Genomic DNA, 94,507 nt, shown 5'->3' with positions numbered 1-94,507 from the left:
GGAACTGGAAAGTCCCGCAATAAACCCGATCCAGATGCCTGAAGCGCCCAACCCGGCATGGAAGGCCAGCCAATAACCAGCCGGAATACCCACTACCCAATAGGCAATGCCAATGAGCAGCGTAGGCACTTTTACATCTTTAATACCACGGAGCAAACCTGCGGCAATGGCCTGCGTGGCATCCGAAATCTGGAACACCGCTGCATAAATCAGCAACAATGCAGCCATCCGGATCACATCGGTATTTTTATTAAAGGCTACCGGCAGTATATTTCTAAGCAAGATGAAGATAAGCGCACAGAGTATACCATAAAGCAGGGCGGTGATAAGCGTACTTTTTCCGATAGTGGTTATTTTTAAGCCGTTCCTGCTACCATAGGCATTACTCACCCTTATAGAACTTCCCTGTGCCAGGCCCATAGAAACCATAAAGGTAAAGGAGGCGCAGCTCAGGGCAATCTGGTGGGCGGCCTGTTCTGTAGCGCCAATTGTTCCAATAATAATACCCGAAATGGCGAAGGCGCCACCTTCCATCCCTACCTGCAAGCTGCTGGGTACGCCAATATGCAGCAACTCCCTTATTGTTTTTAGCCGAAGCTTCCACTGGTTCTTTCTTACTATAATATAACGGCGAAACAGGGGGTGCCATAAAATAACGGCGCCAAGCGTAAGGAACATCAATGAACGGGTGATAAGCGTACCCCAGCCGGCGCCGGGTAATTCAAGCCGGGGAAGTCCCCAGTTGCCAAAGATCAGCAGCCAGTTGATGAATATATTAAAGGGAAGCGCCACCAGTGAAATAATCATTGCGGTTCGGGTGCGCTCCAAACCATCGGTAAACTGCTTGAGCGACATAAAAAGCAGCATAGGAATTACGCTCCACCCCATCAGTTCTAAAAAAGGAACCGCCAGAGCGGCTACTTCAGGGTCCTGCTTTAAATGAAAGAGCACATTTTTACCCAGCACAAGTGCTAAGGAAATAATAACAGCGGTTGCGGCGCATAACCAGAAGCCGTTGTAAAAGTAATGCGACACTTTTTGACTGTCTTTACGGCCATGCGACATAGATACTAATTGCGATACGGAAATGGTCATGCCAATGCCTATTACAAAAGGAATATTCAGAACAGCCAACACCAGCGCGCCAGCCGCTAATTGTTTATAACCCAGCGCGCCAACCATGGCGGTATCAATAATATGCAGTGCCATCTGGGCCAATTCACCCAGTATAATGGGAAACGATAAACGCAGGGTGCTTTTTGCTTCACCCCATAAGGATAAGTGCATACGGGAGTTAATGGCAGCAAAGATGAATAATTTTAAATAAAACGGTCTGCTTTTTCATTTCAAAACCGTATGGCTAAGCGTCAGGCATTGAAAAGAAATGTTTCAAATGCCCGGATTTTATTATTTTACAGCATGTACAAATCATCCTTTTTACTTTTGCTTGCCGCCTGCGCTATGCAGTGCAGTTCTTCCAAAAAAGGAAGTCGCAGCTCAACAGCATTCCCCGAAGAAATTGTTCATTTTGTTCCCTACGGGCATAATCCTGTTTTTGCAGGCACTGGTGCCAACACATGGGATGACCGGATTCGCGAACGGGGCTATATTCTCCGGGAAGACAGTACCTATTATCTTTGGTATACCGGTTACAAAAAAGGAGAAGATAATGCAAAGTACTTAGGATATGCAACATCGCCGGATGGTTATACCTGGACAAGGTATAAAGACAATCCTGTTTATTCGGCAGGCTGGGTGGAAGACATGTCGGTTATTCATGTGGACAGCACTTATTATATGTTTGCCGAGGGTAGAGATGATATTGCGCACCTGCTTACATCTACCGACAGAATTCATTGGACAGAACAGGGCCCGCTGGATATTCGTATGGTTAACGGCGTGCCCATTTCAAAGGGAGCGTACGGAACACCAACGGTGTGGAAAGAAAACGGTACCTGGTATTTGTTTTATGAGCGTGGCGACCTGGGCGTTTGGCTTGCTGTTTCCAAAAACCTGAAGCAGTGGACCAATGTGCAGGATGGCCCCGTGTTAAAGATGGGCCCGGAACCGTATGACCGGTATGCCGTTGCCATGAACCAGGTAATAAAACACAAAGGAAGATACTATGGATATTACCATGCTTCCGCTTATGCAAACTGGCGGGAGTGGTCAACCTGCGTGGCAGTGTCGGATGATTTGATACACTGGAAAAAATATAAAAAGAACCCCATTATAGGTAACAATACTTCAAGTGGAATTATAGTAAATGATGGTAAACGGTTCAGAATGTATACGATGCATCCTGATATGAGGGTGTTTTTACAGGCTAATGACAGCTTGCCTTAATGGCAGGCAGGTAAATAGTTACATAAAATTAAAGCCGGCAACCCAATACAAACAAAATGGTTACCGGCTTTAAAATTGGAGAATAATAATTAAATGGTGATAATGCTGTTGGTACCACCATAGATATTCAGCTTTTGCCCATCGGCTTCAGATTCGTTTACCCACTCTGTTTCATTTATCCTGTATTTGAACTCGTGTTTTGAATCTTTGGGAAGATTAACCTCCGCGCTGAAAGTTCCATCCTTTTTTTTACTCATAATAATAGCGTTCTCCCAGTCGCTGTTTAATCCTAATATTTCTACTGTTTCGGCGTTTTCAGGTTTAAAAGCGAATTTTACTTTGCAATAATCTTTGGTCTTAAAATAGGTTTTCTGTACCATGTTTTTTCTTTTAAATGTTGGTTTATAAATACAATCAATGGCTGCAAAGCAATGCGGCAAAGGTAAACACCTTTAGCTGCCTTTAATACAATGAAATGTAAAAAGTAACCTCATAACGCGTAATGGTTTATCCACATATATGTGTATAACCACTTTTCCAGAAGCTATAATGAGTTAAATTATATACTATTTTATTAAAAATAACTATTATAAGCATTTTATAATCAATTATTTATTATACTTTCTCTTACCTGTTCATATTATTAACTTAATAACTGTATGCTGCTTGTAACAATAGAAGCCTTATCCGTTTTTACACTACAAGTAAATGAATGATTAATTGGACTTCCGGTAAAACGATACAGATTAGCCAACTAAAAAAAGGCTTATTGGGGTATTGGGGGCCTACTTTGCGCTGTACAACAAACTGTTCACAGAATAGTCATCCCGCTTGCAGGCCGCCGGAATTAATGGCTTATAAATTAGTTAGCATTAACTCAATTCAGCCCGAAATAAAACTGCTCTTTTTACGTTAAACAAGGATTGCCGGTTGGGATGAAATGACTTTTATAATCCTTCAGCCGGCTTCCCTTCATTGTAAATATTATGTGTATGAAGCAGAACATGCATTTCCTCCAATTGTTTTCAGTTGCTTTATTGCTCAGCTTTACGGCTTGTAAAAAAGATAATCACTCCGGTACGGAAAAAGATGACGCTGAGATTTCGGTTCATGCAGATGATGAAGCTTTTTTTACTGCAGAGACCAATGCAGTTTTTAACGATGCTAATCTTGTGCTGGATGATGGATATTCCAGTCCCCGTAACCAGGACAATATTATTTGCGATGCTGCTATAGCGGTTGACCTGTTGAGCAACCCACAAACCATTACTATTTCCTTTAATGGCGGAGCATGTTTGGGAAGCCGTACCCGGGAAGGCGTTATCGTATTATCAGCGCCTACGGGCACACAATGGAAAAATGCAGGAGCGTCATTTAAAATCCAGTATAAAGATTTTAAGATTACGCGTAAGACAGATAAAAAAAGCATAACCATTAATGGTGAGCAGGCATTTACCAATGTGAGCGGAGGATTATTACTTGAACTGTCCTCGCTGGCATCCATTATACATACGGTTTCCAGCAGCGGCCTGAGTGTTACATTTAATAATGGTGCAAAGCGTAGCTGGCAAATAGCGCAGCAACGGGTATTTACTTACGATAAGGGTATCGTTCTTTCTGTTACAGGCACCCATACCGAAGGCGAAGACAATCATGTTGCTATTTGGGGATTTAACCGCTTCGGCACTGCATTTACCAGTTCCATCACCGATCCTTTAGTGATTCGGCAGGATTGTAATTTTCGTTTAACCGGAGGTGCCATTAAACATACGGTTGGCCCAGCTACCGCTACCGCCACATTCGGACTGGATGCAGGCGGAAACCCCGTTTCATGTCCTTCCGGAAATTATTATTACAAATTAGTATGGACCGGCCCCAATGGAAATAGCTTTACCGCGATGGTGGCGTATTAGCAGTTAGTAATCAGCCGTTGGCTATCAGGTGGTAACTACTAACGATAGGATGAATACTTGAATGGTGAGTACAGTGTTGCAGGTTACAGGGCAGGTTTCGGCGTGCATAGTTGTTCTAACTTCCAGTATTTGTTTACGCCTCGCAAAGGCGGTACGTTTATAAACGTCATTGGCGGTAGGGCGCAGGTTACAAGCTGCAGGTTGCAGGGTAGCTATTAACGATAGTGTGAATATTCCTCTTCTGCAGAATCTGACTGCTGACAGCCTTCCCCGGATTTCGGGCTTCGGATTTAATATTTGTCATTTGCATTTTACCTGGTTCTTGTGATTGGGTCTTTGTTATTTATTTTTGTCCTTTCCACATTACCTTCGCTGCAAATAACATCCGGGGCTTATGTTACACGCTTCCTTGCTTGAGCATTTACAACAGCGGTTCACCGATTTCTTTTCTTCTTCCACATTCATACACCAATATAAAGTTGTACATGGCGGAGATACCAACAGGTGCTTTATGCTTGAAACTAATAAAGGCAGTTTCTTTATTAAGGTAAATGCTGCTTTGTTTGGACTGGATATGTTTGAAAAAGAAGCAAGAGGGTTAATACAGCTTGCAGATACCGGCGCCATAAAAGTACCGCGGCCGCTCTTTGATGGAAAGTTTAACCAGCAAATATTCCTGGTAATAGAATATATAGAGCCTGGACAGCCCGCTCCCGGCTTTTGGGAAGACTTTGGCAGAAGCCTGTCGCAGCTCCATTACAACAGTACGGAACAGTTTGGGCTAAGCAGCAATAATTACATCGGCAAGCTGGCGCAGTCTAACACGCAGCACAGCTTGTGGACGAACTTTTATGCTGAAGAAAGAATACTTCCCTTAGTGCGCAAAGCAAATGAAAAAGGCATGCTTGAGCCGGAGCATGTGGCGGCTGCAGAACAAATTTGCAGCAAGCTGCCTGCTATTTTCATGGAAGAACAGCCTTCATTGTTACACGGCGATTTGTGGAATGGTAATTTTATTGCCGGTGCTAACGGGCAGGCCGCAATATTTGATCCTGCCATATATTTCGGGCACCGGGAGATGGACATTGCCATGACCCTGCTTTTTGGAGGATTTGATGGAATATTTTACGAGGCGTATGCACATCATTTTCCGTTGCAGCCCGGCTGGCAGCAACGTGTGGCGCTATGCCAGTTGTATCCGCTCCTGGTGCATTTATTATTGTTTGGCGGAAACTACAGGGAAAAGGTAGTTGAAACGCTCAGGCAATATAAGTACAATTAAAAACAAAATTTGGTTACTGTAAATATCAAATCCAAAATCTGAAGATGAAACCAGGTGTTCGGCGAGAGGTAAAAGGAGAAAAGAGTATTCTCATCCTTAGTAGTTACCCACCTGATAGCTGATTGCTACAAATAAGCATTTAATTTTTTACATCAAACCACACTTTTTTAGTATTGTTCCAGGCGCCATTATAATTAATAGTCAGTTCCTCTCCCGGGCGAACAGCGCTTACTGTTTTGATATACATGGTACCCTCATCATAATCCATGAAATATTCGCAGTTGGCCCGGTAGGAGTGATTGTATACCGCGATATAGCCGAGCGCCATACAGCATTGATCCTTGTTTTTTCCCCATACAAAAATATAATCATGTAAAAGGGTTTGATCCAGGAGTTTTCTTTCATCGCCGTTCATTACAATTACAGGGGATATTTCAACAATCGTTCCCGCTGTGATTTTTTTGCGGGTAAAAACGCCCCGTCCTTTATCTTTGATGTTATCTATGTACAGGTACTCAGAAAGCATATTGTGCAAAGAAATAGGTGAGTTTAATATGGAATAGGATGATGGTCAAAGCTATTTCTAATTTTGCAACATCAAAATAAAAATTATGGCCTTTGAACAGGAAGCGGTTTCATTGCAGGATCAGTTTAACGAAGCGATTGCTTCCAATGATAAATTAATTATACAGGATTTCCTGAATAACCAGAACATCAGCGATGTGGCCCAACTGATCAGTGATAATGAAGCATATGAAACCCAGATCATATCCATTCTTTCGCCGCACAGAGCCGTAAGCACTTTTAAAATATTAGACGTACCCGAACAAAAAAGAATCATCAAATCCCTGCCCCCGCTCAAAACCGCCGAATTGCTCAATGAACTGCCTGCGGATGACCGTACCGCCTTCCTTGAAGAATTATCTACCGGCGCGGTAAGGGAATTAATTAAACTGCTCGATCCGGAAGAAAGAAAAATAACGCTCTCCCTCCTGGGTTATCCCGAAGGATCTGTTGGACGCCTGATGATACCGGATTATATAGCCGTACATGAAGACTGGACGGTGGAAGAGGTATTGCATGAAATCAGAACAGAAGGAAAACACATTGAAACGATTGATGTAGTTTATATTATAAATGAAAAGGGGGCGTTTGTAGATGATATCCGGATAAGGGAAATTATACTGGCCAGTCCGGACACTATCCTTGCCGACATTATTGACCGCCGGTTCATTGCACTGAACGTGCACGACAACCAGGAAGAAGCCAATAATATATTTAAAATGAACAACAGGGTAGCCCTTCCCGTTGTAGACGATAATAATATACTGCTCGGCATTGTAACTATTGACGATGTGCTTTGGGTTGCCAACGAAGGATTTACGGAAAACATACAAAGAATAGGAGGTACCGAGGCATTGGACGAGCCCTATCTTGAAATGCCTTTGTTTAAACTTTTTCGTAAAAGGGCAGGATGGCTGGTTGTTCTTTTCCTGGGGGAAATGTTAACGGCCACTGCCATGAGCTATTTTGAAGATGAGATTACCAAAGCTATTGTGTTGGCACTCTTTGTGCCGCTTATCATTTCAAGCGGGGGTAACAGCGGGTCACAGGCTTCTACTTTAATTATACAGGCCATGGCCATGGGCGAAGTATATATTTCCGACTGGCTGCGGGTGTTAAAAAGAGAGATATTATCCGGACTGATGCTGGGTACAGTATTAGGGGCCATCGGTTTTTTACGCATAGAGCTGTGGTCGCATATTTTTCCGGAGGTATATGGAGTACATTCTTTTTTTATAGCGCTAACAGTAGGTTTTTCTTTAATTGGCGTAGTACTGTGGGGAACGATCAGCGGTTCCATGCTGCCGCTTTTTCTTAAAAAACTGGGCGCCGATCCTGCCGCATCATCTGCTCCTTTTGTGGCTACATTGGTAGATGTTACAGGATTAGTGATTTACTTTTCTGTAGCGTATATTTTCCTGCAGGGTATTTTACTCTGATATAAAATCAGCGTCATGAAAAAAAACGGTCTTGTTGTTCTCATCGTATTTACCGGCTCCTTTGTGTTTGCTCAGTCGCTGGCGCCACTAACTGTTGAAAAAATTATGCGAGATCCCAAATGGATAGGAACTTCTCCGTCAAATCCATTGTGGAGCGCTGATGGAAAAACACTCTATTTTAACTGGAACCCGGATAAGGCTCCGGCTGATTCATTGTATTATATAACCGGTAGCAACATAACACCGCAAAAAGTACCGGCATTTCAAAAAGAAGACATCGTATACGCCCGTGATATTACATTTAATGCCGCAAAAACCGCGTACGTATATGCCAAAGAAGGCGATATATTTATAGTTGATAATAGATCCGGCAAAATAAAACGCATTACACAAACAGCAGAACCGGAATCGGCGCCCGGTTTCTCATTTAACGATACCAAAATAATATACCAGCTGAATCATAATTTATACGCCTGGGATATTGCCAACGGGGAAACGATACAGCTTACCCGGTTTCAAAAAGGCGATGATCCAGCGGCAAACGAAAAAAATAAAAAGCTAAACAGCCAGGAAGAGTGGCTGAAAAAAGATCAGTTGAACCAGATAGCAGTACTGAAGGAGAGAAAGGAGAAAAAAGATATATCGGATGCTTATGCCAAAAGCCTGTCCAAAACAAAAAAGCCGCGAACCATTTATACCGGCGGCAGAAATGTACATAATCTTCAGATAAGCTCCAACGGCCGCTTTGTAAGTTATATTCTGTTTAAGGAGGCGTCCGGCGCAAGACATACCATCGTTCCCAATTATGTTACAGAGAGCGGTTTTACGGAAGCTATTAATGGCCGAACCAAGGTAGGCGCTCCTTCGGGATTATCTGAATTGTTTGTATTTGACAGGGAAAAAGATACCGCGATTGCAGTTACAACGGAAGGTATACCCGGTATACGCGATTTGCCCGATTATGTAAAAGATTATCCTGAATTATTAAAGATAAAAAAACAGGAAAACGCGGTCAGGGAGGTTAGCATAGCCAGGGTTACCTGGTCGCCCAAAGGCAATTATGCCGTGGTTGACATGAATGCGCGGGATAACAAAGACAGGTGGCTGATGCAATTAGACGCAGTTACCGGGAAGCTATCGGTATTAGACCGGCAACGTGATGAAGCCTGGGTGGGAGGACCCGGTATAAACAGCGACAATACAGGATGGATCAATGAAAACCTGTTTTGGTTTCAGTCGGAAGCCACCGGGTATTCGCATATTTACACTGCAGATGTTGTTAGTGGAAAAAAAACGGCGCTTACTGCCGGCCAATATGAAGTGCAGCAGTGCCGGCTATCCGGCAACAGCAAATATTTTTATATTACCACTAATGAAGCGCATTCCGGCGAACAGCAATTGTATCGTTTACCCGTAACCGGTGGTAAAGCGGCGCGGATCACCACCATGACAGGCGCTAACCGGGCAACAATTTCCCCCGGCGAAAAACAGGCGGCAATACTGTATTCTTATTCCAATAAACCATGGGAATTGTATTTGCAGGATAACAAGCCTGGCGGAAAAGCAGCACAGCTCACCTTTAATGCACAAAGCGATGCTTTTAAATCCTATAGCTGGCGCGACCCGGAACTTGTATACATTACCGCAAACGATGGTAAGCAGGTACCGGCACGCTTATACCGTCCGGCTAACCCGCATCCGTTCAAACCAGCGGTAATATTCGTACACGGGGCAGGCTACCTGCAAAACGCGCATAAATGGTGGAGCAGTTATTTCCGCGAATACATGTTTCATAACCTGCTTGCCGATAATGGCTATTACGTGCTGGATATGGATTATCGGGCCAGCGCCGGTTATGGCCGTAACTGGCGTACCGGCATATACCGCCATATGGGTGGCAAAGACCTGGCTGATAATATTGACGGTGCAAAATATCTTACGGAAAAATGCGGCGTTAATCCGGAGCGCATAGGCATATACGGTGGTTCCTATGGCGGTTTTATTACACTCATGGCATTGTTTACCGCTCCCGGCACGTTTGCTGCCGGTGCGGCGTTACGGCCCGTAACCGACTGGGCGCATTACAATCAGGGCTACACTTCCAATATTTTAAATACACCTGCACAAGACAGCATCGCTTACCGAAAAAGCTCACCCATTTATTTTGCGGAAGGACTGCAGGATCATTTGCTTATTTGTCATGGCGTGGTAGATGTGAATGTTCATTTCCAGGATGTGATGCGGCTTAATCAGCGCCTGGTAGAGCTGGAAAAAAACAACTGGCAGGTAGCGTTATACCCGGTAGAAGATCACGGCTTTGCGGAACCCTCAAGCTGGACGGATGAATATAAGCGCATATATAAATTGTTTGAAGATGTATTAAAACAATAGCGGTGATTTTTTTGTGTGAAACAAATGCGGCAGTTTGAAATGCCCCAATTCATAAGCGCCCGCTCAAGCTCAGTAATTCTGGTTACCTTCGGTTGCAGGGAATATAATAAACATCCTTCTATACTTCCTGGTTAGGGATAAATTAAATGGATATGCCGGACAAAGAAAAACAGGTGGAAACGTTTCTTATAAAAACAGGTTTATTTGACAGCGTGTTCCTCGAAGAATTTTTAGCAGAGAGGAGATCAGTGGATATTAAAAAAGGTGAATTTCTTGTTGAAGAAGGCCAGCTTTGCCGTTCTGTTTACTTTTTACATTCAGGCATCATTACTTTATTTTTAAACAAAGATGGTGAAGAACATGTAAAGGATTTTTTGATGGGCGGGAAGTTTATCACCGCTTACACCAGCTTAATAACAGGCAAACCTTCCCGGATTTATTTAAGGGCTGAACAGGATATTGAACTGTCGGCCTGGGATGGTGCCTACTTTAAAAGACTTATTGCTCATCATCATACATGGACTGCATTTGCCAGGGCAATGGCTGAACAGCTTTTTTTCAGGAAAGAGCAGAGAGAGATCAGTTTGCTTCATGATACCGAAGAAGAAAGATATGTGCAACTGCTTGAAGAATTTTCCGGCCTTTCACAACAGGTTCCGCAATATCTTATTGCCAGTTACCTGGGTATTAAGCCACAGTTTTTGAGCAGGATCCGAAAAACAATGCCCCAAAGTTTGCGCGGCTGAACTTCCGGAAAAGAATTACCCCTGCTATTGCTTACCCTAATACCCTTGTTTCAGTACAGAAAAGAACCATAGCATAACTATTGCTGCCTTTTTTTATATAATATTGCGCAATCGTTTGCGTTCAATAGTATACTTATCAGTAAGGTAAAACATATAAAATATTTACAATGTGTGGAATTGTTGCTTACATCGGACATCGCCAGGCCTATCCCGTTATTATTAAAGGATTAAAAAGGTTAGAATACCGGGGCTACGACAGCGCGGGAGTGGCGCTTTTAAATCATGGTGTTAAATTGTATAAAAAGAAAGGGAAAGTAGCCAATCTTGAAGAGTCAACTTTAGGACGGGACCTGGAAGCACATATAGGAATTGGCCATACCCGCTGGGCCACGCATGGTGAACCCAGTGACAGAAACGCTCACCCGCATCGTTCTGCCAATGGTAAATTGGCTATGATCCATAATGGTATTATTGAAAACTATGCTTCGCTTAAGCAGGAGCTCATTAAAAAAGGATACCAGTTTCTCAGCGATACAGACACCGAAGTGCTGCTTTATTTTATTGAAGACATTCAGAAGAATAACAGCAGCACCCTGGAAGAAGCACTGCGCATTGCTTTGAAACGGGTGGTAGGCGCTTATGTAATTGTACTGATTGACCAGGACAACCCGGATACGCTCATTGCCGCAAGAAAAGGCAGTCCGCTGGTAATAGGTATTGGTAAAGGCGAACATTTTTTAGCCAGTGACGCATCACCCATTATTGAATACACCAAGGAAGTGGTATATGTTAATGATTACGAAATTGCCATTATTAAACCGGACGAACTGATCTTAAAGAACCTGGGCAACGAAAGGCAAACGCCTTTCATTCAAAAATTAGACCTGGAACTGGCGGCTATAGAAAAAGGTGGCTATGATCATTTTATGCTCAAGGAAATTTTTGAACAGCCTCATACCATTTACGACTGTTTAAGAGGCAGGCTTGATGTGGCGCAGGGAACCATCACCATGTCGGGCATCCGGAACAATATGGAACAAATTAAAAACGCCAACCGCATACTGATCATCGCCTGCGGTACGTCCTGGCATGCCGGCTTAGTGGCGGAATATGTGATAGAAGAACTATGCCGCATTCCGGTTGAAGTAGAATATGCTTCCGAGTTCAGGTACAGGAACCCCATTATTCATAAGGGAGATATGATCATAGCCATTTCGCAAAGCGGCGAAACCGCGGATACGCTGGTAGCTATAGAAAGAGCAAAAGAACAGGGCGCTGTTATTCTGGGCATCGTAAACGTAGTGGGTTCATCCATCTCCCGTATATCGCACGCCGGCGCCTACACCCATGCGGGTCCGGAAATTGGCGTGGCCAGTACAAAAGCATTTACGGCGCAGCTCACTGTGCTAACAATGGTGGCACTTATGATCGCTAAAGAAAGGGCAACCATTAGCCATGACCGTTATATACATCTCCTCAACGAATTAAATGAGGTACCCGAAAAAGTAAAACATGCTTTGGAAAACGCCGAACATATAAAAGCGGTAGCCTTAAAATACAAAGATGTGTCGGACGCCCTGTTCCTGGGCCGCGGCTATAATTTTCCGATAGCGCTGGAAGGCGCGTTAAAGCTCAAGGAAATATCATATATACATGCCGAAGGATACCCGGCAGCGGAAATGAAACATGGTCCCATAGCGCTGGTAGATGAATCATTACCCGTTGTGTTTGTAGCTACAAAAGATACCTGTCACGAAAAGATCATCAGCAATATACAGGAAATAAAAGCCCGTAAAGGAAAGGTAATTGCCGTAATTACCGAAGGTGATGAAATCATTACAGGCATGGCCGATGATGTATTGCCCGTACCTGAAGCGGATGAACTGATAGCGCCCATCATCAGTACTATTCCTTTACAACTGTTTTCCTATTATATAGGAGTAGCGAAAGGCTATGATGTAGACAAGCCGCGGAATCTGGCCAAGAGCGTTACGGTGGAATAAGTAGTGAGTAACTGGCTGATACCTGACACCAGCAACCAATCTCAAATATTAAATCTCAGATTTCAAATTTCCTCATGAACCAGATCAACAAAAAAGCTATTAATTCGTTAGGCTATAATTTTATTGCTCCTGAATACCTGCCGGAAGGAAAGGATGAATATCACCTGCGTAATATTCAAAACAGGAACGGCATTCAATACCGCGGGTTAACAGCATGGGAAATTGAAGTGCTGGTACGTAACCGCAATACTTCCGATGACTGGAATAAGCTGCTGGTGTCTGACGCTTTTAACCCGGAACTGGTAAAGAATTGTAAGTTTTTCGGATTGGTGCGCATTGGTAAATTAGAAGCTTATTACTTAGAATACCATAACCTGCGAATGCCCGTTGGTTTATACAACAGCACCATCATCAGTTGCGATTTTGGCGACAATGTGGTAGTAGACAATGTAAATTATCTTTCTCATTATATTATTGGCAGCGAAGTGATACTGGTAAATATTCACGAGTTGGCTACCACCAGCACGGCTAAATTTGGTAATGGCATTATTAAGAAAGGGGAGAGTGAAAATATCCGCATCTGGCTGGAAATATGTAATGAAAACGGGGGAAGGAAAGTAATTCCGTTTACCCGCATGCTGCCCGGCGATGCCTGGTTATGGTCTAAATACCGGGATGATGAAGTGCTGCTTGAAAAATTTAAATGGTTCACGCAAAAAGAATATGATGTTCAACGGGGATACTATGGTAAAATAGGCGACCGTACCATTATCAAAAATACGAGCATCATTAAGGATGTGTGGATTGGCTCGGACGCTTATATTAAAGGCGCCAACAAACTAAAAAATCTTACTGTTAATTCATCTCCTGAAGCGCCCTCACAAATAGGAGAGGGCTGTGAAATGGTAAATGGAATTATAGGGCTGGGTTGTAAAGCCTTTTACGGGGTTAAAGCCATTCGTTTCATTATGGCATCTCACTCCCAGTTAAAATACGGTGCACGGCTGCTCAATTCTTATCTCGGTAACAATTCTACCATTTCCTGCTGCGAAGTGCTCAACTCACTGATCTTTCCATCGCATGAGCAACACCATAACAATTCTTTTTTATGTGCAGCCACCGTAATGGGACAAAGCAATATGGCAGCGGGGGCTACTATAGGCTCTAATCACAATTCACGCAGCCCCGATGGCGAGCTTATTGCCGGCCGTGGTTTTTGGCCCGGCCTCTGCGTAAGCCTCAAACACAATTCCAAATTCGCCTCTTTTAATATTCTTGCCAAAGGCGATTACCCGTATGAATTGAATATTCCTTTTCCCTTTGCGCTGATCAGCAATGACCTCGCAAAAGACCAACTGGTTGTAATGCCTGCTTACTGGTTCATGTATAATTTATATGCCATTGCGCGCAATGAATGGAAATACAATGACCGGGATGCCCGTATAGAAAAAGATCAGCGTATTGAGTTTGACGCGCTGGCGCCGGATACCATTAATGAATTATTAATCGCGCTGCAATTGCTGGCGTTGTATACGGGAAAATCTTTTTCGGAAAGAAAAGACCCCGGAAAAAAATTTTCTGATAAAGCATATATTAAAACCGGCAAAAAACTTTTAGAAACAAAAGATAAGGTCATTGATGAACTGGAAATTGTGGCCGAAGGATTGGAGAACAGTGACCGCAAAACCATTATTATTAAGGTACAGCAGGCATATACTATATTCAGGCAACTGGTAATATACTATGGAGCGGTACAATGTATTGCACAATTTTTGGAAAACGATCTTAAAAGTTTTGCTGCGCTGAGTAAACAACTGCCATCCGTTCCCAAACGAAATCAATGGATCAATGTTGGGGGGCAGCTCATAGCTGAAGAAGAAGTAGAGAAATTCAGGAAGCACGTTCGGGCCGGCAAAATAAAAAGCTGGGACGATGTGCATGCATTTTATACCATGCAGGGGCAGGCATATGACGCTGATAAATTTGAGCACGCGTTCGCGGCGTTATTAGAAGTGCTTGGTATTTCCGTTGCAGCATTTACCCCGGAAATTTTTAAGCAAATATTACTTCAGTCTGTACAAACCAAAGCATGGTTAACAGATGGCATTTACGAATCCAGGGCGAAAGATTATACCAATCCTTTCCGTACCATGATTTTCGGCAACAAAGAAGAGATGGATAATGTGTGGGGAAAATTGGAAGATAATAGTTTTATTGCCCTGCAGCAGGCAGCATTAAACGGTTTTAAGAAAAAGGTGAACGCGCTTATTAAAGACCTGAAATTGTAAGCAGACGCGATTGTATGCCGGGCATTCTGTACAACAAAAGCCTGCATGGTTCTGATACGCCACTAATATACCAATGAATGTTTGCAGGCTTTTTTAAATAAAATACATATTGGAACACCCGGTGCCTGCGGTGTCCTTGTTGAAAAGATTCACCATTTTACTCTTCTAAATTAAAATACCTCAGCGTTTCATAGTAGTCTGAAAAAATGGATGTTTCATCATTGTTCTTTTTTCTTCCCGAGGTATGAATAGAGGATGCCGGGGCTATAATAATCCTTGTTTTCCTGAAACCAATAGAATTTGCATACGGAGCAGTGACCGCCGGGTTCATTAAAAATAGCCTGAGCGTATACGTACTGGGAGATGTTTGGGTTTGAAAGATTACAAAACGGGTATGGTAAGCCGCTGTTGACCCTAATCCCGGGGCAGCATACCATGCTGTAGCAGATTCAAGGCTCGGGTTGTAATATACCAGGATCAGGCTTGAGTCAATTTTCGCCTGAGAAATATTTTCCAGAACAAAATCCGTATTGCCCGAAAAGGTTCTTTCTCCGAAAGTATACATTGAAATATTGGCATTTCCGTCTTTACCGTCTTTGCCATCTGTTCCAGGTGTTCCCGCAAGACCTGTATCCCCCTTTTTACATGAGCTGGCACTGATAAACAATACCATTCCGATAAATATTACCCGTGCTAATTCCTTTTTCATAAAACAGAAATATAAGATTATTGATACATACTGTGAATAATATGGATTGCAGTAACGGGTACATCCCTTAAATATTGTGGATATTTATTTAATTCTTTTCTGCATTACATAGTCATGCATAAAATAACCATTTCCTATAGCTATATTTTCTTCCCGGGCCACGCTGAAGCCCTGGCGGGTATAAAAATCTTTTGCTTTGTTGTGCCGGTTCACATTTAATTCCAGTATAGCGGCGCCTGCCGGCCGGATTGCGGCAATAATATGATCAATAAATTTTTTACCTGTGCCCTTGCCCTGCCGGTTTTGAAGCACATAAATTTTATGCAGCCTGCATACTTTTTTATCGGATGTGGATGACCAGGAAGCGAAGGCAACCGGCTGATCATCATCATACCCAATAATAAACCGGTGCTGTTGTATATTGATCTGGTGTTGCAGGGAAGACGCACTGTACATCATGTTCAGCATATAGGCTGTTTGCTCCGGCGCTAAAATATCCGCGTACGTTTGCGGCCAAACGGCGTATGCAAGCTTCCTGATCAGTGGTATATCTTTTATCCCTGCTTCTCTGAAATGAATCATAGTTGTAAAGTTAAAAAATAGAATGGGTTCATTACATATGCGCCACAACGCTTGTTAATGACAGATAAAATTAAACCTGTCTGCCTTTAGGATTCAAAATTCAACATGAAATCTTTAGTTCCGCAATAAATGGAGTAAAGTTGCGTTAACTACAATTCTTTAATACAAAGTAGTTTATTTTTTTAAATATCTCAATATTATCATCAACTCAAAAAGGAAGTGTATGAAGCAGTTTTTTATGTATGGCAGTTTTCTCTTTTTATTTTCAACATTGGTATTTTCTGCCAAAGCCCAGGATGGCGGCGATTATAAAAGGGGTATTGGGCTTCGGGCAGGTGGCGGATACTATGATGTTATTGCCGCTTCATTTAAAACTTTTATTACCACGCCAGGTGCTATCGAATTAAACCTGGGATTCCGGCCTAATACATATTACAGCTCAGTAAATCAGTTCCACCTTTCTTTCTCCGCAGCTTACCAGCACCATTTCCCCATAGGGGCTGTGGAAGGACTGAAATGGTTTGTGGGTGGCGGTTTAACCGCTTATAATACTTTTTCAAGTAATAAAGACTACTCCGGATTTGGATTAGGTTTATTTCCCACTGGCGGCGTGGATTATAAATTTGGTAATATCCCTTTAAATGTGAGTGCTGATTTTCGTCCTACAATAGCTATTGTAAGACCAGATTATTACGGATCGGGTTTCTACAATTATTCCCGTTTTTATGCGGGTAATGTGGGCGCTTCCGTGCGTTATACATTTTAAAGCGATAGTTTAAATGAATAACAAATAACCGTGGGTTTGAAATAATTTCAAACCCACGGTTATTTTTATTATTGAAACACCACCCCGGCACAATGTAATGCTACTCACCACTCACTACTCACGGCTCATATGCCGACACCTGCCACTGGCAGAAAAAATTAAACCTGTCACCTATCATAATTTCCGCTATTTTTTTCATAAGAATTAACATTGCCCATTTTTTAAAATAGGGATAAAATTGAACTTTGAAAAAAGGCATTTTTTTAAGGTGTACCGGAATGGTATAGTTATTTTTTTGACTGCTTATTTTATCACTTATGTCTGAATGTAATTACCAGAATGATGCTGCCTGCTGGCGACAGTTGAAGGAAGGGAATGCGGAAGCCCTGGGATACCTGTACGATACTTATATTGACAGGTTATTTCATGCGGCTTTAAAAATGACAGATAACAGGGAGTTAGCCAAAGACGCGTTACAGGAAATATTCATTGAAATATGGCATTACAGGGTAAGTATCGGGGATGTGCATCATTCTTACAGTTATCTTGTAAAAGTGCTGAAAAGCATTATTCTTAAAAAAATTAAGCGTAAAGTCATTATTAATGAGTTACATGATAATGAAAATGGCCTGGCGGAAACCCATAATATTGAGGAAATGATCATATTATCAGAAAGGGTTACAGAACAAAAAAGCCGCTTAAATATCGCGCTGGCCCGGCTTACATCAAGGCAAAAGCAGGTGGTTCGCCTTCGTTTTTTTGAAGGGCTCACCTACGAACAAATTGCGGTGAAGCTGAGTATGAATTACCAGTCGGTGAATAATCTCGCCTTTCGGGCAATGATCAACCTCCGGAAGCAAATGTGCTGAAATCTTTTTTACCGGCATTGGGTATCGCTTCATTCCCCTGATCTCTTATCCCGTATTTCCCGGAAGTATGCCTGTATCACCCGTTTTAAAACCGTTGGCCAGGCAAAGGTTCCTACAGTAATTTAAGCTATTTTTTTTGTGATAATTAACATTTGTTAGTTTGTGGAATTTAAATAAAATTGAACTTTATTTCAACTACGGAATGCATGCCCGGTAAATAAAAAAAAGCATGTTTTTTAACGTACATTATGTTTTCATGAATTGTATAAAATACACATCTCCTTATATATTAAATACGCAATTTCGCAGGCCAAAACAATCAACACTATTTATCACATCAACCATCTGCTCATGAAAAGGAATTTAAAATTAATTACTTTATTACTGCTTATCGCCCCGGCATTACTAATTAGTTCCTGTAAAAAGGATGAAGCCCCCCAAAAAACGCTTGCTGATGCCAAAAAGGAATGGGTAACAGGTACATGGAAACAAAAAGATATTACATTAGGCGTTACTACATCGGTAAAAGTTGGTGGTAATAAAATTAAGCTTGAGTCTGGCTGGAGTATGCTGGATCACCCAACCCTTAACTATTTGTTGACGCAGGGAGGCCAGAGCCCTAATCCGTTTGCATTTACCCGGAACAATGTATATGCTTTCAATAGTGATGGTACTTATAAAGTGGACGGTGATAATGATTACTCCATATTGTTTTCTCTCCCGGAAGCAGGTAAATCGGGGGCCTGGGATACAGAAGTGTACAGCTCTGTGCTGGCGTTATTTCCCGCTAAGGATAAAAGAGTTCCTTACTGGATCAATACTATTACTGCTTCAACACTGAACCTTGCAATTACTGTTAATATTCCGGGGTTAGGTGATGTTCCCATGAACCTCCTGCTTGAAAAACAATAGCCGGAAAATTCCTTAATATGAAAACAAAATTCTTTCTACTAAACCAATCAATTGTTATGAGGACTTATTGTTTTGCCACCAGGCTATTTTTCATCTTTAGCCTGGTGTTATTTTTGCATTCGGCGGCTGTTGCTGCCGACTTTCCGGTGCGTGGGTCGGTGACGGATGAAAACGGGCCTGTTGCCGGGGTAACGGTTATGGAAAAGGGCACAGCAAATGCCACTACAACCGATAATAGCGGTAATTATGCGCTTACGGTTAAAAACACGAATAGTGTGCTGGTGTTTACTTACGTGGGATATAAAACGGTAGAAATAGCCGTATCGGGACGGCAGGTAGTGAATGCCACTATAGAAAGCTCCGCTACGGAACTTACAGGAGTAGTGGTAACTGCTCTTGGCATTACCCGTGAAAAAAAATCACTGGGCTATTCCGTTGAAGAAGTAGCCGGTAAAGAAATGAACCGGGTAGCACAGGAAAACGTGCTGAATGCCATGTCGGGCAAGGTAGCCGGTGTGACTATTAATCAAACCGGGGCAGCGGGATCATCCGTAAGTATGGTTATCCGTGGCGCCGCCTCGCTGAGCAGCGATAACCAGCCGTTGTTTGTAATAGATGGCGTACCCATTGCCAATACACTCAATAATGTAAGCCAGGTGGGTAATGATAACCGGGTAGATTATGGAAATGCCATCGGGGGAATTAATCCTGATGATATTGAAAGCGTATCTGTTCTTAAAGGACCAAGCGCTGCGGCATTGTACGGTTCCCGTGCCGGTAACGGCGTGGTACTTATCACAACAAAAACCGGGAAAGGGATGAAGAAAACTACCGTGAATTTTGTGTCCAGCACTGTTTTCGAAAAACCTTATAAATTTTTAGAATGGCAATCCCGTTTTGCAAGCGGTATTTATCCGGCCATTCCGGTTGGTATCTCAGGTAACATATTTACGGATCCTTTGGGAGCACAGGATCCCCGTTTCAATCCCAATTATGTTATTATTGACGAGTCGGGTGGTGCAGGCGGCCCTGAGTTGGATAAAGGATATAATGCTTTACAATGGAACAGCCCATTAGATGAAAATGGTAAACCAATTGCTATTCCCCTGGTATCTCATCCCAATAATGTGAAGAATTTTGTGCAAACCGGAGTCACTTCTACCAATGGGGTGTCTGTTGCCAACAATACTGAAAACATGAACTATCGCGTTTCCTTGTCCGATATGAGAAATCGTGGTATTGTTCCTAATTCAGACCTTTTTAGAAACACAATAAACTTCAATTCATCCTTAAAGGTGACCAAAAATTTCAGGCTGAGTACTAATATGGACTTCAGCAGAAACAGATCTAATAACCGTCCGGCGGGTGAGCGGGGAGCCAATCCAATGCAATGGGCTTATGCCGTATCTGCAAACACCGATATCAGGGATTTGAAAGATTATTGGGTTCCGGGGCAGGAAGGTCTGGCGGTTCGCTCAACGCATCCATCAGCAAACAATCCTTATTTTTTAGCCAATGAGGTGAATAATTCTTTTGTTAGAGACAGGGTTTATGGAAACCTTCGTGCCGACTGGCAAATTACCCAGGATTTTAGCCTGATGCTGCGTTATGGATTGGATAATATTAATGAAAAAAGACAAACTACAATATCCAATGGTTACACCAGCGAACCACGTGGGGCTTACGGAATTTCACATATCTCGAATTTTGAGGGCAATGCGGATTTCCTGGCAAACTATAAAAAAGAATTGGGAGATTTCAACATTTCCGTTTCTGCAGGGGGTAATACCCGCTATCAGACAGGAAGTTCTGAAAGAACGGCTACGAAAGGCGGAGCTGGTCTTATTGTTCCCGGAGTTTTTACCGTTCAGAATATCCTGCCTGCTAACCTCGATTTTAACAGCTATACCTCCAAAAAGCAGGTTAACAGCATTTATGAAATGGCAACCATCGGATTCAAGGACATGGTTTATATAGATGTTTCCGGTCGTACAGACTGGTCGAGTACCCTGCCTGGTGCAAAAGCCTATTTTTATCCCTCGGCTTCCATGAGCATACTGCTAAACGAAATCATGGGTATTAGTTCTTCTAAAATAAATCTGATTAAACTCAGGGGTGGGTATGCTGAGGCAGGTAATGATACCGATCCTTACAAACTGGTTTCGGTTCTGGGCAATGCAGGTACCTGGGGGAATATTCCACGTCTTGGCACTTCGTCAACACTGCTTAATGCAAACCTTCTGCCCGAACAGGCAACATCGTATGAGGCCGGGATTGACGTGAATTTATATCAGAATCGTTTGCGCTTTGCCGGTACCTACTACCGGGTAGATAATCAAAATCAGATCTTCAGTACTGATTTAGCGCCATCAGGTGGAAGTCGTTACAAAAACATAAATGCCGGACTGCTGCGTAGTGCAGGCTGGGAGTTTACCCTGGGTGGCACTCCGCTTTTAACAAAGAACTGGCGATGGGATATAAGCGCCAATCTGACGCGTAACCGTGTAAAAATAATGGAGCTTGCCAGCGAAATGCCTTATTTCACTTACTGGGCAGATGCTAAAGGCGGTGCGTACACATTTTTGGGCGAAGAGGTAGGCGATATTTATGGACCTAAAATGCGGGTGGTGGAAGACAAATCATCTCCATATTATGGTTACCCGCTTTTGGATGGCGGCAATGAAGATGGGGCAAAATGGATAGCAGAGGACGCGCTTGCTACTAAAAATAAAATTGGAAATTTCAATCCCCGGTTTATATTAGGCGCGCAAACTTCAGTTTCCTGGAAAAACTGGACGCTCAGCGCTACGTTGGACTGGAGAAATGGCGGGCAGTTCGTTTCTCAAACCTACCGTTATGGTATTGAAGATGGCAGAGCTTCTCTGCAGTTTGATAATTTCTTTGATCCGGGTACTATGAGTGGTAAAGAGTTGCGGGATTACTTAGTTGCGCATGAAGATGAACTGATCAAACCGCATGGTGGCAAATTTATAAGGGTAGGATGGCCAACTCCGGAACGGGCGAGCTATCCGGTAATCATTTCAGGATTTAATCTTCCTTACGGCGGATTATTTGCACCGGGTGTATATGAAAACAGGGATATTGATGGCAACCTGATAGGTTATATAGAAAATCTTGGAGAAAATATCCTTGAAAAGGATGCTGATGGTAAATACATAGGAACCGTTCCTATGCTATATGCAGTAAGTAATCCATGGGATTTTACCGAGCCCACTTTGTTCTCCGCTTCCTATATTAAATTAAGAGAACTGTCGTTAACGTATGCATTACCCAAGTCCTTATTAAGTTCTTTAAGAATGCAGGACATCAGTTTTTCTGTTTACAGCAGGAATATCATGTTGTGGACGCAGGCAAAAATTGGTATTGACCCCGAAAATGCCTACCAGCCTACAACGGGTACTCAGGGCGGTATACAGTTTAAACAGGGCATCGAAAGATATAATGTAACCCCATGGTCAATTCCTGTAGGTATTAAATTAAATATAACATTCTAGAAGAATAATAAATTTTTCACGATATGAAAAAGATTTATATAATATTATTAGGCTTTGTTTCAATCATTTCGGGAATTTCGTGTCAGAAACACCTGATTGAACTGAATGAAAATCCTAATGGCGCTGATCCGGCTTCCGCTAATCCTAACCTGGTGCTTTCTACGGTATTAACAGAATCGGCCAAAACATTTGTCAATCTCGGCTACCTCGATATTGCCGGGGTAATGCAGCATACCCAAAAAGACGGTTGGGCTGGCGGTCATAATAACTACGAATGGGGCAATAGCAACGATTGGACAGGTTATTATGATATTTTAAGAAATAACAATTTTGTTTACAGCAAGGCTATAGCACTAAACTATCCTTTGCACGAGGGCATTGCGCTGGTAATGAAAAGCCTGATGTTTGGATTAATTACTGATTTATATGGCGATGCTCCCTACACAGATGCTTTAAAGGCAGATCAGGGTGGAGATCAATATACTTTTCCAAAATTCGATAGCCAGCAAAGTATTTATGACAGCATTTTAGCGAATCTTGAAAAGGCAAATGCATTACTGTCTGAAACTTCTTTTAACAGTTCCACCGGTCCTGCTGATGTTTTTTATGGGGGAGATGCCGGAAAGTGGAGAAAGTTCGCCAATTCCCTGGCATTGCGCTATTATATGCGTTTGTCGGAAAAACTACCGGACCTTTCGAAACAGGGCATTGAAAAGATTACAGGTGATCCGGCAAAATATCCGGTTATCACTTCTGTTGCGGATGAACCGGCAATGGGTTTTCCCGGTAATAGTGATATGGATTCCTGGCCTGCTTATGCCATTCCACAGTCAGACAGCAGCAATTACATAAGGATCAAAATGTGCAACACCCTTGTAAAAGCCTTATTGGAAAGGAATGATCCGAGAATTACCGCATGGGCCGAGCCTGTAACGGAATCAATATATGTTGATCCCGATCTTTCCGGAAATATAAGTAAAGTGGTGTACGATACCACAATCAATGGTGTACACAGACCAAGAGTAATGATCATAACTAATGAATACCTGTCTGCAAAACAGCTTCCTATCAATGATATCAATCAGGATCCTTATTATGTAGGATTGCCTGTGGCACTTAATGCGCCACAAACATACAATCTAAGTCCTGATGTACAGCAGGCATCTCATAACACGCATGTGTCGTGGGTTAATAAAAATTTTGCTAAGGGCAATGCAGGTGGAACTAAAGTAAGACTAATAACTGCTGCTGAAGTACATTTTATTCTGGCAGAAGCTGCCGCAAAAGGATGGAGCGCGGGAGATGCAGAAGATCACTATAATATGGGGATTGCGGCTTCTTTATCGGTATGGGGATTTGGTGCTCAGGCAGCAGCTTATATTGCACAACCTGAAGTAGCATACAATGGAACCATTGAACAGATTATTACCCAAAAGTGGATAGCGAGCTGGAGTATGGCGGCCGAAGCATGGTTTGACTGGCGCAGAACGGGTTATCCCGAACTGCATGGTGTAGCGAACAGAACAGTAGCGCCGGAACTGCCTTTGCGGTTTTATTATCCCATTGAAGAAAGAAACCTGAATGGAACCAATGTGGAAGCAGCTAATCAAAATTTAAAGACAACAAATTATTCAAATTTGGGCGGTAATGGTGCCCAAAATAGTCCGTGGTCACGCCCATGGATAACTCAGGAAACCGGTAAGCCCTGGTAGGAATAGGGTGTAAAGTTTGATTTATAGGGTATAGGGCAAAAAATGTTCTACCCTACACCTTCTTTCCTCACAAAAGGACTAAATATTGTTGTGGAGATTTTTTGAGAGATAATTTTTTAGAAGATGTATATAAGAATATTTATTTTTTTTCTGTGTATAATTGGTTTTATCCCTGGTTCCTATTCCCAAACATTCAAAGCCGGCGCCGCAGTAAGGGTCATTACACCCGATCCTTTACTGCCGGTGTCTGGTGGTATTGGCACACCTAAGCCGGCAACCCTTAAGCAGGGCGATTTATATGCCCGCGCCTTAGTGCTGGAAAAAGGCAACACCAGGATCGCCATCGTTAATATTGATAACTTAGGGTGGCCGTCAGTGTTAGGAAACAGGTCGAGGGCACTGATCAAAGGTATCGCGCCCGAAAACATTCTTATAGGTGTTACACATACCCACAGCGCTCCTGACGCTTATGGATTCCCGGATGAAAAAGGACAATCGCATGCCGACCTGAAATATTTAGACTGGTGTGTGCAGCAAATTGCCGATGCGGTGAATGAAGCGGTAAAAAAATTAGAACCCGCGTCATTAAAAATCGCCGTAGATGAAGCCAAAGGAAAGATCGCTTACAATTATTACGCTCCTCAGTTGTATGATCCCCGTTGCGGCATTATACAGGCTATAGCAACTGCCGGTAAAAACAAAAACAAGCCCATTGCCACATTGGTTAATTACGCGGTACACCCCGAAGTTATCGGTTCATCGCAGGGTATTTTAAGTCCCGACCTGTGCGGGCCATTATACAGTCGCATTGAATCAAAAGCGGGTGGCGTTGCGCTTTTCATGAATGGCGCCCAGGGCGGAATGGTAACGGCAGATACCCGGCTCGAAAAAGGGGGAGAAGCCAACGATTGGGAAGAATGTATACGCATTGGCGAATTGCTGGCCGATGAAGCCTTACGCATTGTTGCCGGCGCTCCTGTGCAAACCAATCCTGAACTGTACTGCGCGGCAAAAACAATCCGTTTTCCCATTGATTCAGAGATCATGAAATATATTCTCAGCCGGTCTCCGCTGAAGCTGGCAGGTGAAAACACGGATACGGATTTCGCTTCCGCACAAATCAATCTCCTTAACATTGGTACCGCACAGGTGCTTACTATACCAGGGGAAGCCCTGCCTAATATTGGCTATTATGTAAAACGCCATATGCCCACCAGGCATCCTTTCCTGTTTGGCTTAACGAATGACGCCTTTGGCTATATCCTTACTAAAGAAGACTTCAGCAGCTTTAAGCGATACGATTATGTGAGCAGAACCAGTTTGGGCGAAATGACGGGAGAAATATATATGAATGAAGTGCTAAAGTGGGTAAAAGAAAACCCGGCACCTGCAAAATAAAACATACATACATCATGAAAAACCTGCCTCCGGTTTCAGGCAGCCACAATCAGAAATAGTAAATATCAACCACCACAATCCGGTAATAATTATGAAGAAGGTAATTGTAAGCGCGTTAGCATTGTTCATCCTGTTCCTTTCTTTTGTTCAGGCCCAGGTTACCCCATCAACGGCTTTGCAAAGCTATTTGCACAATGACGATAAAACATTTAAATGGGAGGTAAAAGACACTTATGATATTGGAGATGTAAAAGCCTATGCTTTGTTGCTTACTTCACAGCAGTGGCGAGAGCACGTATGGACGCACCAGTTAACCGTGCTGGTTCCAAAAGAAAATAAATATGATGGCGCCTTGTTATTTATTACAGGTGGTTCTGTAAAAAATGGTATGCCTAACTGGAACGGACGGAATGATGAATTTAACATTAATATGGCCGGGATGGCATCAGCAAACCATGCCATCGTTGCGGTGTTAAGACAAACGCCTAATCAGCCGCTTTATAATGATCTTACCGAAGATGAACTCATATCCTTTACCCTGCATAATTTCAAAAAAGACGGCGATTATACCTGGCCGTTATTGTTCCCCATGGTAAAAGGTGCGGTAAAAGCGATGGATGCCGTACAGGAATTTTCGAAACAACAGTTGAATCATCCCGTTAACCGGTTTGTAATTTCCGGCGCGTCCAAACGCGGGTGGACAACCTGGCTTACCGGCGCTAATGATAGCCGCGCCCGGGCTATAGCGCCAATGGTAATTGATGTTTTAAATATGCCGGTTAGCTTAGACTACCAGATTAAGGCGCTGGGTGACTACAGTGTGCAAATTGAAGATTATGTAAAACTCGGTATTCCCCAGGGCGCCAAAACAGAAAGCGGCATGGCCGTTACTACCATGGTGGATCCCTATTCGTACCGCAAAACACTCACCATGCCTAAGTTGATTTTCATGGGTACGAACGATGAATATTGGGTGGTGGATAATATTAAAAATTATCTGGACAGCATACCCGGCAAAAATTTACTTCACTATGTACCCAACGCGGGGCATGACCTGGGCGGAGGCAAGCAGGCTTTTGAAGCATTAAGTTCTTTTTTTGGCACTACTTTAACCAATGCCGGGTATCCGGATTGTTCCTGGACAACATCGGTAAGTAAAAAAGGAGTACAGGTTAATATCAAAGCTACCAAAGATGCACTTACAGATGTGATTGTATGGCATGCCGATTCACCCGATATGGATTTCCGCAATGATAAATGGACCAGTGCCAATCTTAATATTTCCCAAAAGAAAAAAATTAAGGTTACGGAAGCATTACCGGCATCGGGTTACCGTGCCTTTTATGTAGACCTGAAATATAAAGATGTAAATGGCGGAACGTATACGGTAAGCACAAGGGTATTTATGACAGATAGGAAAACGATCTTGTAAATTAGTCCGGAAGTTTGTTGTTTTTAGTTTTTGGTTTTGAGTTTAACGTTGTATTCCTAATATTCCATATCTTGAAATAACAAAACATCCTGCATGTTGTTACCTGTTGGAGATGATAACTCGGACCGCACCGTTACACCTTATATCAACTATCTGCTGATAGCCGTTAATGTGCTGGTATTTATTTTCTTACAGGGTGCGGGTAATGATCCTGTATTCACTTACGCTTATTCTACTGTTCCCGCGGAAATTATTACAGGAAAGGATTTCATAACCGCATCGCAGATAATCATTGATCAGCATACGGGGCAGCAATTTGAGTTGCCGGGTTTACAACCTACGCCTGTCCCGGTTTATTTTACATTACTTACCGCTATGTTTATGCATGGCGGCTGGGCGCACTTAGGTGGTAACATGCTATACCTGTGGATATTTGGCGATAATATTGAAAACAGGCTTGGTCATGGGCGCTACCTGTTATTTTATTTAATTTGTGGTATCCTTGCTTCCCTGAGCCATGTTTTTTCAACCCTGATGCTTAGCCAAAGTTCCTTAGTGCCCGGCTTAGGCGCTTCGGGTGCTATTTCCGGGGTTCTGGGCGGTTATCTTTTATTATATCCTACCCGGAAGGTACATGTAATTTTGTTATGGTATATGGTATCTGTTCCTGCCTTACTTGCATTGGGATTATGGATTACATTCCAGGTAATCAGCGGATTAGGTATTTTGGGAGGAGAGGAGAGCGGGGGCGTTGCTTATGCGGCGCATATTGGTGGATTTATTGCCGGGTTTTTACTGATCAAATTTTTTGATCCTGCAAAAAGAGTAGTAGCAAAAGAGCCGTTTATAAGAAGGGTAAGATGATTTGAAATTTGAGATTTAAGATTTGATATTAGATCCCGCTTCGGATTTTGAATTTGAAATTTATTTGCTTCTTGTTATTTGGTTCTTGGTGCTTTTACATCAAGTTTCCCGCTTTATTCCCGAACTTGTCGGAAAATTGATTCGTGAAAAAAATACTTACTGTTTTTCTCCTCGCCTTTTCTTCTTTTGTTACAGCTTATTCCCAGGCAGATTCATCCCATTTGCGGATTACGCTGCTTACCTGCAGCCCGGGTGAGGAATTATATTCCACTTTCGGGCACAGCGCTTTGCGGGTTATTGATAGCGTTACATTTACAGATAAGGTATACAATTACGGTACTTTTGATTTCAATCCCGATTTTTATCCAAAATTTATAAGAGGGAAATTACTGTATTATCTTTCTGTTGAAACGTATCCTGATTTTATCTATGGCTATCAGCAGGAACAACGAAGCATAGTGGAGCAGGTGCTGAACCTGGGCGGGGAAGAAAAAATAAGGCTGAACGCTGCATTGCAGCTTAATGCATCAGGCAGCAACAAGTTTTATAAATATGATTTTCTTTTTGACAATTGTGCTACCCGTATCCGCGACATAGTGGGCAGCAACACGGCGGAAGCATTAACTATTAAAAATATTTTACCCTACCCGGGTGTTTCGTTTCGCGAACTTATCCATAATAGCCTCAACAGGAGCGGAATGTACTGGAGTAAACTGGGAATAGATATTTTGCTGGGCAGCGGGCTCGACAAGTCAGCCGGCAATGAGCAAACGATGTTTTTGCCGCATTATCTTTTTAAAGGCTTCGACAGTGCCGCTGTTGGTAATAAACCTTTGGTGGGGGAAAGGCTTCCTGTTTACACCGCCCCATCTGCAACAACATCGCCAAAATCCTTTTTTACTCCTTTTATTGCCTTTGCGGCAGTATTGCTGGTGTTTATAGCGCTCACTTTAATACGCCGGCAGTGGAGCAAAAAAGTATTGGGTTTTCTTGATTTTTTACTTTTTTTCTCCGCAGGATTATTAGGTATATTACTTGTGTTCATGTGGCTGGGTACCGACCATGCATTATGCCGCAATAACTATAACCTGTTATGGGCCTTACCATTTCATGCCGTTGCAGCGTTTTTCCTGAACAGCAAAAGAAAAATCATACACCAATACTGGGGCCTCTCTGTTTTAGTGTATGCTTTACTGTTAGCCTTCTGGGTGCTGTTGCCCCAGGAACTGAATAAGGATTTGGCTCCCTTACTTATTTTATTAGGCTGGCGTAGCTGGAAGCAGTTTAAACAATCAGAAAATGCACGAAAAGTGGCTCACATATAATGACAGTCGCATTTATTATGAAACGGAAGGCAAAGGATCGCCGGTAATGCTTATACATGGATTCGGGGAAGATGGCAGGGTATGGCATTATCAGCGCGCCTTTTTAAAAGATCATTTTCACCTCATCGTTCCCGATCTTCCCGGAAGCGGCAAATCGGATATACTTTCCATTCCCGCTGATCAGACTACTTCGGTAATTGAGAGGTATGCGGACGGTATAAAACAAATACTTGACAGGGAAAATATTGAGCAATGCGTTATTGCCGGCCATAGTATGGGCGGATATGTAGCCCTGGCCTTTGCACAACATAACCCCGAACGTTTAAACGGGCTGGGGCTCGTTCATTCAACCGCTTTTGCCGATAATGAAGAGAAGAAAGCAGCCCGGCGAAAAGGAATAGCCTTTATACAACGATATGGATCTCAGGAATTTTTGAAACAATCTATTCCTAATTTGTTTGGCGCCGCTTTTACCCGGCGGCATCCGCAACAAATTGAAGCGCTTATACACGGTGCAGGCAACTTTACCGCAGCCGCCCTCGTACAGTATTATGAGGCAATGATAGAAAGGCCTGACAGAACGGAAACGCTAAAAAGCCTTACAATTCCGGTTTTATTTATCATAGGAGAGGAGGATAAAAGTGTATCTTTACAAGATAGCCTTAAACAGTGCTATCTTCCTGCTACATCGCTCATTCATATCCTCCCCGATACAGCTCACATGGGAATGTGGGAACAGAAAGACCAGGCCAACAACACCGTTATAAAGTTTCTTAATTACGTATGTGATGCCTGAGGTAATGAAATATTTTTTTGCAACGATTATTTGTCTGGGTTTTTGTTCCGCACTGAAGGCCAGGCATATTACAGGGGGTGAACTCTCCTATACATATACAGGTTCATCGGGCGGCAATTTTTCTTACCAGGTTACCCTTAAATTATACCGCGATTGCTTTTCTACCGGCGCGCAGTTAGACCCTGTTGTGCCCATTACCGTTTATAAAAAAAGCATATCGGGCACAGCATTGCTTGAGAATTATAACATCAGTATGACACGTAAAGAAGTACTCCGGTTGGGCAGCCCTGGTGAATGTATTGATAATCCGCCTGCAGTATGTTATGAAGTGGGTATTTATATTTTTACAGTTGTATTACCCGCGTCAGATTACGGTTATACTGTTTCTTTTCAACGATGCTGCCGTATCGAAAGCATGTCAAATGTGGCTGTATCCGGACAGATCGGCGCAACGTATACAGCCGATATACCGGGTACGCTTGTGCTGCAGGACGCGCCACGAAACAGCAGCCCTGTTTTTACCACAAAAGATACGGTTATCGTTTGCGAGGATAATTTCTTTACCTACGATTTCGGAGCAATGGATGCCGAAAAAGATTCTTTGTCGTACAGTTTTTGTTCTGCCTACGCGGGAGGTGGCCCGGGTAATCCCCAGCCCAACCCGGCACTGGCTCCGCCCTATGCCACTGTTCCGTATGCTTTTGGGTTTGGCGCTTCTTCACCTATGGGACCCAACGTAACCTTAAATACCCGAACAGGGCTTGTGTCGGGTGTAGCACCGGCATCTGGAATATATGTGGTTACCGTTTGCGTAAGCGAATACAGGGAAGGCATATTATTTAATGTACACCGGAAAGACATCCAGATTAAAGTGGCTTCCTGTTCTATGGCAGCCGCATCCCTTGAACCCGAATATATAAGCTGTGATGGTTTTACCGTTGACTTCCGGAACAGGAGTACCAGCTCTTTAATTAAAACGTATTACTGGGATTTTGGCGTGCAGGGGAGAACAGATGATACGTCAACGCTTGCACGCCCGTCCTTTACTTTTCCGGATACAGGCATCTACAGGATCGTGCTCGTTACCAACAGGAATGATAATTGTTCTGATACCGCGTTTAGTACAGTTAAAGTATATCCGGGCTTCTTTCCGGGATTTACGTTCACCGAAGGTTGTAAAGATGTGCCTATCCGGTTCAGCGATACTACGAAAGCGAAATACGGATTGGTAAACGCCTGGCAATGGGATTTTGGCGTGTCATCCTCTTCAACCGATACCTCCCGCAGCAAACAACCGCCTTTTACTTTTACGGAGTCGGGTACTTACACGGTAGCCCTTACCGTTAGTAGCAGTAAGGGGTGCATGAGTACAGTGCGAACGGATGTAGTGGTAAGAGACAGACCACTTTTAAGCGTACCACATGATACCTTAATGTGCAATATTGATACCATTGCCATTGCCGCCACCGGTCCGCCCGGAACCTACACCTGGTCGCCGGCTTATAATATGCAGGCTACCGGTGCAACCGCTATTGTGAGTCCGGATGTTACCACAACTTATACGGTTAGTTTAACTACCGTTCCGGGCTGCACCTCCACAGATACGGTTCGGGTAAAAGTGGTGAATTTTGTTACGCTCAACGCGGGTACTGATACTACTATATGTTTAACCGATGGCGTACAATTCAATCCTTTCAGCGATGGATTAACCTACGCATGGACGCCTGCCGAAACGCTTGATGACCCCACCATAAAACAACCGGTAGCAACACCCGTTGATGAAACTGCCGTTTACAACGTTACCGCGCATATTGGTAAATGTTCCGCTACAGATAATATCAGGGTCCGCACGGTGCCTTATCCGCAGGTTCGCGTAATCAATGACTCTTCTGTCTGCTATGGAGAGCGGATTCAATTGTTTGCGGAAGGAGGAGCCTTCTACCGCTGGTCTCCTGCGCTGTTGGTAAGTAATTTTAATGTGCCTGATCCTTTTATTTCGCCACCCGTAACCACAACCTATACCGTAAGCGTAACCGATACCTTAGGCTGTCCCAAACCCACATTAAAGGACGTAATAATAACCGTTATACCGCCTGTTCCGGCATTTGCCGGAAACGACACGGTTGTTGTGCTGGGTCAGCCTCTGCAACTGCAGGCCACAGGCGCCGAAATATACAAATGGTCTCCTCCCAGCTATTTGAATAATACTGATATTCCTGATCCGGTGGCCAACTTTATTTCCGAAGTAAATGACAAGATCACGTATTCGGTAAAAGTAAGTACTGTTGAAGGTTGTTTTGCTTACGACACGATGAATGTACGGGTATTCAGAACAGCTCCGGATATATTTGTAGCCGATGCTTTTACACCTAATAACGATGGGCTGAACGATGTTTTCAGGGCTATGCCGGTAGGCATAAAACAGTTTGATTATATTAAAATATTTAATCGCTGGGGCCAGCTTATGTTTTCCTCCAGTACTTCGGAAACAGGGTGGGATGGCACTTTTAAAGGAAAGGAACAGGCCAGTGATACCTTTGTGTGGATGGCACGCGGAACAGATTATTTGGGAAGGGTAATTGAAAAGAAAGGCACTTTGCTTCTTATCAGGTAAATAAAAGCGCGAAGCCGGAAAGCTGAAATACGAAGCGAAATACAACTACAAACCATGAAGGGTAAACTACAAACTAAATCACCCGAACCGTAAGGCAATCTCAAATTTTAAATCCTCCCTGCCATCGCCCCTTCCTCAGGTATCCTTTTGTATAAACGCGTCAAAACTATTTATCCCTATCATTTTTTCGGTAATAAACCCTTCGGCATAAGGCGTTCCGATCATTTTACCAAACATGGCATGCCTTCCTATAATGGAGTTTAAAAAACCGGGAGTAGAGATATAGGTTTGGGGTTCCTCATTGGCGTATTCTTCGGAATGAAATTGCGATGAATATGCTTTTACAGCCTCCAGCTTTTTTTCAAATACAGAACTGATATCATATACGAAGTCGGGTTCATAATACCTGTCCTGTATATAATGAAAAATGTATTTAGGCCGCCAGTGCGCCTGCAGTTTATCGTTATCATCAAGCGTTTCAATCTTTCGCAAACCGCTTAAAAAACAGGCATCTTTAATGAGATGTCCCGCCCTTCCATGATCGGGGTGCCGGTCATCTAATGCGTTAGCCAAAACAATTTCGGGCTGGTATTTGCGGATGGCTTTGATCAGCAGGCGCTGGTGGTCTTCGTCATTCTTAAAAAAACCATCGGCCATGCCTAAGTTTTCACGTACATCCAATTGCATGATGATGGCGGCGGCGGCAGATTCCTTTGCACGTAACGCTGCGCTGCCCCTTGTACCCAGTTCGCCACGGGTAAGATCAATTACGCCTGTTTTTTTGTTTTGCAGCTTTTCCATCAGTAAAGTGCCTGCACAGCCGAGTTCCGCGTCATCGGGATGTACGGCAATAGCGAGTATATCTAATTTCATAGGTTGCAAAAATAATGTAAAGAAGAATGTCCGTTCATATTTTCATGTTTTCCGGCTGTATACTAAAGACCAAACACATAGACACGATAGAAACATAGGAACACAATAGAAAAGGAATACCTATGTGGCGTCTATGTGCCTATGATTCTATGTATTTAAAAAAAAGCAAACTGAAGAACGATATATTTTCGGGAAACTGTTTTCCGGCTGTATACTAAAGACCAAACACATAGACACGATAGAAACATAGGAACACAATAAAAACGAATACCTATGTGGCGTCTATGTGCCTTTGATTCTATGTGTTTAAAAAAACAAACTGAAGAACGATATATTTTCGGGAAACGCGATACTCCATTTGGAATAAACCCTGCAGAAGTAAAATGCAAATTTTCATGTAGGTTTGCAGTGGCAGGTTTTCTGTGTTTTAGCAGTATAAGCTTTTGCACCGGAAACAGACAGCAGTATGGTATTGCGCCGCTTTTAAAGATCAGTAATTATGATAACATCCCGTTCAGCATCGCCGGGAACGCTTTTCCGGCAGGCAATGGCCGAAGAAAATCCTTTACAGATAGTTGGAGCCATTAACGCCAACCATGCTTTACTGGCCGCACAGGAAGGATTTAAAGCCATCTACTTATCGGGTGGGGGAGTAGCTGCAGGTTCCTTAGGCATACCGGATCTGGGCATTACCACCCTCGATGATGTACTTACCGATATTTACCGTATTACCAATGTTACCGCCACGCCTTTATTAGTGGACGTGGATACGGGTTTTGGCCCCTCGGCTTTTAATATAGCACGTACCGTAAAATCACTGATCAAAGCAGGCGCCGGGGCATTGCATATAGAAGACCAGGTAGGTGCAAAACGCTGTGGTCACCGGCCCGGTAAGGAAGTCGTAAGCCGGGAAGAAATGGCAGACAGGATTAAAGCGGCAGCCGATGCCCGTACCGATGACCAGTTTGTTATAGGGGCCAGAACAGATGCATTAGCCAGCGAAGGATTGGATAAAGCATTAGAAAGGGCTGTGGCTTATAAAGAAGCCGGAGCCGATTTTATTTTTGCAGAAGCGGTGAATGAACTGGCGCAGTATAAACAATTTGCGGATGCCACCGGCATACCCGTATTGGCCAACATTACCGAATTTGGAATGACACCTTTGTGGACCGTTGAAGAATTAAAAAGCGCGGGTGTGCGTATGATCCTGTATCCCCTCAGTGCATTCCGGGCCGCCAATAAAGCGGCGCAGCAGGTCTTTCACAGTATCCGCACCGAAGGCACTCAAAAAAACATGATTGACAGGATGCAAACCCGCACCGAACTCTATGAAAGCATTGGCTATTTCGGCTATGAACAAAAATTAGACGCCCTTTTTTTAAAGAATAAATAGGAGCTATGGCAGACAGTACAATACCTGGTTTTAAACCAAAGAAAAGTGTAGCGCTTTCGGGCGTAACGGCAGGCAACACTGCCTTATGCACCGTTGGGAAAAGCGGCAACGATCTGCATTACCGGGGTTATGATATCCTTGATCTGGCAGAAGGTGCGGAATTTGAGGAAGTGGCCTACTTATTAATTCATGAGCAATTACCCAATGCGGCTCAACTGGCTGCCTATAAAAGAAAATTAATCAGCTTGCGCGGTCTCCCTTCTGTTGTAAAAAATATATTAGAGCAGGTACCCGCTGCGGCACATCCCATGGATGTGTTGCGCACCTATACTTCTGCGTTAGGCACTGTTAGCCCTGAAAAAGATGATCACAATATTAACGGGGCAAGAGATATTGCTGATAAGTTACTGGCTTCCTTCAGCTCTGCTTTGTTATACTGGTATCATTTCTCACACAACGGCCGCCGTATTGAGGTAGAAACAGATAATGAAACTGTAGGTGCGCATTTCCTGCACCTGCTGCATGGAAAAAAAGCAGGAGACTCGTGGCAGAAAGCAATGCAGGTATCACTGAATTTATATGCAGAGCACGAATTTAATGCCTCTACTTTTGCCGGCAGGGTAATTGCAGGAACAGGTGCTGATATATATGCTGCGATTACCGGTGCGATAGGCGCATTACGCGGTCCCAAGCACGGCGGCGCTAATGAAGTGGCCTTTGATATTCAAAGCAGGTACGCGTTGCCGGAAGAAGCGGCAGCGGATATTAAATCAAGACTGGAAAAAAAAGAGGTGATCATTGGGTTCGGTCACCCGGTATATACGGTATCTGACCCCAGGAACCAGGTGATCAAAAAAGTTGCCCGGCAGCTGGCAGAAGAAGCAGGAGATATGCAGTTATTCAATATTGCGGAAAGATTAGAAACGCTGATGTGGAATGAAAAGAAAATGTTTCCCAATCTCGACTGGTTCTCGGCCGTGTCCTATCATTTAATGGGTATACCTACTTTGTTCTTTACACCCCTGTTTGTTATATCAAGGGTTACGGGATGGAGTGCGCATGTTATAGAACAACGACAGGATGGAAAGATCATACGTCCCAGTGCTAACTATACCGGCCCGGAGAACAGAGCGTTTATACCGATAGGAAAAAGATAAGTAATTAGTAAGCATTTTTAACGCGACAGATATTACAGCAAAAAAGAACAAAAATAAATAATCATTTGGTTTTCTGATATGCCCCTGTTGCTTTAAAAGCAGGTCTTAGAAAATCAGAAATCAACAAACCAGAAATCATAAATTTATTATGTCTTATGTTTCCAACGAACGTCCGCCGGTTGATAAAGTAATTACAGGCATCGTCAACTATGTGCTGGACTATGAAATAAAAAATGAGCTGGCGTGGGAAACCGCGCACTACTGTTTACTGGATACATTAGGCTGCGGGCTGGAAGCGTTAACCTATCCCGCATGTACAAAATTATTGGGTCCCATTGTGCCGGGAACCATTGTGCCTAATGGCGCCAAAGTACCCGGAACTTCCTTTCAGTTAGACCCTGTGCAGGCGGCATTCAACATTGGCACCATCATAAGGTGGCTCGATTTTAATGATACCTGGCTGGCGGCGGAATGGGGTCATCCTTCCGATAACCTGGGTGGCATACTGGCTACGGCCGACTGGCTTTCACGAACAGCCATCGCTAACGGAAAACCGCCATTAACCATGAAGGCAGTATTAGATGCCATGATCCGAGCACATGAAATACAGGGCGTAATGGCGCTCGAAAATTCGTTCAACAGGGTAGGACTGGATCATGTGCTGCTGGTAAAATTAGCTTCTACCGCAGTGGTGGGCAAACTCATCGGCTTAACACGTGATGAACTGATCAATGCCATTTCCCTTGCTTTTGTAGACGGGCATTCCCTGCGCACCTATCGCCATTCACCCAACACCGGCAGCCGCAAATCATGGGCTGCAGGCGATGCTACTTCCCGTGCGGTACGCCTGGCCCTGATCGCCCAAACCGGAGAAATGGGTTATCCTTCCGTACTCACTGCTACAACCTGGGGGTTCTATGACGTGCTGTTTAAAGGCAAGGCATTTACCTTTCAGCGCGATTACGGCTCTTATGTAATGGAAAATGTACTGTTTAAAATATCCTTCCCCGCAGAATTTCATTCTCAAACAGGCGTAGAAGCGGCAATGACCCTGCATAAACAATTGAAGGCGCTTGGCAAAACTGCAAATGATATTAAAAAAATAAGTATCCGCACCCATGAAGCGGCCATACGTATTATTGATAAAAAAGGACCCTTACATAACCCTGCCGACCGCGATCATTGTATTCAGTATATGATTGCCGTTCCCCTGATTTTTGGCCGGTTAACCGCCGCGGATTATGAAGATCATATCGCCGCCGATCCCCGCATTGATATATTGCGCGATAAAATGGTTCTCCATGAAGATATTCAGTTTAGCAAAGACTATCACGATCCTGAAAAGCGATCTATTGCCAATGCTTTAACGCTGGAACTGGCCGATGGAACGGTTTTGCCTGAAGTGATTGTTGAATACCCCATAGGACACAGGCGCCGGCGTGAAGAAGGAATACCGGTACTGGTAGAGAAATACAAAACCAACCTGGCAAGAAAATTTTCCGTTAAGCAGCAGCAAACGGTTTTACACGCATCGTTAGATTATAAAAGGCTAACAGCTTTGCCGGTAAATGAGTTTGTGGATATGATGGTATAAAAGATTTAAATCCGAAGACGTGGTCGGTACCCGATGTAAGGAGGGTCAGACCGCACATTCGATCCGTATGGGTCTCACCTTTTTACATAGTGCCATCCAGTGAAGACCATACTTGAAATTAAAACCAAACATTTATTATTCGACCCTTTCAGGGTCGTCATACTTTTTATGGGGTACTGTATAAACGTTTAGACCCCTTCAGGGTCAATACAGGTTCTGTGCGTAAGGCGACCAGCGTCCTGGATATAAGGGTCATACCATTGCAGGGATGGTTTTTTATCCTTATCCCAAAGGAATACCAGGTTTATAATAAGAAAAAAAGGATTTGAGCAACTCCAAAAGAGTTGAAGTTCCAAAAACAAAACAGGTTGACGGGGAGAAAATCCGGATTCGTCCCGATCAAAACAAATGCTTCGTACGAGCCCTGCAAAATACCGAAGAAGCGGTCGGCACCCCACACAAGGAGGGTCAGACCGCACCTGAATACCAAAGACTGAAACCCGTAAATTTTCATTGCGTACTTTGCTCTTTTGCACACGTTTTGCGTGAAATCATCTAAAGCCGAAAACCTTGTACGGCCCCTGCAACTTGTACCCTGAAACTTGCATGTAACAAACCATAAACTCTAAACTCCCAAACTCCTCACTAATACAACCCATACATCCGCCTTACCTCCATTACAATATCTTCAATTTGAGCGTCATCGGTAAGGGGGTGGTAGGTTTGCTTCAGGCTGCTGCCGAAAATCCAGGCTACACTCTGCCAGAAACCCGCAGAAAAGCTCCCTTTATAATCATGGATGATCTCGTAGCAGGTATTGCCCGTTTCCCTGGCAATTAACTTCATCAATATTCTGCCCTGGTAAACAGACAGATCCGTGAGCGGTTTGGTAAATTCATTACGGAGATCCTTTTCACGGCTTTTTACATAGGCCTTTCTTTTTTCCTTATCGGGCATATTTACTAAGTGCGCTTGAATATCATTGAATACCGCCCCCGCTTTTTTGGCATAAGGATAGGTAACATATACCGCGTTGCGGAGTCTTGTCCATTCCCGCAATGCTCTTTTTTGCGCGGCGGTTAATTTAATATAAATATATACCTCAGAAAGCTCTTTGTAAGAAAGGGTATCGCCATTGTAAATAATGGCAGGTACCGTAATGGTATCATTAATACTATATGAGGTTTGAGACCGTGCTGCCGGATGAAGTACAATGCAGCAAAATACGGAAAGGATGAATATATAATATGGCTTCATGTGCCTGCCCATGAGGTACAAATTACTATATTAACGGGTTTTACATCACATTTAATACATCATAGACAGAAAACCCAATCCAACCGCTGCCGCAGCGTACATAAAAATGAGTGAGATTAAATGCTCTTTTTAAACCGGTGCCACATACTGATGAAAAAGCCTGCCGACATAATAAGAATGCCTAACCAGAGGATATTGATAAACGGGAACTGGAACGCCTTTAAGGTAATGTATTTCATTATGGCATTGGATTCCTTTACACCCAACGCAAGCGCATTCCCTGTTTTATTTACCTCCAGTACAAGGCTTTGCGACATCACCGTATCTCTTTTCGCAATAGGCGTGTTATCTTTTGAGAACAAAGCGGGCTGAGCCTTGTACGTCATACCGGCATTGCTATGCACCGTTACATCCGCCAGCCAGGCGCTGTCTACTAAGGGAAGGTCTTTATTGGTACTCTTATTGGCTTCAATTAACTGGTCTACAATAATATATCCATTTGAATAAAATACCGTATCGCCCTGCTGTACCGGGTAACTCCTGAAGGTGGCCGTGTCTTTTATACTTTCCGGATCAGGCATGGAAGTAATAAAAGTAAACACATCTTTGTGCCAGTAGTGCCTCGAATCCGGATTGGCTGATAAGGCGGTTTTCCCCTCTTCCGCTTTCATTAAAAAAGCATTAGGATATAAATTAAAGGTTTCCAGCATTTTCCCGGAGACTTCATCTTTGCGCTCATAATTAACCTTAAAATACATTTTTTCATCTGCCGGGTGAGAAGAATCGCCTACATAAGTTACCGTGTATTTACCCATAGGAGTAGGTACACCCATAATAAGCGTAACATTCTCCAACCCACTGTCATCGCGGCCTTTGGGATCTTTTAATCCCGGTATCATAATGCCCGTGCGGTTAATGGAAATCACTTCTTTTTTGGAAGAAGTAAACAGAATGCCTACCAGCATCATCCCAAATCCCAAATGCGTAATAGAACCTCCCGCCAGGCTTAACTTGCCTTTTGCCCCCGTCCATATATACATGGCATTGGCAATAACAGCGTAAGTAGCTGCAAAAATGGCCAAATGAATAGCACCCAGATAGCCGATTCCGTATTTGTTATAATCAATATTTCCCAGCACGCTGATCAGAACGGAAATGATAAGCGCAACAACGGTGGGAGCAATGATCTTTTTTATCCAGAAGGAGCGGGCTGTTTTTTTATATTTCAGGTACTGCGTAATAGCAGTGAGCAATCCTATTACAATTGCAATTAAGATCATTACCCGGTTGTACACATATTCAGGGTCTTCACCAATGGCTTTATGCGTACCAAAAATTTTATTAATAACCGGCAGGGAGGTAAAGAAAGAGATATACACTGCCGAAATTAATAACACCAATGCACCAACGAACATCCAGAATTCCCGGGAGGAAATATCTTCTTCTTTATGAATTACGGGTATCTGTTTTTTGTTCCTGAAATAAGCGGTTAAAAACATCGCTGAAAATGTGGCCATCATTATAATAAGATGCCAGAACAGGGAATTGCCTTCTCCGGTAAACGAGTGTACGGAAGTATCGCCCAGAACGCCGGTACGGGTTAAAAAAGTTGAATACATCAGTAACAAAAAGGCCAGGAACAAAAACCAGTAGGTTGATTTGGATGAATAGCCTGTAGATTTGTTAATGAGCATGGTATGCAATCCGGCTACCATTAGCAGCCAGGGTACCAGCGAAGCGTTCTCAACAGGATCCCATGCCCAGTAGCCTCCAAAAGTGAGCGATTCGTAAGCCCAGGCGGCGCCCATCATAATGCCAATGGCTAACATGGCACAACTGAATAAGGTCCATGGCAGCGCTGCTTTTATCCAGCCGGTATAATCTTTTTTCCATAGCCCCGCCAAAGCAAAAGCAAAGGGTACAATAGCGGAAGCAAATCCCAGGAACAACACAGGAGGATGAATAACCATCCAGTAGTTTTGCAGCAATACATTTAAGCCGTTTCCATCGCGCAGGTATTTTTGCAGGTATAAGGGATCCTGGAATACAGGAGCGCCGGGAAATTCATTTCTCATTAAAACAAAGGGGCTGTTACCCACTTTAAGATCAAAGAAATAAATACCCAGTATAAAAGTAGCTAAGAAGATTTGTACTAAAGAAATAACAGTCATTACCGGGGCTTCCCACTTTTTACTTTTAAGCATAATACCCAGCCCCAGGATGCAATGCCAGAAATTCCACAACATAAAACTGCCTTCCTGTCCTTCCCAGAGGCAGCTCAGCAAATATTTGGTAGGCAGGCTGCGCTTGGAGTGCTGGTGTGCGTACTTGTATTCAAAATAGTGGTTATAAATAATAGTATAGAGGCTAACAAAAATGGCAATTACCGCAATAGTTTCAATAATGAATGCCGTACGGGCCAATCTTTTCCATGTTGCATGATCACCGGGTATAGAAGTTTGTGTTGCCTTAAAATAGGCGAAAGTTGCAATAATTGACGCTACAAAAGACAATAACACACAAAAATGGCCGAATTGACCTATCAATAAATGTTCGCCCTGGTAAATCATGGTAAATTAATCCTGCATTTTATATTCTAAAGCCTTTTCCTGCTGTAACGGATCATCTTTGTACTTGGAAGGACATTTCAGTAAGATTTCTTTACACTCAAATACATCACCGTTCATTTTTCCTTTCATTACAATTCTTTCACTCACTTCTAATTCCGGGGGTTTGGTATTGTGATAGATCACTTTGGTTTGTGCGCCTAAAGAATCCACCGCGTAAAATGCAAGAAAATTGGGATCTGTAACAGGATTGTATTCTATTTCTTTTGACCGGTCTAACTTGGCGATAAGATGAATAAATTTTCCCTGCTTTTGTTTGGCAGAGGCAATCGTATCATAAGTAGTAAGGTCTTTGGATAAAGTGATCAGCATATATGCAATGGCTGCAGCTATAATGACCAGCGCGACTATATGGATTTTTTTCATAATAAAAAACGTATTATCACGCAGCGAAATTAGTCCAAAAAACAACGCGGTTGTTAATTGTTTTTTAGATAATACGCGATTTTTAACCCCTGCCGGTTATTATACTGTATTTAACTTTTCATAAACAATTGCATGTCCGCTTTCCAATTTCCACATTCTCTACATATAACCCGCGGTCTGACGCTTCTTTCACCGCGTGCCGACCGCTTTCATTTTCACATTCTCAAATTCCCACATTTTCAAATTCTCCCGTGCAACCTTATTTGTAATTATAACGTTATTAAGTTCGTTGTTGTAAAAAACTGCTATAACTTGCACCGCTTTTTGAAGTATTATTTTGTTTGATCATGGACCTTTCAAAGTTTGACCCCAATAGTTCAGGAAACCCTAATTACAATATTTTTGGTTTGCCTTTTACTGAAGAAGATGCGAGGCTTGTGGTGCTTCCTGTACCCTGGGAGGTAACGGTAAGTTATCTTGCAGGTACGGCAAGAGCGCCTGAGCGTATAAAAAAAGCCAGCTTACATGTTGATCTTTTTGATCCCGATGTGAGCGATGGCTGGAAGCAGGGGTTCTTTTTACGTGAACCCGATAAGAAGATATTGTTCAAAAATGACTATTTGCGCAAAGAATCCGAGCTTTTTATTGACTATGTTTCGCAGGGACAAAAGATTGAGGAGAACAGGTTCATGTGCAAAGCGCTTAAAGAAGTAAATGAAGGCAGTGATTTTTTAAATGCATGGGTATATGATCAAACAAAAGCCTTACTCAATAAGGGCAAACTGGTAGGTTTACTGGGTGGGGATCATAGCACGCCAATAGGGTTTTATAAAGCCATTGCGGAAAAGTATAGCGATTTCGGAATTTTGCAGATTGATGCCCATTGCGACCTCCGCAAAGCGTATTTGCAGTTTACCCACTCGCATGCTTCTATTATGTATAATGCCCTGAGCGAAATACCCCAGCTTACCCGCCTGGTGCAGGTAGGCGTTCGGGATTATAGCCAGAGTGAGTGGGATTATATTTGTAACAGCAATAACCGGGTAGTTACTTATTTTGATAAGCAAATAAAGGAACGTCAGTTTGAAGGATTGAGCTGGCAATACCTGGCAGATGAGATCATTAATCATCTTCCCCGGCAAGTATATATCAGCTTCGATATTGACGGATTGAACAGAACCTTGTGCCCGCATACCGGCACGCCTGTTCCCGGCGGTTTTGAAGCAGAACAGTTATTTTACCTGTTCCGGAAAATAATAGAAAGCGGACGTCATCTTATCGGTTTCGATTTATGTGAGGTAGGTATTAGCAGCAATGAGTGGGATGAGAATGTGGGCGCAAGGGTATTATTTAAATTGTGTAACCTGATGGTAGCAAGCAACTGATGACTATGCCCAAAAAGAAAAGCGAATTATTTCAGTATGTACTGATCCTGAAAAAAGAAAATCCGGAAAACATTAATTATATCAGCTTCCTGCTTTGTTTTATTTCCTGGGTACTTTTTTTGTATTACGCCTATGCCCATAACCGGTTTTCTTCTGTGCTGTTCTGGGCAAGCTGGCTTATCCCGGTTGCTGTTGTATGGACAATACGTGTAAAAAGAAAATTCAGTATGTCGGTAACGTATAAACATCCTTTATTTGTTACCGGTTGTGTGTGGCTATTATTTCCCGGCATGCGCTGGATGGCGCTTCTGTTCATTTTGTTTATTTTATTTGACCACCAGTCGCGTCATCCGCTGGAAATAGGCGTATCGGATGAAAGAATAGTGATCAATACTTTTTTCCGAAAAAGGTATGAATGGAATGCATTTTCAAATGTAGTGCTTAAGGACGGCCTTCTGACGCTGGATTTTAAAAATAACAAAATGCTCCAGAGAGAAGTTATCCATCAGGATGTAAATGAAAACGAATTCAATCGTTTTTGCCGGGAGCAGCTCGATTTGAGATTTGAGATTTGAGATTACATTTTCACACTTCCACGTTCTTCCTACATTTTCAAATTTTCAGCAATGAGCTATCGTCAGTTATCAGGTGAATAATTACTAACGATAGGACGAATGCTCCTTTCACCTCTTACCTTTCTCTTCTCCCCGAATTTCGGGTTTCGGATTTTTTTGTCATGGTAAGGCACGAACCATGTGTATTTTATTTGATCCTTGTTATTTGATTGCTGAGTATTGTTCACTTTTATTCAATAGCTGAAATGTAAGAATCCACGCTCTGGCATTGGTATAAAGCACCGTCCCTCTCTACTGCGTGGAGAGCGAAAGAGGGTGAGGTATCCGTTGCTTCATGGCTTCATACAAAATAATTCCTGCGGCAACAGATACATTATAAGAATCGAAGCTACCGGCAATGGGTATGGCAAAATGAGCGTCTGCCGCCTTGCTTAAAAACCGCTGTATGCCTTTTTCTTCGCTACCCATAATAATACAGCAGGGTTGCTTAAAATCCATTTCATATACTTTTTGATCGGCTTTCATTTCCGCTCCCATCACGCTTATGCCATTTAAGTGCAGGGTATCAACTGCGTGTGCCAGGCTGCTCACTCTTGATATGTGTACCATTTCCAGGGCGCCGGCCGATGATTTCATGGTTTCTTCATTCAGCGCTCCCACGCCTTTATCGGGTATAATAATACCCTGGGCGCCGCAGCATACCGCCGTGCGGGCAATAGCGCCAATATTCCTTACATCTGTTACGCCATCCAGCATCATAAACAAGGGATGCCCGCCTTTACTTACAATATGATCAATAACCTGCTGTAACTCCGTATATTGCACCACAGCGGCAATGGCTACAATTCCCTGGTGATTGGCCCTGGTAAAACTGTTCAGCTTTTCAACCGGCACCATTTGTACAGGAACATGGTTGTCTTTTGCCAGTTGACGGATATGCTGTATATTTTCGCCGTTGATATTTTTATACATGAATATCTTATCTATAGCCTTACCGCTTTCAAAGGCTTCAATGAGGGGCTGGCGGCCTATTATCAGTGATGATTTTTTCAATGTTCAGTAATTATATCAGGTTATTTTTTAAAAGATAGTTTACTTTAAAAATAGCGGCAACCGATACGGCATCAGTTATTGCGCCGCTAATAACCATATCAAACGCTTTTGTAAAAGGCAGTTTTTTGATAACTAATTGTTCCGATTCTTCCGGCGCCGCTTCATGAAATGATAACCCGCGTGCAAGATACACAACGCAGGTTTCATTTGTTACGGAATTAGACAAATGCATATCCAGCACCTTATCCCATTTTCTTGCTTTTATACCTGCTTCTTCAAGCAATTCGCGTTGTGCCGAAATTAAAGGATCGGTATGCAAATCTCCGCCGCCCTCCGGTATTTCCCAGCTATACGCATTAATAGGGAAGCGATATTGACCAATAAGCCAGGTATTGCCTTCTTCATCAAGCGCTACAATACCAATAGCTATGTTTTTAAAATGCACCTTGCCATAAATACCCTTGCCTCCACCCGGGTTGATCACATTATACTCTGTTACCTGTATCCATTGATTATCATAGATAGGCCGCTGATCAATAATTTGCCACGGGTTGTGCTGATCGTTCATTGTTCAATATGCTATTTACATTTTTACAATAATCGGCTTTTAAGTTTAATTTTCCATTATGCTTATGGTTTTATTTCGCGACCATTAAAACAGAAACCTGTTGGTTGGTTAAATATATGCTGTGCTATAATCTTTGGGTAACGGGCTGCGCCACTCCGGTTGATCTGCATGGGCGATGCTCCGTTCAACAAAATATCGCTAATCATCTTAAGTCGCGCCGGGATCATAAAAAAACCATTATGGGGCCATGAGACACGATGCTGATTTTTTTTATTTAAAATAAATGCATACGTTTTATACTATTTTAATCTGTACAGGCGTTGAGTTGATCCATTGAAAATTCGCTGCTGCAAATCTAAAGATTCAAACTGACCGTTAGATGATTATCAGCAGATAGGTATCAAAGTGAAAAAAAGGGGATTCTATTGGATCAAATTCTCATCAATAAATACAATTAATTATGAAACAGTTCACATTTTTGATGCCAGTTCTGGCAGCAGCACTGCTTATGTTAAGTTGTACAAAAGAAGGCCCTGAAGGACCGCAGGGTACTACCGGGACACCTGGACCTGCCGGACCGCAAGGACCACAGGGTACCACCGGGGCACCGGGGCCTGCCGGTACAGCAAATGTTATTTACAGCAATTGGTTATCATTTCAACAATTGCAACGGGATACCATTGTTGACGCTACGAACTTCAAGGTCAATCATTTGCCCGCACCGGATTTAACACAAAACATCATTGATCGGGGAGTGATACTGGTGTATTGGCGATATCTAACTACCGTCTTCCAATTGCCTTATACTTCTGATGCAGGGACAGGAACAGGGCCCGACAAAACCAGTACCATTAGCTATATTCCGAATCCGAACGTGATTTACATTACACGCTACACGCACGACAATACGGCATCTATAGGATTTGGCAGTATTCAATTCCGGTATGTGTTGATCCCCGGCGGTACGGCTGCCGGCCGGAATGCCGGGGAAACAGAGAAAAGGGTCATCCTAAACGACAAAATATATACCGAATCACAATTGAAGGCGCTGTCATTCAGGGAAATAAGCGTTTTGCTGCAGATGCCGGAATAGCCGGAATCTGCTGTTGAGCAAGTTACAGCCAGTCTTTAGTCGCGCCGGAATTCATAAAAATCATTGTAAAGAACCATGACTCCGGCGCGACAAATACTGTAATTAAAAATGCTGCAGATCCAAAGATAAAATCGGTGAATCTGCAGCAAAAAAAAATGCATCATTTATAACCCAAATACCTTTTTTACCTCTTTCACTTTGTCTAATTTTTCCCAGGTAAACAATTCTACCTTTACTGTTTTTACCCTGCCATCCGGCGAAGTGAAAGTTTTAGTAACGGTCTCCGGTTTGCGTCCCATATGCCCGTAAGCCGCGGTTTCACTGTAAATCGGGTTGCGCAGCTTTAAACGCTTTTCAATAAAATAGGGGCGCATATCAAATATCTTTTCCACTATTTTACCTATCTCTCCGTCTGTTAAAGCAACTTTAGCAGTACCAAAGGTTTTTACATTAATGCTGGTAGGTTTGGCTACGCCTATAGCGTATGATACCTGTACCAGCACCTCATCTGCCACACCGGCCGCAACCAGGTTCTTGGCAATATGACGGGTAGCATAAGCTGCCGACCGGTCTACCTTTGAAGGGTCTTTACCACTAAACGCGCCACCACCATGCGCTCCTTTTCCGCCATAGGTATCCACAATAATTTTTCGGCCGGTTAAACCGGTATCGCCGTGCGGTCCGCCTATTACAAATTTGCCTGTAGGATTAATGTGATATTTAATATTGCTGCTAAAAAGCCTGGCGTATTTTTTATACTTCTTTTTTACGCGGGGAATAAGAATACCGATAATATCCTTTTTGATTTGCTCCAGCATTTTAGCTTCCGTACCAAAATCATCATGCTGGGTAGAAATAACAATGGCTTCTATACGAACGGGCTTATTATTATCATCGTATTCTAATGTTACCTGGCTTTTAGCATCGGGGCGCAGGTATTTGATCTGTTTGTTTTCTCTTCTCAGGTTGGCCAACTCAATGAGCAATTTGTGCGCCAGGTCAAGTGCCAGGGGCATATAGTCTTCTGTTTCGTTGGTAGCGTAGCCAAACATCATTCCCTGGTCGCCGGCGCCCTGTTCTTCCTTCTTCTTTCTGTCTACGCCCTGGTTAATATCGGCCGATTGCTCATGTATGGCTGATAGCACTCCGCAGGAATGCGCTTCAAACATATATTCACTTTTGGTATAACCGATTTTACGGATCACACTGCGGGCAATTTCCTGCACATCCAGATAGGCTTTGGATTTTACCTCGCCGGCCAGCACTACCTGTCCGGTTGTTACCAGCGTTTCACAGGCTACTTTACTATTGGGATCAAATGCCAGGAAATGGTCAATTAAAGCGTCAGATATCTGATCGGCTACTTTGTCGGGATGTCCTTCGGATACACTTTCAGAAGTAAATAAATACGGCATTTTAAAGGATGTTTAAAATTTTTATATACCCGAAAATATAAAGGTATATATTTTCGGGTGGCGCAAAGATAAGAAGCCGGTAATTAAATTTTTGAATAAATTATACGCAATCGCATGGGTTGGGAAAGGTTACTTCCACCCCCCACAATGGTTCTGCCTTTAGCTATTTTCGGATTAATGCGAAACCCCAGCCGGTTGGGGGTAATAACAGAACCTGCCTCTTTCGGATAGGTATAATAGTCGAGCGTGGTTTGAGGCGCGAATAACCTTAAAGCGTAATTTTTACTTTGTTTGGTGATTTTATTTTGCACATAACGGGTAAGATTAAAGAAGTATTTATCATCCTTTACATATCCTCCAAACGTACGGTAGTCGTAGGCATAACTGCTAAATGAATAATTAAAATCATCTGGTATAGTAAGGTACTTGTTGCCGGCACTGTCAATAAGATCTATAAAAAGTAAATCAGGCGTGGTATATATTTCATTGCCGGGTAAGGAAACGGGTTCAAACGCCAGCTCGGCCCGGTGAATAATACTGTTTTGCAGAGTATCCAGCCCGGGAATATGCAGTATGGCATAGGAGCCGGGGGATGATTGCAGGTATATTTTTTCCGCATCCGGAATAGCGGTAGTATAATCAAGTACAGCATATCCGTGTAATGGTGTACGCTTAATAATATTAGCGGAGTAGGCATAAGCTGTTCCCGTTCGATACAAAGAAAAATCGGCAGACACCGTGTCAATGCCGCCATTCTTTTTTACCCGGAAATAACAGGTTAGCTTAGTATTCTCATTGTATAAGCTATAGTAGGTTAATGCAGCTTTTTGCGGAGAGCCCGCAGCCGTTTTTATAACCAGCCCGTTAAATACTTTTTGAAAAGCCGAATCCCTGTTGGAAGAAACATATACCGTATTGGTATCATAAGCTGCAAACCGCGTTCCCAATGCAGGGTCTAAAGAAATACGCAGTACATTGCTTACCACCTGGGTATCGCTTTTAATAATAATTGTTTTGGGATCGTCTATTGTATGTAAACTTACCGTGGCACTACCCAGCTCATTCAATGTAGTAGTAAAGCCCGGGTGATTAACAAGGTAACCGGTACTGTCTTTAAATGCGGGGTCACTGATCTCAAATACGCTGAATTGCTGCATGGAGTTGCTATCACCGTAAACGCCTGTATAAGCAAGACTCAGTATAACAGAGTCCATACCTACAATGCTGTCTGCATTTACAAAGGGATACCTGCTGTCTGAAGCAGGAGCAATCCCCATATAAATCTCCGATTCGGTTTTCCCAAACTCAGGGTCATCTTCAATAGTACCCAATGCATGGTCGTCTGCATAATTAATAACCGAAGAGTCGTTCATCAAAAAGTTATCCGCATATACGCGCAGGGCGGTTTCAAAAGTATGTACATTATCTACCACAGGTAAAAGATCGGTACCTATATCTGTTGGGGTAATTTTGGTGCAATGCGTATTCAGTACAATAGCCAATGTTCCAAGTCCGATGGAGAACAGCAGAAATTTAAACTTCACCTGATGTATTTTTAGTAGAGGGGATTTTTGATAAGGCATCTAAGCATTAAAAATCAAAGACAACGCACCACAGGCTTATACCCATCGCTTTCGCCTTTATATCTTCACACATATAGCTTTTACGCAAGGTCGTTATACAATTGTAAATAGTCTGTTAAATCTGAATCGGCTTTAAAAGGAAGGATCTTCTTACCTTTTACTTTTGAAAATTCATCAGAGAGCTTCTTTTCTACCTTTGCCGCTCCAAAAGTAATAGCATCGGCATAAGCGGCGCCTCCTCTGAACATAGCCGTATTGTTATTTTCTTTAAACGGCTCCAGGTCTTTATCTTTTATAGAAGCGTGTATGGAGATTTTTTTTACGAAATCGGCACCTATTTTTTCTTTGAAGGTATTTTGCCCGATGGTATATACAACCTTACTGTTGCTGAATACCGGTTCTTTTTTATAGGCGGTTTTCAGGTACAGGGGAATCAGGCCTGTCATCCAGCCACTGCAATGAATGATATCCGGAGGCCAGCCGAATTTTTTTACCGTTTCAAGAGCGCCTTTGCAATAAAAAATGGTACGCAGCCAGTTATCATCATACCAGTTTTCATTTTCATCAGTAAAAACAAATTTTCGTTTAAAAAGGTCTTCATTTTCAAGGAAATAAATCTGTAACCGGGCATTGGGCAGGGATGCCACTTTTATTTGCAGCGGAAAATCTTCATTGTCTACCGACACGTTTATACCGGATAACCGTACCACTTCATGCAACCGGTGCCTTCTTTCATTAATTGTTCCAAAACGGGGCATTATACAACGAACTTCAAATCCAGTATCATTCGACTTTATTGCCAGGTGATTTACTATCTCAGAGAACTCTGTCAGTTCAAGGTAAGGAGACATTTCATTAGCAATAAATAGAATTCGTTTCTTTGTAGACATCTTCCGTTTTTATGTTAAGTTAGTATTAAGGAAATGTGCAAGAGTGCGCAAAGGTAGGTTTTTTTTGCCGAAACTGAGGTGGAAAGGCTTGCAATTACTACTTTTAGTGCCATTATGCTCATTATTAAACAACCTGCAGACCTCAGCGCGTACCTGCAAAAAGAAAGACGATCGGGCAAAAAATGCGGCTTTATACCTACCATGGGCGCCCTGCACCAGGGACATCTTTCCCTTGTGAACAGGGCAAAAGAAGAGAACGAACTGGTGGTGTGCAGCATTTTTGTAAATCCCACGCAATTCAATGATCCGAAAGATTTCGAGCTGTATCCGAAAACCCTGGAAAACGATATTTACCTGTTGGAAAAGGCGGCATGCGATGTGCTTTTTTTACCCGCTACAGTACAAATATATCCTCCCGGCAAAGTACATGATGAATGGTACGACCTGGGTGAGCTGGAATCTGTTCTTGAAGGGAAATACCGGCCCGGCCATTTCCAGGGCGTATGCCAGGTGGTGCAGCGCTTAATACATATTGTTGAGCCTGAGCAGCTTTACATAGGACAGAAAGATTACCAGCAATGCATGGTTATCAAAAAGCTGTTGTCCCTTATACATGTACAAACCAATGTTGTTATTTGCTCCACGCTGCGCGAACCCAACGGGTTAGCCATGAGCAGCCGCAACATGCGGCTTAGCCCTGAGGAGAAGGGAAAGGCTGCAGGAATATTTGAAGCATTATCCTATATCAGTCAAAACATACAACCCGGCACCCTGGAACACATCCTGGCACAGGCCGGAAACATACTTTCCCGGTATGGATTGCGGGCAGACTACGTGGAAATAGCCACAGCCGCAGACCTCCGGCTTATTGATAACTGGAACGGGCAAACTGAAATTGTGGCCCTGATTGCTGCTTACATGGGGAAAGTAAGGTTGATTGATAATATGATATTACCGCTTAATTTTGCAGGCTATGGAAATTGAAATACTGAAATCGAAAGTACACAGGGCGGTTATTACGGAGGCCAATTTAAATTATATTGGAAGCCTTACATTGGATGAAGACCTCATGGATGCCGCGAACCTGATAGAAAATGAAAAAGTGCAGATCGTTAATGTAAATAATGGCGCCCGCATTGAAACCTATTTAATTAAAGGTAAACGAGGGTCGGGCGTTTGCTGCCTCAACGGACCCGCCGCCAGGCAGGGTGCGGTAGGCGATACCGTTATTGTTATAGCTTACGCCACTATGGACTTTGAAGAAGCCAAACGGTTTAAGCCGGGTATAGTATTCCCCAAAGAAGGAAACCTGCTTCCTTAATGGGATGGTAAAGGGGAAGCATCTATTTTTACCCGTTATTTAAGTAGAACATGAGAAAAAAAACAGCCAATGCCCTCCAGTATACTTTGTTTTTAGGTTTGGGTGTTTTTCTGTTGTGGTTAAGCGCCCATCATCTTTCCCCGGAAAACAGGCAGCATTTAATGGCAGCGCTTTATAATGCCAATTACTGGCTGGTGGTACCGGCAATGCTGTTATTAATGATCAGCCACTACAGCAGGGCGTTGCGCTGGAGAATTTTGATACGGCCGCTGGGTTACCGCCCGTCTGTTATCCACACTTTTTTTGCTACTATACTGGGCTATTTCTTTAACCTCCTGGTTCCCCGCCTGGGGGAAGTAATGAAATGCACCATTTTGGCCAAACACGAAAAAATTCCGGCCGATAAGCTGATCGGTACCATGGTAACAGAACGGGTATGCGATTTCTTATGCCTTCTTATTATTATTGTCATTACCATTTTTATCCAGTTTGATATTATTCACCAATATGCATCCGCTCAGTTCCATAGTTTATTGTATGACGCACAGGGGCAGTTTAAGATGTATAAGATGGCTATTATAATAGGATTTTTGGCTGCCATCATTGCATTGCTGTTCTGGCTGGCAAGCATCTTTGCCACCTCAAGATTCATCCAAACCATAAAAAAATTACTGAAAGGCGTATGGGTGGGCATTGCCAGCATTAAGCATATGGAGAACAAAGGGCTTTTTTTGTTCCACACTTTTTTTATATGGACAATGTACCTGCTAAGCATACGCATAGGATTGTATACAATGGAAGCTGTAAGCCACCTGGGATTTAAAGCATGTTTTGCTATATTAAGCTTTGGAAGCATTGCCATGCTTGCCACGCAGGGCGGTATAGGCGCTTACCAGTATACTATCCAAAAATTATTGCCACTATACGGGGTAGCCGAAGGGCCGGCGCTTGGATTTGGCTGGATATTGTGGATCGCCCAAACAGGAATCATTATTTTTGCAGGAATAGTTTGTTTACTTTTATTACCCATCATAAACCGGGGCAAATATGAAATACCCAGCGTTGATCAATAATAAAATCCTGTCATTTGACGGTATGCGGCACCAGGTAAAGCGCTGGCGGCTTTTAGATAAAAACATTGCTTTTACCAATGGCTGTTTCGATATTTTGCATGAAGGACATCTTGAAATATTATCCCAATCCGCGGCTTTGGGCGATATACTGGTTGTGGGCGTTAATACCGACAGTTCCGTAAAAAGGCTAAAAGGAGAAAACCGGCCGGTAAATAAGGAATTGTTCAGGGCAAAAATGCTTGCCGCATTAACCATTGTAGATGCTGTGGTATTATTTGATGAACCCACTCCGCTTGAACTTATCCGCATGATAGCCCCCGATACGCTTATTAAAGGAGGCGACTACGCTATTGACCAGGTAGTGGGAGCGGAAGATGTAATTAAAAACGGGGGAGAAGTAAAAATAGTGCCGCTTGTAAAAGGCTATTCCACTACTGCACTTATACAAAAGATTCAGGAACTGTAAAAAAATACCAACACTTAATAGCTGCCTCCTGCTCCGTTTACTTATTTTTACCAGATAAGTTAGGCGCTATGATAAAAGTGAAAGGCAAAACTATTGCACGCGATATCAGTTGGCTGGCATTTAATGCAAGGGTATTACAGGAAGCCGCCGATCCCGCCGTTCCCATTAAAGAACGCATAAAATTTTTAGGTATATTTTCAAATAACCTGGATGAGTTTTTCAGGATAAGGGTAGCCGCGTTAAAAAGAATGCTGGAACTGGGAAAAAAGGCCGGCATGCATCTTGAGCAGGATCCGCAGAAAATATTAAACCAGATACATCTTATTGTACTGGAACAAAGAAGTGAATTTGACAGGATATGGAAAACCATTTTCAATGAGCTCAAAAAACAGCATGTTTTCTTAGTTACTGAAAAACAGTTGAACAGGGAACAACAAAAGTTCGTTCGTACTTTTTATGATGAAGAAGTGGCATCCTCCATCATTCCGCTGATGATTGAAAACATCGAAAGTTTTCCGTCTCTGCGTGAAAAAGGCATCTTTCTCGCGGTAGTCTTGTCAAAGAAAAATTCCGCCTACAAAAAAAAATACGCCTTAATAGAAGTGCCAACAAAGGTCATTCCCCGTTTTGTTCGCCTCCCGTCCAACCCGGGAACGCATTACCTCATCCTGCTTGAAGATGTAATCCGGTTTTCTATTCCCCATATTTTTTCTTTCCTGGAGTATGATCAGTACTCGGCTCATATTATAAAAGTAACCCGCGATGCGGAATTTGACCTGGATACCGACATGAGCATTTCCTATACCCAAAAAATAAGAAAAGGTTTAAAAACGCGTAAAAAGGGAAAACCTGTTCGTTTTTTATATGATAAGGATATTGACGCAGGATTGCTTGAGTACCTTATCCGCAGGTTAAATCTTAAAAATAAAGATGCAATCATCCCCGGCGGAAGGATACATAATTTCAGGCATTTCATGGATTTCCCGGAATCTGTTTTTGCACAAAAGAGCCCTGGCAAAAAAGCGATCATCCACCCCGCATTTAAAAATGTAAACCGGGTTACAGACGTTGTGCTGAAACAGGATATAATGCTGCACTTTCCTTATCATTCATTTAACGCGGTAATTGACCTGTTAAGAGAAGCGGCGATGGATCCCCATGTGCTTGAAATAAAAATTACCGCTTACCGGCTGGCTCCTAACTCCAAAATTATTAATGCGCTGATCAATGCCCGGAGAAATGGTAAAAAAGTAACCGTGATGCTTGAACTGCGTGCCCGCTTTGACGAGGAAGCCAATTTGGAATGGAAGGAACGTTTGGAAGATGAAGGCGTGCTGGTATTGCTGGGCGTACCCAATATGAAAATACATGCCAAACTGTGCGTGATCAAAAGAAAACAGGAAAATAAAATTATTCAATATGGTTTCGTTAGCACCGGCAACCTCAACGAAAAAACGGCTACTTTGTATGGCGATCATTGCCTGCTTACTTCCAACCGCAATATTATGGCTGATACTAACCGTATTTTCAGTTACCTGCTACAGCCTAAAACCGGGGCGCATTTTATTAAAGCCTGCAAAACATTGCTGGTAAGCCCTTTATTTATGCGAAAGCAGCTTACGGTACTTATTAATCATGAAATTAAAAGCGCAAAAAATGGCAAACCGGCCGGCATACTGCTAAAACTAAATTCGCTTTCAGATGAAGCCCTGATCAATAAACTGTATGAAGCGGCCTTTGCCGGTGTGGAAGTGCGCATGATCATAAGAGGGATCTGCTGTATGTTTACCCAAAATAAAAAATTCAAAACCCCGGTACAGGCTATAAGTATTGTAGATGAGTACCTGGAACATGCAAGGGTAATAATATTCCATAACGATGGTAAGGAAAAAGTGATGATCTCATCGGCCGACCTGATGGTAAGAAATCTCGATCACCGGGTGGAAGCCGCAGTATATATTAAAGACCCTGCTATTTGCAAAGAACTGAAAGATATACTGCTCATACAGTTGCAGGATAATGTAAAAGCCCGCTGGTTAGATAATGAATTAAGTAACGCCTATGTGCGAACCAAAGGGAAAAAAATAAGATCCCAGAAAGAAACATATCATTATCTTTTTCAGAAAGCCTCTCAATTATTTAATAATATTGAGGTTTAAATCATTTAATACCATTGTATATTGAGATTAGCAGCTATTGATATTGGAAGTAATGCTGCCCGGCTGCTGATCAGCGAAGTAAAGATCAGCGCTGAAGGCGAGCCGGTTTTTAATAAGCTTAACCTTATAAGGGTTCCGCTAAGGCTGGGCTTTGATGTTTTTGAAAACAGTGAAATATCTGAAGAAAAAACGGCCATGGTTATGCAAACCATGAAAGCCTATAAGCATTTAATGAATGCTTATGGCATTACCTATATAAAGGCCTGCGCCACATCGGCCATGCGCGATGCCCGGAATGCGCCGGATATTATCAGGAAAATAAAGATGGAAACGGGCATTACTATTGAGGTGATCAGCGGCGATGCCGAGGCCAGCTATATTTATGAGAACCACATCGCCGAAAAAATGTCGAAAGATGATGCTTATCTTTATATTGATGTAGGCGGGGGAAGCACAGAACTTACTTTTTTCAGCAATGAAAAGCTGGTATTTAAGGAATCATTCAATATTGGTACTATTCGCTTACTGAAAAATATGGTAACGGAATTGCACTGGAACAATATGAAAGATTTCGTAAAAGCCAAAATCAGGAATTACCGCTCTGTTATTGCTATTGGCTCAGGCGGAAATATTAATAAGGTATTCTCCTTATCCAAAAAAAAGGAGGGCAAGCCCTTACCCTTTGAACTACTAAAGGATTATTATAAAGAATTAAGTGGTTTTACGCTGGAAGACCGGATGCGTGTGTATAAGTTAAGAGAAGACAGGGCAGATGTAATTGTTCCCGCCTTATTAATATATATAAATATTATGCGATGGACAGACGCGAAAGAGATTTATGTACCCAGGATCGGGCTGGCAGACGGACTGATTCAACACTTATATAAGGAAGTAATAACGTTTTAACAGGCTATATATTTATGAGTATCAACAAGGATATTAAGAGAATTACTACCCATACATTGCAGAAAATGAAAAGCAACGGCGAAAAAATAGCCATGCTTACGGCTTACGATTATTCCTTTGCCAAAACGTTTGATGCCGCAGGTATAGATATTTTACTGGTGGGCGACTCTGCCAGCAATGTAATGGCAGGACACGAAACTACGCTTCCGGTAACCCTGGATCAAATGATCTATCATGCTTCTTCGGTTGTAAGAGGTGCTAAGCGTTGCCTGGTTGTGGTAGACTTGCCGTTTGGCGCTTACCAGGGCAATTCAAAGGAAGCCCTGAACTCTACTATCCGTATTATGAAGGAAACCGGAGCCCATGCGGTAAAATTAGAAGGCGGGGAAGAAGTGATAGAATCTGTTAAAAGGATCATATCCGCAGGCGTTCCGGTTATGGGCCACTTAGGGTTAACGCCACAGTCTATTTATAAGTTTGGCACGTATACCGTAAGGGCTAAAGAGGAGGCGGAAGCCGAAAAGCTCCAGCGGGACGCCAGGCTTCTGGAAGAAACCGGGTGCTTTTCCATAGTGCTGGAAAAAATTCCGGCTTTGCTTGCCGGGCAGGTAAGCGAAAGTCTCCATATTCCTACCATTGGTATAGGAGCGGGCAATAACTGCGATGGTCAGGTACTTGTAATGCATGATATGTTGGGTATTACAACTGAATTTAAGCCTCGTTTTTTACGGCAATATCTTAATCTGAATGATACCATAACCCATGCCGTTCAACAATATATTAATGACGTCAGGGGTGGGGAATTTCCAAATGAAAATGAACAATACTAAAAATCCATACTGGTAATAAATATTTAGATAAACTTCATATAATTTTATAAATCAATAATATACGAATTAAATAGAAGGCTATTTACTTAGCATCGGCATCTAAAATATCATAAAGTTTCAATTCCGGCGTGGCCTCCTTAAGCTTCATATATAAGCTCAGGCAGTTGGTTGTCACCGCTATTCTGGTATTTGTTTTTACCGCGTCAAAATGAACCAGCTTCATTTGCTTTCTTTCCCTGTTTATTATCCGTTCAGCCATTTTGTACTCATTTCCAATGTTACCCTTATTCGTTTTTTCGGCAAAGACCGCTACATTGGAAATTTGCATATTATTATTGCGCAATTCCATGATTTCGCATACGCAAACGGTACCTGCAGCTTTATTTCTTAAGTTCTTCAGGAACGCTTCTACCTTTGCGGTATTGCCGTTAAATACCTGAACAGACGCTTTTATAAAAACGCTGAGGTTGAATTGCCCGGGCCGAACGGTTCCGTCATTTGCTTTAGCCGGCAATGTGGCTACTGCCATCATAATGCACAGACAGTAAAACCGGGTACAAAATAATTTTGCCATTTTGTTTGATTTAATCAAGTTAACAATACACGGTTTCACACAAGTTGGAACCCGATTAAAATCGAATGGCTTTTCAAGTGATAGGGGAGTAGAAGGGCGTTCAGAAAATAAAAAAACCTGTACTTTACAGGTCTCTCATTGCGGATACTAATAAAACATAACAGTATGCAAAGAAGCTAAATTATTTCGGAACCTCATAACAATACGGCGATAAATCAATAACTATACCCGATTAAATAGCATATATCAAAGCAAAGTTAAAATACATTTTGCCGCACACCTGCGGGGATTAGTGAACGCAAAGTGTTGCACCCAAACTGTATATTGCAGTAAAATAAAATGCCATGAGTAATTTTATTGAAAAGCTACGGATCAGGTCCGTAAACCAGGGCGTGTCTACAGGTCAATATCATATTGGTTCTTCAGGCGCCATTCACCCTTCCTATTCACCGGTTGACGGAGCACTGATTGCCAGCGTATATATGTCGGATGATGACGGGTTCGAAACCGTAGTAAGAAAAGCTGGCGAAGCATTTTTGGAATGGAGAAATTGGCCCGCCCCTAAAAGAGGAGAAGTGGTAAGACAAATAGGCAATAAGCTGCGGGAATATAAAGCGCCGCTTGGCAAGCTGGTTTCTTACGAAACCGGCAAGAGCCTGCAGGAGGGCATGGGTGAGGTGCAGGAAATGATAGACATCTGCGACTTCGCAACAGGACTTTCCCGCCAGTTATACGGGTTAACCATGCAAAGCGAGCGCCCGGGCCACCGGATGTACGAGCAGTGGCATCCTATAGGTATTACAGGTATTATATCGGCATTTAATTTTCCGGTGGCGGTATGGAGCTGGAACGCTATGCTTTCCCTCGTATGTGGTAATACCTGCATTTGGAAGCCTTCTGAAAAAACACCTTTATGCGCAATTGCCTGCCAGAATTTAATTTCAGATGTACTTAGACAAAATAATGTGCCTGAAGGAGTTATCTGTTTACTGATAGGAGATAAATATATTGGAGGAAAGATGGCTGCCGATACCAGGATTCCTCTTATTTCGGCAACAGGCTCTACCCGTATGGGCAAGGCCGTAGCCACTGCAGTAGCCTCCCGGCTGGGAAAAAGCTTGCTGGAACTGGGTGGCAATAATGCTATTATTATATCAAAAGATACAGATATGGATATAGCGGTAATAGCAAGTGTGTTTGGCGCCGTGGGTACGGCGGGGCAACGTTGTACCAGTACCAGGCGGCTTATTGTTCATGAAGCTGTTTACGAAACTTTTAAAAAGAAGCTGGTTAGCGCATACCGTCAATTAAAAATAGGCGATCCATTGAATGAAGAAAACCATGTTGGACCGCTTATTGATACCGATGCCGTAAAGAACTATATAAATGCCATAAAAACCTGCAAACAACAGGGCGGTAATTTTATAGTGGAAGGCGCGGTATTAGAAGGCGTGGCATATAGCAGTGGTTGCTACGTGCAACCTTGTATAGCCGAGGTTTTACCGCATTACGCTATTGTTCACCAGGAAACCTTTGCCCCTATTCTTTATATTATGAAATATAAAACAATGGAAGAAGCCATCACTATACAAAACAGTGTTCCCCAGGGGTTATCCTCCGCTGTTATGACCCTTAATTTAAGAGAAGCCGAATTGTTTTTATCTGCCGCAGGCAGCGATTGCGGTATTGCCAATGTAAATATAGGAACCAGCGGTGCTGAAATTGGCGGCGCTTTTGGAGGTGAAAAAGAAACAGGAGGAGGCAGGGAAAGCGGCAGCGATGCATGGAAAAATTATATGCGCAGGCAAACCAATACCATTAACTGGTCAGCCAGGCTCCCTTTGGCACAGGGAATCGTATTTAATATTTAAGCCTTTTGTTAAAGATATTCTAAATGAGCTACTTATCCACATGTTTCCCGTGAAACGTGCATATCTTTTTTTTGAAAACACTGCTTTCTTTTGTATTGATAACAACAACCTGCAATTAGATCTTTCTTCGGTTCGTTATCCATTAATATGCCACGAATGCACGAATATTTAATGCATTTTATTTGTGCATTCGTGGCTGGTCTAAGTTGTATTTTTAAATCAGCCGCTTGAGGGCCGCTGGAATTCGTGGCATATAATCCCAATATCGGGTAGTTATTGACAATTTGTAATGCACCCGTAATGCCAGCCTGCATCATCTTTCCGAAAAATGGAACCGACTGAATCCCAATAATATTATAGCATTTTACACGTTATAATCTCCATACATCCAATTCATCCTTTGAAAATAACCTGTTAGTATGAAAAAAACATATTTACTGTTAGCCCTCAACCTTGTGCTTTTTAATGTAATGTACGCCCAGATAAAATGGGGTATAGGTGCAGGCCCGCATAATACTACGGTTATTGAAAAAAACAGGGTGCAGGGCTGGGATCAGCAATACAAAGGAAATTTTACTCCGCTCGGTGGCTTTCATGCAGGAATATTTTCAGAAATCAATATCAGTAAAAACACAAACTGGGCGCTTCAGCCTGCTTTACTTTATACCAATAAAGGACGGAAATTTTCAAAATCTTACGATTCCACAAAATCCTTTATCAACGATACTTCCGCTATTAATGCTTCCTGGAAGATCAATTACCTTGAACTGCCGGTAAACCTTATATATCGTATACCACTTACCGAAAAAGTGAGATTTATACTCGGTGGCGGCCCCTATGTTTCTTTACAGCTCAACAGCAAAACCACGTATGAAATTCTGAATGCTTCCGGTGAACGCGAAGCCTTTAATGATAAAATGGCTACAGGTGATGCGGTTAATACATACCAAAAGCTGCATTGGGGAATAAACGCGCTTGCCGGACTCGATTTTAATGACCGTCTTTTGTTTACGGCCAATTACAGCAGAAGTATGTCTGATTTTTATACCGCAGGTTACGGGGGTTCATTTAAACATCAGCTATGGGGTGGCACAGTTGTAATATGGCTTACCGCTTCCAAAACAACTAAAATCAAAGCAAGCCAGAAAGATAGCGATGGAGATGGCGTTCCGGATAAATCAGATAAATGCCCGGCCGAAATGGGTACGGCAGCAACAAGCGGCTGTCCGGATACAGATGGTGACGGCATACCAGATAATGAAGATAAATGCCCAGGTGTAGCCGGTATCAGCGGTTTGCTGGGTTGCCCGGCTCCTGACAGGGATAAAGATGGGGTGGCAGATGATAAGGATAAATGTCCTGATGTGGCAGGTACTGCCAAATACAATGGTTGCCCGGTGCCGGACAGCGATGGAGACGGCATTGCAGACGACAAGGATAACTGTTTGGATATTGCAGGTACTGCAAAATATAACGGTTGTCCCGCGCCTGATACCGATGGAGACGGTATTGATGATGACAACGATAAATGTCCGCTGAAAGCAGGAGCCAAAGCGAACAACGGATGCCCGGATATTGCAAAAGATATGATTGATGATATCAATAAAGCGGCACGTAGTATTTTGTTTGATGTAAGCAGTGATAATATCAAAGCGTCTTCATACAGCGCGCTGGACAAGCTGGCGGAAATTCTGCAAAGTGACGCTGAAATGAAATTAGATATTGAAGGACATACAGATAATACCGGGTCTGTTCGGCTTAACCAGGTGCTTTCCGGACGCAGGGCGCTTGCCATTAAAAATTACTTAGTTAAAAAAGGCATTGCCACCGAACGTTTAACCGCATTGGGTTTTGGCTCTGAACATCCTATAGCCAGTAACAGTACCGAAGAAGGCAGGTCTAAGAACAGGCGCGTAGCATTTAAAGTTAAATACTAATACTAACTAACGGTAACGGATAAATGTAAATAACCGGCAGGCATCTTTTCAAACAGGAAAGATGCCTGCTTTTTTAAAGTGTATGCTATTTAACATGGGTCAATATCTGCTTCCGGCAATTGCATTTGCCAGTTACATGTAATAGTTTTGTCTTATCCAGTCACTCCTGTGATTTCTACCAGGCTTTGTGCTATAATAATATAATGTATTAGCCGGGCCATTTTAAAAGCGATTCGTGTTATAGTTACTTTCGATGAGCCGTGCAATATCTCCGATGAATAACTAAGTGTTTTTACAATTCAACTAAGTGTTTTTTCGTTATATACCTGAAATCCTATCCGCCCTTTATAAACTAAAAAATGAATTTTATGAGAAAGATAGATGTTGTACTTCTGTCTGCGCTGATTCTCTACGACTACAGTGCTCAATCCCTGGTAGATAGTGATATAATTAACCTGGGAAGCTCCTTTATAATGGAAAACGATAGTTTCCGGGACACTAAATTAGCAGATCGTTCTTTTTTGCCTGATCATTATGACGGCGCTTTTGGTGAAACCGATGCGGAACAGGTAAACCAGTTTGATGTACCGCCAACTCCGGTAACCAATATTCCATACCACGTTTTAGCAAAAATTAATCCGGCAACTGCAGCTATGCAGCCGGAAAATGATAACAGTAGTATGGTTATTCATATCAGTACGCCTGATCCTTTTATGGAAGAAGCTCAAATGTTTTCTGAAAGTATGGAATTAGCCGCTGAAGAAACAACAACGGCTTTATCTGCAGCAACCGTGTCCGCTTCATTCAATTCATTAAGCAGCCTGGAAAACATTGAGGTAAAGGATGAGGTTAACGGAGGTAATATACAGTTTGCCGATACAGACGCTGATGGTATGTTTAATTTTGAAGATAAATGCCCTGCTGTTGCCGGTGTGGCAAGATTTGAAGGTTGTCCTGTTCCGGACAGTGATTCGGATGGCATAAATGATGAAGATGATCGTTGTCCTTTTGAGGCAGGCAGCGTTGCAGCAAGCGGGTGTTCGGCAGAAGATGGTATTCACCCTATTTATACTACAAATGATGTAAGCAGTGATCAGCCGGATGCATCAACTTTTTTAACGGCAGTAACATTTGAAAAGAATAGTGATGTTTTATCAAACAGTGATTTTAACGTTGTGCTGCAGTTGGCAGATAAAATACTCAGTAACGCCGGTGCAAAAGTTGATATATTCAAATCGGCTGATATTAATTCCGCCGCACAGGCAAATACGGTTGTGCGTTATTTAAATGATCTGGGCGTTAAAAATGTACAAATAAATATTTCAGCAAAAAACACCGGGGCCAATGCATTCACCGGTGGAGTGGAGGTTCAAATAAGATATTAAATCGTTAAGATTCATGTAAAATGTCAGGGAAAAACAACCCTGACATTTTTTTTTGCGTCTCTATTCTTTTAAATTATGTTAACCCGTAGCGATAATTAATAATTTTTATCCAAATTTGCCAATCAAATAATAATGCATGAAGAAAACTTTCTTACTCGCACTCATTGGAGTGACGTTGTATCATATTGGTTTTACCCAAACCGCTGTAAAAGATGTTCCTAAGGGATGGCATATGCTTGACCAGCAAAAGGACGGTTATTATGGAATAGATGTTGAAAAAGCCTACAATGAGCTTTTAAAAGGGAGAAAGAGTGTTCCTGTTATAGTAGCTGTAATTGATTCAGGAATAGATACTACACATGAAGATCTTAAACCTGTTTTATGGCATAACCCAGGTGAAATCCCCGGCAATGGTATTGATGACGATAATAACGGATATATTGATGATATATATGGCTGGAATTTTTTGGGCGGTAAAGACGGAAAGAATGTAAATAAAGACTCCTACGAGGCCGCAAGAGTATATTACAAATTAAAAAAGAAATTTGGCGATGCTGTACCAGACGAGGCAACTGCAACCCCGGAGGAACTTGATGAAATCAGGATGTATAAAAAAGTAAAGGACCTTATAGAGGGCGATGCTAAGGAAGCCTCCCTGAATGTAATGTTCCTAAAGAACATCGTAGAAAAAATGCCCTGGGCCGACAGCATTTTGCAAAGCAGTTTAAAAATGAGTGAATATAGCGGTGATGATTTGCAAAAGTTTAAACCTGCTTCTGCCGATGAAAGTAAAGCCAAAAGTACAATAATGGCTTTATTCCTGGGCTTCCAGGCCAATGAAATGACGAATAAAAGACTGCTTGAAATGACGGGAGAATTTTATAACGGGGAAAAATCAAAAGCAGAAGCTGTTGTAAAAGAGCCTAAAGATTATCGCGGGGAAATTGTTAAGGATGATTATGATGATATTAATGACCGCAATTATGGTAATAATGATGTGATGGCAGGTACACCTATGCACGGAACGCATGTATCCGGTATTATTGCCGCGGCACGTAATAATAACATTGGCATGAATGGTATTGCCGACAATGCACGTATTATGACGGTGAGAGCGGTACCGGATGGTGATGAACACGATAAAGACATAGCTAATGCGATCCGCTATGCGGTGGATAATGGCGCTAAAGTAATTAATATGAGCTTTGGAAAAAGCATATCTCCCCAGAAAAACTGGGTTGATGATGCGGTGAAGTATGCCGGATCCAAAGGCGTATTGCTGGTACACGCGGCCGGCAATGATGCAAAAGATATTGATGTTAATGATAATTTCCCCAACCCCATCTTCAAAAATGACACAAGTACGCGGGCCGGCAACTGGATTACCGTAGGCGCAAGCGGTGATCCTGCGGCTGGTGGTATTATCGGCTCTTTCTCGAACTATGGCAAAAAAGAAGTGGATGTTTTTGCACCGGGTGTAAAAATATATTCCACTTTGCCCGGAGGCAATCAGTATGGCAACTTACAGGGAACCAGTATGGCAAGTCCTGTGGTAGCAGGAGTAGCGGCTTTATTGATGTCGTATTATCCCAGCCTTACTGTACAGCAAATTAAGGCTGTAATTGAAAAATCTGCTGTTTCGCCGGGAATAAAAGCCCAAAAGCCGGGAACAGATGAAGAGGTAAATATGACGGAACTTAGCCGCGCCGGCGGAATTGTAAATGTGTATGAAGCCGTAAAATTGGCCGATTCCATTTCAGGAGAAAAGAAAGTGTTGCCTCAGCAGCAATTGCCGAAATCAAAAATGAAAAAGGGTAAAAAAGGATAGGAAGAAATACAAAGTATACCGCTTGTTACCCCAGATTGTTTAATTTTTTGCCGCAGATTCGCAGATTTTATCTGCGAATCTGCGGCATCTTTTATTGTTATTTTGCTTTTCTGCCTTGCGTTTCCGTTTCTCTGAACAGCATTACATAACCGCACAGGTCTTTCTTTTGTTTAGCGTTTACCTGAAGCGGTTTTATCATATGGTATTCCGACATTTTAGGTACGTAGGAATAACTGATGATATTTCCATCCGCATCGCCCCATTTCTTCTTCTGGTATACCACTTGTTTTTCATTATAATCATACATCCTTACTTCATACAGGTTGGATTTTACATCTCCTATAAACACAAACTGGTACCTTGTTCCTTCATTCATGGGTACTATAATCGGAATCTCATACTCACTCTCCATAGTAATAGACGCTTCACGCAATACCGAAAAGCCGCCATTGGCAAGTAAATGTTTAACGCTGTCGGCCTGTTGTTGAATAGATTGATTGTCACAGGGGCTAACACGGATAATGTTATCTGACTGGGCAAAGGATGAAAAGCTGAATAATAATGGCAGGGCGCATATTGCGGCAAGGAATGGCTTTTTCATTTTTTAACGTTTTACAGGGTTTCGGATTGATTTCCGGATACACGAACCGGTAATAATCAAAGGAATTGAAGAAGAAATCATCTTCAGTTCGCCCGGCTTTTAATGAACGCAAATATGCTGCCTAAATTATTTTTTGTGAAAATAAACAGCGTCTGCCTGCTGAACGGGGCATATCACCAGGTCGTTAATACAAACATGTTCCGGCACAGTAGTACAATAGTAAATTACATCCGCTACGTCTTTAGCGGTCAATGGTTTAAAGTCATTATATACCGCATGGGCCTGGTCTGCATCTCCGTTAAACCGTACCAGTGAAAACTCCGTTTCAGCAGCCCCCGGGTGAATGGCGGTTACTTTAATATTATGCCTCAGCAAGTCTATACGCATGCTTTTACTTATGGCATCTACGGCAAACTTACTGGCGCAGTATACATTGCCCCTTTCATATACTTCTTTTGCCGCCACAGAACCCAGGTTAATAATATGTCCTTTGTTTTGCGCTAACATTAATGGTAAAACGGCCTTCGAAACATACAGCAAACCTTTCACATTGGTATCCAGCATCGTGTCCCATTCATCTATATCTGCTTCATCAAAAAAGTCGCGGCCAAGCGCAAGTCCTGCATTATTAATAAGGATACTTATATTCCGCCAGTCATCCGGAAGGGTATGTACAGCTTTAAAAACTTCCTGTCGTTTACGCACGTCAAACGGAAGCGGGAGTACCCTGACAGCAAATTTTTGTTCCATATCTTTTTTCAGATGCTTCAACCTGTCTTCTCTTCGCCCGTTAATGATAATATCATAACCGGCTTCCGCAAACTGTACAGCACAGGCCGCCCCAAACCCGGAAGTGGCGCCTGTAATAAAAACAATTTTATTCATTTGTAATAATAAATAGATGAAACCCAAAGGTAAAGTGAAATCCGGCTGGTTACTGCCTGCTTTCATCTAATCGTTCTGCCCATGCTATTAATGTATTTACTTCTATAGGAACATTATTTATTTTTTCGTCTCTTTTTTCACCCAGGCGAACAATAACCATATGGCGTGATGGTATGCAAATAATATACTGGCCTAATATTCCACGGGCGTAAAATATATCCTGCCGGCCGGGTATAATCCACCACTGGTACCCATAATAATTACAGGGAGTATTATACTCATCCATTATTTTACAGGGCGTAACAGATTGGCTAAAATAAACGCTGTCAATAACAGGCACCCCATTTATCTTCCCGCTGTCGAGCATAAGCTGGCCCAGCCGCGCAAAATCACGGGCATTGCTGTTAAAACAGCAATAGGCTTTTTCATCGCCGTCCGGCTTATCAATACTCCATAGCGCGCTATGTGCCGCACCCAACGGTTGCCATAACTTTTCAGCGGCATAGGCGCTCAGGGATTTTCCTGTTGCTTTTTCAACAACCAGTCCCAGCAGTTGTGTATCACCGCTTTTGTACGCATGATAGGTACCCGGAGCTTTAATAATATTTACACGGGTTGCAGTTGTATAAAGATCAGTGCCATAATACAGTTCAGTAGTTTCTGAAAGGGGGTTGGCATAACTTTCATTCCAGTTGCTGCCGCTGCTCATCGTTAGCAGATCCACAATTTTCACTTTTGCCTTTTCGCCTTCATTAAACGCCGGAAGGTATTTGCCCACGGGGTCGCTTACCGAGCCAATCTTACCTTCATGTATAGCCGCGCCTGTGAGCAGGCTGGTAATGCTTTTAGCAACAGAAAATGAATTAGACAACGAACTGTCGCTGTAACTATTCCAGTATTTTTCAACAACAATTTCCCTGTTTTGCACCACCACTAAACCAACAGATTGCAGCTTTGTAAGGTATTGCTCCAATGTGTCCGGTATTATTATTTTACCATAATCTGCCGAAAGGCGCCAGGGAACAGGTTGTGCTGCCGGCACCGAACGATTATTAAAAATGGTATAATCATCAATGCCTGCAAAATTATAAACAATGGCTTTGTATAAATAGGTTTTGCCGGTTAGAACGGGTAATACCAGTATAACAAGCAGTGCAATCAGGATAAATTTTGCGGAGCGGTTTTTATTTTTTTTCATTGTGCCGGGAGGTTAGGGTATTACTGCTTAATTTCGGGCATCTAAGATACAATAAATTATACGCATGAATATTGTTATACTTGATGGTTATTCCATTAATCCCGGCGATTTGAACTGGTCTTCCATAGAAGCATTCGGCAACTTAACGGTTTACGACAGATCGGCTCCGGATGAGGTGCTGAAGCGTTCCGCAGGGGCGGAAATTGTACTTGTCAATAAATCAAAAATTTCCGGTGATGTAATTAATGCATTACCTCAACTGCAATATATAGGAGAGCTGGCAACGGGTTTTGACAATGTAGATATTCAAACTGCGGCTAAACGAAACGTGCCGGTATGCAATGTACCGGGGTATAGCACTGCATCGGTTGCCCAGCTTACATGGGCGCTCATACTGGAACTCACGTACAACGTTAACCGCCGCTCAAACGAAGTGCATAACGGCGCGTGGACGAGGAGTAAGGATTTTTGTTTTGGGCACGAAGGGCTTTTTGAATTGCAGGGAAAAACTCTTGCACTCATTGGCTTAGGGCAAATAGGTTCTGCGGTAGCCAAAACAGGAATAGCTTTTGGTATGAAGATCATTGCCGCGGTTCGCAACCCGGCTAAATATAATATGCCGGATATAAGCTTTAAAAGCGTAAACGAATGCTTTGAACAGGCAGATTTCGTCAGCCTTCATTGTCCGCTTACCGATACGAACAGGCAAATGGTAAATAAAGAGCTCATAAAACAAATGAAACCTTCCGCTTATATAATTAATACAGCGCGCGGAGCGCTGATCAATGAGCAGGATTTAGCCAGCGCGTTAATAGATAAGCAAATTGCAGGAGCGGCTGTTGATGTATTATCGGCAGAGCCGCCCCCGGCAGATCACCCCTTGTTTAAGGTTCCCAACTGTATTATTACACCGCATATTGCATGGGCCACCAGGCAGGCAAGGGAGCGGCTTTTATATGAGTCCGCAGAAAATATAAAAGCATTCCTCAACGGGGGATTAAGGAATGTGGTTAACGGAGTTAAGAAGGTATAGCTTTTCTTGTTTACTATTTGCCCGAAACACTAACGGTTGGTATTAAGCCGCGGCATTTTATACCCGTTGCACTAAGCTGGGCTGTACGCTTAATGCTCCTCATCGAAATAAATTTTATAATACTTTTTCCCCGTCATTTCATCATATCCTTTTTCCATCAAATCACGTCTCCCGTGTATATACACATGAAAGTTCTTATCTAATTTCAGTACACTTTTAAACGCTTTCTGTTGTTTTTTTACAGCCGACAGGTGAATATCAAATTCATCCGGTATTTCAAAATTCCGTGACGCTTCAAAATCCTTTTTGTAGTTCATAAATGTATCCACAACCTCAGGATGGTGTATCACCTCACTGGCAAATTCCTGTATATTAAATTGCTCCTTAGTTTTAAAGTAATCTATAGAACGGTTCAGCATTTCTATCTGATCACTTTTATTTACTTCAAACTTTTCTGCATATTCATTGTTCACAAAGTTTTTGCATAACCCTAAATATTTATCGGTATTATGGTAACTATTGCCATAAGGTTCTATTTGCAGAAAATCATTGACCCAGTACTGCGTATCATTTTGTTTGTTTGCAGTATCCACTGTACACACTTTGTATCCTTCGCCGGCATTACTTTTAAATACAATACAGCCCTTATCTAATTTATTAATATTAATCCCTTCTTCCTGGGCAATTTCCAGGTTTTGTCCGTGCGGAAAAACCTTCAGGAATGTTTCCCTGCTCTCCGATTTAAAAATGCCCAGCGCTGTTGTTTCAACGCCCTCAAAGGGAATATTACTAAAGAGTGCTACATACAATTCTCCCTCTTTTACTTTAACATGTGTGGATTTGCTGTATAAAAACCGGGCCAGCAAATGAGATTGTTCCGCAAAAGAAGCCGGTTCCTCAAATATCTGACCCGCGTACCTGTATACTTCATTCAGGTTTACATCACTCAGGTGTGCAAACCGGTATAATTCATTTTCATTAAAAGCATGCAAAAAGTACCGGGTAAGCATGGCACGCACTACTTCATCATTTAATGTAAGCGGCTGCGCAGATAACTTTAACGCTTCAAACCGGGCAGGGTTTCCTACTTTATGAACAATTACTTTGTCCAGCGATACTCCTTCTATTCCTGTCATGGGCCAAAAATACAAATTACATATCCAGCTAATCGCATAACTGTCTGAACTCTTTTTTATCTTTGCGGGATGCATTATGTTTCTGCTGAAGGGTTAGGGAAGTCTTACGGAATAAAGCCGCTTTTTAAAAACCTGGGTTTTCATATTGAAGAAGGTGATAAGATAGCGTTAATAGCCCGCAATGGTTCGGGTAAATCTACCTTACTTAAAATTATTGCCGGCAAAGAAACGCCGGAAGCGGGGAAATTGTGGGTACATAAAGATGTAACCGTAGCCCTTTTTGAACAGGAACCTTCCTTTATTGATGAATTGTCTGTGCTTGATAACATCTTCCATCACAATCATCCGGTTATGAATGTTATTAAGCAGTATGAAGCGGCAAGCGAAAGTGAGGATGTGGATGCATTGGGAGAAGCCATTATAAAAATGGATGAACTGAATGCCTGGGATTTTGACAGCAAAGTAAAGCAAATCCTCGGCAAGCTTAATATTCACCAGTTTCAGCAAAAAGCAGGTACGCTTTCAGGTGGTCAGCGTAAACGGGTGGCGCTTGCCAGAACCTTGATTGATATAGGTTTTGAGCACAGGCATGTACTCCTTATTATGGATGAGCCTACCAACCATTTGGATGTAGCAACAGTAGAATGGTTAGAGCATTACCTGAACCAGGAAAAAGTAACCTTACTGCTGGTTACACACGACCGCTATTTTTTAGATGCGGTATGCAACGAGATTTGGGAAATGGATGGCAGTGAGCTATATGTATACAAAGGCGATTATGAAAACTATATAGAAAAGAAAGCTGCCCGGCTGGAACAGCAGGCCTCGGGCGTAGACAAAGCGAAAAACCTTTACCGTAAAGAATTAGAATGGATAAGAAAGCAGCCAAAGGCCCGAACAACCAAATCGAAAAGCCGTATTGACGCGTTCGCCGATGTGGAAACCAGGGCCAAACAGCGCATGCAGGATAACCAGGTGCAGTTGCAGGTGAAGATGAGCCGCCTCGGTGGTAAAGTAGCCGAGTTTAAAAAAGTATATAAAGCTTACGGAAGCCATACTATACTAAAAGGCTTTGATTACACCTTTGCAAAAGGCGAAAGAATTGGTATTGTAGGAAAAAACGGGGTAGGAAAATCTACCTTCCTTAATATGCTCCAGGGCATTGAAAAAGCCGACAGCGGAAAAATCAATATTGGAGAAACCATTATTTTTGGATATTATTCCCAGCAGGGCCTGGAAATAAAAGAAGATATGCGGGTGATAGCCTATGTGAAAAATATAGCGGAAAACTTTCCGTTGGCCAATGGCGGAACACTTAGCGCGGCCCAGTTTCTGCAGCTTTTTTTGTTTGACCCCGATCAGCAATATACTTTTATTTCAAAGCTAAGCGGTGGTGAGAAAAAAAGATTATTGCTGCTATCTATACTTTTCCGCAACCCTAATTTTTTGATATTAGATGAGCCTACCAATGACCTTGACCTTCCTACACTGGGCGTGCTGGAAAATTTTTTAAGCGAATACCAGGGTTGCCTCCTGATTGTTTCGCACGACCGCTATTTTATGGACAGGCTCACCGATCATTTATTTGTTTTTGAAGGAAACGGGGAAGTAAGGGATTTTCCCGGAAATTATACACAGTACAGGCTCTGGAAAAAAGCACAGGAAGAGGAAGCCAGGCTACAGCTTGCAGGAAACAGGTTACCGGAAGCCGGAAACCGTATACAGGACACAGGTGCAAAGAAACAAGATGTAATTACTGAAAAAAGAAAACCATCATACAAGGAAAAGCGGGAATTTGAATTACTGCAGAAGGAAATAGAATTGCTGGAAAAGGAGAAAAAGATGATTACAGATAAACTCAGCAGTAATGATTTTCCCTTTGAACAATTACAGCAATTCTCGAACCGCGTAGGCGAGCTGTCGCAGCTATTAGATCATAAGGAATTGCGCTGGCTGGAATTAAGTGAAAAAATGGAAAGTGCTTAAAGTCCAACGCGCCGGGTTATACTTCAAATTCCACATTTAGCACAAATCCTTTCCCCGGTGCGGTATCCATGTTTATTTTCCCCTGGTATAATTCAATCCTGTTGCGTATATTCCTTAACCCCATACCATGACCGTTATCCATAGCAAGGTCAGCGCCTACACCATCATCTGTAATTACCAGTAATACTCTACCATCTACCTGTTCTATATGCACCGTAACATTACGGGCATGCGCGTGTTTTACAATATTATTCAGTTGTTCCTGCACAATGCGGTACAGCATCAGCTTATGCCCGTTCATAAGCCTGGCTTCATCGAGATGATCTATATCAACCCGTATCGTAACAGGCTGCACTTCTTCTATAGCTTCTCCCATGCTGATCAGTGAATGCTCAAGCCCTAATTCGGCAAGCAGGGGCGGGGCAAGATTTTTGGAAAGATTCCTCAGCTCTTCAATTACCTTATCAATATATTCATTGCTTTTTCTGAGCAAACCATCCCTTATCTTGTCATTCGCGATGGAATGCTCAATATACAATTTTACCACTCCCAGCAACTGGTTTACATTATCGTGCAGTTCTTCCGCCAGCTTCTTCCGCTCACTTTCCTGTGTATCCATAACGGTACGGGCTAACTGCCGGCGATATATGATTTCCTTCTCCGCCAGTTGCCGCTGCAGGTTACGCTGTTCTGTAACATCATGCATAGATACAATCAGCCTGAAAGCCCTTCCTTCGGTGTCGCGCAAAATAGAAAAACAATCCGTTATGATTTTATGAGATCCGTCTTTGCATATAAAACGATATTCGTTGTTGATCGTTGTAATATGCGAAATTTGCAGGGCGGCATTCATCTTATCCAATATTTTATCTTTATCTTCCGGATGAATATGTGCCTTCCACCAGGCATATCCCTGTTGCAAATCGGCGTCATCGTATCCAAACAGGAGCTTAATATTGGTATTATAATAAAGCTGACCACTTAGTATATTCCAGTCCCACAACCCTTCCATAGTAGCCATGCTCAGAATATTATACCGTTTCAGGCTTTCTTCTAATTGTTTTTGCTCCTTTCTCCTGTTTGTTATATTTTCTATTACCAGTATAAATACCGCCACTCCGGATTTGTCTCTTACTTCATTAACAGAAATATTGCAAATCAGTTTTTCCCTGCTTTTGCTGGTAATGCCGGCAATGTTTTTCATCCTGTTGAGTTTACCCTGGTTCAGCAGCATATCCCAGTACTCCAGTTCAACGTTATCTTCAGCTTTTATAATTAAGCTATAATGCTGTTTTAACAGCTCCGTTATCTCATATCCCGTTAGTGTGCAAAAGAAAGGGTTGGCATATAGAAATTCTCCCTTATTGTTTAAACGGGCAATGCCCAGGTTGGTTTCAGACAGGATCGTTTCCAGTTCGGTGTGGTTAAAAACAAGGGTATCATACTTTTGAGAAAAGTATTTACTATTGTGCCTGATAATAAGATAGATGGCTAATGCCGTTAAGCTCACGAAAGCTACTCCTTTAAAACTTTGCAGGTAATGATAGCGTCTTATGTTGTTTCCAAAAGCCTGGAGCAGGAGATAATCCGTACAAAGAATCCATATTAATGAGGCAATAAGGAAAAAAACAACAGCTTGAATGGTTGATAACGGGCGTCCTTTCATACAATTAATTTACCGGCAAACCGCACAGCCTGAAATTTATTATTAATTATTCAAATTAATAACTTATTTTTTGATTTAACACGCAATATACGCGGAAACACAGGCTAATGGCAAGTGATCAAATAACAAATGACTCCGGCACACATCATAAAAAACCATTACATCCGGAAGTAACCGGAACCCGGCGGGCTTTGACGATGACAATCATCAGCCTTATCCTTTATATGGGCGTATATTATTATTTTTTCCATAATAATATAAAATGGCTTATAATGCTTACCTCCGTTATTCTTTTACACGAAGCGGGTCATTTTATTGCTATGAAAAGTTTTGGATACAAGGATGTACAGTTGTTTTTTATACCTTTTCTGGGTGCATTTGTTTCGGGTGAACCACGGGTGATTTCCCGGCGGCAACGCGTTATAACCCTGCTGGCAGGACCAGTTCCGGGCATACTGGCCGGGCTGGTGTTTTTTTTGATTTTCCTTCAAAACCATCAGCCTTTGTATTACCAGTTATCATTTGTACTGGTAATGCTCAACGCGTTTAATCTCCTGCCGGCTACACCCTTAGACGGAGGACAGTTGCTTGAAAATATTTTCTTACGGGCAGGAGGGAAAATACAACTGGGTTTCCTTATCCTGTCGGCTGTATTCCTGTTTTGCCTTGCCGTATATACCCGCAACTATTTTATTGTATTTATTGTATGGATAATTGTTATACGTTACCGGAATATCAATACCATCAGGCAGGTTAGAAGTTCGCTGGATAAAGAAGGGCTGCTGTATAATAAAACATTCGGGTCGCTTACCGATGCGGAATATATGGCCATTAGAAAAAGCATGATAGCGCATATTAACGCGTTGAAACAATATGATCCCGGGCTTGTTTCAAACAATGAGGAAACGGTTATTAACTGGCTTAATAAAATACTCATACCACCTGTTCGAAACGATGTTGGCCGCATAGGAAAAATATCTCTTGTTGTACTTTGGGTTATATTGATGGCTATTCCGTTTGTGGTGTACAGCAGGTATGCATCCGGACACATGACGCCATAAAAAACAGTAAGCATCCGGAGGCGGCCGGCGATACAGCATATTTTTTGCTGACCTTTACGGTAATGCGCCGTTTAAAAAGGAAGAAAAAAATTAATGACTTATAAACCCAACGCTATGTTCAGTGATTATGATTTTACGGTAACGGACAGGTTCATGCGCTATGTTCAAACCGACACACAATCGGATCCTCAGTCAGCATCCTTTCCATCAACTGAAAAACAGAAAAATCTTTCGCGCCTGCTGGTAAAGGAATTAGGAGAGATGGGTATTACCGGTGCCGAGCTGGATGAGCATGGATATGTATATGCCACGCTGCCATCCAACACGGGGAAAAAAGCACCGGTTATTTGCTTCTGTTCACATGTAGATACGTCACCTGATTGTACGGGCAAAGGAGTAAAACCGCTTTTACACCGGAATTACAACGGAAAGGATATTGTTTTACCGGACGATGCAGCACAGGTGATCCGCGTAGCCGACCATCCTTATCTTCAACAAAAGAAAGGAGAAGATATTATTACCGCCTCCGGAACCACTTTGCTTGGCGCGGATGATAAAGCGGGAGTGGCGGTGATTATGGATATGGTGCATTTTTTTACCACAAATCCGGAGGTAAAGCATGGCACAATTAAAATATTATTTACGCCCGATGAAGAAATCGGAAGGGGAGTGGATAAAGTGGATTTGAAAAAGTTAGGCGCCGATTTTGGCTATACATTAGATGCAGGCGAACGTGGCGTATTTGAAGATGAGACCTTTTCGGCAGATAGTGTTACCATTACTTTTAATGGTGTGAGCGCACACCCCGGCTATGCTAAAGGTAAAATGGTAAACGCGATAAAAGTGGCTTCCGCTTTCATAGCATCGTTGCCCCAGGATTGGCTGTCTCCCGAAACCACGGAAGGCAGGGAAGGCTTTGTTCATCCGGTTCATATTAACGGCATTGCCGAAAAAGTAAGCATCCAGTTTATTCTGCGCGATTTTATTACAGCAAAATTGCAGGAGTATGCATCCCTGTTACAGCAAAAGGCAGATGAAACGCTTGCACATTTTACCGGGGTTACTGCAACGCTTGAAATAAAAGAGCAATATCGCAATATGAAAGAAATACTGAACAGCCACCCGAAAGTAAGTGCGTATGCCATAGAAGCAATACAAAGAGCAGGAATAGAACCTGTACTGAGCAGTGCAAGAGGCGGAACAGACGGTTCGCGGTTATCGTTCATGGGTTTACCCTGTCCTAACCTGTTTACAGGCGAAATGGCTTTTCATAGCAAGCACGAATATGTGAGCGTGCAGGACATGCAAAAAAGTGTTGAAACCATTGTGCACCTGGCCATGATATGGGAAGAAAAGGGATGAGAATAGGAAATAACATTGAAAGTAATCCCTTTCCTTAATTGCAGGATGTCGTATTGTCCTCAGAGGTGAAAAGTGAGAAGTGAAATATCTCTTTCAGCTTTATCCCCGCCCGGCTGAATGCCATTCGGACGGGCGGGCACTCACTTTTCTCAAAATAATACGGCATATCATGGTTAACTTAACAGTAGGTGTTGTATCTCATCTCTTAATCCTTTTCCGCTTCCATATAACTTTCAACAGGCTCACAGGTACAGATCAGGTTTCTGTCGCCGTAAGTATTGTTTATTCTTGAAACGCTTGGCCAAAATTTATTGTTGGTAATATAAGAAAGCGGGAAAGCGGCTTCCTGCCTGCTGTAAGTATGGTTCCATTCATCGGCGCATATGGTATGCATGGTATGCGGCGCATTTTTAAGCGGGTTATCGGTTTTGCCGGCTGCTCCTGATTCAATGGCTTTAATTTCGTGATAGATGCTGATCAGGGCTTCACAGAACCTGTCTAACTCCGCTTTGTCTTCACTTTCCGTAGGTTCAATCATAATGGTTCCGGCAACGGGGAAGCTCATGGTAGGTGCATGAAAGCCATAGTCCATCAACCGCTTGGCCACATCTTCCGCCTCAATTCCCGAGCTGGTTTTAAAAGGCCGAAGATCTACAATAAATTCGTGGGCACAGGTGCCATTGGCGCCGAGATACAAGATGTCATAATATTTTTGCAGCCTTGCCCTCATATAGTTAGCATTTAAAATGGCATATTCCGTTGCGGCTTTCACGCCTTCCCCTCCCAGTAATTTTATATACGCATAGCTGATCAGCAATATAGATGCCGAACCATAGGGCGCCGCGCTTACTGCTCCACGGGCCTCCGGCAGTAAGGAATAATTTTCTTTAATGGTTCCATTATAATTTTTGATGTGAGCGGGCAGGTAGGCGGCAAGATGCGCTTTAGCACAAATAGGTCCCATACCCGGACCTCCGCCACCATGCGGAATAGCAAAGGTTTTGTGCAGATTAAGATGACATATGTCTGCACCGATGGTTCCCGGTGAGGTTAACCCGCATTGTGCATTCATATTGGCGCCATCCATATACACCTGTCCGCCATTATTGTGTATTACCGCGCATATTTCTTTAATACTTTCTTCAAACACGCCATGCGTGGATGGGTAGGTTACCATCAGCGCGGCAAGCGTATCTTTATATTGTACGGCTTTCTCCTTAAGGTCGGCAACGTCTATATGCCCTTCCTCATCACTCTTTACCACCACTACTTTCATGCCGGCTAATACCGCCGAAGCCGGATTAGTGCCATGAGCAGAGATGGGGATAAGCACTACATTTCTTTTTTCATCGCCGTTGGCCGCATGGTATCTCCTGATGGTAAGCAAGCCGGCATACTCGCCCTGCGCGCCGCTGTTTGGCTGCAGGCTGCAGGCGTCTAACCCTGTAATGGCGCAGAGGTACCGGCTCAATGCATCAGTAATATACGTGTAACCTTTAGCCTGGCAGTCCGGTGCAAAAGGATGTATATGCGCGAACTCCGGCCAACTCACGGGCATCATTTCCGTGGCGGCATTAAGTTTCATGGTGCAGCTTCCCAGGGCAATCATAGAAGTAATAAGAGAAAGGTCTTTATTTTCCAGTAGCCTGATGTAGCGCATCATTTCGCTTTCGCTATGATGGGTATTAAATACCGGATGCGTAAGAAACCTGCTTTTGCGCATGGCATAACCGGGTATGTTGTCGGATAAATCATCTTCACTAAAAGTAAGCGATACCCCGCTGTGTCCGGAGGCTCCCGCAAAAATATAGAGGATGTCGAGTACGTCTTTTTGCGAAGTGGTTTCATCTATAGCAATACCCACATGCTTTTCATCAAAGTACCGGAAATTCACTTCATGCGCTTCCGCTATGGATTTTATTTTTGAAGCGCTGTTTACCTTCACTTTAAGCGTATCAAAATAATAGTGGTTGCTGTTGATATAGCCCAGTTCATTTAATCCGTCTGACAGTTTTTTTGCCAGAGCGGCTATTCTTGTGGCAATGGCCTGCAGCTTTTCCGGTCCATGATATACGGCGTACATTGCCGCCATATTGGCCAGCAGCGCCTGAGCGGTACAAATATTAGAAGTGGCTTTTTCTCTTTTAATGTGCTGTTCTCTTGTTTGTAAAGCCATTCTCAGTGCCCTGTTGCCTTCCGCATCAATGCTTACACCTATTATACGACCGGGCATATTTCTTTTAAACTCTTCCCTGGTAGCAAAAAAAGCGGCATGTGGTCCGCCAAACCCCACAGGTACCCCAAAGCGTTGAGCGGAGCCAATAGCCACATCGGCGCCCAGCTCTCCCGGTGCGGCAAGCAGGGTAAGCGCCAGCAGGTCGGTAGCCATTACTACATACGCGTTAACGGCATGTACTTCATTAATAAAGTTCCGGTAATCATTTACCGATCCGTTATTATCCGGATACTGAACTATAGCGCCAAAAAAACTGTCATCAATATCAGCATGTTCATATGCTCCCAATACCAGTTCCACGCCTATTGGCGCCGACCGGGTAATGAGTACATCAATGGTTTGGGGAAATAAGGCAGTATCTACAAAAAATTTAGGTCTGGCAGGAGCGCCTGCCTTATTATTTACATGATGAAACAGCATAGACATTGCTTCGGCTGCCGCGGTAGCTTCATCCAGCAGTGAAGCGTTCGTAAATGGTAATGCCGTAAGATCAGCAACCACGGTTTGAAAATTAAGCAGGCTTTCTAATCTTCCCTGCGATATTTCCGCCTGGTAAGGTGTATACTGCGTATACCATCCCGGGTTTTCGAAAATGTTCCTTTGTATTACCGAAGGCGTTATTGTTCCGTAGTATCCCTGTCCTATATATGTTTTAAATACCTTATTTAGCGCTGCCGTTTTTTTCAAATCCTGTAAATACTCATATTCATTTTGAGGCGCCGGAAGATCCGGCGCTGAGATGATGCGTATAGAAGAGGGAACCGTTTTTTCAATAAGTTCATTTATTGAAGAAACGCCAATGGTTTCCAGCATTTTTTTTCGGTCGGTTTTATTAGGGCCTATATGCCTGGAACGAAACTCATTTGCCTGTAAATCAAATACATTCATATAAACAGCGTTGAACTTTTTATAAAAAGATGTGCAAATTTAGGACGAAAGCAGCAGATGTAAAGCAGATTGTGCAAAGCCCAGGGCAAACATATCTGATTTTTTTTATGAGAGCGCCGGCATTTCCCGGCAATCATTTTCCTGTACGGTTAGGCAAAGTATTATTACAGGCGGGCGCAGAAGTCTGGTGTAAGCCAATGAACACCTACTGATTCCGGGTTTGGACTGCCGGGTTGAGTATCATTTCCTTATTATGCGCTCCCGGGAGGATAATAATACGGTTTATATGAAACGCTTTTTTACTTTTTTGTTGTTGGCGGCTATCTCCATGAGCGCAACTGCGCAAACGCCCACTTATGCCGAATTGCTGGGTTGGCCAAAAGGCGCCAGGGTTATTATTTTGCATGTTGATGACGCGGGCATGTCGCACGACTCCAACGAAGGCGCAATAAATGCATTAGATAAAGGTGCAGCATCTTCTTTTAGTGTAATGATGCCCTGCCCGTGGGTACCGGAAATAGTGCGGTATATCAGGTCTAACCCCCGCCACGATGGGGGATTGCATCTTACCCTTACTTCCGAATGGAATAACTACCGTTGGCCGCCGCTATCGGGTAAGCCGGCCGTTCCGGGGCTGGTAGATACCGAAGGTGCTATGTGGCCGGAAGCGGAAGACGTGGTGAAACATGCTTCTGCCGGTGAAGTGGATAAAGAGATCAGGGCGCAATTAGACCGGGCGCTGACCATGGGATTCGTACCCACGCATCTCGATTCTCATATGGGTACTTTATTTGCCTCCGAAACTTTTTTGGAAAAATATATCAGGCTGGGCATTGAAAAACAAATACCGGTAATGTTTCCCGGCGGACACAACAGTTACTTAAAGGAAGATATGATGGGCAGGGAAAAGGAAGCGCTGCAAAAAGCCGGTAAATGGACGAAGGACACCCGGCAGAAAGAACCTGAAATGCTGCGAAAGACTGCTGCTACCGGCAAAATGATATGGGATGCCGGCTTGCCCGTATTGGATGATCTGCACATGAACAGCGGCAACTGGAATATACCCGGTAACGCCGGAATATCGGATGCCGCGTTACAACAATTTTACACTCAAAAATACAGCGAAACAATTGGCGCATTAAAGCCGGGACTCACTATGGTAATCATGCATTGCACCCGTCCTTCTGAAACTTTCGGACATATTTCGGGTTCAGGCACAAGGCGCAAGGGCGATATGCTGGCCATGATGGATCCCGCATTTAAAAAATTCCTGCAGCAAAAAGGTATTATCATTACTACCTGGCGCGAAGTAATGGAGAGAAGGAATAAGCTGAAATAAAGATACAGGATAATCCAAATCTCCGGTATCCTTTTATAGATTAAGCGGAGATTTGGATTCCTGCAGCCACCATTAATCATCCAGCCGGAAAGATATCTTGCAGATTACCCCAAACGTAGTCACTTTGCCGTCTTTTACATGTGCTTTGATGTCTTTTACAAAAACCGAATCAATATTACGAACAGTTTTAGAAGCTTCCGTTACAGCGGAACGGATAGCATCGTCAATACTTTTTTCCGAAGAAGCTATTACTTCAATTACTTTTACAATTGGCATACAAACGTGTTTTATAAGTTATTAATCAAAATATATCTTTTTAAAGGTCGTGAAAAATCAATACAATTAAAAATGGGTGTGTGCTTTATTCGCAGAATGTACCCGAGTGGTTTCATCAATTATTACTATTTTTGCCGCAGTTAAAGTTATAATTATGAAAATAAGCAAAAACGTTTTATATATTTTTTTAGCGCTGATCGTGGTTGCAGCCTTATACCGCATTGTACCCGGACGTCCTTATGGGTTTGCGCCGCAAATTGCCATGGCGCTATTTGGAGGAGCGCTTATCAAAGATAGAAAAATGGCTTTTGCACTTCCCGTACTGTCCATGTTCCTGTCTGACGCATTGTTTGAACTGCTGTATTATACGGGGATTTCACCCATGTGGGGGTTTTATGAAGGACAACTAACCAATTACCTGCTGTTTGCATTATTAACGGTAATAGGTTTCTTTATAAAAAAGATTAATGTTATTAATATAGCCGCAGCTTCCTTTGCAGCGCCAACAGTTTATTTTTTAATCTCTAATTTTATGGTATGGCTAAGCGGCACCGGTGGATTTCAGCGTCCTAAAACATGGGATGGCTTAATGATGTCCTTTGCCGATGGACTGCCATTTTACAAAAACTCTGTAGCCGGTACATTATTTTTTGCAGGGCTCTTCTTTGGAGGCTACTATCTTATCAGGCAATATATGCTGAAGCCAAAACTGGCCCAATAAAACCTTTGCTCCTTACGTAATGGCTAACCATAACATTACCGGAAAGAATGGGGAAGCATTAGCGCTTGCTTATTTAATACGGAATCATTTTGTTATGCTGCATACCAACTGGCGCCATTCGCATTACGAAATTGATATCATTGCCCATAAAGGAGAGGTTTTACATTTTATTGAAGTAAAAACCCGCCGTTCCTTAACATACGGTTATCCCGAAGAAAGTGTTACAAAGAAAAAGCTGGAGCACCTCATGAATGGCGCGGAAGCATTTCTTTTCCAATATCCGCAGTGGAAAAGAATACAATACGATATCCTGTCCATCCATCTCTCTAAAAACCGCGACCCGGAATATTTTTTCATTGAAGATGTTTACCTGTAGTAACCAGTAATTTCATTTTTTCAACCATTTTGTAGGTTGCAGGGCAGTAGGCTATATTTTGTTTGTGTACATGCATATAGTCTACCATCTTTTTTTTGGTAAGGTGCGGAAAGCCGGAGCAATCGGCAGGGCGCACAGCGTAAATGCTGCACATATTAGTGGTGAGATCAAGAAACTGGCAGGGTTGCCGCTTATTCATCCAGTCGCCGTCCTTCTTATCATAATACAGCCACTTTTCTTTGAAAGCCCTGCCTGTCATTCCAAGGTGCGTTGAAATTCGTTTAATATCCTTTGGTGTATAGGTAGGACTCATTGTTTTACAACAGTTAGCGCAGCTCAGGCAGTCCGTTTCTCTCCACACAGCTTTATCAACCTGCAGGGTAAGAGCGTCTAACTTACGGGGAGGTTTTTTTTCAAGCCTGGTTAAAAATGCGCTTAATTTTTTTTTATGGTACCTCACTTTTTGTTTAAATGACCTCAGGTTAATTGCCTGCATAATCTGTTCAATATTAAAGACCGAAAGTAAGCGTTAATTCAATTCAATTTTCCGGGCCAATTAAAATGTGTATATCTGTTTGGCAATGGCGTACGTGATTTTACCTGATATTTGTGTTTAACTTTTACGGCTATATTGTTACAGGCTTATTGAAACGCGTTATGTATGTGGGATGATATAAAAAAGGGTTTCAGGAGTTACCTGCTGTTAGAAAAATCGCTTAGCGTAAACTCTATAGAAGCTTACCTGAGGGATATTGAAAAGCTAACGCAATACCTGCAGTTGCATCGTACCCTTAAAACACCGGCGGAGATTGAATTAAAAGATCTGCAGCAATTTGTAAAGTGGATCGCCGGGCTGAATATGACTGCCGCTTCGCAGGCAAGGATCATTTCGGGGCTTAAGGCTTTTTATAAATACTGTCTTTTAGAAAAAATAACCGTAAAGGACCCTACCTTATTATTATCATCGCCCAAATTAAAACGGGCATTACCCGATACCCTGAGTTTTGAGGAGATTGAAACAATTATTGCACAAATTGACCTGAGTAAACCCGAAGGCGTTAGAAACAAAGCATTGATAGAAATTATGTATAGCTGCGGACTCCGGGTGAGCGAAGTAGTACAACTTAAATTATCGAACCTGTATTGGGATGCTGGTTTTATAAAGGTAACCGGTAAGGGAGATAAGGAACGATTGGTGCCCATAGGCAGCGAAGCGGTTAAACATATTAATATATACCGCGAAAACATACGGGTGCATCTTGCTATTAAAAAAGGGGAGGAGGACATGTTGTTCCTGAACAGGAGGGGCAGGCGGATGACCAGAGTTATGATCTTTCTTATTATTAAGGAACTGGCTCAAAAAGCCGGCATCATTAAAAATATTTCCCCTCATACTTTCCGCCACTCTTTTGCCACCCATCTTGTTGAAGGGGGAGCCGATTTAAGGGCAGTGCAGGAAATGCTGGGCCATGAAAGCATTACCACTACAGAGATTTATACCCATCTCAACAACGATTATCTGCGCGATACCCTCCAGCGCTTTCACCCTGGTTTCCATTAGTTGTTCATAATTATTTAACATTCATTCCTGCCCAAAAATGTAACAAACAGGAAAGGTTTGCGTTTTAATGCTGTCTATATGAAAAAACCAGTTCTTTGAATATTTTTCAGCAAAAGCGACTAATTATGTTAAAATAAAGCTTATTTACGGTTATCATATGCCGCTTTTTAGAGATTATTTATAAAAACGATAGTAAATGAATTTGTAAACCCGCAAAAAAGCTGTAGCTTTGCGGCTCAAACAGGAACCTGATATTAACTCTTGCTTGCAGATGACTATAAAAATAGTCTCTCCGTCTTTTTAAAAGTTTTCTTCGGACTTAAACTTAAAACTTTCCCACAGGTTCAAATCACGTCACTAACGGTATTGCCATTATTTTTTGAGGATTAAAAACAAAAATGACCATTCATCATCGTTTAGAACCATACATGGTATTATGCATTGCATAGTAGCTGCTTAAGGATATATCTTTGTATGGTAAACATGATTAACAAACAAACAATTAAACAACAATAGTTATGAAAAGGAAGAGTGAAACGGACCGGAAGGCAGGAAACAGGCCAAAAGAAAAGAGCCAAACGTTCAAAAATGTTTTCAGCAAGTCTGCCTCTATGTTGCTGGTAACAATAATGGGATTGAGTGCCATGTCTTTTGTTCAGGACGACTCCTTTGTAAATGGCAGGGATACCAATCAAAGCGCGGCAAAAGTAAAGCACATGGCAGCACCCAACAATGAAACATGTTGCGTAACAACAGTGGCATCTCCGGGAGATGGCGTTAACACCGCTTATTTTATCAGTACGCCCGGCAAAAAAGCCATGTACAAAGCCGATAACGAAACCATCGTTGCATTTATATCTGACGTAAAAGAAAGAAGGATATGGAATATGAACAGGGTAAATGCCAGCGCTAAAGCTGATAAAGAAATGTATTTTAATTTTATGCTTGGCGCTATTTATCCTTCAAATATTGTAGCTGCTGAAGCCGATAAAGAGATGAGCAGCAATTTTGTAGATGATATTGTGCATGTAGTTGCTTTTACAGCGAATGCTGCTGCCAGGGCAGATGAAGAAGTAGCCGGTAATTTTATAGCAGCAAACCTGCCTGTTACAATAGCAAAGCCAACTGTTGAGCAGATGGTGAAAGCAGATGCAGCAGTAATAGCGGCTTTTGAAAATGCCAATCATCCTGTAATCAGTGTGCCATCAGCAACAGCGGCACAAAAGGCCGATCAGGAAGTAATGCAAAATTATATATTGCCCGTTAAGTTAACGGTATCGAAATAAGTATACTTTTTTGGATAATTAGTGTGTGGTTATAGTTTTGATCAGAAAAAACCGGTAGTGTTACCGGTTTTTTTGTATAAAAAGGATAGCCCGGTTAAGAACTATCCTAATTACATTACTGTAAGCCGGTAAGCCGGATTCTGTCGGGTGCTATCATTTATCTGGCCTGGTCATTACTGAACAGATCTATCTGCTTACCCTTCCCGATATTTCTGTAAAGGAAATTTTGCCGGGCCGGCAAAAGATCGGGATATACATAGCATTTCAGCACACAAGGTTTACCCATTATATATGTTGCCATATATAATTGTGAGCTTTTACCTCACATTTTCACCCTTACCCGGTTGTTACCGGGCGGTTATTTTCTGTGGCACTGTCTGTTGCCGCCGAAGCGGCACCCGGCTGTTAACCGGTGTGTTGCCCTGTGCTGTCCGGACTTTCCTCATCATTTTGCCAAAGACAAAATAACGCGATAGCATAGTTTACAGCAAATACAAAGGTAGGTGTTGCGGTTTATAAAATAAATCCTGTGCTTCAATAGTGGCTTCTATATTTTGGGTATGTGCTTTTCTTTTACCTGGATGCAGGTAAAAACATGCTGTTTAAATATGCTGCTTTAAAGGAGTGCTAAATTATTTTTCAGAAATCTTCGCCTATCGCAATAAGGAGCGATGCAGCATAGTATATTTGTTGATATTTTTTACCGGGTGGGCATCACGCGTTCTCCTGTTCATTTAACCAGATACTTATTGATTATTCTATGCCGGAAGACCAGTTTTTTAAAGATGAAATAAAAAAGCCTGCCGATTTTAAATTTGGCGCAGGGGTTGCTAATGTGTTTGATGACATGGTAAACCGTTCGGTACCTTACTATGGTGAAATGCAGCGTATGATTGCCGAGCTGGCAGCCGACCATGCCAAAACGGGGGGGCTGGTATACGATTTGGGCTGTTCTACAGGAACTACCATGATTGGTATGAATACCATGGTTAGTAATGATATAAAATTTGTGGGTATTGACGATTCGTCTGAAATGCTCAAAAAGTGCGAAAGCAAATTACAGGAGGCCGGTTTTACGAGGAAATATGAACTGGTTTGTGCCGATATCAGCAGCAACGTTGAAATAACCAATGCCGATGTAATAGTGCTTTGCCTGACCATGCAGTTTGTGCGTCCCATGCACAGGGCGCGGTTGCTCCAAAGAATTTTTGATGGCATGAACCCCGGGGGTGCGTTAATACTGGTGGAAAAGATACTCGCGGAAGACAGCCACTTTAACCGCGATTTTATTACTTATTATTATAATTATAAACGGCGCAACAGCTACAGCGAGCTGGAAATATCCCAGAAAAGGGAAGCGCTCGAAAATGTGCTTATACCCTATAAACTTAGTGAAAACACAGGAATGCTTAAGGATGCTGGGTTTGCCCATTGCGAATTGTTTTTTAAATGGTACAATTTTACAGGCATTATCGCCATCAAAAAATAAAGTATCCTTACCACTTTCACTTTTACCGGGTTTCAATTTTTAAACATATATGATAGCAATCGGCAATTTCTTTTTCAGGTACCGCAACTGGATTTTTATTCTTTTTTACGCGGCGCTTTTTATCCCTTCACGGCCTTTGTTTTCTGAAGAAATATTTGGGGGGTGCTATTATTGCTGGCCCATCTGCCTGGGTTTACTTATCACGGTTTCCGGACAATTAATCAGGGGAGCAACAATAGGACTGGCCTATATTGTACGCGGCGGCAGCCAGGGAAAGCCTTATGCGGAAGGACTCGTTACGGATGGTATTTTTAATCATTGCCGTAATCCTTTGTATGTGGGTAATATTTTAATGTTACTGGGTGTGGGCATTTTAGCCAACTCCTTATTGTATATAGCGGTAGTCATTCCTGTATTTTTATTTATCTACCAGTCTATTGTGCTGGCAGAAGAAAATTTTTTACGTGGTAAGTTCGGTACGGGGTTCGATGCTTATTGTAAAAGCGTAAACCGGTGGATACCGCGTATAAGCGGTATGGGTAAAACATTCGGCAGCATGAAATTCAACTGGCGCCGCTGGATATTGAAGGAATACAATACCCAGTATGTATGGCTGTCGGGTATAACGCTTATCCTGTTACTGAAATATCCCGCGCTTACGGGAAATAATCCGGAATGCCGCAATACGCTTCTTGCTGCTATTTTGCCGGTGCTGCTATTGCTTTATCTTTTGGTACGCTACCTGAAAAAATCAGGCAAAATGAAGGAGTAAGGCTTCTTTACGTTCAGGGATAGGGTACCCGGTTCCTGCTATTAATTGCGATGTGGCATGTCAAATTTTTTATTGATAGGTATTTGTATACTCGTGGGTTTAATACTGCGCAGGTATACAAAACTTCCCGGCGATGCGCATAAAGGGGTGAACGCGCTGATCATTAACCTGGCATTGCCTGCCGTATCTTTTAAATACCTTCCCCATTTACAGTGGACCAAAGCCATGATACTGCCGGCTATGATGCCCGTTGTGGTATGGCTGTGCGGATGGCTGTATATAAAAGTATATGCATCCAAAGCGGGGCTGGACAAGCAAACAGAAAGCGGTTTGAAACTGGTAACCGGATTAAGCAATACTTCTTTTGTAGGTTTTCCGCTGGTGGCGGCTTACTTTAGTGATGATGCCCTGGGCATTGCCGTTATTTGCGACCAGGTTAGTTTTATGCTGCTTGCCACCGCGGGTATTGTGGTAGCAATGAACGCTTCGGAAAAACATACGCTATCGGCGGCTATGGTAGCCAGGAAAGTAATTTCATTTCCCCCCTTTATAGCATGTGTGGCGGCTTTAATACTTCCTTTGTTCGTTAATCTTTCTCCGCTTGACCCTTTATTTGATAAGCTGGCTGCAACGGTAGCGCCGCTGGCGTTATTTTCTATAGGGCTGCAAATGAAATTTGACGGCTGGCGCCACCAGGTAAAGCATCTGTCTGTTTCCCTCCTGTATAAGCTGGTGCTGGCGCCTTTTATTATATACGGTATTGCCTGTTTATTTGAAATGCGGGGAATTATTCCGCAGATCAGCATTTTTGAAGCGGCCATGCCTTCCTTCCTTACCGCCGGAATTGTAGCGAGTGAATATAATCTTAATCCCAAACTCTCCAGTCTGGTAGTAGGCATCAGTATATTCGTTTCTTTTTTTACCACTGCCCTCTGGTACCTTATTATAGTAACTTTGCAATAGTTTCATTTTAAAAGAACAATACTATGATAACGTACAGGCAGTTAGGTAATACGGATTTAAAGATCGCGCCCCTTATTTTTGGCGGTAATGTATTTGGATGGACCATTGATGAAAAAAAATCTTTCGCGTTGTTAGACGCTTTTTCAGCCGCAGGATTTAATGGCGTGGATACAGCAGACAGCTACAGCCGCTGGGCACCGGGCAATAAAGGAGGAGAGAGCGAAACGATTATTGGAAAATGGATGAGGCAAAATGGCAATCGTGAAAAGATCATCATATCAACGAAAGTGGGTTCAGATATGGGACAGGGACATAAGGATGTTTCAAAAAATTATATCCTGAAAGCTGTAGAGGATTCGCTGACACGCCTGCAAACCGATTATATTGATCTTTACCAAACGCACTGGGATAATGAAAACACACCCGTGGAAGAAACGCTGGAAGCTTATGACCAGTTAGTAAAACAGGGAAAAGTGAGATGGATCGGCGCTTCCAACCTGTCACCCGAACGTTTAACAGCTTCTCTTTCGGCAAGTAAAGAACACCATTACCCCGCTTACCAAACATTGCAGCCCGAATATAATTTATACGATCGTGAAAAATTTGAAAAGCACTATCAGCCCATTTGCATAGCGCACAATCTCAGCGTGATTAATTATTATTCACTGGCTTCGGGTTTTCTTTCAGGCAAATACCGCTCCGAAGCCGACCTGGGCAAAAGCAGCAGGGGAGGAGGGATTAAGAAATACTTGAATGAGCGCGGGTTTAAAATACTGGCAGCATTAGACAGCATATCGGCTCTTCATCAAACAGTGCCGGCAAGTGTGGCTATAGCCTGGTTACTACAGCAACCCACCATTGCCGCACCTATTGCCAGCGCTACCGGCATGGAACAACTCCATGCACTCATAGCTGCAGCCACACTGCAGTTAAGTGAAGCAGACCGGAAAGTATTAAATGAAGCGAGCGCCTGGTAAAGCGTACAGAGCAGGAAAGCTTCTCCCCAAAGATTAATATACGGGGGAATCTTTTCTACAACCATGCCTTTAGCATGATCTGAGATCATTTGGCAGGTTATTTGAAATATGGTGAACATACTAAACAAATAATAGATGAAAACCCTTGGACTTATTTTAATCGTTGCCGGAATATTGATGCTGATCTTTCGTGGCTTTAGTTTTACCAAAGAAAAAAACATAATTGACGCCGGCCCCATACAACTGAATGCCAAAGAAAAGAAAAACGTAAGCTGGCCCATGTATGCCGGAGGTATAGCTGTTGCAGCGGGTGTGGTTGTTTTACTGGCAGGCAGAAAAAAAGCATAACAATAACAAAAGCCGTTGCGGTTCTGATAACACCATAGGGTAAACCTGCTGCTAAAACAACCATAGCACAGGGGAAATACCCGATAATATATTTTTTAATCCATACACTATTGATAAAAAGTGAGATTTTACATCTCACTTTTTTGTTTAGGCATTGCCGGTTTAAATGCTCCTGCATTTGATAAGGATTACATAGCGGCATGACTTTAATCACTTTTTGATTTTTAGTTTGGAGTACTTTTGACCAAATTAAAAACATAATGTTAAAACAATGCAGTGCTGCTGTTTTACTGTTGTCATTTATGGCGCAGGTATTAAGCAGTCCCTTTATTGTTTTTGATTATTATGTGAACACAGCGGCTTATGCAAAAAACTGCATTAATAAAGCCAGAACTGAGCTGCACTGCAATGGTAAATGCCAGATGGCAAAAGAGCTGAAACAACAGGAAGAAAGAGAGCAGCAAAGCCCTGCCGGGGAAAACAATTATAAAAGTCCGGTGTTTCTTTTTTCAAAATCCTGGTTCACCTCCGCTCCGGCTGTATTGCTATCTGTATTTGTAAGCCGTTTCCCCGTTTTCCAGGATACCCGTACAAAAGATGTATCGCTCCCGGTTTTTCATCCCCCCGCCATTCAGCTGAACCAGATGTAGCCATTCCTTACAGCATATCATAAGCTGTAAAGTATTTCCCTCATGTTTAAATTTAAAAAATGAACAGAATATTTTCATGCGCCATACTATGCGCAATGGTTTTTACGGCGTGCAAAAAAGAAGCGGTAAAACCTGCCGATGCTATCATTAATAAAACCCGGCTTGCCGAAGCTACCAATAGTAATACTACCATTACTTTGTGGTCGGATAATGCGGTATTGCCGGCAGGATATAACAAATTATATGTTTCGCTTAAAAACAACCAGGGTAATGAAATCAAAAACACAACGGTAACCTATACTTCCATAATGGATATGGGTTCAATGAAGCATAGCAGCCCTGCAGAGCAACCCGCCTACAATAATGAACTAAAATTGTATGAAGGCGCCATTGTATTTACGATGCCCACTTCGGAAACAGGAACCTGGCAATTGAATGTAACAGCAAATGACGCCACGGTTTCTTTTCCCCTTACAATCAGTACGCCGCCTCAAAAACAATCGGGCACTTTTGTGGGTACAGATGAAAACAAGTATGTGCTGGCGCTTGTTCCACCGCTTAAATGGCAGGTAGGACTGAACGATCTGGATATTTTAATCAACCGAAAGGCTTCCTCAATGGATTTTCCTGCCGATGATGGCTTTACCATTGAGCTTATCACTGAAATGCCTTCTATGGGACATGGCTCTCCTAATAATAGCAATCCCATTTCAGCAGGTAGCGGACATTATAAAGGAAAGGTGAATTATACGATGACAGGCGACTGGCGCTTACATTTTAAGCTGAAAAAGAATGATATGGTGATAGTGGAAGACGCATACGTGGATATTTTGTTTTAACGGATCTTGGGAAAACGCGGTTACCATTTTTCGCATACTAAAACAACGGTTATGATCTTTAAAAATATTACCATACTTATTTTCATAGTACATGCTGCTTTAACTGTTCCGGCACAGGAGGACTCTTCATTTAATACAACCATTACCCTGCAGGAGGTGGTTGTGCAGCATGATACCAGGTTGCTTAACAGCAAAGAAAAAAAACATAGTGTCAACCTCCAGGTATCAACCAACCAGTTACTGGAAAGTATCGCCGGCGTTAATATGATAAGACGGGGAAATTATGCATGGGAACCCACCATCCGCGGACTGAATGCGGGGCAGGTAAATGTTACCATATCGGGCATGGCTGTTTTTGGCGCCTGCACAGACAGAATGGATCCTGCCAGTTCGTATATAGAACCCAATAACCTGCAAAGTGTAACGGTTAGTTATGGCGCCGGCAACCAGTCCTATGGAAGTACCATTGGAGGCGGTTTTAATTTTAAACTAAAGCAACCCAGGCTGAATGATGAAACACGGCTTAGCGGGCTGGCTGGAGTGGGGTATGAAACCAATGCGAACGCGTTGCAAACTCTTGCCGCACTGGAATACAGCAGTAAACGTTTTGCCATTCGCGGTAACGGCATCTTTCGCAAGGCGGGTAATTATAATACCGGTGGCGGAAAAGAGATGCCTTTTTCACAATATGCGAAATGGAATGGCGGGCTTTCGGCAATATACAGGTTGGCAGACCATCATTTTATAAATGTGGATTATATACAGGACGAAGGGTGGGATATTGGTTATCCGGCCCTGCTGATGGATGTATCTTTTGCAAAAGCAAAAATAGCATCGGCATCGTACCTGTATCAGCCGCATGGTAAGCATTTACACAGTTGGGAAACCAAATGGTATTACAATACCATAAATCATGCAATGGATGACACCAAACGGCCGGAAGCCCAGGTTCCTGTGCACATGGATATGCCGGGTACATCACATACCACAGGTTTTTATACGGAAGCCCAATGGGCATTTGGTAACCGGCACCATATTACTACGCGGTTAAACGGCTACAGGAACCGGCTGCATGCCGAAATGACCATGTATCCTGATGGCGCTGCTTCGATGTTCATGCTTACCATTCCGGATGCACAGCGCGATGTGATCGGATTGGATATTTCCGACAGAATAGGGCTTACACCAAAAGCGGAGATCATAGCCGGAGTGAGAACGGACTATGCAGGCTCATCGCTATACAGCGCTGCCGGCAAACAATCACTTTCGGGTATGCATGACGGTGATTTTAACCGTAATCAGATGTTATACAACGCGTACATAAACGGGCAGTACAGGGTTACTGATCATTGGTTATTGTATACAAACGTGGCAAGAGCTATGCGCAGCGCCACTTTGCAGGAAATGTACGGCTTCTATTTGTTTAACCGCACCGATGGATTTGACTACATCGGAAACCCCCGCCTCAATAAGGAAACCTCGTGGAACTTTGGCACAGGAGCCCGTTTTCAGCAAAAAACATTCACGGTAGATGCGCAGGCTTTCGCGTATGCATTCAACAATTATATTGCGGGCAAACCGCTGGCAGGATATAGTGTAATGACTATGGGTGCTAACGGAGTGAAGCAGTATAATAATATTTCACGGGCTGTATTATACGGAGCGGAAGCCACTGTGGTGATGCAGCCTTTTTCATTTTTAAATATAAAGAGCAGCAATACATATACCCGCGGCCGGGATGCTAATAATAACGCACTTCCTTTAATAGCTCCTTTTAAATCGGCAAATACCGTTAGTGTGACCTGGAAAGCATACCGCTTCAGTGCAGCATCTGTACATGCTGCCGCGCAACATCATGTGAGTAGTGAAATGTATGGCGAATTGCCCAGTAAAGCCTATGGCATTGTAAACCTGTCTGCCGGCAGGTACTTTCCTGTAAAACAGGCGGTGCTGGATTTTAATATTGGCGTTGTTAATATTTTTGATAATAACTATTATGAGCACCTGGATATTTTGAAACTTCCGCGCCCGGGCAGAAATGTGGTAATGCATGTTACAATAAGATTTTGAGCGGCTTACTGAATATCCCAGGTCTTCCGACCTTTGCCAGAAAAAAAATAGCAGTAAGTTTGCGGCTAATAATGAACAATCAACGCGCCCGTAAATAATAAAACTGCAGTAAGATGACTTTTGATGAAATGCTATATTTTTCTTTGTTTGTGGCAGGTGGATTAATCGCCGGCCTTTTTGTAAAAAAAGTCATCTCCCCTGTTATTAAAAGGGCCGTTATGCGTACAAAATGGACGGCCGATGACCTGATCATTGAAAGTATTGGCAAGTGGGTGATGGCATGGTTTATAGCCCTGGGTATATTCCTGGGATGGCGAAGGGTGGAAATGGACGTTAAATACCACCATTGGCTGGAGAATGCGCTGCTGATCTTTTATATATTTTCCATTACCTGGATAGTGGCAAGAGTACTTTCGGGCATGACCAGAATAAAGGCGCCTGGCAGCGATACTGTTGTTGCCTCTTCATCTATCATCGGTAATATCATCAAAGTAATTGTGTATTGCATTGGTGCGCTTGTTATACTCCAGTCTTTAGGCATTTCTATTACGCCCATTCTGGCAGGTTTGGGCGTTGGTGGTTTGGCCGTGGCACTTGCCCTGCAGGATACGCTCTCCAACCTCTTTGCCGGTATTCAAATCATATCCACCCGGCAAATTAATCCCGGCGACTTTATCAAACTGGAATCAGGGCAGGATGGCTTTGTGGAAGATATAAGCTGGCGGTATACTACGCTTAAAACAAGCGCTAATAATATAGTCATCATACCCAACTCTAAACTGGCCAGCGTAATATTATCAAACTATTTTTATCCCAGTAAAGAGGTGGTGTTTGATGTTGCGGTAGGAGTAGATTACAGCAGTGATCTTGAAGAAGTGGAAAAAATAACGATTGAAGTACTCAAAGATATGCAAAGGACTTCGGCAGACTGTGTGCAGAATTTTGAACCATTCATCCGTTTTCAGCAGTTCGGGGAAAGCAGTATTGATCTCAAAGCTTTTCTTAAAGCAAAAACATTTGGGAGCCAGTTTATTATTAAACACGAGCTGATGAAAAAGTTGCAAAAGCGATACAGAGAAGAGGGCATCAATATCCCTTTCCCTGTTCGGAATGTTTTTATAAACAAACCCGGCGATTTGTAGTTTGGGAGTTGAGATACTTCAGCTACTGGTCACTGACTACTGACTACTCACATTTCTTTACCAGAACAAGGTGTACAAGGCTATCAGCACACCCGCCACTATTAAAGCGCCTGCCGCAAAACCCGGAGAAGTTTTAAACATTTTTCCGTCTATCTCCAGTCCGTTTGTTTTAACACCGCGGCTATTTTCGTACATACTTATAATAAACATACCAACCACCGAAATAACGAATACAAAAAACATGCGGTCTATAAACGGTATTTCGTACAGCATGCTGCCATCTTTTTGTAATACCTGTTTTGCAAAACCAGTTGAAGCAAGCCATTCAAGGTTAACCAGGCCCGGCATAATTTTGAAGAGAATAGACAATGCAAATCCTCCTACAGTAGCAAAGAGCGCTGCATTGGAAGTGGTTTTCTTCCAGAAAAATCCCAGAATAAACATGGCGAAGATACCCGGAGAAACGAAACCGGTGTATTCCTGTATGTATTCAAATCCCCCTTTTTTATCAATGCCTAAAAACGGGGCGATAAGCACTGCCAGCAGCATGGAAATAATGACTACTAAACGCCCGGTCCATACCAGTTTTTTTTCGGTGGCCCGGGGATTAATTTTCTTTCTATAAATATCGAGTGTGAAAATAGTTGATATACTATTGGCTTTACCGGCCAGCGATGCCACCACGGCAGCGGTTAATGCGGCAAAAGCAAGTCCCTTTAACCCGGAGGGTAATAAGTTCAGCAATACGGGGTAAGCCTTGTCCGCCATCATTTCTCCGTTCACCATCATCTCCTCATGAAAATACCCGTTTTGATACAATACATAAGCGGCTATGCCAGGTAGTACAACAATTACCGGCATCAATAACTTTAAGAAGGCAGCGAATAACAGCCCATTTCTCGCTGTTTTTAAATCGGCGCCCAGGGCGCGTTGTGTAATATACTGATTGCAGCCCCAATAGTTGAGGTTAACAATCCACATACCACCAATCAATACCGATA

The 94,507-nt window shown here is 42.7% G+C and carries 78 protein-coding genes and 1 other RNA gene (1 of these 79 running past the window's edge); 54 read left to right on the top strand and 25 right to left on the bottom strand.

The genetic code is table 11. From position 1 onward, the window contains the following. Positions 1 to 1,287: MATE family efflux transporter (locus tag VL121_RS06910; RefSeq protein WP_325403555.1), on the bottom strand; the 1,287-nt coding region annotated here is incomplete at its 3' end. A 69-nt stretch (positions 1,288 to 1,356) separates the two neighbouring features. On the opposite strand from VL121_RS06910, the gene VL121_RS06905 reads away from it, so the two are divergent. Continuing rightward, on the top strand, positions 1,357 to 2,346 hold the full coding sequence (locus VL121_RS06905; RefSeq protein ID WP_325403553.1) for a glycoside hydrolase family protein: 990 nt from the start codon (positions 1,357 to 1,359) through the stop codon (positions 2,344 to 2,346). A gap of 89 nt (positions 2,347 to 2,435) precedes the next feature. On the opposite strand, the gene VL121_RS06900 is transcribed toward VL121_RS06905, so the two are convergent. Next, positions 2,436 to 2,726 (bottom strand): isoamylase early set domain-containing protein, encoded by a 291-nt coding sequence (locus VL121_RS06900; protein WP_325403551.1) that lies wholly within the window; start codon positions 2,724 to 2,726, stop codon positions 2,436 to 2,438. Positions 2,727 to 3,338: 612 nt separating this feature from the next. Between VL121_RS06900 and VL121_RS06895 the strand changes: the two genes are divergently transcribed. Together VL121_RS06895 and VL121_RS06890 are read left to right on the top strand one after the other, a co-directional pair. After that, positions 3,339 to 4,259, top strand: a complete 921-nt coding sequence (locus tag VL121_RS06895; RefSeq protein ID WP_325403549.1) for a hypothetical protein — start codon at positions 3,339 to 3,341, stop codon at positions 4,257 to 4,259. A 394-nt stretch (positions 4,260 to 4,653) separates the two neighbouring features. Beyond that, positions 4,654 to 5,541, top strand: a complete 888-nt coding sequence (locus VL121_RS06890) for a fructosamine kinase family protein (RefSeq protein WP_325403547.1) — start codon at positions 4,654 to 4,656, stop codon at positions 5,539 to 5,541. 139 nt (positions 5,542 to 5,680) lie between these two features. Here the strand turns inward: VL121_RS06890 and VL121_RS06885 are convergent, their stop codons facing one another. Further along, positions 5,681 to 6,067, bottom strand: coding sequence for an SET domain-containing protein-lysine N-methyltransferase (locus VL121_RS06885; protein ID WP_325403545.1), 387 nt, complete (start codon positions 6,065 to 6,067; stop codon positions 5,681 to 5,683). A gap of 85 nt (positions 6,068 to 6,152) precedes the next feature. Between VL121_RS06885 and mgtE the strand changes: the two genes are divergently transcribed. The 5 genes from mgtE to VL121_RS06860 all read left to right on the top strand — a co-directional run bounded on the left by mgtE (position 6,153) and on the right by VL121_RS06860 (position 14,972). After that, the gene (gene mgtE, locus VL121_RS06880) at positions 6,153 to 7,544 is read left to right on the top strand and encodes a magnesium transporter (RefSeq protein WP_325403543.1); all 1,392 of its coding nucleotides are present in this window, start codon (positions 6,153 to 6,155) and stop codon (positions 7,542 to 7,544) included. Between the two features lie 15 nt (positions 7,545 to 7,559). Beyond that, positions 7,560 to 9,935: a S9 family peptidase gene (locus VL121_RS06875; RefSeq protein WP_325403541.1), complete on the top strand. Its 2,376-nt coding sequence runs from the start codon at positions 7,560 to 7,562 to the stop codon at positions 9,933 to 9,935. A gap of 152 nt (positions 9,936 to 10,087) precedes the next feature. After that, positions 10,088 to 10,681, top strand: coding sequence for a Crp/Fnr family transcriptional regulator (locus tag VL121_RS06870; RefSeq protein WP_325403539.1), 594 nt, complete (start codon positions 10,088 to 10,090; stop codon positions 10,679 to 10,681). A 167-nt stretch (positions 10,682 to 10,848) separates the two neighbouring features. Then, positions 10,849 to 12,684, top strand: coding sequence for a glutamine--fructose-6-phosphate transaminase (isomerizing) (glmS, locus tag VL121_RS06865; RefSeq protein WP_325403537.1), 1,836 nt, complete (start codon positions 10,849 to 10,851; stop codon positions 12,682 to 12,684). 74 nt (positions 12,685 to 12,758) lie between these two features. Then, the gene (locus tag VL121_RS06860) at positions 12,759 to 14,972 is read left to right on the top strand and encodes a DUF4954 family protein (protein ID WP_325403535.1); all 2,214 of its coding nucleotides are present in this window, start codon (positions 12,759 to 12,761) and stop codon (positions 14,970 to 14,972) included. A 157-nt stretch (positions 14,973 to 15,129) separates the two neighbouring features. On the opposite strand, the gene VL121_RS06855 is transcribed toward VL121_RS06860, so the two are convergent. After that, the gene (locus VL121_RS06855) at positions 15,130 to 15,681 is read right to left on the bottom strand and encodes a hypothetical protein (protein ID WP_325403533.1); all 552 of its coding nucleotides are present in this window, start codon (positions 15,679 to 15,681) and stop codon (positions 15,130 to 15,132) included. Positions 15,682 to 15,765: 84 nt separating this feature from the next. After that, positions 15,766 to 16,263, bottom strand: coding sequence for a GNAT family N-acetyltransferase (locus VL121_RS06850; RefSeq protein ID WP_325403531.1), 498 nt, complete (start codon positions 16,261 to 16,263; stop codon positions 15,766 to 15,768). 223 nt (positions 16,264 to 16,486) lie between these two features. Here VL121_RS06850 and VL121_RS06845 point away from each other — a divergent pair, with 223 nt between their 5' ends. The 11 genes from VL121_RS06845 (at position 16,487) to VL121_RS06795 (ending at position 32,466) form a co-directional block, all read left to right on the top strand. Then, positions 16,487 to 17,029: a hypothetical protein gene (locus tag VL121_RS06845; RefSeq protein ID WP_325403529.1), complete on the top strand. Its 543-nt coding sequence runs from the start codon at positions 16,487 to 16,489 to the stop codon at positions 17,027 to 17,029. A gap of 317 nt (positions 17,030 to 17,346) precedes the next feature. Next, on the top strand, positions 17,347 to 17,898 hold the full coding sequence (locus VL121_RS06840) for an RNA polymerase sigma factor (RefSeq protein ID WP_325403527.1): 552 nt from the start codon (positions 17,347 to 17,349) through the stop codon (positions 17,896 to 17,898). A gap of 351 nt (positions 17,899 to 18,249) precedes the next feature. After that, entirely contained in the window at positions 18,250 to 18,810 is a 561-nt protein-coding gene (locus tag VL121_RS06835) for a hypothetical protein (RefSeq protein ID WP_325403525.1), read from the top strand. Between the two features lie 56 nt (positions 18,811 to 18,866). Then, on the top strand, positions 18,867 to 22,325 hold the full coding sequence (locus VL121_RS06830) for a SusC/RagA family TonB-linked outer membrane protein (RefSeq protein WP_325403523.1): 3,459 nt from the start codon (positions 18,867 to 18,869) through the stop codon (positions 22,323 to 22,325). 23 nt (positions 22,326 to 22,348) lie between these two features. Then, positions 22,349 to 24,037, top strand: coding sequence for a SusD/RagB family nutrient-binding outer membrane lipoprotein (locus VL121_RS06825; RefSeq protein WP_325403521.1), 1,689 nt, complete (start codon positions 22,349 to 22,351; stop codon positions 24,035 to 24,037). Positions 24,038 to 24,160: 123 nt separating this feature from the next. Continuing rightward, the gene (locus tag VL121_RS06820) at positions 24,161 to 25,435 is read left to right on the top strand and encodes a hypothetical protein (RefSeq protein WP_325403519.1); all 1,275 of its coding nucleotides are present in this window, start codon (positions 24,161 to 24,163) and stop codon (positions 25,433 to 25,435) included. 91 nt (positions 25,436 to 25,526) lie between these two features. Further along, on the top strand, positions 25,527 to 26,867 hold the full coding sequence (locus VL121_RS06815; RefSeq protein WP_325403517.1) for a PhoPQ-activated pathogenicity-related family protein: 1,341 nt from the start codon (positions 25,527 to 25,529) through the stop codon (positions 26,865 to 26,867). Positions 26,868 to 26,960: 93 nt separating this feature from the next. After that, positions 26,961 to 27,731, top strand: a complete 771-nt coding sequence (locus VL121_RS06810; RefSeq protein WP_325403515.1) for a rhomboid family intramembrane serine protease — start codon at positions 26,961 to 26,963, stop codon at positions 27,729 to 27,731. A 143-nt stretch (positions 27,732 to 27,874) separates the two neighbouring features. Continuing rightward, on the top strand, positions 27,875 to 29,056 hold the full coding sequence (locus tag VL121_RS06805; RefSeq protein WP_325403513.1) for a lipoprotein N-acyltransferase Lnb domain-containing protein: 1,182 nt from the start codon (positions 27,875 to 27,877) through the stop codon (positions 29,054 to 29,056). Then, positions 29,031 to 29,852, top strand: a complete 822-nt coding sequence (locus VL121_RS06800; RefSeq protein WP_325403511.1) for an alpha/beta fold hydrolase — start codon at positions 29,031 to 29,033, stop codon at positions 29,850 to 29,852. The genes VL121_RS06805 and VL121_RS06800 overlap by 26 nt, the downstream gene beginning before the upstream one ends. Before the next feature lie 4 nt (positions 29,853 to 29,856). Next, positions 29,857 to 32,466 carry a T9SS type B sorting domain-containing protein gene (locus VL121_RS06795; protein WP_325403509.1) on the top strand — a complete coding sequence of 870 codons (2,610 nt, stop codon included), beginning with the start codon at positions 29,857 to 29,859 and terminating at the stop codon, positions 32,464 to 32,466. Between the two features lie 135 nt (positions 32,467 to 32,601). Here VL121_RS06795 and bshB1 read toward each other — a convergent pair whose 3' ends face one another. Further along, positions 32,602 to 33,339: a bacillithiol biosynthesis deacetylase BshB1 gene (gene bshB1, locus VL121_RS06790; RefSeq protein WP_325403507.1), complete on the bottom strand. Its 738-nt coding sequence runs from the start codon at positions 33,337 to 33,339 to the stop codon at positions 32,602 to 32,604. 499 nt (positions 33,340 to 33,838) lie between these two features. Here bshB1 and prpB point away from each other — a divergent pair, with 499 nt between their 5' ends. The 3 genes from prpB (at position 33,839) to VL121_RS06775 (ending at position 37,483) form a co-directional block, all read left to right on the top strand. Continuing rightward, positions 33,839 to 34,732 (top strand): methylisocitrate lyase, encoded by an 894-nt coding sequence (prpB, locus tag VL121_RS06785; RefSeq protein ID WP_325403505.1) that lies wholly within the window; start codon positions 33,839 to 33,841, stop codon positions 34,730 to 34,732. Between the two features lie 5 nt (positions 34,733 to 34,737). Continuing rightward, positions 34,738 to 35,889 carry a bifunctional 2-methylcitrate synthase/citrate synthase gene (gene prpC / locus VL121_RS06780; protein ID WP_325403502.1) on the top strand — a complete coding sequence of 384 codons (1,152 nt, stop codon included), beginning with the start codon at positions 34,738 to 34,740 and terminating at the stop codon, positions 35,887 to 35,889. Between the two features lie 148 nt (positions 35,890 to 36,037). Then, positions 36,038 to 37,483, top strand: a complete 1,446-nt coding sequence (locus tag VL121_RS06775; RefSeq protein ID WP_414635403.1) for a bifunctional 2-methylcitrate dehydratase/aconitate hydratase — start codon at positions 36,038 to 36,040, stop codon at positions 37,481 to 37,483. 645 nt (positions 37,484 to 38,128) lie between these two features. Here the strand turns inward: VL121_RS06775 and VL121_RS06770 are convergent. The 3 genes from VL121_RS06770 to VL121_RS06760 form a co-directional block, all read right to left on the bottom strand. Next, positions 38,129 to 38,752 (bottom strand): DUF4294 domain-containing protein, encoded by a 624-nt coding sequence (locus VL121_RS06770; RefSeq protein WP_325403500.1) that lies wholly within the window; start codon positions 38,750 to 38,752, stop codon positions 38,129 to 38,131. Positions 38,753 to 38,856: 104 nt separating this feature from the next. Then, positions 38,857 to 41,310 carry a cytochrome c biogenesis protein CcsA gene (gene ccsA, locus VL121_RS06765; protein WP_325403498.1) on the bottom strand — a complete coding sequence of 818 codons (2,454 nt, stop codon included), beginning with the start codon at positions 41,308 to 41,310 and terminating at the stop codon, positions 38,857 to 38,859. A 6-nt stretch (positions 41,311 to 41,316) separates the two neighbouring features. Continuing rightward, the gene (locus VL121_RS06760) at positions 41,317 to 41,733 is read right to left on the bottom strand and encodes a cytochrome c maturation protein CcmE domain-containing protein (RefSeq protein WP_325403496.1); all 417 of its coding nucleotides are present in this window, start codon (positions 41,731 to 41,733) and stop codon (positions 41,317 to 41,319) included. 347 nt (positions 41,734 to 42,080) lie between these two features. Between VL121_RS06760 and VL121_RS06755 the strand changes: the two genes are divergently transcribed. Further along, positions 42,081 to 43,118, top strand: a complete 1,038-nt coding sequence (locus tag VL121_RS06755; RefSeq protein ID WP_325403494.1) for an agmatinase family protein — start codon at positions 42,081 to 42,083, stop codon at positions 43,116 to 43,118. Between the two features lie 5 nt (positions 43,119 to 43,123). Beyond that, positions 43,124 to 43,693: a hypothetical protein gene (locus tag VL121_RS06750; RefSeq protein WP_325403492.1), complete on the top strand. Its 570-nt coding sequence runs from the start codon at positions 43,124 to 43,126 to the stop codon at positions 43,691 to 43,693. A 291-nt stretch (positions 43,694 to 43,984) separates the two neighbouring features. On the opposite strand, the gene rlmB is transcribed toward VL121_RS06750, so the two are convergent. Together rlmB and VL121_RS06740 are read right to left on the bottom strand one after the other, a co-directional pair. Further along, positions 43,985 to 44,746 (bottom strand): 23S rRNA (guanosine(2251)-2'-O)-methyltransferase RlmB, encoded by a 762-nt coding sequence (gene rlmB / locus VL121_RS06745; RefSeq protein WP_325403490.1) that lies wholly within the window; start codon positions 44,744 to 44,746, stop codon positions 43,985 to 43,987. A gap of 10 nt (positions 44,747 to 44,756) precedes the next feature. Further along, positions 44,757 to 45,314 (bottom strand): NUDIX hydrolase, encoded by a 558-nt coding sequence (locus VL121_RS06740; protein ID WP_325403488.1) that lies wholly within the window; start codon positions 45,312 to 45,314, stop codon positions 44,757 to 44,759. A 460-nt stretch (positions 45,315 to 45,774) separates the two neighbouring features. On the opposite strand from VL121_RS06740, the gene VL121_RS06735 reads away from it, so the two are divergent. Beyond that, positions 45,775 to 46,407: a collagen-like triple helix repeat-containing protein gene (locus VL121_RS06735; RefSeq protein WP_325403486.1), complete on the top strand. Its 633-nt coding sequence runs from the start codon at positions 45,775 to 45,777 to the stop codon at positions 46,405 to 46,407. 164 nt (positions 46,408 to 46,571) lie between these two features. Here the strand turns inward: VL121_RS06735 and metK are convergent, their stop codons facing one another. From metK to VL121_RS06720, 3 genes are all read right to left on the bottom strand, one after another. Next, complete coding sequence (gene metK / locus VL121_RS06730) at positions 46,572 to 47,822, bottom strand: methionine adenosyltransferase (protein WP_325403484.1); 1,251 nt, start codon at positions 47,820 to 47,822, stop codon at positions 46,572 to 46,574. Positions 47,823 to 47,905: 83 nt separating this feature from the next. Further along, on the bottom strand, positions 47,906 to 49,366 hold the full coding sequence (locus VL121_RS06725; protein WP_325403482.1) for a DUF4270 family protein: 1,461 nt from the start codon (positions 49,364 to 49,366) through the stop codon (positions 47,906 to 47,908). A gap of 119 nt (positions 49,367 to 49,485) precedes the next feature. After that, a complete protein-coding gene (locus VL121_RS06720; RefSeq protein WP_325403480.1) occupies positions 49,486 to 50,295 on the bottom strand; it encodes a glycogen/starch synthase in 810 nt (269 codons plus the stop codon). Between the two features lie 78 nt (positions 50,296 to 50,373). On the opposite strand from VL121_RS06720, the gene panC reads away from it, so the two are divergent. The 7 genes from panC to panB all read left to right on the top strand — a co-directional run bounded on the left by panC (position 50,374) and on the right by panB (position 57,050). Beyond that, complete coding sequence (gene panC, locus VL121_RS06715) at positions 50,374 to 51,279, top strand: pantoate--beta-alanine ligase (RefSeq protein WP_325403478.1); 906 nt, start codon at positions 50,374 to 50,376, stop codon at positions 51,277 to 51,279. Beyond that, positions 51,269 to 51,616: an aspartate 1-decarboxylase gene (gene panD, locus VL121_RS06710; RefSeq protein WP_325403476.1), complete on the top strand. Its 348-nt coding sequence runs from the start codon at positions 51,269 to 51,271 to the stop codon at positions 51,614 to 51,616. Before panC ends, panD begins: the two co-directional genes overlap by 11 nt. 50 nt (positions 51,617 to 51,666) lie before the next feature. Then, positions 51,667 to 52,689 (top strand): lysylphosphatidylglycerol synthase transmembrane domain-containing protein, encoded by a 1,023-nt coding sequence (locus VL121_RS06705; protein ID WP_325403474.1) that lies wholly within the window; start codon positions 51,667 to 51,669, stop codon positions 52,687 to 52,689. Next, positions 52,664 to 53,155 carry a D-glycero-beta-D-manno-heptose 1-phosphate adenylyltransferase gene (gene rfaE2, locus VL121_RS06700; protein WP_325403472.1) on the top strand — a complete coding sequence of 164 codons (492 nt, stop codon included), beginning with the start codon at positions 52,664 to 52,666 and terminating at the stop codon, positions 53,153 to 53,155. Before VL121_RS06705 ends, rfaE2 begins: the two co-directional genes overlap by 26 nt. 68 nt (positions 53,156 to 53,223) lie before the next feature. Next, positions 53,224 to 55,314 carry a polyphosphate kinase 1 gene (gene ppk1 / locus VL121_RS06695; protein WP_325403470.1) on the top strand — a complete coding sequence of 697 codons (2,091 nt, stop codon included), beginning with the start codon at positions 53,224 to 53,226 and terminating at the stop codon, positions 55,312 to 55,314. A gap of 21 nt (positions 55,315 to 55,335) precedes the next feature. Next, the gene (locus VL121_RS06690) at positions 55,336 to 56,220 is read left to right on the top strand and encodes a Ppx/GppA phosphatase family protein (RefSeq protein ID WP_325403468.1); all 885 of its coding nucleotides are present in this window, start codon (positions 55,336 to 55,338) and stop codon (positions 56,218 to 56,220) included. Between the two features lie 14 nt (positions 56,221 to 56,234). Continuing rightward, positions 56,235 to 57,050: a 3-methyl-2-oxobutanoate hydroxymethyltransferase gene (gene panB / locus VL121_RS06685; protein WP_325403466.1), complete on the top strand. Its 816-nt coding sequence runs from the start codon at positions 56,235 to 56,237 to the stop codon at positions 57,048 to 57,050. 82 nt (positions 57,051 to 57,132) lie between these two features. Here panB and VL121_RS06680 read toward each other — a convergent pair whose 3' ends face one another. Beyond that, positions 57,133 to 57,624 (bottom strand): hypothetical protein, encoded by a 492-nt coding sequence (locus tag VL121_RS06680; protein ID WP_325403464.1) that lies wholly within the window; start codon positions 57,622 to 57,624, stop codon positions 57,133 to 57,135. Positions 57,625 to 57,968: 344 nt separating this feature from the next. On the opposite strand from VL121_RS06680, the gene amaB reads away from it, so the two are divergent. From amaB to VL121_RS06660, 4 genes are all read left to right on the top strand, one after another. Next, positions 57,969 to 59,495, top strand: a complete 1,527-nt coding sequence (amaB, locus tag VL121_RS06675) for an L-piperidine-6-carboxylate dehydrogenase (RefSeq protein ID WP_325403462.1) — start codon at positions 57,969 to 57,971, stop codon at positions 59,493 to 59,495. 419 nt (positions 59,496 to 59,914) lie between these two features. Beyond that, complete coding sequence (locus VL121_RS06670; RefSeq protein WP_325403460.1) at positions 59,915 to 61,432, top strand: OmpA family protein; 1,518 nt, start codon at positions 59,915 to 59,917, stop codon at positions 61,430 to 61,432. Between the two features lie 368 nt (positions 61,433 to 61,800). Continuing rightward, positions 61,801 to 62,817, top strand: coding sequence for a hypothetical protein (locus VL121_RS06665; RefSeq protein ID WP_325403458.1), 1,017 nt, complete (start codon positions 61,801 to 61,803; stop codon positions 62,815 to 62,817). A 136-nt stretch (positions 62,818 to 62,953) separates the two neighbouring features. Beyond that, positions 62,954 to 64,645 (top strand): S8 family peptidase, encoded by a 1,692-nt coding sequence (locus VL121_RS06660; RefSeq protein ID WP_325403456.1) that lies wholly within the window; start codon positions 62,954 to 62,956, stop codon positions 64,643 to 64,645. A 97-nt stretch (positions 64,646 to 64,742) separates the two neighbouring features. On the opposite strand, the gene VL121_RS06655 is transcribed toward VL121_RS06660, so the two are convergent. The 3 genes from VL121_RS06655 to VL121_RS06645 all read right to left on the bottom strand — a co-directional run bounded on the left by VL121_RS06655 (position 64,743) and on the right by VL121_RS06645 (position 67,329). Then, positions 64,743 to 65,246, bottom strand: coding sequence for a hypothetical protein (locus VL121_RS06655; protein ID WP_325403454.1), 504 nt, complete (start codon positions 65,244 to 65,246; stop codon positions 64,743 to 64,745). A gap of 126 nt (positions 65,247 to 65,372) precedes the next feature. Beyond that, a complete protein-coding gene (locus VL121_RS06650; RefSeq protein WP_325403452.1) occupies positions 65,373 to 66,131 on the bottom strand; it encodes an SDR family NAD(P)-dependent oxidoreductase in 759 nt (252 codons plus the stop codon). 49 nt (positions 66,132 to 66,180) lie between these two features. Next, positions 66,181 to 67,329 carry a serine hydrolase domain-containing protein gene (locus tag VL121_RS06645; RefSeq protein ID WP_325403450.1) on the bottom strand — a complete coding sequence of 383 codons (1,149 nt, stop codon included), beginning with the start codon at positions 67,327 to 67,329 and terminating at the stop codon, positions 66,181 to 66,183. A 64-nt stretch (positions 67,330 to 67,393) separates the two neighbouring features. Between VL121_RS06645 and VL121_RS06640 the strand changes: the two genes are divergently transcribed. Then, the gene (locus VL121_RS06640) at positions 67,394 to 68,362 is read left to right on the top strand and encodes a D-2-hydroxyacid dehydrogenase (protein ID WP_325403448.1); all 969 of its coding nucleotides are present in this window, start codon (positions 67,394 to 67,396) and stop codon (positions 68,360 to 68,362) included. A gap of 89 nt (positions 68,363 to 68,451) precedes the next feature. Here the strand turns inward: VL121_RS06640 and VL121_RS06635 are convergent, their stop codons facing one another. Beyond that, a complete protein-coding gene (locus VL121_RS06635) occupies positions 68,452 to 69,498 on the bottom strand; it encodes a nucleoid-associated protein (RefSeq protein ID WP_325403446.1) in 1,047 nt (348 codons plus the stop codon). A 69-nt stretch (positions 69,499 to 69,567) separates the two neighbouring features. Here VL121_RS06635 and VL121_RS06630 point away from each other — a divergent pair, with 69 nt between their 5' ends. After that, complete coding sequence (locus VL121_RS06630; RefSeq protein WP_325403444.1) at positions 69,568 to 71,484, top strand: ABC-F family ATP-binding cassette domain-containing protein; 1,917 nt, start codon at positions 69,568 to 69,570, stop codon at positions 71,482 to 71,484. 16 nt (positions 71,485 to 71,500) lie between these two features. On the opposite strand, the gene VL121_RS06625 is transcribed toward VL121_RS06630, so the two are convergent. Next, on the bottom strand, positions 71,501 to 73,150 hold the full coding sequence (locus tag VL121_RS06625) for a PAS domain-containing sensor histidine kinase (protein ID WP_325403442.1): 1,650 nt from the start codon (positions 73,148 to 73,150) through the stop codon (positions 71,501 to 71,503). A 107-nt stretch (positions 73,151 to 73,257) separates the two neighbouring features. Between VL121_RS06625 and VL121_RS06620 the strand changes: the two genes are divergently transcribed. Beyond that, entirely contained in the window at positions 73,258 to 74,211 is a 954-nt protein-coding gene (locus VL121_RS06620) for a site-2 protease family protein (protein ID WP_325403440.1), read from the top strand. A gap of 93 nt (positions 74,212 to 74,304) precedes the next feature. Continuing rightward, entirely contained in the window at positions 74,305 to 75,573 is a 1,269-nt protein-coding gene (pepT, locus tag VL121_RS06615; protein WP_325403438.1) for a peptidase T, read from the top strand. A gap of 205 nt (positions 75,574 to 75,778) precedes the next feature. On the opposite strand, the gene gcvP is transcribed toward pepT, so the two are convergent. Then, positions 75,779 to 78,697 (bottom strand): aminomethyl-transferring glycine dehydrogenase, encoded by a 2,919-nt coding sequence (gene gcvP / locus VL121_RS06610; protein ID WP_325403436.1) that lies wholly within the window; start codon positions 78,695 to 78,697, stop codon positions 75,779 to 75,781. Between the two features lie 286 nt (positions 78,698 to 78,983). Here gcvP and VL121_RS06605 point away from each other — a divergent pair, with 286 nt between their 5' ends. Then, positions 78,984 to 80,036 carry a polysaccharide deacetylase family protein gene (locus tag VL121_RS06605; RefSeq protein ID WP_325403433.1) on the top strand — a complete coding sequence of 351 codons (1,053 nt, stop codon included), beginning with the start codon at positions 78,984 to 78,986 and terminating at the stop codon, positions 80,034 to 80,036. 72 nt (positions 80,037 to 80,108) lie between these two features. Here the strand turns inward: VL121_RS06605 and VL121_RS06600 are convergent, their stop codons facing one another. After that, entirely contained in the window at positions 80,109 to 80,312 is a 204-nt protein-coding gene (locus VL121_RS06600) for a dodecin family protein (RefSeq protein ID WP_325403431.1), read from the bottom strand. Positions 80,313 to 80,466: 154 nt separating this feature from the next. On the opposite strand from VL121_RS06600, the gene VL121_RS06595 reads away from it, so the two are divergent. Together VL121_RS06595 and VL121_RS06590 are read left to right on the top strand one after the other, a co-directional pair. Further along, on the top strand, positions 80,467 to 81,033 hold the full coding sequence (locus VL121_RS06595) for a DUF6580 family putative transport protein (protein ID WP_325403429.1): 567 nt from the start codon (positions 80,467 to 80,469) through the stop codon (positions 81,031 to 81,033). 19 nt (positions 81,034 to 81,052) lie between these two features. Continuing rightward, positions 81,053 to 81,409 (top strand): YraN family protein, encoded by a 357-nt coding sequence (locus VL121_RS06590; protein ID WP_325403427.1) that lies wholly within the window; start codon positions 81,053 to 81,055, stop codon positions 81,407 to 81,409. Here the strand turns inward: VL121_RS06590 and VL121_RS06585 are convergent. After that, positions 81,387 to 81,905 (bottom strand): YkgJ family cysteine cluster protein, encoded by a 519-nt coding sequence (locus VL121_RS06585; protein WP_325403425.1) that lies wholly within the window; start codon positions 81,903 to 81,905, stop codon positions 81,387 to 81,389. The two genes, VL121_RS06590 and VL121_RS06585, sit on opposite strands and share 23 nt — an antisense overlap. A 165-nt stretch (positions 81,906 to 82,070) precedes the next feature. Here VL121_RS06585 and xerD point away from each other — a divergent pair, with 165 nt between their 5' ends. Continuing rightward, positions 82,071 to 82,970 (top strand): site-specific tyrosine recombinase XerD, encoded by a 900-nt coding sequence (gene xerD, locus VL121_RS06580; protein ID WP_325403423.1) that lies wholly within the window; start codon positions 82,071 to 82,073, stop codon positions 82,968 to 82,970. A gap of 518 nt (positions 82,971 to 83,488) precedes the next feature. Beyond that, entirely contained in the window at positions 83,489 to 84,256 is a 768-nt protein-coding gene (locus tag VL121_RS06575; protein WP_325403421.1) for a hypothetical protein, read from the top strand. 113 nt (positions 84,257 to 84,369) lie between these two features. On the opposite strand, the gene rnpB is transcribed toward VL121_RS06575, so the two are convergent. After that, positions 84,370 to 84,745, bottom strand: an RNA gene (rnpB, locus tag VL121_RS06570) — RNase P RNA component class A. Between the two features lie 271 nt (positions 84,746 to 85,016). On the opposite strand from rnpB, the gene cmoA reads away from it, so the two are divergent. The 9 genes from cmoA (at position 85,017) to VL121_RS06525 (ending at position 93,506) form a co-directional block, all read left to right on the top strand. Next, a complete protein-coding gene (cmoA, locus tag VL121_RS06565; RefSeq protein ID WP_325403419.1) occupies positions 85,017 to 85,745 on the top strand; it encodes a carboxy-S-adenosyl-L-methionine synthase CmoA in 729 nt (242 codons plus the stop codon). A 49-nt stretch (positions 85,746 to 85,794) separates the two neighbouring features. Further along, positions 85,795 to 86,517 carry a methyltransferase family protein gene (locus VL121_RS06560; RefSeq protein ID WP_325403417.1) on the top strand — a complete coding sequence of 241 codons (723 nt, stop codon included), beginning with the start codon at positions 85,795 to 85,797 and terminating at the stop codon, positions 86,515 to 86,517. Between the two features lie 57 nt (positions 86,518 to 86,574). Beyond that, the gene (locus VL121_RS06555; protein ID WP_325403415.1) at positions 86,575 to 87,480 is read left to right on the top strand and encodes an AEC family transporter; all 906 of its coding nucleotides are present in this window, start codon (positions 86,575 to 86,577) and stop codon (positions 87,478 to 87,480) included. Between the two features lie 23 nt (positions 87,481 to 87,503). After that, positions 87,504 to 88,457, top strand: a complete 954-nt coding sequence (locus VL121_RS06550; protein WP_325403413.1) for an aldo/keto reductase — start codon at positions 87,504 to 87,506, stop codon at positions 88,455 to 88,457. Positions 88,458 to 88,592: 135 nt separating this feature from the next. Then, positions 88,593 to 88,805, top strand: a complete 213-nt coding sequence (locus tag VL121_RS06545; RefSeq protein WP_325403411.1) for a hypothetical protein — start codon at positions 88,593 to 88,595, stop codon at positions 88,803 to 88,805. A 260-nt stretch (positions 88,806 to 89,065) separates the two neighbouring features. Next, positions 89,066 to 89,455 (top strand): hypothetical protein, encoded by a 390-nt coding sequence (locus VL121_RS06540; protein ID WP_325403409.1) that lies wholly within the window; start codon positions 89,066 to 89,068, stop codon positions 89,453 to 89,455. A gap of 59 nt (positions 89,456 to 89,514) precedes the next feature. Next, the gene (locus VL121_RS06535; protein ID WP_325403407.1) at positions 89,515 to 90,294 is read left to right on the top strand and encodes a hypothetical protein; all 780 of its coding nucleotides are present in this window, start codon (positions 89,515 to 89,517) and stop codon (positions 90,292 to 90,294) included. Between the two features lie 51 nt (positions 90,295 to 90,345). Further along, positions 90,346 to 92,364, top strand: a complete 2,019-nt coding sequence (locus VL121_RS06530) for a TonB-dependent receptor (RefSeq protein ID WP_325403405.1) — start codon at positions 90,346 to 90,348, stop codon at positions 92,362 to 92,364. Positions 92,365 to 92,477: 113 nt separating this feature from the next. Continuing rightward, positions 92,478 to 93,506, top strand: a complete 1,029-nt coding sequence (locus tag VL121_RS06525) for a mechanosensitive ion channel family protein (protein WP_325403403.1) — start codon at positions 92,478 to 92,480, stop codon at positions 93,504 to 93,506. A gap of 57 nt (positions 93,507 to 93,563) precedes the next feature. Here VL121_RS06525 and VL121_RS06520 read toward each other — a convergent pair whose 3' ends face one another. Then, a protein-coding gene (locus VL121_RS06520) for a sodium:solute symporter family transporter (RefSeq protein WP_325403401.1) crosses the window boundary here: on the bottom strand, positions 93,564 to 94,507 show its 3' portion. It continues 742 nt past the right edge of the window; only the last 944 of its 1,686 coding nucleotides appear in the window; its start codon lies off the right edge, out of view; it ends in the stop codon at positions 93,564 to 93,566.

This window comes from Agriterribacter sp., from assembly GCF_035497235.1.
Taxonomy (GTDB): Bacteria; Bacteroidota; Bacteroidia; order Chitinophagales; family Chitinophagaceae; genus Agriterribacter.
This window is presented reverse-complemented; position numbering and strand designations above follow the sequence as displayed.

What these genes read in the sequence shown, in the direction of transcription:
- VL121_RS06810 (WP_325403515.1), top strand. Translation starts at nt 26,961, where the DNA reads ATGTTGTTACCTGTTGGAGATGATAACTCGGACCGCACCGTTACACCT.
- VL121_RS06875 (WP_325403541.1), top strand. Translation starts at nt 7,560, where the DNA reads ATGAAAAAAAACGGTCTTGTTGTTCTCATCGTATTTACCGGCTCCTTT.
- rfaE2 (WP_325403472.1), top strand. Translation starts at nt 52,664, where the DNA reads ATGAAATACCCAGCGTTGATCAATAATAAAATCCTGTCATTTGACGGT.
- VL121_RS06545 (WP_325403411.1), top strand. Translation starts at nt 88,593, where the DNA reads ATGAAAACCCTTGGACTTATTTTAATCGTTGCCGGAATATTGATGCTG.
- VL121_RS06655 (WP_325403454.1), bottom strand. Translation starts at nt 65,246, where the DNA reads ATGAAAAAGCCATTCCTTGCCGCAATATGCGCCCTGCCATTATTATTC.
- VL121_RS06560 (WP_325403417.1), top strand. Translation starts at nt 85,795, where the DNA reads ATGATAGCAATCGGCAATTTCTTTTTCAGGTACCGCAACTGGATTTTT.
- VL121_RS06550 (WP_325403413.1), top strand. Translation starts at nt 87,504, where the DNA reads ATGATAACGTACAGGCAGTTAGGTAATACGGATTTAAAGATCGCGCCC.
- VL121_RS06625 (WP_325403442.1), bottom strand. Translation starts at nt 73,150, where the DNA reads ATGAAAGGACGCCCGTTATCAACCATTCAAGCTGTTGTTTTTTTCCTT.
- prpB (WP_325403505.1), top strand. Translation starts at nt 33,839, where the DNA reads ATGATAACATCCCGTTCAGCATCGCCGGGAACGCTTTTCCGGCAGGCA.
- VL121_RS06885 (WP_325403545.1), bottom strand. Translation starts at nt 6,067, where the DNA reads ATGCTTTCTGAGTACCTGTACATAGATAACATCAAAGATAAAGGACGG.
- VL121_RS06855 (WP_325403533.1), bottom strand. Translation starts at nt 15,681, where the DNA reads ATGAAAAAGGAATTAGCACGGGTAATATTTATCGGAATGGTATTGTTT.
- VL121_RS06575 (WP_325403421.1), top strand. Translation starts at nt 83,489, where the DNA reads ATGAAAAGGAAGAGTGAAACGGACCGGAAGGCAGGAAACAGGCCAAAA.
- VL121_RS06795 (WP_325403509.1), top strand. Translation starts at nt 29,857, where the DNA reads ATGAAATATTTTTTTGCAACGATTATTTGTCTGGGTTTTTGTTCCGCA.
- VL121_RS06760 (WP_325403496.1), bottom strand. Translation starts at nt 41,733, where the DNA reads ATGAAAAAAATCCATATAGTCGCGCTGGTCATTATAGCTGCAGCCATT.
- VL121_RS06665 (WP_325403458.1), top strand. Translation starts at nt 61,801, where the DNA reads ATGAGAAAGATAGATGTTGTACTTCTGTCTGCGCTGATTCTCTACGAC.
- VL121_RS06635 (WP_325403446.1), bottom strand. Translation starts at nt 69,498, where the DNA reads ATGACAGGAATAGAAGGAGTATCGCTGGACAAAGTAATTGTTCATAAA.
- metK (WP_325403484.1), bottom strand. Translation starts at nt 47,822, where the DNA reads ATGCCGTATTTATTTACTTCTGAAAGTGTATCCGAAGGACATCCCGAC.
- VL121_RS06895 (WP_325403549.1), top strand. Translation starts at nt 3,339, where the DNA reads ATGAAGCAGAACATGCATTTCCTCCAATTGTTTTCAGTTGCTTTATTG.
- VL121_RS06870 (WP_325403539.1), top strand. Translation starts at nt 10,088, where the DNA reads ATGCCGGACAAAGAAAAACAGGTGGAAACGTTTCTTATAAAAACAGGT.
- ccsA (WP_325403498.1), bottom strand. Translation starts at nt 41,310, where the DNA reads ATGATTTACCAGGGCGAACATTTATTGATAGGTCAATTCGGCCATTTT.
- VL121_RS06660 (WP_325403456.1), top strand. Translation starts at nt 62,954, where the DNA reads ATGAAGAAAACTTTCTTACTCGCACTCATTGGAGTGACGTTGTATCAT.
- VL121_RS06650 (WP_325403452.1), bottom strand. Translation starts at nt 66,131, where the DNA reads ATGAATAAAATTGTTTTTATTACAGGCGCCACTTCCGGGTTTGGGGCG.
- VL121_RS06770 (WP_325403500.1), bottom strand. Translation starts at nt 38,752, where the DNA reads ATGGGCAGGCACATGAAGCCATATTATATATTCATCCTTTCCGTATTT.
- gcvP (WP_325403436.1), bottom strand. Translation starts at nt 78,697, where the DNA reads ATGAATGTATTTGATTTACAGGCAAATGAGTTTCGTTCCAGGCATATA.
- glmS (WP_325403537.1), top strand. Translation starts at nt 10,849, where the DNA reads ATGTGTGGAATTGTTGCTTACATCGGACATCGCCAGGCCTATCCCGTT.
- VL121_RS06740 (WP_325403488.1), bottom strand. Translation starts at nt 45,314, where the DNA reads ATGAACGATCAGCACAACCCGTGGCAAATTATTGATCAGCGGCCTATC.
- VL121_RS06890 (WP_325403547.1), top strand. Translation starts at nt 4,654, where the DNA reads ATGTTACACGCTTCCTTGCTTGAGCATTTACAACAGCGGTTCACCGAT.
- VL121_RS06850 (WP_325403531.1), bottom strand. Translation starts at nt 16,263, where the DNA reads ATGATTCATTTCAGAGAAGCAGGGATAAAAGATATACCACTGATCAGG.
- VL121_RS06585 (WP_325403425.1), bottom strand. Translation starts at nt 81,905, where the DNA reads ATGCAGGCAATTAACCTGAGGTCATTTAAACAAAAAGTGAGGTACCAT.
- VL121_RS06720 (WP_325403480.1), bottom strand. Translation starts at nt 50,295, where the DNA reads ATGTCTACAAAGAAACGAATTCTATTTATTGCTAATGAAATGTCTCCT.
- panB (WP_325403466.1), top strand. Translation starts at nt 56,235, where the DNA reads ATGAGTATCAACAAGGATATTAAGAGAATTACTACCCATACATTGCAG.
- VL121_RS06555 (WP_325403415.1), top strand. Translation starts at nt 86,575, where the DNA reads ATGTCAAATTTTTTATTGATAGGTATTTGTATACTCGTGGGTTTAATA.
- VL121_RS06600 (WP_325403431.1), bottom strand. Translation starts at nt 80,312, where the DNA reads ATGCCAATTGTAAAAGTAATTGAAGTAATAGCTTCTTCGGAAAAAAGT.
- VL121_RS06775 (WP_414635403.1), top strand. Translation starts at nt 36,038, where the DNA reads ATGTCTTATGTTTCCAACGAACGTCCGCCGGTTGATAAAGTAATTACA.
- VL121_RS06800 (WP_325403511.1), top strand. Translation starts at nt 29,031, where the DNA reads ATGCACGAAAAGTGGCTCACATATAATGACAGTCGCATTTATTATGAA.
- VL121_RS06525 (WP_325403403.1), top strand. Translation starts at nt 92,478, where the DNA reads ATGACTTTTGATGAAATGCTATATTTTTCTTTGTTTGTGGCAGGTGGA.
- VL121_RS06755 (WP_325403494.1), top strand. Translation starts at nt 42,081, where the DNA reads ATGGACCTTTCAAAGTTTGACCCCAATAGTTCAGGAAACCCTAATTAC.
- xerD (WP_325403423.1), top strand. Translation starts at nt 82,071, where the DNA reads ATGTGGGATGATATAAAAAAGGGTTTCAGGAGTTACCTGCTGTTAGAA.
- VL121_RS06900 (WP_325403551.1), bottom strand. Translation starts at nt 2,726, where the DNA reads ATGGTACAGAAAACCTATTTTAAGACCAAAGATTATTGCAAAGTAAAA.
- amaB (WP_325403462.1), top strand. Translation starts at nt 57,969, where the DNA reads ATGAGTAATTTTATTGAAAAGCTACGGATCAGGTCCGTAAACCAGGGC.
- VL121_RS06540 (WP_325403409.1), top strand. Translation starts at nt 89,066, where the DNA reads ATGTTAAAACAATGCAGTGCTGCTGTTTTACTGTTGTCATTTATGGCG.
- VL121_RS06840 (WP_325403527.1), top strand. Translation starts at nt 17,347, where the DNA reads ATGTCTGAATGTAATTACCAGAATGATGCTGCCTGCTGGCGACAGTTG.
- VL121_RS06595 (WP_325403429.1), top strand. Translation starts at nt 80,467, where the DNA reads ATGAAAATAAGCAAAAACGTTTTATATATTTTTTTAGCGCTGATCGTG.
- VL121_RS06645 (WP_325403450.1), bottom strand. Translation starts at nt 67,329, where the DNA reads ATGAAAAAAAATAAAAACCGCTCCGCAAAATTTATCCTGATTGCACTG.
- VL121_RS06845 (WP_325403529.1), top strand. Translation starts at nt 16,487, where the DNA reads ATGAAGCAGTTTTTTATGTATGGCAGTTTTCTCTTTTTATTTTCAACA.
- VL121_RS06680 (WP_325403464.1), bottom strand. Translation starts at nt 57,624, where the DNA reads ATGGCAAAATTATTTTGTACCCGGTTTTACTGTCTGTGCATTATGATG.
- VL121_RS06825 (WP_325403521.1), top strand. Translation starts at nt 22,349, where the DNA reads ATGAAAAAGATTTATATAATATTATTAGGCTTTGTTTCAATCATTTCG.
- VL121_RS06620 (WP_325403440.1), top strand. Translation starts at nt 73,258, where the DNA reads ATGGCAAGTGATCAAATAACAAATGACTCCGGCACACATCATAAAAAA.
- VL121_RS06670 (WP_325403460.1), top strand. Translation starts at nt 59,915, where the DNA reads ATGAAAAAAACATATTTACTGTTAGCCCTCAACCTTGTGCTTTTTAAT.
- VL121_RS06535 (WP_325403407.1), top strand. Translation starts at nt 89,515, where the DNA reads ATGAACAGAATATTTTCATGCGCCATACTATGCGCAATGGTTTTTACG.
- VL121_RS06750 (WP_325403492.1), top strand. Translation starts at nt 43,124, where the DNA reads ATGCCCAAAAAGAAAAGCGAATTATTTCAGTATGTACTGATCCTGAAA.
- VL121_RS06835 (WP_325403525.1), top strand. Translation starts at nt 18,250, where the DNA reads ATGAAAAGGAATTTAAAATTAATTACTTTATTACTGCTTATCGCCCCG.
- ppk1 (WP_325403470.1), top strand. Translation starts at nt 53,224, where the DNA reads ATGATAAAAGTGAAAGGCAAAACTATTGCACGCGATATCAGTTGGCTG.
- VL121_RS06605 (WP_325403433.1), top strand. Translation starts at nt 78,984, where the DNA reads ATGAAACGCTTTTTTACTTTTTTGTTGTTGGCGGCTATCTCCATGAGC.
- cmoA (WP_325403419.1), top strand. Translation starts at nt 85,017, where the DNA reads ATGCCGGAAGACCAGTTTTTTAAAGATGAAATAAAAAAGCCTGCCGAT.
- bshB1 (WP_325403507.1), bottom strand. Translation starts at nt 33,339, where the DNA reads ATGAAATTAGATATACTCGCTATTGCCGTACATCCCGATGACGCGGAA.
- pepT (WP_325403438.1), top strand. Translation starts at nt 74,305, where the DNA reads ATGACTTATAAACCCAACGCTATGTTCAGTGATTATGATTTTACGGTA.
- VL121_RS06530 (WP_325403405.1), top strand. Translation starts at nt 90,346, where the DNA reads ATGATCTTTAAAAATATTACCATACTTATTTTCATAGTACATGCTGCT.
- VL121_RS06640 (WP_325403448.1), top strand. Translation starts at nt 67,394, where the DNA reads ATGAATATTGTTATACTTGATGGTTATTCCATTAATCCCGGCGATTTG.
- VL121_RS06735 (WP_325403486.1), top strand. Translation starts at nt 45,775, where the DNA reads ATGAAACAGTTCACATTTTTGATGCCAGTTCTGGCAGCAGCACTGCTT.
- mgtE (WP_325403543.1), top strand. Translation starts at nt 6,153, where the DNA reads ATGGCCTTTGAACAGGAAGCGGTTTCATTGCAGGATCAGTTTAACGAA.
- panD (WP_325403476.1), top strand. Translation starts at nt 51,269, where the DNA reads ATGGAAATTGAAATACTGAAATCGAAAGTACACAGGGCGGTTATTACG.
- VL121_RS06630 (WP_325403444.1), top strand. Translation starts at nt 69,568, where the DNA reads ATGCATTATGTTTCTGCTGAAGGGTTAGGGAAGTCTTACGGAATAAAG.
- VL121_RS06815 (WP_325403517.1), top strand. Translation starts at nt 25,527, where the DNA reads ATGAAGAAGGTAATTGTAAGCGCGTTAGCATTGTTCATCCTGTTCCTT.
- VL121_RS06860 (WP_325403535.1), top strand. Translation starts at nt 12,759, where the DNA reads ATGAACCAGATCAACAAAAAAGCTATTAATTCGTTAGGCTATAATTTT.
- VL121_RS06830 (WP_325403523.1), top strand. Translation starts at nt 18,867, where the DNA reads ATGAGGACTTATTGTTTTGCCACCAGGCTATTTTTCATCTTTAGCCTG.
- VL121_RS06820 (WP_325403519.1), top strand. Translation starts at nt 24,161, where the DNA reads ATGTATATAAGAATATTTATTTTTTTTCTGTGTATAATTGGTTTTATC.
- VL121_RS06905 (WP_325403553.1), top strand. Translation starts at nt 1,357, where the DNA reads ATGGCTAAGCGTCAGGCATTGAAAAGAAATGTTTCAAATGCCCGGATT.
- VL121_RS06590 (WP_325403427.1), top strand. Translation starts at nt 81,053, where the DNA reads ATGGCTAACCATAACATTACCGGAAAGAATGGGGAAGCATTAGCGCTT.
- VL121_RS06705 (WP_325403474.1), top strand. Translation starts at nt 51,667, where the DNA reads ATGAGAAAAAAAACAGCCAATGCCCTCCAGTATACTTTGTTTTTAGGT.
- prpC (WP_325403502.1), top strand. Translation starts at nt 34,738, where the DNA reads ATGGCAGACAGTACAATACCTGGTTTTAAACCAAAGAAAAGTGTAGCG.